Origin of the sequence: Roseivivax lentus, from assembly GCF_900156805.1 — a bacterium.
Lineage (GTDB): Bacteria > Pseudomonadota > Alphaproteobacteria > Rhodobacterales > Rhodobacteraceae > Roseivivax > Roseivivax lentus.
In genome coordinates, this window is the sequence record NZ_FTOQ01000002.1 from 394,251 (window position 1) to 504,134 (window position 109,884).

Annotated in this window: 113 protein-coding genes, 1 tRNA gene and 2 riboswitches (2 of these 116 running past the window's edge); of the genes, 75 read left to right on the forward strand and 39 right to left on the reverse strand. The window is 68.3% G+C overall.

Translation table 11 applies throughout. The annotated features are described in order from the left end of the window. Positions 1-357, forward strand: partial view of an FG-GAP repeat domain-containing protein gene (locus tag BW990_RS05510; RefSeq protein ID WP_076445804.1) — the 3' portion only. Its footprint begins 351 nt before the window's first position; 357 of the gene's 708 nt are visible here — the last part of the coding sequence; its start codon lies beyond the left edge, outside the window; the stop codon is at positions 355-357. A 245-nt stretch (positions 358-602) separates the two neighbouring features. Here the strand turns inward: BW990_RS05510 and BW990_RS05515 are convergent, their stop codons facing one another. Continuing rightward, positions 603-1,265 (reverse strand): ribonuclease T2 family protein, encoded by a 663-nt coding sequence (locus tag BW990_RS05515; protein ID WP_076445806.1) that lies wholly within the window; start codon positions 1,263-1,265, stop codon positions 603-605. A gap of 112 nt (positions 1,266-1,377) precedes the next feature. Between BW990_RS05515 and BW990_RS05520 the strand changes: the two genes are divergently transcribed. Then, positions 1,378-2,136, forward strand: coding sequence for a DUF1013 domain-containing protein (locus tag BW990_RS05520; RefSeq protein WP_076445808.1), 759 nt, complete (start codon positions 1,378-1,380; stop codon positions 2,134-2,136). A 275-nt stretch (positions 2,137-2,411) separates the two neighbouring features. Here the strand turns inward: BW990_RS05520 and recR are convergent, their stop codons facing one another. The 5 genes from recR to BW990_RS05545 all read right to left on the reverse strand — a co-directional run bounded on the left by recR (position 2,412) and on the right by BW990_RS05545 (position 8,836). Further along, a complete protein-coding gene (gene recR, locus BW990_RS05525; protein WP_076445810.1) occupies positions 2,412-3,005 on the reverse strand; it encodes a recombination mediator RecR in 594 nt (197 codons plus the stop codon). A gap of 21 nt (positions 3,006-3,026) precedes the next feature. Further along, entirely contained in the window at positions 3,027-3,371 is a 345-nt protein-coding gene (locus BW990_RS05530; RefSeq protein WP_076445812.1) for a YbaB/EbfC family nucleoid-associated protein, read from the reverse strand. Between the two features lie 80 nt (positions 3,372-3,451). Continuing rightward, the gene (locus BW990_RS05535) at positions 3,452-5,263 is read right to left on the reverse strand and encodes a DNA polymerase III subunit gamma/tau (protein ID WP_268794328.1); all 1,812 of its coding nucleotides are present in this window, start codon (positions 5,261-5,263) and stop codon (positions 3,452-3,454) included. A gap of 81 nt (positions 5,264-5,344) precedes the next feature. After that, positions 5,345-8,323, reverse strand: coding sequence for an isoleucine--tRNA ligase (gene ileS, locus BW990_RS05540; protein ID WP_076445816.1), 2,979 nt, complete (start codon positions 8,321-8,323; stop codon positions 5,345-5,347). A 180-nt stretch (positions 8,324-8,503) separates the two neighbouring features. Next, positions 8,504-8,836 (reverse strand): CBU_0592 family membrane protein, encoded by a 333-nt coding sequence (locus BW990_RS05545; RefSeq protein WP_076445818.1) that lies wholly within the window; start codon positions 8,834-8,836, stop codon positions 8,504-8,506. 539 nt (positions 8,837-9,375) lie between these two features. Between BW990_RS05545 and BW990_RS05550 the strand changes: the two genes are divergently transcribed. Continuing rightward, a complete protein-coding gene (locus BW990_RS05550) occupies positions 9,376-9,561 on the forward strand; it encodes a hypothetical protein (RefSeq protein ID WP_143526085.1) in 186 nt (61 codons plus the stop codon). A 191-nt stretch (positions 9,562-9,752) separates the two neighbouring features. Here BW990_RS05550 and BW990_RS05555 read toward each other — a convergent pair whose 3' ends face one another. Both BW990_RS05555 and BW990_RS05560 read right to left on the reverse strand, forming a co-directional pair. Continuing rightward, positions 9,753-10,826 carry a YcjF family protein gene (locus BW990_RS05555; RefSeq protein WP_076445821.1) on the reverse strand — a complete coding sequence of 358 codons (1,074 nt, stop codon included), beginning with the start codon at positions 10,824-10,826 and terminating at the stop codon, positions 9,753-9,755. Further along, positions 10,823-12,229 (reverse strand): YcjX family GTP-binding protein, encoded by a 1,407-nt coding sequence (locus BW990_RS05560; protein ID WP_076445823.1) that lies wholly within the window; start codon positions 12,227-12,229, stop codon positions 10,823-10,825. The genes BW990_RS05555 and BW990_RS05560 overlap by 4 nt, the downstream gene beginning before the upstream one ends. 161 nt (positions 12,230-12,390) lie before the next feature. Between BW990_RS05560 and truA the strand changes: the two genes are divergently transcribed. From truA to BW990_RS05575, 3 genes are all read left to right on the forward strand, one after another. Beyond that, positions 12,391-13,158, forward strand: coding sequence for a tRNA pseudouridine(38-40) synthase TruA (gene truA / locus BW990_RS05565; protein WP_076445825.1), 768 nt, complete (start codon positions 12,391-12,393; stop codon positions 13,156-13,158). A gap of 241 nt (positions 13,159-13,399) precedes the next feature. After that, on the forward strand, positions 13,400-14,065 hold the full coding sequence (locus BW990_RS05570) for an SDR family NAD(P)-dependent oxidoreductase (RefSeq protein ID WP_076446364.1): 666 nt from the start codon (positions 13,400-13,402) through the stop codon (positions 14,063-14,065). Beyond that, entirely contained in the window at positions 14,062-15,588 is a 1,527-nt protein-coding gene (locus tag BW990_RS05575) for a cryptochrome/photolyase family protein (protein ID WP_200798019.1), read from the forward strand. The genes BW990_RS05570 and BW990_RS05575 overlap by 4 nt, the downstream gene beginning before the upstream one ends. Before the next feature lie 39 nt (positions 15,589-15,627). Here the strand turns inward: BW990_RS05575 and BW990_RS05580 are convergent, their stop codons facing one another. From BW990_RS05580 to BW990_RS05595, 4 genes are all read right to left on the reverse strand, one after another. Further along, positions 15,628-16,041, reverse strand: a complete 414-nt coding sequence (locus tag BW990_RS05580; protein ID WP_076445827.1) for a VOC family protein — start codon at positions 16,039-16,041, stop codon at positions 15,628-15,630. A gap of 12 nt (positions 16,042-16,053) precedes the next feature. Further along, positions 16,054-17,271, reverse strand: coding sequence for a bifunctional alpha/beta hydrolase/OsmC family protein (locus tag BW990_RS05585; protein ID WP_076445829.1), 1,218 nt, complete (start codon positions 17,269-17,271; stop codon positions 16,054-16,056). Positions 17,272-17,355: 84 nt separating this feature from the next. Continuing rightward, the gene (locus BW990_RS05590; RefSeq protein ID WP_200798020.1) at positions 17,356-17,568 is read right to left on the reverse strand and encodes a hypervirulence associated TUDOR domain-containing protein; all 213 of its coding nucleotides are present in this window, start codon (positions 17,566-17,568) and stop codon (positions 17,356-17,358) included. Between the two features lie 56 nt (positions 17,569-17,624). Next, the gene (locus BW990_RS05595) at positions 17,625-19,109 is read right to left on the reverse strand and encodes an MORN repeat-containing protein (protein ID WP_076445833.1); all 1,485 of its coding nucleotides are present in this window, start codon (positions 19,107-19,109) and stop codon (positions 17,625-17,627) included. A 189-nt stretch (positions 19,110-19,298) separates the two neighbouring features. On the opposite strand from BW990_RS05595, the gene BW990_RS05600 reads away from it, so the two are divergent. Together BW990_RS05600 and BW990_RS05605 are read left to right on the forward strand one after the other, a co-directional pair. After that, positions 19,299-20,966 carry an NAD+ synthase gene (locus BW990_RS05600; RefSeq protein ID WP_076445834.1) on the forward strand — a complete coding sequence of 556 codons (1,668 nt, stop codon included), beginning with the start codon at positions 19,299-19,301 and terminating at the stop codon, positions 20,964-20,966. Positions 20,967-21,064: 98 nt separating this feature from the next. Further along, positions 21,065-22,273: a glycosyltransferase family 4 protein gene (locus BW990_RS05605; protein WP_076445836.1), complete on the forward strand. Its 1,209-nt coding sequence runs from the start codon at positions 21,065-21,067 to the stop codon at positions 22,271-22,273. A gap of 339 nt (positions 22,274-22,612) precedes the next feature. Here BW990_RS05605 and BW990_RS05610 read toward each other — a convergent pair whose 3' ends face one another. Then, positions 22,613-22,978 carry a metallopeptidase family protein gene (locus tag BW990_RS05610; protein ID WP_076446367.1) on the reverse strand — a complete coding sequence of 122 codons (366 nt, stop codon included), beginning with the start codon at positions 22,976-22,978 and terminating at the stop codon, positions 22,613-22,615. 26 nt (positions 22,979-23,004) lie between these two features. Then, positions 23,005-23,535, reverse strand: coding sequence for an RNA 2',3'-cyclic phosphodiesterase (gene thpR / locus BW990_RS05615; RefSeq protein ID WP_076445837.1), 531 nt, complete (start codon positions 23,533-23,535; stop codon positions 23,005-23,007). Between the two features lie 141 nt (positions 23,536-23,676). On the opposite strand from thpR, the gene gltX reads away from it, so the two are divergent. Continuing rightward, on the forward strand, positions 23,677-25,005 hold the full coding sequence (gene gltX / locus BW990_RS05620; protein WP_076445839.1) for a glutamate--tRNA ligase: 1,329 nt from the start codon (positions 23,677-23,679) through the stop codon (positions 25,003-25,005). Positions 25,006-25,158: 153 nt separating this feature from the next. Here the strand turns inward: gltX and BW990_RS05625 are convergent, their stop codons facing one another. After that, complete coding sequence (locus BW990_RS05625; protein WP_076445840.1) at positions 25,159-25,725, reverse strand: gamma-glutamylcyclotransferase family protein; 567 nt, start codon at positions 25,723-25,725, stop codon at positions 25,159-25,161. A 99-nt stretch (positions 25,726-25,824) separates the two neighbouring features. Between BW990_RS05625 and BW990_RS05630 the strand changes: the two genes are divergently transcribed. The 4 genes from BW990_RS05630 (at position 25,825) to gcvP (ending at position 31,180) form a co-directional block, all read left to right on the forward strand. Next, complete coding sequence (locus BW990_RS05630; protein ID WP_076445842.1) at positions 25,825-26,295, forward strand: RrF2 family transcriptional regulator; 471 nt, start codon at positions 25,825-25,827, stop codon at positions 26,293-26,295. A gap of 6 nt (positions 26,296-26,301) precedes the next feature. Further along, positions 26,302-26,390: riboswitch (glycine riboswitch) on the forward strand. A 1-nt stretch (position 26,391) separates the two neighbouring features. Further along, positions 26,392-26,470: riboswitch (glycine riboswitch) on the forward strand. Between the two features lie 80 nt (positions 26,471-26,550). Next, on the forward strand, positions 26,551-27,813 hold the full coding sequence (gene gcvT, locus BW990_RS05635; RefSeq protein ID WP_268794325.1) for a glycine cleavage system aminomethyltransferase GcvT: 1,263 nt from the start codon (positions 26,551-26,553) through the stop codon (positions 27,811-27,813). A 26-nt stretch (positions 27,814-27,839) separates the two neighbouring features. After that, positions 27,840-28,202, forward strand: coding sequence for a glycine cleavage system protein GcvH (gcvH, locus tag BW990_RS05640; protein ID WP_076445844.1), 363 nt, complete (start codon positions 27,840-27,842; stop codon positions 28,200-28,202). Positions 28,203-28,330: 128 nt separating this feature from the next. Continuing rightward, the gene (gene gcvP / locus BW990_RS05645; protein ID WP_076445846.1) at positions 28,331-31,180 is read left to right on the forward strand and encodes an aminomethyl-transferring glycine dehydrogenase; all 2,850 of its coding nucleotides are present in this window, start codon (positions 28,331-28,333) and stop codon (positions 31,178-31,180) included. A gap of 129 nt (positions 31,181-31,309) precedes the next feature. Here gcvP and BW990_RS05650 read toward each other — a convergent pair whose 3' ends face one another. The 3 genes from BW990_RS05650 to BW990_RS05660 are packed head-to-tail and all read right to left on the reverse strand — an operon-like array spanning position 31,310 to position 35,388. Beyond that, a complete protein-coding gene (locus tag BW990_RS05650) occupies positions 31,310-32,170 on the reverse strand; it encodes an inositol monophosphatase family protein (RefSeq protein ID WP_076445848.1) in 861 nt (286 codons plus the stop codon). Positions 32,171-32,227: 57 nt separating this feature from the next. Next, positions 32,228-34,744 carry an ABC transporter permease gene (locus tag BW990_RS05655; RefSeq protein WP_076445850.1) on the reverse strand — a complete coding sequence of 839 codons (2,517 nt, stop codon included), beginning with the start codon at positions 34,742-34,744 and terminating at the stop codon, positions 32,228-32,230. Further along, a complete protein-coding gene (locus BW990_RS05660; protein WP_234990167.1) occupies positions 34,741-35,388 on the reverse strand; it encodes an ABC transporter ATP-binding protein in 648 nt (215 codons plus the stop codon). The genes BW990_RS05655 and BW990_RS05660 overlap by 4 nt, the downstream gene beginning before the upstream one ends. A 154-nt stretch (positions 35,389-35,542) precedes the next feature. Between BW990_RS05660 and BW990_RS05665 the strand changes: the two genes are divergently transcribed. Further along, positions 35,543-36,160 carry an arylesterase gene (locus BW990_RS05665; RefSeq protein ID WP_234990168.1) on the forward strand — a complete coding sequence of 206 codons (618 nt, stop codon included), beginning with the start codon at positions 35,543-35,545 and terminating at the stop codon, positions 36,158-36,160. A gap of 126 nt (positions 36,161-36,286) precedes the next feature. Here BW990_RS05665 and BW990_RS05670 read toward each other — a convergent pair whose 3' ends face one another. Further along, entirely contained in the window at positions 36,287-36,493 is a 207-nt protein-coding gene (locus BW990_RS05670) for a cold-shock protein (RefSeq protein ID WP_076445856.1), read from the reverse strand. Positions 36,494-36,772: 279 nt separating this feature from the next. Between BW990_RS05670 and BW990_RS05675 the strand changes: the two genes are divergently transcribed. Further along, positions 36,773-37,000, forward strand: a complete 228-nt coding sequence (locus tag BW990_RS05675) for a hypothetical protein (RefSeq protein ID WP_076445858.1) — start codon at positions 36,773-36,775, stop codon at positions 36,998-37,000. A gap of 197 nt (positions 37,001-37,197) precedes the next feature. Here the strand turns inward: BW990_RS05675 and BW990_RS05680 are convergent, their stop codons facing one another. The 3 genes from BW990_RS05680 to BW990_RS05690 form a co-directional block, all read right to left on the reverse strand. After that, the gene (locus tag BW990_RS05680; protein ID WP_143526086.1) at positions 37,198-37,392 is read right to left on the reverse strand and encodes a hypothetical protein; all 195 of its coding nucleotides are present in this window, start codon (positions 37,390-37,392) and stop codon (positions 37,198-37,200) included. 80 nt (positions 37,393-37,472) lie between these two features. Beyond that, positions 37,473-38,681, reverse strand: a complete 1,209-nt coding sequence (locus BW990_RS05685) for a geranylgeranyl reductase family protein (RefSeq protein ID WP_234990169.1) — start codon at positions 38,679-38,681, stop codon at positions 37,473-37,475. After that, on the reverse strand, positions 38,674-39,234 hold the full coding sequence (locus BW990_RS05690) for a L,D-transpeptidase (protein ID WP_076445861.1): 561 nt from the start codon (positions 39,232-39,234) through the stop codon (positions 38,674-38,676). Before BW990_RS05690 ends, BW990_RS05685 begins: the two co-directional genes overlap by 8 nt. Positions 39,235-39,528: 294 nt before the next feature. Between BW990_RS05690 and BW990_RS05695 the strand changes: the two genes are divergently transcribed. Further along, positions 39,529-39,963, forward strand: a complete 435-nt coding sequence (locus tag BW990_RS05695) for an FKBP-type peptidyl-prolyl cis-trans isomerase (protein WP_076445863.1) — start codon at positions 39,529-39,531, stop codon at positions 39,961-39,963. 148 nt (positions 39,964-40,111) lie between these two features. On the opposite strand, the gene metG is transcribed toward BW990_RS05695, so the two are convergent. Next, entirely contained in the window at positions 40,112-41,824 is a 1,713-nt protein-coding gene (metG, locus tag BW990_RS05700) for a methionine--tRNA ligase (protein ID WP_076445864.1), read from the reverse strand. Between the two features lie 347 nt (positions 41,825-42,171). Then, positions 42,172-42,768, reverse strand: a complete 597-nt coding sequence (locus tag BW990_RS05705) for an ImuA family protein (RefSeq protein WP_076445867.1) — start codon at positions 42,766-42,768, stop codon at positions 42,172-42,174. 147 nt (positions 42,769-42,915) lie between these two features. Here BW990_RS05705 and modA point away from each other — a divergent pair, with 147 nt between their 5' ends. The 17 genes from modA to BW990_RS05790 all read left to right on the forward strand — a co-directional run bounded on the left by modA (position 42,916) and on the right by BW990_RS05790 (position 57,170). Next, complete coding sequence (gene modA / locus BW990_RS05710; protein ID WP_076445869.1) at positions 42,916-43,692, forward strand: molybdate ABC transporter substrate-binding protein; 777 nt, start codon at positions 42,916-42,918, stop codon at positions 43,690-43,692. Positions 43,693-43,706: 14 nt separating this feature from the next. Further along, the gene (gene modB, locus BW990_RS05715; protein ID WP_076445871.1) at positions 43,707-44,414 is read left to right on the forward strand and encodes a molybdate ABC transporter permease subunit; all 708 of its coding nucleotides are present in this window, start codon (positions 43,707-43,709) and stop codon (positions 44,412-44,414) included. After that, positions 44,411-45,505: a molybdenum ABC transporter ATP-binding protein gene (gene modC, locus BW990_RS05720; RefSeq protein ID WP_076445873.1), complete on the forward strand. Its 1,095-nt coding sequence runs from the start codon at positions 44,411-44,413 to the stop codon at positions 45,503-45,505. Before modB ends, modC begins: the two co-directional genes overlap by 4 nt. 46 nt (positions 45,506-45,551) lie before the next feature. Continuing rightward, entirely contained in the window at positions 45,552-46,613 is a 1,062-nt protein-coding gene (locus BW990_RS05725) for an aldo/keto reductase (RefSeq protein ID WP_076446372.1), read from the forward strand. Positions 46,614-46,664: 51 nt separating this feature from the next. After that, positions 46,665-47,564, forward strand: coding sequence for a DMT family transporter (locus BW990_RS05730; protein WP_076445875.1), 900 nt, complete (start codon positions 46,665-46,667; stop codon positions 47,562-47,564). Positions 47,565-47,635: 71 nt separating this feature from the next. Then, complete coding sequence (gene trmB, locus BW990_RS05735; protein ID WP_083950487.1) at positions 47,636-48,346, forward strand: tRNA (guanine(46)-N(7))-methyltransferase TrmB; 711 nt, start codon at positions 47,636-47,638, stop codon at positions 48,344-48,346. Positions 48,347-48,441: 95 nt separating this feature from the next. Then, positions 48,442-49,791 (forward strand): 3-phosphoshikimate 1-carboxyvinyltransferase, encoded by a 1,350-nt coding sequence (gene aroA / locus BW990_RS05740; protein WP_076445877.1) that lies wholly within the window; start codon positions 48,442-48,444, stop codon positions 49,789-49,791. Then, complete coding sequence (locus BW990_RS05745) at positions 49,788-50,270, forward strand: hypothetical protein (RefSeq protein ID WP_076445879.1); 483 nt, start codon at positions 49,788-49,790, stop codon at positions 50,268-50,270. Before aroA ends, BW990_RS05745 begins: the two co-directional genes overlap by 4 nt. Continuing rightward, positions 50,270-50,683 (forward strand): GFA family protein, encoded by a 414-nt coding sequence (locus BW990_RS05750; RefSeq protein WP_076445881.1) that lies wholly within the window; start codon positions 50,270-50,272, stop codon positions 50,681-50,683. The genes BW990_RS05745 and BW990_RS05750 overlap by 1 nt, the downstream gene beginning before the upstream one ends. Before the next feature lie 34 nt (positions 50,684-50,717). After that, positions 50,718-51,338 carry a (d)CMP kinase gene (locus BW990_RS05755; protein ID WP_076445883.1) on the forward strand — a complete coding sequence of 207 codons (621 nt, stop codon included), beginning with the start codon at positions 50,718-50,720 and terminating at the stop codon, positions 51,336-51,338. Continuing rightward, entirely contained in the window at positions 51,335-52,411 is a 1,077-nt protein-coding gene (locus BW990_RS05760; protein ID WP_143526087.1) for a hypothetical protein, read from the forward strand. The genes BW990_RS05755 and BW990_RS05760 overlap by 4 nt, the downstream gene beginning before the upstream one ends. 117 nt (positions 52,412-52,528) lie before the next feature. After that, complete coding sequence (locus BW990_RS05765) at positions 52,529-52,903, forward strand: DUF4168 domain-containing protein (RefSeq protein ID WP_076445886.1); 375 nt, start codon at positions 52,529-52,531, stop codon at positions 52,901-52,903. Positions 52,904-53,077: 174 nt separating this feature from the next. Further along, positions 53,078-53,572: a DUF4168 domain-containing protein gene (locus BW990_RS05770; protein WP_076445887.1), complete on the forward strand. Its 495-nt coding sequence runs from the start codon at positions 53,078-53,080 to the stop codon at positions 53,570-53,572. 280 nt (positions 53,573-53,852) lie between these two features. Next, entirely contained in the window at positions 53,853-55,538 is a 1,686-nt protein-coding gene (gene rpsA, locus BW990_RS05775; protein ID WP_076445889.1) for a 30S ribosomal protein S1, read from the forward strand. A gap of 273 nt (positions 55,539-55,811) precedes the next feature. After that, positions 55,812-56,096, forward strand: a complete 285-nt coding sequence (gene ihfB, locus BW990_RS05780; protein WP_076446376.1) for an integration host factor subunit beta — start codon at positions 55,812-55,814, stop codon at positions 56,094-56,096. Positions 56,097-56,103: 7 nt separating this feature from the next. Further along, entirely contained in the window at positions 56,104-56,454 is a 351-nt protein-coding gene (locus BW990_RS05785) for a lipopolysaccharide assembly protein LapA domain-containing protein (protein WP_076445891.1), read from the forward strand. Positions 56,455-56,507: 53 nt separating this feature from the next. Continuing rightward, a complete protein-coding gene (locus tag BW990_RS05790) occupies positions 56,508-57,170 on the forward strand; it encodes a phosphoribosylanthranilate isomerase (protein WP_076445893.1) in 663 nt (220 codons plus the stop codon). 34 nt (positions 57,171-57,204) lie between these two features. Here the strand turns inward: BW990_RS05790 and arsC are convergent, their stop codons facing one another. Genes arsC through BW990_RS05805 form a run of 3 tightly spaced genes read right to left on the reverse strand, consistent with a single transcriptional unit; the run spans position 57,205 to position 58,930 of the window. Further along, on the reverse strand, positions 57,205-57,543 hold the full coding sequence (gene arsC / locus BW990_RS05795) for an arsenate reductase (glutaredoxin) (RefSeq protein WP_143526108.1): 339 nt from the start codon (positions 57,541-57,543) through the stop codon (positions 57,205-57,207). Beyond that, positions 57,540-58,598 carry a quinone-dependent dihydroorotate dehydrogenase gene (locus BW990_RS05800; protein ID WP_076445897.1) on the reverse strand — a complete coding sequence of 353 codons (1,059 nt, stop codon included), beginning with the start codon at positions 58,596-58,598 and terminating at the stop codon, positions 57,540-57,542. The genes arsC and BW990_RS05800 overlap by 4 nt, the downstream gene beginning before the upstream one ends. Next, positions 58,595-58,930: a DUF952 domain-containing protein gene (locus BW990_RS05805; RefSeq protein WP_076445899.1), complete on the reverse strand. Its 336-nt coding sequence runs from the start codon at positions 58,928-58,930 to the stop codon at positions 58,595-58,597. The genes BW990_RS05800 and BW990_RS05805 overlap by 4 nt, the downstream gene beginning before the upstream one ends. Positions 58,931-59,126: 196 nt before the next feature. Here BW990_RS05805 and BW990_RS05810 point away from each other — a divergent pair, with 196 nt between their 5' ends. The 3 genes from BW990_RS05810 to BW990_RS05820 all read left to right on the forward strand — a co-directional run bounded on the left by BW990_RS05810 (position 59,127) and on the right by BW990_RS05820 (position 63,013). Continuing rightward, the gene (locus BW990_RS05810; RefSeq protein WP_076445901.1) at positions 59,127-60,689 is read left to right on the forward strand and encodes a bifunctional metallophosphatase/5'-nucleotidase; all 1,563 of its coding nucleotides are present in this window, start codon (positions 59,127-59,129) and stop codon (positions 60,687-60,689) included. 441 nt (positions 60,690-61,130) lie between these two features. After that, positions 61,131-62,336 carry a class I SAM-dependent methyltransferase gene (locus tag BW990_RS05815; RefSeq protein WP_076445903.1) on the forward strand — a complete coding sequence of 402 codons (1,206 nt, stop codon included), beginning with the start codon at positions 61,131-61,133 and terminating at the stop codon, positions 62,334-62,336. Further along, the gene (locus BW990_RS05820) at positions 62,336-63,013 is read left to right on the forward strand and encodes an SOS response-associated peptidase (protein ID WP_076445906.1); all 678 of its coding nucleotides are present in this window, start codon (positions 62,336-62,338) and stop codon (positions 63,011-63,013) included. Before BW990_RS05815 ends, BW990_RS05820 begins: the two co-directional genes overlap by 1 nt. A 45-nt stretch (positions 63,014-63,058) precedes the next feature. On the opposite strand, the gene BW990_RS05825 is transcribed toward BW990_RS05820, so the two are convergent. After that, the gene (locus tag BW990_RS05825) at positions 63,059-63,637 is read right to left on the reverse strand and encodes a hypothetical protein (RefSeq protein WP_076445908.1); all 579 of its coding nucleotides are present in this window, start codon (positions 63,635-63,637) and stop codon (positions 63,059-63,061) included. A 321-nt stretch (positions 63,638-63,958) separates the two neighbouring features. Between BW990_RS05825 and BW990_RS05830 the strand changes: the two genes are divergently transcribed. Further along, positions 63,959-64,032: transfer RNA gene (locus BW990_RS05830), tRNA-Gly, on the forward strand. 121 nt (positions 64,033-64,153) lie between these two features. Next, complete coding sequence (locus BW990_RS05835) at positions 64,154-65,953, forward strand: ABC transporter transmembrane domain-containing protein (protein WP_076445910.1); 1,800 nt, start codon at positions 64,154-64,156, stop codon at positions 65,951-65,953. Positions 65,954-66,118: 165 nt separating this feature from the next. Here the strand turns inward: BW990_RS05835 and BW990_RS05840 are convergent, their stop codons facing one another. Next, positions 66,119-66,334 carry a hypothetical protein gene (locus BW990_RS05840; RefSeq protein WP_076445911.1) on the reverse strand — a complete coding sequence of 72 codons (216 nt, stop codon included), beginning with the start codon at positions 66,332-66,334 and terminating at the stop codon, positions 66,119-66,121. Between the two features lie 122 nt (positions 66,335-66,456). Between BW990_RS05840 and BW990_RS05845 the strand changes: the two genes are divergently transcribed. Next, the gene (locus BW990_RS05845) at positions 66,457-66,717 is read left to right on the forward strand and encodes a DUF2312 domain-containing protein (RefSeq protein ID WP_076445913.1); all 261 of its coding nucleotides are present in this window, start codon (positions 66,457-66,459) and stop codon (positions 66,715-66,717) included. A 16-nt stretch (positions 66,718-66,733) separates the two neighbouring features. Here the strand turns inward: BW990_RS05845 and BW990_RS05850 are convergent, their stop codons facing one another. Both BW990_RS05850 and BW990_RS05855 read right to left on the reverse strand, forming a co-directional pair. Beyond that, positions 66,734-67,498: a YkgJ family cysteine cluster protein gene (locus BW990_RS05850; RefSeq protein WP_076445915.1), complete on the reverse strand. Its 765-nt coding sequence runs from the start codon at positions 67,496-67,498 to the stop codon at positions 66,734-66,736. Beyond that, positions 67,495-68,376 carry a hypothetical protein gene (locus BW990_RS05855; protein ID WP_076445916.1) on the reverse strand — a complete coding sequence of 294 codons (882 nt, stop codon included), beginning with the start codon at positions 68,374-68,376 and terminating at the stop codon, positions 67,495-67,497. The genes BW990_RS05850 and BW990_RS05855 overlap by 4 nt, the downstream gene beginning before the upstream one ends. 79 nt (positions 68,377-68,455) lie before the next feature. Here BW990_RS05855 and BW990_RS05860 point away from each other — a divergent pair, with 79 nt between their 5' ends. Beyond that, complete coding sequence (locus BW990_RS05860) at positions 68,456-70,114, forward strand: ABC transporter permease (protein ID WP_076445918.1); 1,659 nt, start codon at positions 68,456-68,458, stop codon at positions 70,112-70,114. 6 nt (positions 70,115-70,120) lie between these two features. Here the strand turns inward: BW990_RS05860 and BW990_RS05865 are convergent, their stop codons facing one another. Next, positions 70,121-70,420, reverse strand: coding sequence for an FtsB family cell division protein (locus BW990_RS05865; RefSeq protein WP_076445920.1), 300 nt, complete (start codon positions 70,418-70,420; stop codon positions 70,121-70,123). 90 nt (positions 70,421-70,510) lie between these two features. Further along, positions 70,511-71,698, reverse strand: coding sequence for a phosphoglycerate kinase (locus tag BW990_RS05870; protein ID WP_076445922.1), 1,188 nt, complete (start codon positions 71,696-71,698; stop codon positions 70,511-70,513). A gap of 131 nt (positions 71,699-71,829) precedes the next feature. On the opposite strand from BW990_RS05870, the gene BW990_RS05875 reads away from it, so the two are divergent. The 3 genes from BW990_RS05875 to BW990_RS05885 all read left to right on the forward strand — a co-directional run bounded on the left by BW990_RS05875 (position 71,830) and on the right by BW990_RS05885 (position 74,011). Then, positions 71,830-72,336, forward strand: a complete 507-nt coding sequence (locus BW990_RS05875) for a peptidylprolyl isomerase (RefSeq protein WP_076445923.1) — start codon at positions 71,830-71,832, stop codon at positions 72,334-72,336. Beyond that, on the forward strand, positions 72,329-72,880 hold the full coding sequence (locus tag BW990_RS05880; RefSeq protein ID WP_076445925.1) for a peptidylprolyl isomerase: 552 nt from the start codon (positions 72,329-72,331) through the stop codon (positions 72,878-72,880). The genes BW990_RS05875 and BW990_RS05880 overlap by 8 nt, the downstream gene beginning before the upstream one ends. A 171-nt stretch (positions 72,881-73,051) precedes the next feature. After that, positions 73,052-74,011: a DUF3179 domain-containing protein gene (locus BW990_RS05885; protein WP_143526090.1), complete on the forward strand. Its 960-nt coding sequence runs from the start codon at positions 73,052-73,054 to the stop codon at positions 74,009-74,011. A 204-nt stretch (positions 74,012-74,215) separates the two neighbouring features. Here the strand turns inward: BW990_RS05885 and tyrS are convergent, their stop codons facing one another. Further along, a complete protein-coding gene (tyrS, locus tag BW990_RS05890; RefSeq protein ID WP_076445929.1) occupies positions 74,216-75,469 on the reverse strand; it encodes a tyrosine--tRNA ligase in 1,254 nt (417 codons plus the stop codon). An 88-nt stretch (positions 75,470-75,557) separates the two neighbouring features. On the opposite strand from tyrS, the gene BW990_RS05895 reads away from it, so the two are divergent. From BW990_RS05895 to BW990_RS05915, 5 genes are all read left to right on the forward strand, one after another. Beyond that, the gene (locus tag BW990_RS05895; protein ID WP_076445931.1) at positions 75,558-76,664 is read left to right on the forward strand and encodes an anhydro-N-acetylmuramic acid kinase; all 1,107 of its coding nucleotides are present in this window, start codon (positions 75,558-75,560) and stop codon (positions 76,662-76,664) included. Between the two features lie 157 nt (positions 76,665-76,821). Further along, on the forward strand, positions 76,822-78,165 hold the full coding sequence (locus tag BW990_RS05900) for an NAD(P)/FAD-dependent oxidoreductase (RefSeq protein WP_076445933.1): 1,344 nt from the start codon (positions 76,822-76,824) through the stop codon (positions 78,163-78,165). A gap of 65 nt (positions 78,166-78,230) precedes the next feature. Beyond that, entirely contained in the window at positions 78,231-79,394 is a 1,164-nt protein-coding gene (locus BW990_RS05905) for a M20 aminoacylase family protein (protein WP_076445935.1), read from the forward strand. A 273-nt stretch (positions 79,395-79,667) separates the two neighbouring features. Beyond that, positions 79,668-80,759 carry a carboxynorspermidine decarboxylase gene (locus BW990_RS05910; RefSeq protein WP_076445937.1) on the forward strand — a complete coding sequence of 364 codons (1,092 nt, stop codon included), beginning with the start codon at positions 79,668-79,670 and terminating at the stop codon, positions 80,757-80,759. 42 nt (positions 80,760-80,801) lie between these two features. Next, on the forward strand, positions 80,802-82,049 hold the full coding sequence (locus BW990_RS05915) for a saccharopine dehydrogenase family protein (protein WP_076445938.1): 1,248 nt from the start codon (positions 80,802-80,804) through the stop codon (positions 82,047-82,049). Between the two features lie 164 nt (positions 82,050-82,213). On the opposite strand, the gene moaA is transcribed toward BW990_RS05915, so the two are convergent. Continuing rightward, positions 82,214-83,221 (reverse strand): GTP 3',8-cyclase MoaA, encoded by a 1,008-nt coding sequence (gene moaA, locus BW990_RS05920; RefSeq protein ID WP_076445940.1) that lies wholly within the window; start codon positions 83,219-83,221, stop codon positions 82,214-82,216. A gap of 164 nt (positions 83,222-83,385) precedes the next feature. Here moaA and BW990_RS21250 point away from each other — a divergent pair, with 164 nt between their 5' ends. Continuing rightward, a complete protein-coding gene (locus BW990_RS21250) occupies positions 83,386-83,913 on the forward strand; it encodes a hypothetical protein (protein WP_076445942.1) in 528 nt (175 codons plus the stop codon). A gap of 18 nt (positions 83,914-83,931) precedes the next feature. On the opposite strand, the gene glmS is transcribed toward BW990_RS21250, so the two are convergent. Both glmS and glmU read right to left on the reverse strand, forming a co-directional pair. Beyond that, a complete protein-coding gene (gene glmS, locus BW990_RS05930; protein ID WP_076445943.1) occupies positions 83,932-85,749 on the reverse strand; it encodes a glutamine--fructose-6-phosphate transaminase (isomerizing) in 1,818 nt (605 codons plus the stop codon). After that, complete coding sequence (glmU, locus tag BW990_RS05935; protein ID WP_076445945.1) at positions 85,749-87,104, reverse strand: bifunctional UDP-N-acetylglucosamine diphosphorylase/glucosamine-1-phosphate N-acetyltransferase GlmU; 1,356 nt, start codon at positions 87,102-87,104, stop codon at positions 85,749-85,751. Before glmU ends, glmS begins: the two co-directional genes overlap by 1 nt. Positions 87,105-87,211: 107 nt before the next feature. Here glmU and BW990_RS05940 point away from each other — a divergent pair, with 107 nt between their 5' ends. Both BW990_RS05940 and BW990_RS05945 read left to right on the forward strand, forming a co-directional pair. Continuing rightward, complete coding sequence (locus BW990_RS05940) at positions 87,212-87,877, forward strand: HAD-IA family hydrolase (RefSeq protein ID WP_076445947.1); 666 nt, start codon at positions 87,212-87,214, stop codon at positions 87,875-87,877. A 31-nt stretch (positions 87,878-87,908) separates the two neighbouring features. Beyond that, on the forward strand, positions 87,909-89,114 hold the full coding sequence (locus tag BW990_RS05945) for a DegT/DnrJ/EryC1/StrS family aminotransferase (protein ID WP_076445949.1): 1,206 nt from the start codon (positions 87,909-87,911) through the stop codon (positions 89,112-89,114). Between the two features lie 118 nt (positions 89,115-89,232). Here the strand turns inward: BW990_RS05945 and BW990_RS05950 are convergent, their stop codons facing one another. After that, complete coding sequence (locus BW990_RS05950; protein WP_076445951.1) at positions 89,233-89,688, reverse strand: CreA family protein; 456 nt, start codon at positions 89,686-89,688, stop codon at positions 89,233-89,235. A 15-nt stretch (positions 89,689-89,703) separates the two neighbouring features. Continuing rightward, positions 89,704-90,174 (reverse strand): pyridoxamine 5'-phosphate oxidase family protein, encoded by a 471-nt coding sequence (locus tag BW990_RS05955; protein WP_076445953.1) that lies wholly within the window; start codon positions 90,172-90,174, stop codon positions 89,704-89,706. A 146-nt stretch (positions 90,175-90,320) separates the two neighbouring features. Between BW990_RS05955 and BW990_RS05960 the strand changes: the two genes are divergently transcribed. From BW990_RS05960 to nuoG, 24 genes are all read left to right on the forward strand, one after another. Next, a complete protein-coding gene (locus BW990_RS05960) occupies positions 90,321-91,484 on the forward strand; it encodes an isovaleryl-CoA dehydrogenase (RefSeq protein ID WP_076445955.1) in 1,164 nt (387 codons plus the stop codon). Then, positions 91,484-91,813: a hypothetical protein gene (locus tag BW990_RS05965; RefSeq protein ID WP_076445957.1), complete on the forward strand. Its 330-nt coding sequence runs from the start codon at positions 91,484-91,486 to the stop codon at positions 91,811-91,813. Before BW990_RS05960 ends, BW990_RS05965 begins: the two co-directional genes overlap by 1 nt. A gap of 241 nt (positions 91,814-92,054) precedes the next feature. Further along, positions 92,055-93,620: an AMP-binding protein gene (locus tag BW990_RS05970; protein WP_076446378.1), complete on the forward strand. Its 1,566-nt coding sequence runs from the start codon at positions 92,055-92,057 to the stop codon at positions 93,618-93,620. Then, complete coding sequence (locus tag BW990_RS05975; RefSeq protein WP_076445959.1) at positions 93,617-95,221, forward strand: carboxyl transferase domain-containing protein; 1,605 nt, start codon at positions 93,617-93,619, stop codon at positions 95,219-95,221. The genes BW990_RS05970 and BW990_RS05975 overlap by 4 nt, the downstream gene beginning before the upstream one ends. A gap of 144 nt (positions 95,222-95,365) precedes the next feature. Further along, positions 95,366-97,315 carry an acetyl/propionyl/methylcrotonyl-CoA carboxylase subunit alpha gene (locus BW990_RS05980; RefSeq protein ID WP_076445961.1) on the forward strand — a complete coding sequence of 650 codons (1,950 nt, stop codon included), beginning with the start codon at positions 95,366-95,368 and terminating at the stop codon, positions 97,313-97,315. Then, positions 97,312-97,974: a glutathione S-transferase family protein gene (locus tag BW990_RS05985; RefSeq protein WP_076445963.1), complete on the forward strand. Its 663-nt coding sequence runs from the start codon at positions 97,312-97,314 to the stop codon at positions 97,972-97,974. Before BW990_RS05980 ends, BW990_RS05985 begins: the two co-directional genes overlap by 4 nt. Next, positions 97,971-98,840, forward strand: a complete 870-nt coding sequence (locus tag BW990_RS05990) for a hydroxymethylglutaryl-CoA lyase (protein WP_076445964.1) — start codon at positions 97,971-97,973, stop codon at positions 98,838-98,840. Before BW990_RS05985 ends, BW990_RS05990 begins: the two co-directional genes overlap by 4 nt. Beyond that, on the forward strand, positions 98,833-99,615 hold the full coding sequence (locus tag BW990_RS05995; RefSeq protein ID WP_076445966.1) for a crotonase/enoyl-CoA hydratase family protein: 783 nt from the start codon (positions 98,833-98,835) through the stop codon (positions 99,613-99,615). Before BW990_RS05990 ends, BW990_RS05995 begins: the two co-directional genes overlap by 8 nt. Positions 99,616-100,204: 589 nt before the next feature. Then, the gene (locus BW990_RS06000) at positions 100,205-100,570 is read left to right on the forward strand and encodes an NADH-quinone oxidoreductase subunit A (RefSeq protein ID WP_076445968.1); all 366 of its coding nucleotides are present in this window, start codon (positions 100,205-100,207) and stop codon (positions 100,568-100,570) included. Beyond that, entirely contained in the window at positions 100,570-101,094 is a 525-nt protein-coding gene (locus BW990_RS06005; RefSeq protein WP_076445969.1) for a NuoB/complex I 20 kDa subunit family protein, read from the forward strand. The genes BW990_RS06000 and BW990_RS06005 overlap by 1 nt, the downstream gene beginning before the upstream one ends. 9 nt (positions 101,095-101,103) lie before the next feature. Beyond that, on the forward strand, positions 101,104-101,724 hold the full coding sequence (locus BW990_RS06010; protein ID WP_076445971.1) for an NADH-quinone oxidoreductase subunit C: 621 nt from the start codon (positions 101,104-101,106) through the stop codon (positions 101,722-101,724). After that, a complete protein-coding gene (locus BW990_RS06015) occupies positions 101,721-101,903 on the forward strand; it encodes a hypothetical protein (RefSeq protein WP_234990170.1) in 183 nt (60 codons plus the stop codon). Before BW990_RS06010 ends, BW990_RS06015 begins: the two co-directional genes overlap by 4 nt. A 5-nt stretch (positions 101,904-101,908) precedes the next feature. Further along, positions 101,909-102,301: a nuclear transport factor 2 family protein gene (locus BW990_RS06020; RefSeq protein ID WP_076445972.1), complete on the forward strand. Its 393-nt coding sequence runs from the start codon at positions 101,909-101,911 to the stop codon at positions 102,299-102,301. A gap of 10 nt (positions 102,302-102,311) precedes the next feature. Beyond that, entirely contained in the window at positions 102,312-103,529 is a 1,218-nt protein-coding gene (locus BW990_RS06025) for an NADH-quinone oxidoreductase subunit D (protein ID WP_076445974.1), read from the forward strand. 52 nt (positions 103,530-103,581) lie between these two features. After that, entirely contained in the window at positions 103,582-103,902 is a 321-nt protein-coding gene (locus BW990_RS06030) for a hypothetical protein (protein ID WP_076445976.1), read from the forward strand. 119 nt (positions 103,903-104,021) lie between these two features. Beyond that, positions 104,022-105,134, forward strand: coding sequence for an NADH-quinone oxidoreductase subunit E (locus BW990_RS06035; RefSeq protein ID WP_076445978.1), 1,113 nt, complete (start codon positions 104,022-104,024; stop codon positions 105,132-105,134). 79 nt (positions 105,135-105,213) lie between these two features. Further along, entirely contained in the window at positions 105,214-106,110 is an 897-nt protein-coding gene (locus tag BW990_RS06040; protein WP_076445995.1) for a hypothetical protein, read from the forward strand. 26 nt (positions 106,111-106,136) lie between these two features. Continuing rightward, positions 106,137-106,352: a DUF5337 domain-containing protein gene (locus BW990_RS06045; RefSeq protein ID WP_076445997.1), complete on the forward strand. Its 216-nt coding sequence runs from the start codon at positions 106,137-106,139 to the stop codon at positions 106,350-106,352. A gap of 3 nt (positions 106,353-106,355) precedes the next feature. Further along, a complete protein-coding gene (nuoF, locus tag BW990_RS06050; RefSeq protein ID WP_076445999.1) occupies positions 106,356-107,645 on the forward strand; it encodes an NADH-quinone oxidoreductase subunit NuoF in 1,290 nt (429 codons plus the stop codon). 39 nt (positions 107,646-107,684) lie between these two features. After that, a complete protein-coding gene (locus tag BW990_RS06055) occupies positions 107,685-108,110 on the forward strand; it encodes an MAPEG family protein (RefSeq protein WP_076446000.1) in 426 nt (141 codons plus the stop codon). A gap of 302 nt (positions 108,111-108,412) precedes the next feature. Then, positions 108,413-108,544 (forward strand): hypothetical protein, encoded by a 132-nt coding sequence (locus BW990_RS22440; protein WP_268794326.1) that lies wholly within the window; start codon positions 108,413-108,415, stop codon positions 108,542-108,544. A gap of 100 nt (positions 108,545-108,644) precedes the next feature. Continuing rightward, complete coding sequence (locus tag BW990_RS06065; protein WP_076446004.1) at positions 108,645-108,977, forward strand: hypothetical protein; 333 nt, start codon at positions 108,645-108,647, stop codon at positions 108,975-108,977. Between the two features lie 159 nt (positions 108,978-109,136). Then, a complete protein-coding gene (locus BW990_RS06070) occupies positions 109,137-109,565 on the forward strand; it encodes a DUF5333 domain-containing protein (RefSeq protein WP_234990171.1) in 429 nt (142 codons plus the stop codon). A gap of 8 nt (positions 109,566-109,573) precedes the next feature. Further along, a protein-coding gene (gene nuoG / locus BW990_RS06075) for an NADH-quinone oxidoreductase subunit NuoG (RefSeq protein ID WP_076446006.1) crosses the window boundary here: on the forward strand, positions 109,574-109,884 show its beginning. It continues 1,714 nt past the right edge of the window; the window shows 311 of its 2,025 coding nt (coding positions 1-311); it begins with the start codon at positions 109,574-109,576; the stop codon falls past the right edge of the window.

Genomic DNA, 109,884 nt, shown 5'->3' on the forward strand with positions numbered 1-109,884 from the left:
ATCGGCCGGACGAATCGCTGGCTGGCACCGGCCGGTGTCGCTGATCTCGACGGGGATGGCCGGATCGAGATTGCCTATGTCGACCGCCCGCATCTCGCCCGAACCCTGCGGCTCTTTCACATCGAGGGCACCGGCCTGACCGAGATCGCCCGCGCCGAGGGCCTCAGCAACCATCGCATCGGCTGGGACTACATTATCGGCGGCGCGGCAACCTGCGCGACGCCCCCGGCCCTCATCCTCGCGCGCGGGAACTTTTCGGACCTTGTCGCGGTCACCTGGAACGGCGCGGAGGTGGCGATCCGAACCTTGGCCCCCTTCTCCCGCGAGGCCGCCGAGGCCGCGCGCCGCTGCGACTGATCGGCCGCACCCGCCGTCCATCCCTTGCCGCGCCCCGCGTCCCGCTACGGCCATCCGCGCCAACCGGTCCCGTTCCGGGCGCCACAACCTTGCGCTTGCCTCTTTCCAAATACCGCCGGGGGTGAATTGGCCGACAGGCCAAGAGGGGGCAGCGCCCCCTCCGCCCGCGCCGCGCGCACCACGCTGGGATCGCTTACGGGTCACCCGAAAAAAGAAACGACCGAGCCGCCGCCAGCGCCGTCCGTTCAGCGCACGGGATCGAGCAGCGCGTCCTCCAGCGTGCAGTCGCGGACCACGTCGCGCCCGCAGGGTACCGGCTCCAGCGCCCTCGACAGGCAGAGCCGCGCCTCCTGGATGCGGCCCGCGCGGCAGGTGATCGTCAGCATGTCCGGCTCAAGACCTGGATTGTCCTTCAAGAAAGCCTCTTCGACCACGGTTGCGGGCAGGGTGACCGGCGCGCTCAGACGGGTGAAGATGTCGGGCAGCACCACCGCCTCGAAGGCGCTCTCGGCGGCCTCGTAATAGGATGCGGCGGAAAGGCCCGAACAGGTCCCGTGCTTTTTCCATTGATGCCAGGCCAGACCCGCCGTGCCCATCACCTCGGCCATACCGGCGGTCATCGAGCGGGGCGGCGGTGCATGGGGGGTGCGGCAATAGGACGGCCAGCCATCCTCGTATTGCGGCCAGAGCCCGTGCAGGATCCAGCCCGCATCGCGCTCCGCGTCGCATTGCGGCGACCGCCGCGCGTCACCCTCGAGCGCGCACCAGGTCGGCGACCAACTCATCGCGAGGACGTAATAGTCGAAATCGCCCGCAATCTCGCCTTCGGCGCGGGCCATGCCCGGTGCCGTCAGCGCCAGCAAGGCGGCCAGCGCGACACCGGTGATTTTCTCTTTCAACTCGTGCATCCCGTGACTATACAGCCTGCAAGTTTCCCGACAATGGCAACTGTCCCGGACCCCCGGGACCCGGCAGGGCGAAGGCCCCGCCCGCCCCGGAAGATATGTGAAGGAGAGTTCTATGGCCAAGCTGCTGCATCCCAAGGCCACCGCGGTCTGGCTGGTGGACAACACCACGCTGACCTTCAAGCAGATCGCGGATTTCACCGATATGCACGAGCTTGAGATTCAGGGCATCGCCGATGGCGACGTGGCCACGGGCGTGAAGGGCTTCGATCCCATCGCCAACAACCAGCTGACCCAGGACGATATCGACCGCGCCGAGGCCGATCCCACGGTGGTGCTGAAGCTCAAGCACAACCCCGCGGCCATCGACGAAGACAAGCGGCGCGGCCCGCGCTACACGCCCCTGTCCAAGCGCCAAGATCGCCCGGCCTCCATCCTGTGGCTGGTGAAGTTCCACCCGGAACTGTCGGACGGGCAGATCTCCAAGCTCGTCGGCACCACCAAGCCCACGATCCAGTCGATCCGCGAGCGGACGCATTGGAACATCTCCAACCTGCAGCCGATCGACCCCGTGGCGCTCGGTCTCTGCCGCCAGTCCGAACTGGACGCGGCGGTCGCCAAGGCCTCGAAGGCCACCGGCAAGGTCATGGATGACGACGAGCGCCGCAAGCTCGTCTCGACCGAGCAGTCGCTCGGCATGACGCCCGAGCCGCGCCTGCCCTCCAGCATGGAAGGGCTCGAGAGCTTCTCGCTCTCCGATCCGCGCGACGAGGACGAAGAGAAGCCCGACAGCGATTACGCCGATGCGGAATCCTTCTTCAACCTGCCCGATGGCGGGAACGATGACGAGGATGACGACGACAAGAAGCGCTGAGCTTTCGACGGGCCGGCTTCCGAAACCCGCGCTCCGGCGCGGGTTTTTTCTTGTCTGGCGCTCAGGACCGGCGCCGCGCATCGACGGGCCGCGATACGGCGATCGAGGCCGCTCGATCTCTCGATGTCAGGAAATGTTTGAAACCGCGCGCCCGGCCGAACCCAAGCGCCGTGCGGGGGACGGTCCGGCGGTGCACGGGTGCTTTCGGCTTTGAAGCCGCGAAGGGCCGCTAATGGGGGCACGTCCAGTGGGCACGCATCCCACTGACCGTCCCGTCACATCCGCTTGCGCGCATTCAGCGCCGCGGTGATCGTGCCGTCGTCGAGATAATCGAGCTCGCCGCCGATCGGCACGCCCTGCGCCAGCGAGGTGATCTCCACGCGGCCCTCGAGCTGGTCGACGATGTAATGCGCCGTGGTCTGTCCGTCGATCGTGGCATTGAGTGCGAGGATCACCTCAGTGATCTCCTCGCCGGCGACGCGGTCGAGAAGCTTCGGGATGCGCAGATCCTCGGGCCCCACCGCATCGAGTGCGGACAGGGTGCCGCCCAGCACGTGATAGCGCCCCTTGAAGACGCCCGAGCGCTCCATCGCCCAGAGGTCGGCCACGTCCTCCACGACGCAAAGCAGCCCCGTCGCGCGCCGGTCGTCGGCGCAGATCGCGCAGATGTCGGAGGTGCCGACATTGCCGCAATTGAGGCATTCCCGCGCCGTGCGCGCCACCTCCGCCATGCTGTCCGCAAGCGGCTGCAGCAGCAGCCCGCGCTTGCGGATGAGATGCAGCACCGCGCGCCGGGCCGAACGCGGCCCGAGACCGGGCAGCTTCGCCATCAGGTCGATCAGCGCGTCGATCTCCGAGCGGTCAGCCATGCAGAAGCGGCGCGAACTGCCTCAGAAAGGCAGGTTCATGTCCTTGGGCAGGCCCATGCTTTCGGCAAGCTTGCCCATCTCTTCCTTGGAGCGTTCCTGCGCCTTCTGCTGCGCGTCCTTGATCGCGGCGAGGATCAGGTCCTCGACCACTTCCTTGTCGTCGCCGTTGAAGATCGACGGGTCGATATCGAGGGTCTTCAGCTCGCCCTTCGCGGTGCAGCTGGCCTTCACGAGCCCCGCGCCCGCTTGGCCCTCGACAACGATGTTGTGCATCTCTTCCTGCAGCTCGGTCATCTTGGTCTGCATTTCCTGGGCGGCCTTCATCATCTTGCCCATGTCGCCGAGCCCGCCTAGTCCTTTGAACATCTCGTCTCTCCTGAATGCCGGTGTTTGCCTTGAGATACGGACGACCGGGCCAGCTCACAAGGCCGGTCGTCTCTTGAAGATCAGTCGTCCTCGAAGGGATCCCATTCGTCCTCGACCTCGGGCAGGGCATCTGCCTGGGCCTCCTGCGCCTCTTCCTCGGGCGTCGTGACCTTGAGGATGCGCGCCTTGGGGAAGGCGTCGAAGACCGCGCGCACCATGTCGTGGCTCGCGGCCTCGTCGCGCAGGGCGCGGGCATCGGCGTCGCGGGTCTCGACGATGGTCGCCGCCTCGCAGCCATTGACCAGCGTCACCGCCCAGCGGTTGCCGGTCCAGCGCGACAGCGACGCGCCGAGCCGCTGGGCCAGATCGGGCGCGGCATCCTCCGTGGGCGTGAACTCGATCCGGCCGGGCTGATAGGCCGCGAGCCTGACGCCGCCCTCCACCTCCACGAGCAGCTTCACGTCGCGATTGGCGCGGATCAGCTCCAGCACATGGGCGAAACTCGGATAGCGCGACAGCGCTTCCTCGGCGGCGATGGCCCGGACCGCGTTGCCTCCATGCGCCGAGGGCCCCGAGGGGCCGCGATGGGTCGGGGTGGGCAGGCCCTGTGCCTGCACGGGCGCGCTGGTGGCAGGCGCGTGGGTCATGCCGCCGCCACCGCCACCACCCGGCGGGGCGGGCGGCGGGCTTTCCGCCTGCAGCTTGCGCACGAGGTCCTCGGGCGAGGGCAGTTCGGCCACATGCGTCAGCCGGATCACCGCCATCTCCGCGGCCATCATCGCGTTGGGCGCGGCAGACACTTCCTCGAGCGCCTTCAGCAGCATCTGCCACATCCGCGTCAGCGGCCGCATCCCGAGCTGTTGCGCCAGCGCCTGCCCGCGGCTGCGCTCCTCGGGCGAGATCGTGGGATCCTCCGCCGCTTCGGGGGTGATCTTCACCACCGAGATCCAATGCGTGACCTCGGCCAGATCGCGCAGGACCGCCATGGGATCGGCGCCGTCGGCATATTGCGCGGAGAGTTCGGTAAGTGCCGCGGCGGCATCGCCCCGCATGATCGTCTCGAAAAGATCGAGCACCCGCGCGCGGTCCGCGAGCCCCAGCATCGCGCGCACCTGATCGGCACTGGTCTCGCCCGCGCCGTGGCTGATCGCCTGATCGAGCAGCGAGGTCGCGTCCCGCGCCGAGCCCTCCGCGGCACGGGTAATGAGCGCCAGCGCGTCGTCGGTGATCTCGGCCCCTTCGCCGGAGGCGATCTTGCGCAGGAGCGCGATCATCACCTCGGGCTCGATCCGCCGCAGGTCGAAGCGCTGGCAGCGCGACAGGACGGTGACCGGCACCTTGCGGATCTCGGTCGTGGCGAAGATGAATTTCACATGCGCCGGCGGTTCCTCAAGCGTCTTCAGAAGCGCGTTGAACGCGCTTGTCGACAGCATGTGAACCTCGTCGATGATGTAGATCTTGTAGCGCGCCGAGGCCGCCCGGTAGTGCACCGAATCGATGATCTCGCGCACATCGCCGACGCCCGTATTCGACGCCGCGTCCATCTCGAGCACGTCGACATGGCGGCCCTCCATGATCGCGACGCAATGCTCGCACTGCCCGCAGGGTTCGGTCGTGGGGCCCCCTTCGCCATCGGGGCCGATGCAGTTCATCCCCTTGGCGATGATCCGCGCCGTGGTGGTTTTTCCGGTCCCGCGGATGCCGGTCATGATGAAGGCCTGCGCGATCCGGTCGGCGGCGAAGGCGTTCTTCAGGGTGCGCACCATGGCGTCCTGACCGACGAGATCGGCGAAGGTTTCGGGCCGGTATTTCCGGGCCAGAACCTGGTAGGCGGGGGCGGTCGGGGAGTCGCTCATGGGTCGATGGTCCTGTCTCCGGGCGCGGAAGTCCAGCCTTCGGATCCCGCGGCCCCAAAATCTTAATTAAGATTTTGGGGCCCCACAAAATTCGTTAATTTTGTGGGGCGCTCTGTGTCAGCCGAGCGCGTCGTTGCACCGCGCGCAGGTGGCGGGGTGGGCATGGCGGCCCACATCCGGCAGGATCTTCCAGCAGCGCTGGCACTTCTCGCCCTCCGCCTTGGCGAAGGTCACCGCGACGCCCGGCACGTCCGGCAGGCGGTAGGCCGCTTCCGGGGCCGAATCGCCGGTGATGGTGATGTCCGAGGTGATGCAGAGATCCTCGAAATGCACCGATCCCAGCGCCGCGCGTGCCTCTGCGCTCTCCACGTGCACGATGGGCGCGGCCTCCAGCGAGGCGCCGATCACCTTGTCGGTGCGCTGCACTTCGAGCGCTGCGGTCACCACGCGCCGCACGCGCCGGATCTCGGCCCATTTCGCCGCCAGCGCGTCGTCGCGCCACGCTTCGGGCGTCTCGGGGATGTCCTGCAGATGCACGGAGCTGTCCGCGCCCGGGAAGCGCTCCAGCCAGACCTCCTCCATGGTGAAGACCAGAACCGGCGCGAGCCAGGTGGTCAGCCGGTGGAACAGGATGTCGAGCACCGTGCGGGCCGCCCGCCGCCGCGCCGTGTCGCCGTCGCAATAAAGCGCGTCCTTGCGCACGTCGAAGTAATAGGCCGAGAGATCCACCGTGGCGAAGTTGAAGAGCGCCTGGAACACGCCCTGGAAGTCGAAGGCCGCGTAGCCCGTGCGCACCCGCTCATCGAGCTCGGCCAGCCGGTGCAGCACCCAGCGTTCGAGCTCGGGCATCTCCTCGGGCGCCACGCGATCCTCGGGCCTCACATGCGCCAGCGCGCCCAGCATGAAGCGCATCGTGTTGCGCAGCCGCCGGTAGCTGTCTGCCGTGCCCTTCAGGATCTCGGGGCCGATGCGCTGATCGGCGGTGTAGTCGGTCTGCGCCACCCAGAGCCGCAGGATATCCGCGCCATATTGCTGCACGATCTTCTCGGGGACGATCGTGTTGCCGAGCGACTTGGACATCTTGTTGCCCTTCTCGTCCAGCGTGAAGCCATGGGTGACCACGTTGCGATAGGGCGCGCGGCCCATCGTGCCGCAGGCCTGCAGGAGCGAGGAGTGGAACCAGCCGCGATGCTGGTCGGTGCCTTCCATGTAGACATCCGCGATCCCGTCTTCGGAGCCGTCGGGCCGGTCCCGCAGCACGAAGGCATGGGTGGAGCCCGAATCGAACCACACGTCGAGGATGTCGAAGACCTGCTCCCATTCGGACGGGTCGTAATCGTTGCCGAGGAAGCGTTCCTTGGCGCGGTCGGCGTACCACGCATCCGCGCCCTCTGCCTCGAAGGCCTCAAGGATGCGGGCATTGACGGCCGGGTCCTTCAGCAGGAAGTCCGGATCGGTCGGCAGCGCGCCCTTCTTGGTGAAACAGGTCAGCGGCACCCCCCAGGCGCGCTGGCGCGAGAGCACCCAGTCGGGCCGCGCCTCCATCATCGAATAGAGCCGGTTGCGCCCGGATTTCGGCGTCCACTTGACCTTGTCGATGGCCGTCAGCGCGCGCTCGCGGATGGTCTTGCCGAGTTCGTCCTGCCCGTCGCCCACGGGCCGGTCGATGGCGGCGAACCATTGCGGCGTGTTGCGGAAGATGATCGGCGCCTTGGAGCGCCAGGAATGCGGATAGGAATGCTTCTGGCGTCCGCGCGCCAGAAGCCCGCCCACCGCGACGAGCTTGTCGATCACCGCCGCGTTCGCCTTGTCTTCCTTGCCCTTTTGATTGAACACGCGCAGGCCCGCGAAGAACGGCACATGCGGCAGGAATTCGGAATCCTCGCCCACGTTATGGGTCATCCGGTCGAGCCAGTTGCGCTTGAGGAAGCACTCGTAATCCTCCGCGCCGTGGCTGGGCGCGGTATGCACGAAGCCCGTGCCCGCATCGTCGGTGACGTGATCGCCGTCGATCATCGGCACGTCGTAATCCCAAAAGCCCTCGGCCCCGTCCGCCCCGCGGAAGGGGTGCGCCAGGTGCAGCGTCGAGAGCTCGTCACCCGAGACCTCGCGGATGCGCTCCCAGCCGCCCTCTTCGAGCCGCGCCTTGGTGAAGACGTCCGCCGCAAGGTTGTCGGCGACGATGTACCGCTCACCCACCGACGCCCAGCATTCCTCGGGCGTGCGGGTCACCTCGTAGAGCCCGTAGGAGATCGCGGGGTTGTAGGCCACGGCCTTGTTCGACGGGATGGTCCAGGGCGTGGTGGTCCAGATCACCACCTTCACGCCGCGCATGCGCTCGGCGATCAGGTCCGAATCCGCGCCGGCGTAATCGTCGTCCTCGCCCGGGGCCATGGTCACATGACCGCCGCGCACGATCTCGAAGGGCACCCAGATCGTGTGGCTCTGGTGCTCGTGATACTCGATCTCGGCCTCGGCCAGCGCGGTCTTTTCCACCGGCGACCACATGACGGGCTTGGAGCCCTGGTAGAGCGTGCCGGTCATCAGGAATTTCTGGAATTCCTCGGCGATCACGCGCTCGGCGTGGAAATCCATCGTCAGGTAGGGCTCGGCCCAGTTGCCGGTGATGCCGAGGCGCTGGAACTCCTCGCGCTGGATGTCGATCCAGCCCTCGGCGAAGCGGCGGCATTCCTGGCGGAAATCGACGATGTCGACCTCGTCCTTGTTCTGGCCCTTGGCGCGATACTGTTCCTCGATCTTCCATTCGATGGGCAGGCCGTGGCAATCCCAGCCGGGGATGTAGCGGGCGTCGCGCCCCATCATCTGATGGCTGCGCACGATCATGTCCTTGATCGTCTTGTTCAGCGCGTGACCGATATGCAGGTGCCCGTTGGCATAGGGCGGGCCGTCATGCAGGGTGAAGGGCTGCCGCCCCTCGGCGCGCTCGCGCAGCCGGTCGTAGATGCCGATCTCGTCCCAGCGGGCCAGCCATTCGGGTTCGCGCTTGGGCAGGCCCGCGCGCATCGGGAAATCGGTCTTCGGAAGGTTCAGCGTGTCTTTGTAGTCAGGCTGCTCGGTCACGGTGTCGGCGCACATCTGTGGCGTCCTCGGAATTCAGGTCTCGGATGGGGTGAGGGGCGGCGCGGCAGGGCAGACGCCTTTGTCCCGGCGAACCGTGTGTTACGGCGCCGGGCATGTAATTCGAATGACGATGGCGGCGTGCTTCATCATGCCCGCCTTATAGGCAGGCCCGCCGCGATGGTCCAGAGCGCGGCGTCACTCCGCGGGATGCACATGCACCCGGTGGACCTGGCCCAGCCGCGCATCCATCCGGCCCCGGACATGACGATGCAGCCGCAGCGAAATCGCGACGATCCCGAGCAGGATCCAGAAACCCTGGATCAGCGCGGCGGCCATGTTGAAATCCTGCGTGAGGCTGAGCATCACCAGCGTCGCCGCAACCGTGTTGATGCAGAAATAAAGCGTGCTCTCGCTGCTCAGGAACCGCAGCGACAGGAGCGTGTAATTGCAGATATAGGTCGCCACCCCGAGGAAGCCTGCGGCGTTGCACGCATCGGCAACGGAATACCCTGTCAATTCGAAAAACATGAAAACGGCCTTTGGTAAATGGCGCCTCGTCAAAGCGCGGGCGTGTCGAAAGCTGTCTTGAAACGTGTCTGGCGGCAAAAAAAATGTGCGCCGCCTGTGAACAGGGTGGCCTCGCGCGCGCCGTCTGTCGAGGCCGGTATTCCTGACCCCGGGTCCGGGAATCGGCCGACCGCCCGCAGGGCCCTGCGACATCCTGGCCTGTGCCCATCGGCAGAAGACGGCGCGGCGGCCCGGGACATCGGCCAGCCTCCGCCGAACGCCGCGGCACGCGATTTGGACCGGCGATTCCCGGCTTGGTCTCGGCGCCTGCACGGGCGGTCCGCGGCCCGTTTCGGGGCGCGCGCGACGCCGTGGATGACGGGGCCCGCGAGAGACGCATTCTGGGATCACTGGCCGGGGCGATCCGGCCTCCGATCCCATCCCCCGACCCAGAGGACACCCACATGGCCTACAGAGACGAAATCGATCACAGCCGTAGCCCCACCCGATCCGGGTCCGCGGGCCGGTCCACGGACACGCTGCATGCCGCCCCCGGGGGCATGCGCGGGATTTGGGGCGGGCTGGCCGCGGTGGTCGGCCTGCTCGTGCTTCTCTTCCTGGCGCTGAGCTTCGTGGGCGGCGGAGAGAGCGCGGGCACCTCCGCACCGGGCGACAGCATGATCGCCCCCGCCGAAGCGCCGCCCGCCGCTTCCGACAGCGCACCCGCCACCGTCCCCGCGGAATAGGCGGTCGCCGGGCCGATCCGCAGCCCGTTCCGAATGGCGCAGCCCGGCCCGACCCGCGTATGAGCAGCGGCGCGGGGGGCATTCTTCCTCTCCGGCAGCGAGGAGGGGGCGGGCCGCCATGGACAATGCGGTATGGACGGTCCCGGGCCTTCCGCGTGGCTCGGGGCCGCTTCCGTCGGCCGGCAAGTCGGTCAGCTCTTGGTCTTGCCGTCGCCCTTGCCGAAGAGATCGGTCAGCGAGGTGGTCACGATCCGCCGCACCGAAGGCCGGCGCGCCGCCGAGAAGGGCAGCGGACGGCAGACCTCCATCGCCGCGACGCCGACCCGCGCGGTCAGCGCGCCGTTCACCAGCCCTTCGCCGAAGCGCCGCGAGAGGCGCGCCAGAAGCCCACCGCCGAGGATCGGCTCCAGCATGTCGTCGCCCACCGCGACCGCGCCCGTGGCCACGAGATGCGAAAACACCGCCCGCGTCAGCCGCCACGAACCCAGCGTGCCGGAGCGGCCGCCATAGATCTCGGCGATGCGGCGGATCATGCGCAGGTTCGACGACAGCGCCGCGGCCACGTCCGCGAAGGCCAGCGGCACCAGCGCCGTGACCGCGGCGACCTGCCGGGCCGCGGCCTGCACCTCCGCCGTGGCGCGCTGATCGAGCGGGCCCAGCACCTCGCGTTCCGCGAGGTGCAGCAGCGCCTCGGCGTCGAAGACATCGCCCTGCCGCTCGGCGAAGCGCTCGCGCCCCCAGCGGGTGTCGTCGCGCCCCTGGTAGAGCGCCGTGAGCCGCGTCGTGACCGCGCGCGCGGCCTCGAGGCCGCCGTCGCTCAGGGCGGAATCCGCCGCGCGCTGCAGCTGGTCGAGGCGCTTCAGTCTTGAAAAGGCGGACAATTCCTTGATGGCGATCAGCAGGGTGACCAGCAGGAACAGCGCGAAGAGGCCCGTGACCAGCCAGCCCAGGATCGGGTTCGCCGCCAGGAGGCCGGTGGCGAAATTCCACGCCGCGATCGAGAGGACCGTGGTCAGGATCATCCCCGCCAGCGCCCAGAACCAGCGCGCGAGCCGCGAAGGCCGCCGCGAGGCCAGGGCCGCCGCATTGGCCATGGCCGCGCCTTGCGGCGGGCCGTCCGCGCCGGGGGCCTGGCCCAGCTCCGGCACCGGGGGGGCGTCCGCGGGACCGGGCGGGGCAACGCCGGTGCCGGTCGGGCTTTGGGCGTCGTCGATTTCGATCAGGACGGGGCGGCGACGGCCGCCCTTGCGGTCGGGATCGTTCATAGCCGGTCTCCGAACAGGAATTCCGCGGCCCGGTCGAGCCGGATATGCGGCGGGCCGTGGCCCGGACGCAGCGAGAGGGGCGCGGGCGCGAAGGACATGATGCCGTAATCCCCGGCGAGCCAGTCGGTCTCCTCGCCCGAGAGCAGCAGGCGCGGATCGTCCGGCAGTTCGCCCGGCCAGAGCGCGGCCTCGCGGCCCGTCTCGAGAAGCCGCCCGCGCACGCAGTCGAGGCGCTGTCCCTTGACCTCGCGGGTCTCCTCGACCGTGGCGCGCAGGCTGGCGATGGCCATGGCGCGGGTCTTGGCGCCGGCGAATTCCGCGCGGTCCGAGGCCTCGCGCGTCATCGCCTGCATCAGCGCGGCGAGCCGGTCGTGCTGGGTGTGGTGCAGATGATCGGCCTTGGTGGCGGCAAAAAGAATGCGTTCGACCCGCTTGCCCATCAGAAGCTGGCTCAGAAAGGCGTTCCGGCCGGGGCGGAAGGCGCTCAGGATATCGGCCATGGTGCGGCGCAGATCGGCCAGCGCCTCGGGCCCGCGATGGATCGCGCCCAGCGCGTCGACCAGCACGACCTGCCGGTCGATCCGGGCGAAATGGTCGCGGAAGAAGGGTTTCACCACGCGGGCCTTGTAGGCCTCGTAGCGGCGCTCGAATTCGCGCCAGAGCGATTTGCGCGGCGCGCCGTCGCGCGGCGGCAGCGGCGCGAAGGTCAGCACCGGAGAGCCGGCGAGATCGCCCGGCAAGAGGAACCGGCCCGGCGTGAGGTCGGAATAACCGGTGTCGCGCGCGGCTTGCAGATAGGCGGTGAAGGACTCGGCCAGGGCGCGGGCGCGGGGCTCCTCCAGCGCTTGCGCACTGTCCTCGCCCGATATCGCCGCGCGGAACGCCGCCGCCTCGTCGCGCCGGTCGAGGCGCGCCAGCGTCTCGGCGGACCATTCGGCGTAGCTCTTGTCGAGAAGTGCGAGATCAAGCAGCCATTCGCCGGGATAATCGACGATGTCGAGATGCACGTTCCGCGGCCCCTGCAGCCCGGCCAGAAGCCCGGTCGGGCGCACCTTCAGCGACAGGCGCAACTCCGAGATCGCGCGGGTGCTTTCGGGCCAGCGCGGGGTCTTCGCGGTCAGCGCGGCGAGATGCGTCTCGTAATCGAAGCGCGGCAGCGTGTCGTCGGGCTGGGGCTGCAGATAGGCCGCGGCGATGCGGCCCTCGGCGGCGGCGCTGAGCTGGCCCATGCGCCCGCGTTCCATCATGTTGGCCACGAGCGAGGTGATGAACACCGTCTTGCCCGACCGCGCAAGGCCGGTGACGCCCAGCCGGATCACCGGCTCGAAGAAGGTCTCGGACAGGGTGTCGCCCACGCTTTCCACGCCGCGCGTGAGCCTGTCTGCAATCTCCGAGATGACCAATGCGCCGCGTCCCCGTGCCTGCCTGTGCCGGCCTGTGCCTGCCTTGCCCCCAAGATAGGCAGTCGTGGCGCGCTCCGCCAGTGGCCGGGCTGGGGGGAGGTGGCGGCCGGGCTGCGGGCGGGGCTTGCCGGGCGCGCGCGCTTTGTCTATCGCCCGGGGCCATGCCGCGATTTGCGTTCAAGGTAGAATATGACGGCGCGCCGTTCTCGGGCTGGCAGCGCCAGAAGGATCAGCCCTCGGTGCAGGGCGCGATCGAGGCCGCGCTTGCGCGGCTCGAACCCGGCCCCCACAGCATCGCCGCGGCCGGGCGCACCGATGCGGGCGTGCATGCGCGCGGGCAGGTGGCGCATGCGGATCTTGCCAAGGATTGGGATCCGTTCCGTCTGCAGGAGGCCCTGAACCACCATCTGAAACCCGCCCCGGTCGCCATCGTCGACGCCGCGCGGGTGGCGGAGGATTGGCATGCGCGCTTCTCGGCGGGCGAGCGGCGCTATCTCTTTCGGGTCCTGAACCGCCGCGCGCGGGCGGTCTTGGAGGCGGGCCATGTCTGGCAGGTGCCCCGGCCACTCGATGTCGAGGCCATGCGCGCGGCGGCCGAGGCGCTGATCGGCAAGCACGATTTCACCACCTTCCGCTCCACCATGTGCCAGGCGCAAAGCCCGGTGAAGACGCTCGACGCGCTGGAGATCGAGGCGGCGGAGACCGAGGCGGGCCGCGAGATCCGCTTCCGCCTGCGGGCGCGGTCCTTCCTGCACAACCAGGTGCGGTCCTTCGTGGGCACGCTTGAGCGGGTCGGCGCGGGCGCCTGGGCGCCCGAGGATGTGGCCCGCGCGTTGGCAGCCCGGGACCGCGCCGCCTGCGGGCCGGTCGCGCCGCCGCAGGGGCTTTATCTGATGGGCGTGGGATACGAGGACGATCCGTTCGCGTGAGGGCGGGCGTCGGGTCGCGTTTTTCCGGAAAGGTGAAGGGGCTTGCGGCAGCTTGCGCACCGGCCTGCGGCGCGGGGCGGCGGGGGCGGGAGCCGAGGGCGGCGAAACGGCGGCGCGCCGAGCGGGGGGCCGCGCCGCGTCGGGTGTGCGCGGCATGGTTGCGACCGCCCGGGCGCGGGTCCGGCAGGCCTGCGGCACCAGCGCGCTTGAAGCGGGGCGCGCGCTGTCTACCTCCATCGCCATGACACATGCATTGATTATCGGCGCGTCGGGCGGCATCGGCTCCGCAGTGGCGCAGGAACTGGAACGGCGCGGCGTATCGGTCACGGGATTGTCGCGCTCCGGTAACGGGCTCGACGTCACCGACGAGGCCTCGGTCGAGGAGCATCTCGGCCGCCTCGAAGGGCCTTATGACCTGATCTTCTGCGCCACCGGCGCGCTCGAGATCGACGGCGCCAGCCCCGAGAAGACCATCCGCGACCTGACGCCCAAGGCCATCGCGGACCAGGTCGCGCTGAACGCCATCGGCCCCGCGATGGTGCTGAAACACGCCATCCGCCTCGTGCCCCGGCGCGAGGCCGCGGTGATGGCGGTGCTGTCGGCGCGGGTGGGCTCGATCGGCGACAATGGCCTTGGCGGGTGGTATTCCTACCGGACCGCCAAGGCGGCGGTGAACCAGCTTGTGCATTCGGCGGCCATCGAGTTCGGACGGACCCACAAGAAACTGTCCTGCGTGGCGCTGCATCCGGGCACGGTCGAGACCGCCTTCACCGCGAAATATGCCGACAACCACCCCACCGTCAGCGCGGCCGAGGCTGCGGGGCGGCTCTGCGATGTCTTCGAGCAACTCACGCCCGCGCATTCGGGGCGGTTTTTCGACTACGCCATGAAGGAGATCCCCTGGTGAGCCGGCTTGTCCTGGTCCTGGGCGATCAGCTTTCCGAGAGCCTCTCGGCGCTGCAGGAGGCCGACAAGTCCAGCGATATCGTGGTCATGGCCGAGGTCGCCGACGAGGCCTCCTACGTGCAGCACCATCCCAAGAAGATCGCGCTCATCTTCGCGGCCATGCGCAAGTTCGCCGCGCGGCTGCGCGAGGATGGCTGGGAGGTGCGCTATACCGCGCTCGACGACAGCGAGAATACCGGCTCCATCCCCGGCGAGCTGATGCGCCGCGCCGACCAGACCGGTGCCAAGGAGGTGCTCGCCACGCAGCCGGGCGAGTTCCGGCTGATCGCGCTTCTGGACGAGAATTCGCTGCCCGTTCGCCAGTTGCGCGACAGCCGCTTCCTGACCGATCTCGACTGGTTCGAGGACTGGGCCGAGGGCCGCAAGTCCCTGCGCATGGAGTATTTCTACCGCGAGATGCGCAAGCAGACCGGGTTCCTGATGGAGGATGGCGAGCCCGCGGGCGGCAAGTGGAATTTCGACCACGACAACCGCAAGCCCGCCCCGGACGAGGTCGATTTCGGCGGCCCGATGGAATTCACGCCCGACGAGACGGTGGAAGAGGTGCTGGAGCTCGTGGAGGCGCGGTTCGGCAATTCCTTCGGCGAGCTGCGCCCCTTCTGGTTCGCCACCGACCAGGGCCAGGCGCGCCGCGCGCTCACCCATTTCGTCAAACATGCCCTGCCGCGCTTCGGCGACTTCCAGGACGCGATGATGGGGCGCGAGAAGTTCCTCTATCACGCGGTGATCTCGGGCTACATGAATATCGGCCTGCTGGACCCGCGCGAGGTCTGCGAAGCGGTCGAGGAGGCGTGGCGCGCGGGCGATGCGCCCATCAACGCCGCCGAGGGCTTCATCCGCCAGGTCATCGGCTGGCGTGAATACATGCGCGCGATCTATTTCCGCGAGGGGCCGGATTACCCCCGGCGCAACGCGCTCAACCACCAGCGCAAGCTGCCGCCGCTCTACTGGGGGGCCGAGACGAAGATGCGCTGCCTCTCGAAGGCCGTGGAGGAAACGCGCGAGGAAGCCTATGCCCACCACATTCAGCGGCTGATGGTGACGGGCAATTTCGCGCTTCTGGCGGGCATCGACCCGGCGGAGGTCGAGGAGTGGTATCTGCGGGTCTATTTCGACGCCTTCGAATGGGTCACGGCACCCAATACGGTGGGCATGAGCCAGTTCGCCGATGGCGGCGTGATCGCGTCGAAGCCTTACGTGTCTTCGGGCAATTACATCGACAAGATGTCGGATTACTGCGGCGATTGCGCCTATTCGGTGAAGAAGAAGACGGGCGAGGGGGCCTGCCCGTTCAACCTTCTCTACTGGCACTTCATGGACCGCCACCGGGAGCGTTTCGCCAAGAACCCGCGCATGGCGCAGATGTACGCGACCTGGGACCGGATGAAGGACGACCGCAAGGAGACGGTGCTGCGCGAGGCGGAGGATTTCCTGGACCGGATGTCGAAAGAAGAGGTGGTCTGAGCGGCAGGGCCGACGCCCGGGTCGATCCTGACGCGCGTTTCAGCCGGGCATGCCTTCTGCGAGGTCCGGATTGTAGGCCACCACCTCGACGGTGTTGCCCTCGGGGTCGCAGGTGAAGATGCCGCGCCAGCCGATCCAGCCGAAGATCTCCTCGCGCCACGCGATCCCGCGCCTGTCGTATTCCGCGCAAAGCGCAGCCTGTTCTTCCACCGGCAGGCTGAGAGCGATGTGGTGCAACGCGCCGCGCGGTATGGCCTCGGGCTCCTCGAAGAGGGCCAGTACGGTCGTGTGTCCGGCGACACCCTCGGCGATGCGGAAGAAGCGGATATGCGGGCTTTCGTTGCCCTCCATGCGGGCAAGGCCCAGAACGCCTTCATAGAACGCGCTCATCGCCTCGATGTCGCGGCAACGGATCGCCACCTCGCCGAGCCCGCGGATGCGAAAACCGCTCATGTCCGCGCCGCCCTAGACAAGCTCCGTCACCACTGCCGAGCTTTGCTCCAGCGTCCGGTGGACCGGGCATTTATCCGCGATCTCCAGAAGCCTGTCGCGCGTCGCCGCATCGAGATCGCCCTCCAGCCGGATGCTGCGGAAGAAGGTGTCGACCTTGCGCGCCGCACCGCCCGCATCGGCATCGGCATCCTCTGCGTGAACCTTGTCGTGATGCACGTCGACCTCCACGTGGCGCAGCGCCAGCCCCTTGCGCCGCGCATACATCCGGATCGTCATCGACGTGCAGGCCCCGAGCGCCGCGCAGAGCAGGTTATAGGGCGTCAGCCCCTGATCCGTGCCGCCGACCGATTTGGGCTCGTCGGCGGTGACGTGGTGCGGCCCCACCTGGATGTCCTGCAGGAACCCGCCGGGATCGCATTCCGAAACCCGGACGATGCCTTCGGGCGCGTTTTCGGGGGGCGGCGGCGGCGCGAGGTCGAGATAGCGCGCGGCCCAGACGGCAATGAGGCCTGCGGCATATTCCGCATCATCGGGCCGGGTGATGAGGTGATCGGCCTCGTCCAGCGTCACGAAGCTCTTGGGGTGTTTGGCGGCCGTGAAGATGGCGGTCGCGTTCTCGATCCCGACCTGCGCGTCGCGCGGCGCGTGCATCACGAGAAGGGCGCGCTTCAGCTGGCCGATGATCGGGGCGAGCTCGGTTGCGGCGACGTCGCGGACGAAGTCGCGCCCGATGCGGAAGGGCCGCCCGCCAAGATCGACCTCCGCCGCGCCCGCTTCCTCGATCCGCTCCAGCGCGTCGGAGAAATTATGCGTCACGTGGCCCGGATCGAAGGGTGCGCCGATGGTGGCGACCGCGCGGGCCGAGGCGATTTCGGGCGCGGCCTTCAGCACCGCGGCCCCGCCCAGCGAATGGCCGATCAGAAGCTGGGGTCCCATGCCGCGCGCCGCCAGAACGCCCGCGGCGGCCACCAGATCGCCGACATTCGAGGTAAACGAGGTGTGTTCGAACTCGCCGCCCGAATGGCCGAGCCCGGTGAAATCGAACCGCAGGACGGCGATGCCTTCGGCGGCAAGCCGCGCCGCGATGCGCCGGGCGGCGGCGATGTCCTTGCCGCAGGTGAAACAATGGGCGAAGAGCGCCGTGGCCAGATGCGGCCCGTCCGGCAGGTCGAGCCTTCCGGCCAATGTGGCGCCCGACGGCCCCTCGAAGGCGATCTTTTCCGTTGGCATCCGGCCCTCCCTAGCGCGCCGATGGGGCGCGCCGGGACTATCTAGGCACGGCAGACGGGGCAGGGGCCACGCATTTCAGCGCGCTCACGCCCTCCTGATCTCGGTGACGGATTTCAGCACCGACGTGCCGTCCTCCTGTTCGATCATGAAGGCGGGCTCGTCGACCGAGGCATTCCGGCTGACTTCGGTGCCCTTGATCGTGCGGGTCACGTCTTGGGTGAAACGCTCCACGATCTCACCCGAGGCGGTGCCGTCGCCCCAATCCCATTCGACGCGGTCTCCGGTCGCATAGCCCATGATCGCTATCCTTTATGTGGCAGGAGAACGCCGCAGCGACGATCGGGGTTCCGCGCTCAGTTCTCGGGCGCGACGGGGGTCTCCGGGGTCTCGGGCGTTTCGGCATCGCCGTCCTCGGGCGTGGCGGTCGCCTCGCCCTCGGCCAGCGCACCGTTGATCCATTCGCCGCGCGCCTGTTCGCCGGTGGCGTAGCGCATGGTGCCGCTGCCCTGCCGCTTGCCGCCGATAAAGGTGCCCTCGTAGACATCGCCATTGGCATAGGTCGCGATGCCGGTGCCCTCGATCTCGCCCGCGACCCACTCGCCCTCATAGGTGAACCCGTCGGGCATTACGATCTTGCCCGTCCCGTGCCGCTGCCCGTCGAGGAACGCCCCGGTATAGACCGTGCCGTCGGGATAGGTCGCGGTGCCCTGGCCCTCGCGTTCGCCCTCGACCCATTCGCCCTCGTAGCGATAGCCGTCGGGATAGGTCATGGTGCCGAGCCCGTGGTTCTTGGCGTTGCGGAACCCGCCTTCATAGACGAGCCCGTTGGCATAGACCGCGCGGCCCTCGCCCTCGATCACGCCGTCGACCCAGTCGCCCGCGTAGGTGGAGCCGTCGGGATAGGTGATCTTGCCCTCGCCATTGGCCAGATCGCCGCGGAACTGGCCTTCATAGACCGACCCGTCGGGATAGGTGACGCGGCCCGCGCCCTCGATTTCGCCCGCGGCCCAGTTGCCGGTATAGACATAGCCGTCCGCGCCGCGGAAGGTGCCCTGGCCCTCGCGCTGATCGGCGACGAAGGCGCCTTCGTAGACATCGCCGTTTGCGTAGGTCACCTTGCCCTGGCCCTCGCGGCGGCCCGCCACCAGCTCGCCCTCGTAGATGTCGCCGTTTGGCTGGGTCAGCTTGCCGACCCCGTCGATCTGGCCGTCATCCCACATGCCCTCGTAGATCAGCCCGTCGGTCATCACGAGCGTGCCTTCGCCGTCCCGCTGCCCGTCCGCGACGCGGCCCTCATAGGTCGAGCCGTCGGGATAGGTGATGGTGCCGCGGCCTTCCTTGGTGCCGTTCACCCAGTCGCCTTCGTAGACATAGCCGCCGGGCGAGGTCATCGTGCCGCGCCCGTGATGCAGCGCGTTGCGGAACGAGCCTTCGTAGCGCACGCCGTTGGCATAGACCGCGATGCCCTGGCCGGTGATCTTGCCGTCCTTCCAGGTGCCCTCGTAGGTGCCGCCATCGGCGAAGACGATGCGGCCCACGCCGTCGGGCTTGCCGGCCTCGAACTCGCCCTCGTAGATCGACCCGTTGGGAAAACGCGCGACGCCCTGGCCGCGAATCTCGCCCTCGACCCATTCGCCGGTATATTCGTAGCCATTGGGCAGGGTGTAGGTCCCGGTGCCGTGCTGCAGCCCGTCCTTGAAGGTGCCCTCGTAGACGCCGCCATCGTCGTATTGCTTCGAGATGACCTCGCCATCCTGCGCCAGTGCGGCCCCCGGAACGCCGAGGCACAGGGCCAGAAGGCCCGCGCGCAGGAAGGTTGTCCGGCTGTTCTGTGTCATTCTGCTCAATCCCGCCCGTTCGGCCGCATCATGCGGGCTGTTGCCCCGAAATTAGTCAACGGGGCCAAGCGATACAATGTCTTTTGGCCGCAAGACGGCCGGCTCGGCATGGATGCGCGCGGGCAGCGGCTTCCCCTCGGGGCCGCATCTGCTATGTGGGCACGAAATGTAGCAAGGGGCTGAGACTTCATGGCGGACCAATTCCGACTGACGCTCGCGCAACTCAATCCGACGGTCGGCGACCTTGCCGGCAACCGGGCGCAGGCGCGTGCGGCCTGGGAGGCGGCCCGCGCGGCCGGCAGCGACCTCGTGGCCTTTCCGGAGATGTTCATCACCGGCTACAACACGCAGGACCTCGTGCGCCGCCCGGCCTTTCACGCCGCCGCGATGGACGAGGTGCACGCGCTGGCCGCGGAATGCGCCGACGGCCCGGCCATCGCCATCGGATCGCCCTGGCTCGAAGGCACGGAGCTGTTCAACGCCTACCTGATCCTTCAGGGCGGCGCGGTGCGCACCTCGGTGCTGAAACACCACCTGCCCAACGACACGGTCTTCGACGAGGTGCGGCTTTACGCCTCGGGGCCTGTCACCGGGCCCTACGCGGTGGGCGCGGCGCGGATCGGCAGCCCGATCTGCGAAGATGCCTGGTACGAGGATGTCGCCGAGACGCTGGAAGAGACGGGCGCTGATTTCCTGCTGGTGCCCAACGGCTCGCCCTACCATCGCGGCAAGTTCGACGTGCGGCTCAACCACATGATCGCCCGCACGGTCGAGACGGGCCTGCCGGTGATCTATCTCAACATGGTGGGCGGCCAGGACGACCAGGTCTTCGACGGCGGCTCCTTCATCGTCAATCCGGGCGGCCGGATGGCCGTGAAGCTGCCGGTCTTCGACGAGGAGATCGCCCATGTGACGCTGACCCGGACGCCCGAGGGCTGGCGCGCCGATCCCGGCACCGTGGCCCGCCATCCCGACGATTGGGAACAGGATTACCGCGCCATGGTCGAGAGCCTGCGCGACTACATGCGCAAGACCGGCTTCAGAAAGGCGCTGCTGGGCCTCTCGGGCGGCATCGATTCGGCCATCGTCGCGGCCATCGCCGCCGATGCGCTGGGCCCCGAGAACGTGCGCTGCGTCATGCTGCCCTCGGAATACACCTCCGAGCATTCGCTCGAGGATGCCAAGGCCGTGGCGAAGGCGCTGGGCTGCCGCTACGATTTCGTGCCGATCACGCCGGGGCGCGATGCGATCACCGAGACGCTGGCGCCCTTGTTCGAGGGCCGGGACGAGGACGTGACCGAAGAGAACATCCAGTCCCGCCTGCGCGGCCTGCTGCTGATGGCGCTGTCCAACAAGTTCGGCGAGATGCTCCTGACCACCGGCAACAAGTCCGAGGTCGCGGTGGGCTACGCCACGATCTACGGCGACATGAACGGCGGCTACAATCCGATCAAGGATCTCTACAAGACCCGCGTCTTCGAGACCTGCCGCTGGCGCAACGCCAATCACCGGCCCTGGATGAAGGGCCCCGAGGGCGAAGTCATCCCCGACCGGATCATCACCAAGCCGCCGTCGGCGGAGCTGCGCGCGGACCAGAAAGACAACGATTCGCTGCCCGATTACCCGGTGCTCGACGGCATCCTCGAGATCCTCGTCGACGACGAGGGCTCGATCGCGGATTGCGTCGCGGCGGGCTATGACCGCGCCGACGCCGTGCGGGTGGAGCACCTGATTTACATCAGCGAATACAAGCGCTTCCAATCCGCGCCCGGCACCCGTCTGACCGAACGCGCCTTCTGGCTCGACCGGCGGTATCCCATCGTGAACCGCTGGCGGGACGGGCGGCGGGACGGCTGAGCGCGCCGCGTGGCGGTTCGGACACGGACGCGCCGCGCATTCGGCGCAGGCCGCGCATCGGCCATGATCTCGGCCCAAAGTCCGGGCAGAGACAGCACATGATCCGACCGCGCGCCCTGGGCTATTTCGTGCCCGCCTTTCCGACCCAGACCCACGCGTTCTTCTGGCGCGAGGTCGCGGCGCTGCGCGCGCAGGGCGTCGAGGTCCGGCTGTTTTCCTCGCGCAGACCCCGGCCCGAAGACTGCCCGCACGCCTTCGGCGACATCGCCCGTGCCGAGACCCGCTACGTCTTCCCGCCGCGCGCAAGCGCCGTCGCGCGCTGGGCGGCGCGGCACCCGGCGGGCATGGTCCGCGCGCTCGGTTATTTGCGCAAGGTGACCGGGGCCGGCGCCAAGGGCCGTGCAAAGGTCGCGGCGCTGCTGCCCTCGGCAGCGGATCTCTGCAGTGCCGCCGAGGCCGCGGGCGTCGATCACATCCACTTCCATTCCTGCGCCGATGCCGCGCATCTGGGCGCGCTGGCCCGGCGGATGGGCGGGCCGTCCTATTCCGTGACCGTGCACGGCAATCTCGACGTCTACGGCACGGATCACGCGGCGAAATTCGCCGATGCGTCCCTCGTCACCACCGTCACGCGGGCCCTGCGCGACGAGGTGCTGGCGGTGGCGCCGGGGCGGGACGTCCCGGTCATCACCATGGGCGTCGATACCGCGCGTTTCGCAGGCGTCCGCCCGACCCGGCCCCAAGGCGCGCCGCTGCGCTTCCTGTCGATCTCGCGGCTCGCCCCGGTCAAGGGGCACGGCTACTTCCTCGAGGCGCTGCGCCGCCTGATCGACGAGGGACAAAACGTCCAATACGTGATCGCCGGATCGGGCGAGGCCGAGCCCGCGATCCGTGCCGAGATCGCGCGGCTGTCGCTGGGCGATCACGTCGAGATGGCGGGCCCGCTGTCGCAGGATGCGGTGCGCGCGGCGCTCGGGCAATCCGACGTTTTCGTGCTGACGAGCTTCGGCCATGGCGAGGCCGCCCCGGTCGCGGTGATGGAGGCGATGGCGGCGGGCCTGCCGGTCATCTGCTCGCGGATCGGCGGCACGGCGGACATGATCGAGGACGGCGTCGACGGACTTCTGGTGCCGCAACAGGATGTGGATGCCATCGCGGACGCGGCGCGCAGGCTTTGCGCGGATGCGGCTCTGCGTGCGCTTATCCGCAAGGCCGCACAGCGTCGTGCGCAAAGCCAGTTCGACACGGCGGCGACGGCGCGCGCATTGTGGGAGGCGATCTCAGCGGCGCGGGCGAACGGAGCCTGAGCCGGTTTCAACCCGGCCCGTGGGTCTGCTGCTAAACAGCAGAGTCCTTCATCGCAAGACGCCCTTCCGCGGTCGCTCCGCCTTATGCATCTGCCCGCGGGACGGCGCAGCACCGCCGGAACCCGGGCGCTGTATCGTCGCGCTGCCGCCACGCAGAAGGACCGTCTTGCTCGCCGTGACGAAGCGCCAGCGCACCGGGGCGGGCAGGCGCAGCAGCGCGGCGGCTGCATGCAGCCTCGATGCCGCGCTCCGGGCGTTCGGAGCCGCGGTCGCTTTGGGAAACGAGACCCGCTGACAGGTGTCGCCGAGCCTCCGCGCAAGGCGCCTCAAACCCGGGCCTCACTCCCACCAGCGGTCGATCACCGCGATATCCTCGTCCGACCAGCCGAAATGATGCGCCAGCTCGTGCACCGTCACATGCGCGACCAGATCGGCGATCTCCACGTCGCCCCGGTCGCGCCATTCCGCGAGGATGGGTCTGCGGAAGAGCCACACCGTGTCGGGCCAGGGCGCGGGATCGGAAAAGCTTTTCTCCGTCATGGGGATGCCGTCATAGAGCCCGGTCAGTTCCAGCGGATCGTCGATGCCCAGATCGCGCAGCATGTCCTCGTCGGGCCACTCCTCGACGCGCAGCACGATGCCCGACGCGCCGGCGGCGAAAGGCGCGGGCAGGGCGGCGATCGTGGCCCGCGCCATCGCCTCCATGTCCGCCAAGGTGATCGCGCGCCCGGTCACGACAGGGCGAACTCCGCCAGCGGCTCGTAGACCGCGCCGTCCCGGGTCAGGATCGACTCGTAAAGCACGACTTCCCGGGCCGGGATGGCGCGGATCGCCATGGTGTTTTCCCGCGCGAGGAACCGGCCGAGCTTGGCCTCGTCCTCCAGCGTCAGCCGCGGCGGAAGCCGCGCGAAGGTCACGTGCGGGCGGAAACGGCGGCGCTCCAGCGTGATCCCCGCGCCCACCAGCCGCGATTTCACCCGCGCCTGCAGATCGGCAAGGGGGGCACCGCCCTGCGCCTCGAGCGCGAGCGCCGTGCCGAAACTCGCGATCCCCGCGAGGTCGAAGGAAAAGGCGGGCGGCGCCAGCGTCTCGAGCGCATCGGCGGCCTCGCGCAGATCGGCCTCGGGCAGGTCGCCGAGGAAGACCAGCGTCAGATGCGCATTCTCGGACGGCACGGCCCGACCGACGTCGAGCCGGTCGCCCATGGCCTCCAGGACCTCGGCATCCGATGGCGGGATGGGCAGGGCGATGAAGGCGCGCATGAAGGCTCCGGCGGGAAGGTCTGCGCGCGCAGGCTCGCCCGTCGCGGGGCCGGGTGCAAGGGGGCGATATGGACAAGTCGGGGCCTTTGTGAAAGACCGCGCGACACCGCCAGATCCACGGCCAGATCGAGGACAGATCCGATGACCATCACCCGCTTCGCCCCGTCGCCCACCGGCCATATCCACGTGGGCAACCTGCGCACCGCGCTGATGAACTGGCTCATCGCGAAGCAGGCAGGCGGCACCTTCATCCTGCGCATCGACGACACCGATCCCGAACGCTCGAAAGAGGAATACGTGGACGGGATCAAGCGCGATCTCGAATGGCTGGGCCTCGGCTGGGACCGGGTCGAACGGCAGTCCGAACGGCTGGACAAGTACCACGAGGCCGCCGACAAGCTGCGCGAGATCGGGCGCTTCTACGAGGCCTTCGAGACGCCGACCGAGCTCGACCTCAAGCGCAAGAAGCAGATGAACATGGGAAAGCCCCCGGTCTATGACCGCGCGGCGCTCAATCTCTCGGACGCCGAGAAGGACAAGCTGCGCGCCGAGCGCGGGCAGGGGCACTGGCGCTTCAAGCTCGACCAGGAGCGGATCGAGTGGGAGGACGGCATCCTCGGGCCCATCTCGATCGACGCGGCCTCGGTGTCGGACCCGGTGCTCATCAAGGCGGACGGGCAGTTCCTCTACACGCTGGCCTCGGTCGTGGATGACGTCGAATTCGGCGTGACCCATGTGGTGCGCGGCTCCGACCACGTCACCAATACCGCCACACAGATCCAGATCATGGCGGCGCTTGGCGCGGGCCACCCGGTCTTCGCGCATCACTCGCTGCTGACCGGGCCGCAGGGCGAAAGCCTGTCGAAGCGGCTGGGTACGCTGGCGCTCAAGGACCTGCGCGAGGCGGGGATCGAACCCGAGGCCCTGCTGTCGCTGATGGCGCGGCTCGGCTCCTCTCAGCCGGTGGAATTGCGCCTGACGCTCGACGAGATCGCCGAGGGGTTCGCGCTGTCGCAGTTCGGCTCCGCGCCGACGAAATTCGACGTGAACGACCTCTATCCCCTGACCGCGCGCAAGCTGCACGGCCTGCCCTACGAGGCCATGGCCGACGACATCCGGGCCCTGGGCGTGCCCGACGACAAGGCGCCGCTCTTCTGGCAGGTGGCGCGCGACAACATCACCACGCGGCACGACCTCAAGGGCTGGTGGGAGCTGTTTTCCAAGGGCGGCGATCCGAAGATCGAGCCCGAGGATGCGGAATTCGTGGCCGAGGCGATGTCGCTGCTGCCCGACCCGCCCTACGACGCCGAGACCTGGGCCACCTGGACCCAGGCGGTCAAGGAAAAGACCGGGCGCAAGGGCAAGGGGCTGTTCATGCCGCTCCGCCGCGCGGTCACGGGCATGGATCGCGGGCCCGAAATGGCCGACGTGATGCCGCTGATGCAGGTGGTGCGCGCGAAATCCATGTGAGGGCGGGGAGGCGCGGCCGAGTGGCCGTGGACCCGGCCTGAGCCAGGCACCAGCCCCCGGGTCACACCCGGGGATGGCCGCGCTCACACATCGCGCGGCATCGGCCCGGGCCCATGATCCGCGGCAATGCGGCAAGCGCCGCCCGACCCGGCCTCAGTCCCGCCCGACCTTCAGACCGCGGCCCTTTAGCTCCGCATCGATCCACGCCAGTTCGTCGCCCGACAGCGTCTGCGCCCGCGGATAGCGGGGCGAAGCGCGGTCGTCGAGGATGGGCGCGTCCCAATTCTCGGTCGTCTCGAAAAAGCGCAGCGCGCCGGCCTCGCCGAACGTGTCCAGATATCCCTGAAGCACCACGTCGAGATAGCTCAGCAGGATGGGCTTGTCGGGCCGGGGCAGGGCGCGCCGGGTCTCGGGCACCGAATAGATCGCGATGGAATGCAGCGCATCGACCGGGTGGGCGATTTCCGTCGTCGCCTCGATCCGGTCATACTCCGCCTCGCGCGCATCGAGCGCCGCCCAGTCATGTCCGGGCACCGCCGCGATCAGCCCGTCGATCTCGGCGCCCGGGGCGCGCACGGCGGTCAGGACCGCCAGCGGATGCGCCTCCACCGCGACCCAGGCACGATGCCAACCCCGCGCCGTCGCGAGGTGCGCGGGGCGGTTTCCATGGGTCCGCTGGTTCACGAGCGACCCGTAGCCAAAGAAAAAAGGTGTGGTCATTTGGACCTATTTGCGGGCATGGTGACAAAAATCAATAACCTGTCGCCCCTCAACAGGCAGGTGTGCAAGACCAATAGGCGTCGTTCGGGAGGCGGACCGATGCGCGTAACCAAGCGTACAAACATCGCGACACGAGTCTTGATGTATTGCGCGGTGCACTCGTCGCACCTCGTGACCAAGGCCCAGATCGCAAGGGCGTGCAATTCGTCCGAACACCATCTGGGACAGATCGTCAACCAGCTGGCGCAGCTGGGCTATCTGGAAACCCGGCGCGGACGGCATGGCGGGCTGAAGCTCGCGCGGACGCCCGACAAGATCCCCCTCGGGCCGCTCTTTCGCGCCTTCGAGGCGAAAGCGCCGCTCGCGGAATGCTTCGTGGCGGAGACCAATACCTGTCCGCTCGTCGATGCCTGCCGGCTGCGCAATGCGCTGACGAACGCCGCCGAGGCGTTCTATGCCGCCCTCGACGAGGTCACTCTCGACGATCTGGTGCTCGATAATGCGCCGTTGTCGAAGGTCTTCGGTCTCGACACGCCGGCACCGCTTGCACGGCCTGCAGCGCTTGAGTAAACCGAACGCGCAGCGATGGGAGAACCGGCGGAATCGCCGGTGCCGAAGGAGCAACCGCCCCGGAAACTCTCAGGCCTCAGGACCGTCGCGGCCAGACACTCTGGAGAGTGGCGGCAAGGCATGAGCCGAACCCGCCCGCCGAAGGGATAACGATCTCAGGCACCGGGACAGAGGGGGCGTTCCTGGCGGGCAGCATGTCCGCCGCTGATGGCGGTCGGGGCCAGCGCCCCGCGCCGCGTGCAACGGAGGGACGCCGTGCCAGAGCGCGACGCAAGCGATTACGATGAGTGGCAGCGCCAGGAATGCGGCTGCGGCATGGCCCACGGCCCGGATGGCGGGCATGCGCCGGGCTGCTCGGGCGCCGATGCGGTCGCGGCGGATACTGTCCCGCGCACCGAAGAGGGGCATCTGAAGACCCCGCTTTACGACCTGCATCTCGAACTCGGCGCGAAGATGGTCGAATTCGCGGGCTACGCCATGCCGGTGCAATACCCCCTCGGCGTGATGAAGGAGCATCTGCATACCCGCAATGAGGCCGGTCTTTTCGACGTGAGCCATATGGGCCAGGTGATCCTGTTGTCCCGCAAGAAGGACGCGGCCCGGGCGCTCGAGGCGCTGGTGCCGCAGGATGTGGCGGACCTGCCCGAGGGGCGGCAGCGCTACGGCTTTTTCACCAACGAGGCGGGCGGGATCGAGGACGACCTGATGATCGCCAACAAGGGCGATCATCTGTTCCTCGTGGTCAACGCCGCCTGCAAGGAGGCCGATGTCGCGCGGCTGCGCGCGGGGCTGGAGCCGGGCGTCGTGGTCAAGCACATCACCGGGCGGGCGCTGCTGGCGCTGCAGGGCCCCGCCGCCGAGACGGTGCTGGCGGACCTTGCGCCCGAGGTCGCCGAGATGCGCTTCATGGATGTGCGCGACGTGGTTGTGGACGGGGTGGAGATCTGGGTCTCCCGCTCGGGCTATACCGGCGAGGACGGGTACGAGATCTCGCTGCCCGCCGAGGCCGCGGACGCCTTCGCGCGCCGCCTTCTGGCGCATGACGCCGTTCAGCCGATCGGCCTTGGCGCGCGCGATTCGCTCAGGCTCGAGGCCGGGCTCTGCCTTTACGGTCACGACCTCGATGCCGGCACCTCGCCGGTCGAGGGGGCGCTCAGTTGGGCGATCCAGAAGGTGCGCCGCGCGGGCGGCGCGCGGGCGGGCGGCTTTCCCGGTGCCGAGCGCATCCTGCGCGAACTGGCCGAGGCCGCGCCGCGCATGCGCGTCGGCCTCACGCCCGAGGGCCGCGCCCCGATGCGCGAAGGGGTCGAGCTTTACGCCGCCGAGGACGGTGCGGCGCCGGTCGGACGCATCACCTCGGGCGGCTTCGGTCCCTCGGTCGACGGACCGGTGGCGATGGGCTACGTGCCCGCCGCGATGACCGCGCCCGGCACGGTGCTTTACGGGGACTTGCGCGGAAAGCGCCGCCCGGTCACCGTGACCGCGCTGCCCTTCGTGGCCGCGAATTTCAAACGATAGACGTCTCAGCGAAACGGAACCCCCCGATGAAATACACCGAAGAACATGAATGGCTCGACATCGACGACGAGGGCGTCGTCACCGTGGGCATCACCGCGCATGCGGCCGAGCAACTGGGCGACGTGGTCTTCGTCGAACTGCCCGATGTGCCCAAGACCGTGTCCAAGGACGACGAGGTCGTGGTGATCGAATCCGTCAAGGCGGCCTCCGACATCCTCGCCCCCATCGACGGCGAGATCATCGAGGTGAACGAGGCGCTTTCGGACGAGCCCGCCAAGGTCAACGACGACCCCGAGGGCGATGCCTGGTTCTTCCGCATGACGATCGAGGATCCCTCCGCGCTGGACGATTTCATGGATGAGGCGGCGTACAAGAAATTCATCGCCTGACGCGCCGCGACCCCGGCACCTGGCTGCCGGTGACCTGCGGCGGACAGGCGTATTTGGAAAGAGGCAAGAGCAGGGCTGTGGCGCGTCCCTCCGGCGCGCCGCGCATGCCCTTCTGGAAAGGAATGGACATGGCGTTCACCCCCACCGACTACGACCCTTATGATTTCGCCAACCGCCGCCATATCGGCCCCTCGCCCGCCGAGATGGCCGAGATGTGCGCGGCGCTGCAGGTCACCGATCTCGATGCGCTGATCGCCGAGACCGTGCCCGAGGCGATCCGCCAGGAGACGCCGCTCGATTTCGGCGCGCCGCTCTCCGAGCGCCAGCTGCTCTTCGAGATGCGCCAGATCGCCAAGAAGAACCAGGTCCTGACGACGATGATCGGGCAGGGCTATCACGGCACCGTCACGCCGCCCGCGATCCAGCGCAACATCCTCGAGAATCCGGCCTGGTACACCGCCTACACGCCTTACCAGCCCGAGATTTCGCAGGGCCGGCTCGAGGCGCTCTTGAACTACCAGACCATGGTGTCGGATCTGACCGGCCTCGAGATCGCCAACGCCTCGCTTCTGGACGAGGCCACCGCCTGCGCCGAGGCCATGACCATGGCGATGCGGGTGGCGAAGTCGAAGGCGCGCGCCTTCTTCGTCGACGAGAACTGCCACCCCCAGAACATCGCCGTGATGAAGACCCGGGCGGAGCCCCTGGGCATCGAGGTGATCGTCGGCGCACCCGAGAGCCTCGATCCGGAGGCGGTCTTCGGCGCGATCTTCCAGTATCCCGGCACCTATGGCGACTTGCAGGACTTCTCGCAGCCCATTGCCGCGCTGCATGCGGCGGGTGCGCTCGGGATTGTGTCGGCCGACCCGATGGCTTTGTGTCTTCTGAAAGAGCCGGGTGCCATGGGCGCGGATATCGCCGTCGGTTCGACCCAGCGCTTCGGCGTGCCCATGGGCTATGGCGGCCCGCACGCGGCCTATATCGCCACGAAGGACGACTACAAGCGCGCGCTGCCCGGCCGGCTCGTCGGCGTCTCGGTCGATGCCCATGGCAACCGCGCCTATCGCCTCGCGCTGCAGACCCGCGAGCAGCATATCCGCCGCGAGAAGGCAACCTCGAACGTCTGCACCGCGCAGGCGCTTCTGGCGGTGATGGCCGGTTTCTACGCGGTCTTTCATGGCCCCGAGGGCCTGAAGGCCATCGCGCAGCGCATCCACCTCAAGGCCGCGACCCTGGCCGAGGGGCTGCGCGAGGCGGGCTTCAAGGTGCTGACCGAGGAGTTCTTCGACACGGTCACGGTCGATGTGGGCCTCTTCCAGCGCGGGATCCTGTCGGCGGCGGTCAAGGAGGGCGTGAACCTGCGGCCCGTCGGCAAGACCCGCGTGGGCATCACCCTCGACGAGACGACGCGCCCGGAGAAGATCGAATCGGTCTGGCGCGCCTTCGGCATCGACCGCGGCTATGCCGAGACGGAAGCATACCGGCTGCCCGAGGCGCTTTTGCGCCAAAGCGCCTATCTGCAGCACGACGTCTTCCACATGAACCGCGCCGAGACCGAGATGATGCGCTACATGCGCCGTCTCGCGGACCGGGACCTCGCGCTCGACCGGGCGATGATCCCACTCGGCTCCTGCACGATGAAGCTCAATTCCGCGGCCGAGATGATGCCGGTCTCCTGGCCCGAGTTTTCCATGCTGCACCCCTATTGCCCGAAGGATCAGGCGGCGGGCTACACCCAGCTCATCACCGATCTGAACGCCAAGCTCTGCGAGATCACCGGCTATGACGCGATCTCGATGCAGCCCAATTCGGGCGCGCAGGGCGAATATGCGGGGCTTCTGACCATTGCCGCCTGGCACAAGGCGCAAGGGCAGGGGCATCGCAATGTCTGCCTCATCCCGGTCAATGCCCATGGCACCAACCCCGCCTCGGCGCAGATGGTGGGCTGGAAGGTCGTGTCGGTGAAATGCGACGAGAAGGGCTCCATCGATCTGGAGGATTTCCGCGCCAAGGCCGAGAAGCATTCCGCCGATCTCGCGGGCACCATGATCACCTATCCCTCGACCCACGGTGTCTTCGAGACCGAGGTGAAGGAGGTCTGCGCGATCACCCATGAACATGGCGGGCAGGTTTATATCGACGGGGCCAATATGAACGCCATGGTGGGTCTCTCGAAGCCCGGCGATCTGGGCGGTGATGTGAGCCATCTCAACCTGCACAAGACCTTCTGCATTCCCCATGGCGGCGGCGGGCCGGGCATGGGCCCCATTGGCGTGAAGGCGCATCTTGCCCCCTATCTGCCGGGCGATCCGGTCAAGGGCGGCGACGGGCCGGGGCCGGTTTCGGCGGCCCCGTTCGGGTCGCCCTCGCTGCTGCCTATCTCTTGGGCCTATATCAAGATGACCGGCGGTGCGGGGCTCACGCAGGCGACGAAAGTGGCGATCCTGAACGCCAATTACATCGCCAAGCGGCTCGTAGGGGCGTTCGACGTGCTCTATCGCGGCCATGCGGGCCGGGTCGCGCATGAATGCATCATCGACGTGCGGCCGTTCCAGAAATCGGCCGGCATCACCGTGGACGACATCGCCAAGCGGCTCATCGATTGCGGCTTCCACGCGCCGACCATGTCCTGGCCGGTGGCGGGCACGCTGATGGTGGAGCCCACCGAGAGCGAGACCAAGGCCGAGCTCGACCGCTTCTGCGACGCGATGCTGGCCATCCGCGAGGAGATCCGCGCCATCGAGGAGGGCCGGATGGATGCGGAGAACAACCCGCTGAAGCACGCGCCGCACACGATGGAGGACCTCGTGCGCGACTGGGACCGTCCCTATGCGCGCGAGCAGGGCTGCTTCCCGCCGGGCGCGTTCCGGGTGGACAAGTACTGGCCGCCGGTCAACCGCGTGGACAACGTCTACGGCGACCGGCACCTCGTCTGCACCTGCCCGCCGATGGAGGATTACGCCGAAGCGGCGGAATAGGCGCCGCGCAATCCGGCGCGGATTGCGGCCCGGTTTCCGAACGCGGAAACCGGGTGGCGCGGAGCGGAGCGCGCGCGCGGATTTCGCGTCGAAATCCGCTCCGAAATCCTTGCAGGATTTCGCCCCGGCTCAGTCGAGAAGGAAGGACCACAGATCGCGCAGCGCCATCCAGGTCTTCTGGTTGGACGCGGCAAGCAGGTAGCCCTCGCGCTGGCCTGCCCGGTATTCCGAGCCGTCGAGCATCGCCACATGCCCGCCCGCCCGCGCGGCGATCAGCGCCGCGGCGGTGTGATCCCAGGGCGTGAGCTTCGAGGCCAGCACGAAATCGACGCCGCCCTGCGCGAAGACGCGGTATTCGTGGCAGGCGCAGCGCAGGTTCAGCGCGCGCCGGAGCTTCGGGAAAGTCGCGGCCATGGCGTCCTGCTTGTCCTCGGGCAGAAGCTTCAGCCCGACGAAACCCGTCAGCTCCTCGATCGCGCCGCCCTCGGACACGCGGACGGGGCGGGGGGCGCGGCGACCCTTTACGAATTCGGCCGCGCCGTCGGCATCGGCCCAGATGCAATCGTCCATGACCGGGTCGTAATGCAGCCCGAAGACCGGCACGCCGTAACGCGCCACGGCGACGATCACGCCGAAGGTGGCGATGCCGTTGGCGTAGTTCCAGGTGCCGTCCACCGGATCGACGGTGAAGGCCAGTTCCGCGTCGGCCAGCCCGTGCTCGAGCTTGGGATGATCCGAGGCGGCCTCTTCCCCCACGATGAGCGCAAAGGGAAACATCTGCTGCAGCCCGCGCGTGATCATCGCCTCGGCGTCGCGGTCGGCCTCGGTCACGAGGTCCTGCGGCCCGGTCTTGGTGGCAATGTCGCCCGGGGCGAGGTCGCGGAAGCGCGGCAGGATCTCGGCCTTTGCGGCGCGGCGGACGAGGTTCAGCACCTGGCGCTTCTGCGCGCGGGTGAGGGTGGTGACGGTCATGGGCAGCGTGTCGGCCATCGGTCTCTCCCTTCTGGTCTCAGACAGGGCCTACGCCATGGCGCGGGCCCTGCCAAGTCACTCCCGGGCGCGCAGCACCTGCGCCGGACGCGCGGCGAGCGGCCGCCAGGCGAAGAAGAGCCCGGCCAGAAGCGTGGCCACGAGCCCGCCGAAGACGATGCCCAGGGCCGAGGGCCAGACCACCGCATAGGAGGTCTCCATCAGGAAGCGCGAGACCGCCCAGCCGCCGAGGATCCCCGCGACGATGGCGACGATGCCCGCACCGGCGCCCAGAAGCGCCGAGCGCAGGGCGAAGCTCGACAGGATGCGCCCACGCGTGGCGCCCAGGGTCTTCAGCACGGCCGCCTCGTAGGTGCGCGACTGCTCGCCCGCCGCCGCCGCGCCGATCAGCACCAGAAAGCCCGTGACCAGCGTCGCCGCGGCGCCCCAGCGCACGGCCTCGGCCACGCCGTCGAGCAGCTCCGACACCCGGTCGATGGCGTCGCGCACGCCGATGGCGGTCACGTTGGGCAGCGCCTCGGCCACTTCCCGCAACACGCGGCCCTCGTTCGCGGCGTCCGAATAGACGGTCGAGATGAAGGTATGCGGCGCGCCTTCCACCGAGGCCGGGTTCATCGTCATTACGAAGCCGATCCCGGCGGTGGAGAAATCCACCACCCGGAACGACGTGATCTCCGCGGTGATGTCGCGGCCGAGGATGTTCACCGTGATCTCGTCGCCGAGCGACAGGCCCAGTTCCAGGGCCTCTTCCTCGGCGAAGCTGATCTGCGCGGGGCCGGTGTAATCCTCGGGCCACCATTCGCCGGCCACGATGCTGGTGCGGCTGTCGGGCTGGGCGGCATAGGTGATACCCCGGTCGCCCCGGATCACCCAGTGATCGCCGGCCACTTCGGTCGCGGGCTGGCCGTTGATCTCCGAGATGACGCCGCGCAGCATCGGCGCGCTGTCGACCCGGGTTACGGAGGGGTCGTTCTCGACGATGTCGAGGAAGGTCTCCATCTGGTCCTTCTGGATGTCGACGAAGAAATAGGAGGGCGCGACCTCGGGCAGGTCGCGGTCGATGGCGGCGCGCAGATTGCCGTCGATCTGGCCGATGGCGGCCAGCACCGCAAGGCCGAGGCCCAGCGACAGCACCACCGACGACGCCTCCTCGCGCGGCCCGCTGATGGAGCCGAGCGCCCAGCGCAGCGCCGGGCGTCCCCGCGCGGGCCGGGTCGCGGATTTCGCGGCGAGCCGGATCAGGAACGCCGCCCCCACGAGGATGATGAGCGAGCCGAGGATGCCGCCCGCGGTCCAGAGCGTCAGCTGCGCATCGCCCGAAAAGGTCATCGCCACCGCCACGAGGATCAGCAGAAGCGCCGCCGTCGCCGTCAGGTAGCGGCCCGCGGGCAGGGCGCGCGCGCTGTCCAGCGCGTCGCGGAAGAGCGTCGCGGCGCGCACCTCCTCGGTGCGGGCGAGCGGCCAGAGCGTGAAGAGAAGCGCGGTCAGAACACCGTAGATCGCCGCCTCGATCAGCGGGGCGGGATGCAGCATGAAGAGCGTCGGCACCGGCAGCGCGTCCGAGATGAGCGGCGCGAACAGCATCGGCACGCCCGCGCCCAGCACGAGGCCGATGGCGATGCCCAGCAGCGCCAGAACGCCCACCTGGATGAAATAGGTCAGAAAGATCGTCTGCCGTGTGGCCCCGAGCGTGCGCAGCGTCGCAATGACGGAGGTCTTGCGCGAGAGATACGCCCGCACCGCCGCCGAGACGCCGATGCCGCCCACCGCGAGCCCCGACAGGCCGACGAGCACCAGGAAGCCGCCCAGACGGTCGACGAAGCGCGCGGTGCCGGGCGCGCCGTTGCGCGCATCGCGCCAGCGGATGCCCGCGTCGCGGTAGCGGTCCTCGGCCTCGCGCTTCACCGCGTCGAGGTTGGTCTCCTCGGGCAAGAGCATGCGGTACTCGGTCTCGAACAGGGTGCCCGGCTCCAGAAGTCCCGCACCGTCGAGCGCTTCGGTGCGCACCATGGTGCGCGGGCCCAGGTCGAAACCGCCGCCCGCATCGTCGGGCTCCGTCTCGATGATCGCCGACAGGGTGAAGGTCTTGGTGCCCAGCTTAAACGTGTCGCCGGGCGCGATGCCCAGCCGGTCGGCGAGGATCGGCGCCATCACCGCGCCATCGCCGGCCAGCGCGTCGGACAGCGGCATCGCGGGCGCCAGCACCATCTCGCCCAGAAGCGGATAGGCGTCGTCCACGGCCTTGATCTGCGTCAGCCCGCGCTCCGAGGTCTCGCCTTCGCCGACCACCGCCATGGAGCGGAAATCGACCACTTCCGATACCGCGGTCGACACGCTTTCGAGCCAGGCGCGTTCTTCTTCGGTGGCGTAGCGATAAGTGAATTGCGCCTCCGCATCGCCGCCCAGAAGCACCGCGCCCTGATCCTCGAGCCCGGCCTGGATCGCCGAGCGGACCGAGCCCACACCGGCAATGGCCGCGACGCCGAGCGCGAGGCAGGCCAGAAGGATGCGGAAGCCCTTGAGGCCGCCGCGCAGTTCGCGCCGGGCGAAGATCGCCGCCGTTTTCAGGCTCATTCCGCGGCCTCGGTCATGGCGCTGCGCTTGGCATCGGTCTTCACGCGGCCATCGGTCAGGGTGACCACCCGGTCGCAGCGATCGGCCAGCGCGGGCGCATGGGTGACCAGCACCAGCGTCGCGCCATGGCGGTCGCGCAGACCGAAGAGCATGTCCATGATCGCCTCGCCGTTGACCCCGTCGAGATTGCCCGTGGGCTCGTCGGCCAGCAGGATCTCGGGCCGGGGCGCGGCGGCGCGGGCCAGCGCCACGCGCTGCTGCTCGCCGCCCGACATCTGCGCGGGGTAGTGATCGGCGCGATGCCCGATGCCGATGGCGTCGAGTTCCGCGCGGGCCTTGTCGAAGGCGTCCCGGTCGCCGGCCAGCTCCAGCGGCGTCGCCACGTTCTCGAGCGCGGTCATCGTGGGGATCAGGTGGAAGGACTGGAACACGACGCCCATGTGGTTGCGCCGGAACTTCGCAAGCTGGTCCTCGTCCATCGCGGTCAGATCCTGACCCAGCGCCTGCACGGAGCCGCTGGTCGCGCGTTCGAGCCCGCCCACGATCATCAGCAGCGACGACTTCCCCGAGCCCGAGGGCCCGACCAGGCCCAGCGTCTCGCCCTTGCGAACGTCGACGGAGATGCCATGTAGGATCTCGACCATCCCGGCATTGCCGCTAAGGCTGAGGGTGACATCTTTGAGAGAAAGCACTGCTTCCGAAGGATTGACCATGTCGCGTAAATTCCGCTGTTCCGAAATGTTTGGATCGTTCACATATGGGGCGCGCCGGGCCCCGATCAACGCATGTGCGGCACTCATGCTGCTGTGCGGCGCCGCACAGGCCGAGACGCTGGAACTGGTGGCGCTGGGCGACTCGCTGACGCAGGGCTACGGGCTGCCGCAGGGCGAGGGCTTCGTGCCGACCTTGCAGGGCTGGCTCGACGATCAGGGCCGCGACGTGCAGGTGGTCAATGCCGGCGTTTCGGGCGACACGACCGCGGGCGGGCTCTCCCGCGTCGAATGGTCACTGTCGGACGAAACCGATGCGATGATCGTGGCGCTTGGCGGCAACGACCTGCTGCGCGGCATTTCGCCCGAGACCGCGCGGGCCAATCTCGACGGTATCCTCGACGTGGCCGAAGACCGCGGCCTGCCGGTCCTTCTCGTGGGGATGATCGCGCCGTCGAATTACGGGCCGGATTACAAGGCGGCCTTCGACGCGCTTTACGTCGAATTGTCGGAGAAATACGGCACGTTGTTCTATCCGGAGTTTTTCGCCGGGCTGCGTGACGCCGAGGGCGACACGCCCAGCGACATGGCCCGCTTCATGCAGCCCGACGGCATCCATCCCAGCGCCGATGGGGTCGAACGGATCGTGCAGGATATGGGCCCGTCCGTAGCCGAGCTGCTGGACCGGGCCGCCCGCGACGAGTGAGGCTGCCAGACCCGGCCTTGCGGCAGCAGATGCCGCACGGAAATCAGGCGCCCGTTGACCGGACGCCCTGCCATTGTCTGCGTTGGATGCGGGGCGCGCGGGCCCTGCGCTCAGGTCAGGTCCGGATCAGGCCAACTCAAGGTCCACCGCTGATTCGCGGCCGTCACGGCCGGTCTGCAGCTCGAACTTGACCTTCTGGTTGTCGGCGAGGCCGGTCAGGCCCGACCGTTCTACCGCCGAGATATGGACGAAAATGTCCTTCCCGCCGTTATCGGGTGCAATGAACCCGTAGCCTTTCGTGGTGTTGAACCATTTGACGGTGCCGGTGGCCATAGTCTCTCTCTCTTCACTCTGGGGCTGCCCGCAGGATTGCGGCAGATCGGCATGGTCGTTGACATCGTTTGACTGTGCCTTGGTCGAAGGAGCAGGCCTGATATCGTAACGTAGCGTTAAGATGCTGAACGATTCTGGGGGATCTGCGCAAGAAAAATTCTCATGACGCCGGCGCCATTTCGACAGGGGCGCATCGCGCGAAAATGTCTCTTGTCTTGCCGGGCGCGCGGGCCATGTCACGGCTGCGGAACAACCGAGACACGGACAGGAGCAGAGACAATGACGCGATCCGAGATGCTTGAGCGCTACGAGGCGAGCAAGGCCCAACTCGAGCGGAGTAAGCAGATCGAGGCCGGTCAGGCATCGGCGCTGACCTATGCGGCATTCGCCACCAAGACCGCCTTCGACGAGAACACGCTGTTTCAGAAGGCGGCGCATGCGGCCAAGTTGTTCAACATCGCGGCAATCGGGATCGTCCCGATCCTGCTGATCTTCTACCTCAGCTGATTTCCGCCGATGGCGGACAAGACAGGAACCCCGGCCGTCCGATTGGTGCCCGGGGTCTTTCTTGCGGGATTGCGGGTGCGGGGATGTTGCGGGCGCACGTTGTCATGCGACAGGCGCGTGTGCCGGCCGTTTGAGCTGCATATTTTCAGGTGAAGTGCGCAGAATCTAATTTGGATTTTGCGAAAATCCGCCTGCGCTCAGCTGGCGCGGGTCGGCTCAAGCGCCGGCTCGGGGCTGCGCCCCATCTGCGCGATCAGCGCCAGTGCCATGCCGCCGAACGCGATGCCGAGATAGAGCGCGAGGGCCGCGCCGATGCCCATCTCGAGGCCGAAAAACCCGAACAGGGCGGCAATGCCGCCGAAAAAGCTGCTGCCGATCAGTGCCAGGATCATCATCTGAATCGCCCTTTCCGGTGTCTCGTGCTGCAGGCTCGCGCCTTGCCCGGCCAGTAATGGTACGAAATCGGGCCAAATCAGGGCAGGCGTGGGGCGATCTCTTGCCCTGCGCTGCGTGACACCGTGATCGCACGCCATAGGTGACGCGGCAAGCGGGCAATCAACTTACGGGAGATATCGGCATATTCTGTCTCACCGGCCAGCATCCGCAGGTAATCGTGCTTCAGCGTCTCGGACCGCCGGAAGCTCGCGATGAAGCCGTCGCGCAGGCGCGGCTGGAACAGCAGCGGGCGGATCATCCGCGCATGGCGCATTGCGCGATAGGTGGGGCGCAGCGCGGTCCGGTAATGCCCGAGCGCGCGGTCCGGCGCGCCCTCCGCAAGGGCCGCCATCGTGGCCTCCGCCGCGAGCCGACCTGAGATCAGCGCATAGGCAAGGCCCTCGCCGGTGATCGGATCGACCAGCCCGGCAGCATCGCCCGCAAGCAGGACGCAATCCTGCCCGGGCACGGCGCGCGGCGCGCCGAAGGGCAGGTATTGCCCCCTGATGCGGGGCGCCTCGCCACACCCCAGCCCCGCGAGATAGGCCGCCATCTTCGCCTTCATGTCGGGATTGCGCGCATGCACGCCGCCGACGCCGATTGTGGTGCCGCAGGTCTTGGGAAAGACCCAGCCATAGCCCCAATCGGCGGCGCCGAAATCGATCCGCACGACCGGGTCCGCCTCCTCTTCCGTGCCGGGCGGGAATTCCGCCTCCAGCGCGAAGCCGATCTTGCCGGGATCGAAGGGCCGCCCGTAAAGGGCGCGCGCCACCGCGCTCGAGACGCCGTCCGCGCCGATCATCACCGCCGCCGACAACCGCGTGCCGCCGACGCTGACCGCAGGCGCGGCCACGTCGATATCCCGCGGAAGGGTGCCGGTGAAGGGCACGGCGCCCGCGCCGACCGCGGCCTCGAACAGCGCCGCGTCGAGCGTTTCGCGCATGGTCATGTAAAGCGGCGGCACGCCGTCATAGCGCCCGATTTCGCGCCCGAACGCCCCGAAGGAGACGGAGGTCGCGGTCAGATAGGGGGCGGCGGGCGCGTCCTGCCCGAAAGCGGCGCGGAAGGCCGACATGGCCCGCCCGGTGAAGCCGCCACCGCAGAGCTTGGGACGCGGGAAGTCCGCCTTGTCCACCAGCGCCACCGACAGACCCGCACGCGCGGCGCGGGCCGCGGCGGCGCTGCCCGCCGGGCCCGCGCCCAGGACGATCAGGTCGAAGCGCCGTGCGGCGCCCGGATCAGGCAACGGTGACCTTGGTTCCCGTCGGCACGCGGTTGTAGAGATCGATGACATGATCGTTGATCATCCGGATGCAGCCATTGGACACCGACCGCCCGATGGAGGATGGCTGCGTCGTGCCGTGGATACGGTAGAACGTGTCGCGCCCGTTCTGGAAAAGGTAAAGCGCGCGCGCTCCCAACGGGTTCCCCGGCCCGCCGGGCTGGACGTATTCGTTGTCCTTGAACTTGGCATAGGTGTCGGGTTCGCGTTCGATCATCTCGTTGGTCGGGCGCCAGGTGGGCCATTCCTTCTTCACCTGGATCACGGCCTCGCCGGAGAATTCGAGCCCGGCCTTGCCGACGCCCACCCCGTAGCGGCGCGCCTGGCCCGGGGCCTCGACGAAATAGAGGAAATGCGCGCGCGGCAGCACGATGATCTGTTGCGGCGCGAGCGTGTCTTTCACCCGCACCGTTTGCGGCGTGTAGATCGGGTCGAGGCGGAACCCCTGTGCCCGGGCAATGGCGGGCGTGGCGAGCGTCGCCGCGGAGGCGGCGAGAAATGTACGACGAGAAAACATGGCAGACCTTTCGAAACGAGCAGAATCGCAATTGTTCGGGCGCACGCGAGTCGCGCAAGCGCTGACGGACCCGTGAGCGCGCTGTGATGACCGGCGGGACACAGTGCCGTTGCGCCGGGTTTGGCCTCAAATGATGGCAAACGGGCGATTTTTGAAGAGGTTTCGCGCAAATTTACGCAAAAAGGCCCATCCCTTTGCAATTTCACCCCGGAATGCGTACATAGCGGCAGAGCAACGAGCACCCGCGCGCGACGCGGCCTCGCATCAACCCATCCCAGACAGATTGGATATTTCATGACCGAGGTGAAAACCGGCGACACAGTGGCGATTCATTATACCGGCACGCTGAACGATGGCTCGACCTTCGATTCGAGCGACGGGCGCGATCCGCTCGAATTCACGGTCGGCTCCGGCCAGATCATTCCCGGCCTCGACAAGGCGCTGCCGGGCATGAGCGTCGGCGACAAGAAAACCGTCGAGATCCCCGCGGACGAGGCCTACGGCCAGCGTCAGGACGAAGCCATGCAGACCGTCCCGCGCGAGCAAATCCCGGCGGATATCCCGCTCGAGGTCGGCACGCAGCTGCAGGTGCAGACCCCGACGGGCCAGGTGATGCCGGTCATGGTCGCCGAGGTGACCGAGGCCGAAGTGACGCTCGACGCCAACCATCCGCTCGCGGGCAAGGACCTGAACTTTGCCATCGAACTCGTGGACATCAAGGCGGCGTAAGCGACGCCTGACCGACGCGAAGAGGCCGGGCCAGGTGCCCGGCCTTTTTCGTTTCGGGATGGGGAATAGTGGGTTTTCACCCACCCTACAGGCCCGCGCGACACAGTAGGCGGGGTGAAAACCCACCCCGCGGTGGCCCCGGGGCGCGTTACGCCCGCTTGCCCGAGAACCGCGCCTGCCATTCCTCGCGCTCGGCATCGGTGATCTTGCGGAAGGTCACGTCGGGAACGGTGAAGGCATGACCCGCGGGCAGGGCCTGAAGCGCCGCATCCACATCGTCGGGCCAGGCCGCGTCGGCATCGCCCATCGCTTCCAGCAACTGCGCCGCCGCGTCGGGGATGAAGGGGGCCGACAGTACGGCGTAGAAGCGGATCAGGTTCAGCCCCAGCCGGATCTGCATTGCCGCGGTCTCGGGGTCCTCCTTGAAGGTCGACCACGGCGCCGCGTCCTGCAGGTATTCGTTGCCGAGCACCCAGATCGCCCGCAGCGTGGCGGCGGATTTGCGGACCTCCATCGCCTCCATCTGGCGCGTGTAGTCGCCGAGCTTGTCCTGCAGCGCCGCCACGAGCGCGGTCTCGCGCTCGCCCCAGGCACCGCCTTCGGGCACCGTCTCGCCGAACTTCGAGCGGCAGAACTTGGTGACGCGGCTGGCGAAATTGCCCAGCACGTCCGCGAGATCCTTGTTCACCGAGGACTGGAAATTTTCCCAAGTGAATTCCGCATCCGACGACTCGGGGGCATGGCTCAGGAGCCACCAGCGCCAGTAATCCGCGGGCAGGATCTCGAGCGCCTGGTCCATAAAGACGCCGCGACCGCGCGAGGTGGAGAACTGGCCGCCCTCGTAATTGAGGTAGTTGAAGCTCTTGATGTAATCGACGAGCTTCCACGGCTCCTCGCTGCCGAGGATCGTGGCGGGGAAGGAGAGCGTGTGAAAGGGCACGTTGTCCTTGCCCATGAACTGGGTGTAGCGCACGTCGTCCGCACCCTTGTCGGTGCGCCACCAGCGTTCCCAATCCCGGCCCTTGCCCGCATCGACCCATTCCTGCGCCGAGGCGATGTATTCGATGGGCGCGTCGAACCAGACATAGAAGACCTTGCCCTCCATGCCGGGCCAGTCCTGATCGCCGCGCTTCACCGGGATGCCCCAGTCGAGATCGCGGGTGATGCCCCGATCCTGCAGCCCGTCGCCGTCATTGAGCCATTTCTTGGCGATGGAGGTGGTCAGCACCGGCCAGTCGGTCTTGCTGTCGATCCAGGCCTCGAGCTCGTCCTTCATGGTCGATTGGCGCAGGTAGAGATGCTTGGTCTCGCGCATTTCGAGATCGGTCGCCCCCGAGATCACCGAGCGGGGATCGATCAGATCGACCGGATCGAGCTGCTTGGTGCAATTGTCGCATTGATCGCCGCGCGCATCCTCGAAGCCGCAATTGGGGCAGGTGCCCTCGATATAGCGGTCGGGCAGGTAGCGCCCGTCGGTGGTCGAATACATCTGCGTCTCGGAGACCTCGCGGATCAGGCCCCGATCCGCGAGCACGCCCGCGAAATGCTGCGTCAGCGCGTGGTTCTGCGGCGAGGAGGAGCGGCCGAAATGGTCGAAGGAGAGGCGGAAGCCCTCGGCGATGCGGGCCTGGGTCTCGTGCATCTCGGCGCAATATTCCGCGACCGGCTGGCCGGCCTTCTTCGCGGCAAGCTCGGCGGGGGTGCCGTGCTCGTCGGTGGCGCAGAGAAACAGCACCTCGTGGCCGCGCGCGCGCTGGTAACGGGCGAAGAGATCGGCGGGCAGCTGGCTGCCCACGAGATTGCCGAGATGCTTGATCCCGTTGATATACGGGATCGCGGAGGTGATGAGATGTCGGGCCATGGCGGATGCCTCGGGTCTGGGATGCGGGGCGTTTCGGGCCGTTTAGACCATCGCCTGCCCGGGGGCCAGTGGCCGCATCGGATCCGGTCGGGCGGGCGTGCCGCCCGCGCAGGTCTGGCGCGCTGATCGTGCCGATCATCGCGCGGGTCAGGGGCGCTGCCCCTCTTGGCCGCGCGGGGCGCGGCCAATTCACCCCGGGCGACATGCCGGAAAGGTGAAGGGGTGGGGCAGCGCATGCGTCCCCGTGGGCGCGCGGGGTGGCCGGCTGCGGGGTCCGGCGCGGCAAACAAGGCGCGCCGCCCGGGCCAGGCGCGGCGGGCGGCCGGTCGGGCGGGGTCGGGGCGCGGTCAGGCGGGCGCCGGATCGCTGCGGTACTGCCCGTCCGTTCGCGTCAGCGTCCAGGCGGCGGGCGGCGCCATGCGGGCGCGGGGGCGGGCCACCTGCCAGCGCTGACGGCCCGGGCCGTGGTCCGGCATGCTGTGCCAGCGGCTTTCGATCCCCGCGGCGCCGCCCGCGCCCGGGGTCAGGATGAGCCCCGTGGGCCGGGCCTCGCGCGTGCTGCCCGCCTCCGCGGCCAGTTGCAGCCGCCGGACCGGGGTCAGGCCCGGCGCCTCGGTCAGATCGGCCACGGCCAGCGCCACCGCGCCCGCGCGCAGCGTCTCCTCCAGCGCCCAGAGGCGGTCGATCTCGCGCGGGGCGGCGACGAACAAAAGCCGCGCGGGATCGCAGAGCCCGTGCAGGCCGCAGGGATTGAGCCCCGATCCGCCGGGCGGACCGATCCAGAGCACCGGGCCGTCCGTCCGCCCCGCAAGCGCCAGCGCGAAATGCACCCGCGACCCGCCGCAGATCTCGTGCACGCGGCCTTCGCGCAGGGCGATATCGGGGGTCAGCGCGATGGCGGGGGGCACCTTGGCGGGCGCGCGTCTGAGCAGCGTGTCGGTCATGCGCCAAATATAGAATGTTCGCGTTATGTCCTCAAGCCTGTGACGATGCGGTCCGGGCGCGCGGGACCGGCGCGCTGCGACCAAAGCGGGCTTGTGGGACGGGCGGCGCCGTGCCACCTCTGAGGCCCGAAAGGACCCCGACGCCCCATGCGCCTGATCGTGATCGTTTTTCTGCTCTCTCTCGCCGGGCTTTCGGGCACCGCGCGATCCGCATGCGCCGCCGAGATCACGGTCTTTGCCGCGGCCTCCACGCGGGGAGCATTGGAAGAGGCGGCGGCGGCGTTCGAAGCGGCGCAGGGCCACGCGCTGCGCATCGCGCCCGCGGGCTCGTCGCTGCTGGCCCGGCAGATCGACCGCGGCGCGCCGGCGGATCTGTTCCTGTCGGCCAATCCCGACTGGATGGACTGGCTCGCGGCGCGCGGCCATGTGCGCACGGAGACCCGCGTGACGCTTCTGGGCAACCGGCTGGTGCTGATCGCGCCCCGGCAGGCCGGGGCCGCATCGGTCACGCTGAAGGCGGATGCGCTTCTCGAGGCGCTCGGACCCGAGGGCCGGATCGCGATGGCGCTGAGCGATGCGGTGCCCGCGGGGCTTTATACCCGCGCCGCCTTCGAGACGCTGGGACTCTGGGAGGCGCTGGCCCCCCGCCGGGTCGAGGCGGACAATGTGCGCGCGGCACTTGCGCTGGTGGCGCTGGGCGAGGCGCCGCTGGGCGTCGTCTATGCCAGCGACGCCGCCGCAGAGCCGCGGGTGCGGGTCGTGGCGGAGATCCCCGACACAGCCCATCCGCCGATCCGATACCCCGCGGCGATCCTGCGCGACGCGCCCGCGCCCGAGGCCGCCGCCGCCTTCCTCGACTGGCTGCAGGGCCCCGAGGCGCGGGCGATCTTCGACGCGCATGGCTTTGCGGCGCCGCAGGGGTGAGGTAGTCCGGGGATATGGAAACGCTCGCTCAGACGCTGGGGCCCGAGGCGTGGCAGGCGGTGCGCCTGTCGCTGAAGGTGGCGTTCTGGGCGACGCTCGCGGCGCTGCCCTTCGGGGTGGCGGTGGCCTACCTGCTGGCGCGGGTGCGGTTTCCGGGGCGCGGTCTTCTGAACGGGCTCGTGCATCTGCCGCTGATCCTGCCGCCGGTGGTCACCGGTTACCTGCTGCTGCTGGGCTTCGGACGACAAGGGCCGCTGGGGTCGGCGCTCTACGAGCTTTTCGGGATCACGCTGGCCTTTCGCTGGACCGGGGCGGCGCTGGCGGCGGCGATCATGGCCTTTCCGCTTCTGGTGCGCGCGATCCGGCTGGCGCTGGAGGCGGTCGATCCGGGGCTCGAGGCCGCCGCGGCGACGCTCGGCGCGTCCAGCCTGCGGGTCTTTCTGACCGTCACGCTGCCGCTCATCCTGCCCGGGGTGATCGCGGGGGCGGTCCTGTCCTTCGCCAAGGCGATGGGTGAGTTCGGCGCGACGATCACCTTCGTGGCCAACATTCCCGGCGAGACCCAGACGCTGCCCTCGGCCATCTATGCCTTCCTGCAGGTGCCGGGAGGCGAGGATGCCGCGATGACGCTGGTGCTGATCTCCATCGCCATCGCAATGGGCGCGCTGGCCTTGTCCGAGGTGCTGGCGCGGCGCGCGGCGCGGCGGGTGGCGGGGCGATGACGCTCTCGGTGGCGATCCGCAAGCGGCTGGGGGATTTCGCCCTCGACATGGGCTTCGAGGCGCCGGGCGGCGTCACGGTGCTGTTCGGGCGGTCGGGGTCGGGCAAGACGTCGGTCGTCAATGCGGTGGCCGGGCTGATGCGGCCCGATGCGGGGCGGATCGCGCTGGACGGCGAGGTCCTCTTCGACGGTGCGGCGGGCCGGTCGGTGCCGGTGCATCGCCGGCGGCTCGGCTACGTCTTCCAGGACAGCCGTCTCTTTCCGCATCTCGATATCCGCCAGAACCTGCTTTACGGGCGGCGCGCGCGCGGGCTCGCCGGCCCGGGCGAGATGGACCGGATCGTGGCGCTTCTGGGGCTCGAGGGGCTGCTCGGACGGCGGCCCGGCGCGCTGTCGGGCGGCGAGGCGCAGCGCGTCGCGATCGGACGCGCGCTGCTGTCCGAGCCCCGCATGCTGCTGATGGACGAGCCGCTGGCCTCCCTCGACGCCCCCCGCAAGGCCGAGATCCTGCCCTATCTCGAAAAGCTGCGCGCCGGGACCGGCCTGCCCATCCTCTATGTCAGCCACAACCTGTCGGAGGTGGCGCGGCTGGCCACCCATCTCGTTGTGCTCGACCGGGGCCGCGTGATGAAGGCGGGGCCCGCCGAGGCGCTTCTTTCCGATCCCGACCTCGTGCCGGTGATGGGCCTGCGCGAGGCCGGCGCGGTGCTGCCCGCGCGGGTCGCGGGGCATGGCGCGGACGGGCTGACGGAGCTTGCGGTCTCGGGCGGGACGCTCTGGCTGCCGCGGATCGCCGCCGAGCCCGGCACGCGGCTCAGGGTGCGCATCCTCGCGCAGGACGTGATGATCGCGACCGAACGGCCCACGCAGATCTCGGCGCTGAACATCCTGCCCGCGACGGTCACCGCGCTGCGTCCGGGCGAGGGGCCAGGGATGATCGCGCAGCTGAGCATCGGGCAGGATACGATACTCGCCCGCGTCACCCGGCGCAGCGCCGACCGGCTGGGTCTCATCGAGGGGCGCGCCTGTTTCGCGGTGATGAAATCGGTGGCGGTGGCGCCCGCCGATGTCGGTCAGGGCTTGCGGGTCTGACCCGAGGCTTTAGGAAGGCGCGAAACGAAGGAGCCTTCCCATGTCCTTGACGAAGAACCCCCTCGGCCGGTCTGGCCTCGAAGTCACCGAATTCTGCCTCGGCACCATGACCTTCGGCAACCAGACCGACGAGAAAACCGCACACGCGCAGATCGAGCATGCCGCGGCGGCGGGGATCAATTTCATGGATGCCGCCGAGATGTATCCGGTGAACCCCGTGCGCGCCGAGACGGTGGGCCGCACCGAGGAGATCCTCGGCAACTGGTTCGCGAAATCCGGCAAGCGGCACGAATGGATCCTCGCGACCAAGGTGTCGGGCGCGGGCCTCGAGGCGGTGCGGGACGGCGCGCCGATCAGTCCCGCCACGATGACCGAGGCTCTGGAGGCCTCGCTGCGCCGCCTGCAGACCGACGTGATCGACCTTTATCAGCTGCACTGGCCCAATCGCGGCTCCTACGCGTTTCGCCAGCAATGGGGCTTTGCGCCCGAGACGCAGGACACCGCCGAGACCCGCCAGCACATGGCCGATTGCCTGGGCTGGGCCGCGCGCGAGGTCGACCGCGGCACCATCCGCGCCATGGGCCTGTCGAACGAAAGCGCCTGGGGCACGATGGCCTGGAACCGCCTCGCCGAGGCCGAGGGCCTGCCGCGCATGGAGAGCGTGCAGAACGAGTATTCGCTGATGTACCGCATGGCCGATACCGATCTGGCCGAGGTGCTGCTGCACGAGGAGGTGGGCTTTCTGCCCTATTCGCCGCTGGCCGCAGGCCTTCTGTCGGGCAAGTACCAGGACGGTTCTGTGCCCGAGGGCAGCCGAATGGCGGTCGACATCGCCTTCGGCGGCGATGGCGGGCTGGGCGGACGCAAGACCGACCGGGCCTTCGTGGCGGCGGCGGCCTATCTGCAGGTGGCGCGCGATTTCGGCCATGACCCGGCGCAGATGGCCTTCGCCTGGTCCGCGCGGCGGCCTTTCGTCACCTCGTCGATCTTCGGGGCGACGACGCTGGCGCAGCTCGATCACGCGCTGGACGCCATCGACGTGACGCTGTCCGAGGAATGCCTCGCCGCACTCGACGCCGTGCACAGGGCGCATCCCTTCCCGTTCTGACGGGGTCTCTCTCATCCGCCCGGACCGGGCGTCTTCGAGGCGGTTGCGGCGATGGAGCCCTGGATCCTCTTCACCCTTCTGGCCGCCGCCTTCCAGACGGTGCGCTTCATGCTGCAGAAGGTGATGAGCCTCGGCGGCCTGAGCGCGACCGCCTCGAGCTTTGCCCGGTTCGCCTATGCGATGCCGTTTGCCTGGGCGGCGGCGACACTCTGGGCGGGAGTGGCGGGCCTGCCCGCCGGGCTCGACCCGGTCTTCTGGCTTTACGCCCCGCTCGGTGCGCTGGCGCAGATCCTCGCCACGATCTGCGTCGTCGCCATGTTCGCCCATCGCAGCTTCGCTGTGGGCATCACCCTGAAGAAGACCGAGGTGCTGCAGACCGCGCTGGTGGGCTGGCTGATCCTCGGCGAGACGGTCAGCGCGGCGGGCCTCGGCGCGATGGTCATCGGGCTGATCGGCGTGCTGCTTCTGTCAGACACGCCCGGCCTTGCGGGGCGCTGGTGGCAGCGGATCGGGCTTCGGGTGGCGCTTCTGGGCCTCGCCTCGGGGTTGTTCTTCGGGCTCTCGGGCGTGGGCTATCGCGGGGCGGCGCTGGCGGTGGGCGCCGAGGATCCGGTCAGCCGGGCGATCTTCGCGCTGGCGCCGGTCACGCTGATGCAGACGCTTGCGCTGGGCCTCTGGCTGCGCGTCCGAGCGCCGGGCACGCTGACGGCGGTGGCGCGCTGGTGGCCCAAGGGCATCTGGCTCGGGCTGACCTCCGTCGGCGGCTCTTTCGGGTGGTTCGCGGCCTTCTCGCTGCAGAACGCGGCCTATGTCTTCGCCGTGGGGCAGGTGGAGCTCATCTTCTCGCTCGCCGTCTCGGTGCTCGTGTTCCGCGAACGCGCCACACTGCGGGAGCTTGCGGGCATCGCCGTGCTCTGCGCCTCGATCCTCGCGCTGGTCCTGGCGATCTGAGCCGGCAGCCTTCGCGCTCCCGGCCATCCGGGCGTTGCAGGCCCCCGCGCGCTTCGCTATCTGCCGCGGCCATGAGCGAACGACATCCCTCCGGCGCCCCCTGGCGCAATTTTTACGGCCGCTTCAAGGGCAAGGGCCTGCGCAAGTCGCAGGAGGCCTATCTCGACGAGGATCTGGCCGCCTACAGCCCCGGAAAGGTGGGCTGGGACGTGAACCCCGACCGCGCAGCCCTCGATCTCGAGGCGCTTTTCGGCGGCAAGCCCGTCTGGCTGGAAGTGGGCTTCGGCGGCGGCGAGCACCTCGTGCATCAGGCGCTGGGCAACCCTGAGGTCGGGCTTATCGGCTGCGAGCCCTATATCAACGGTGTCGCCATGCTGCTCGGCAAGCTGCGCGAGAACCCCGCGCAGAACGTCCGCATCCATCCCGGCGATGCGCGCGACCTCTTCGACGTGCTGCCCGCGAACAGCCTGTCGAAGGCGTTCCTGCTCTATCCCGATCCCTGGCCGAAAAAGCGCCACCACCGCCGCCGCTTCGTGACACCCGAGCATCTGGACCCGCTGGCCCGTGCGCTGAATCCGGGCGCGGAGTTCCGGGTCGCCACCGACATCCCCGACTATGTGCGCCAGACGCTGATCGAGGTGCCCCGCGCGGGGTTCGACTGGCTGGCCGACGGACCCCGCGACTGGCGCGAACCTTGGGCCAACTGGACCCGGACGCGCTACGAGGAAAAGGCCCTGCGAGAAGGCCGCACGCCGCATTACCTGACCTTCCGCAAGCGCTGAACGCGCCCGCGCCGGCCGCTTTTCGGCGCATGGCCGATGGACGCAGGGCGGCCCGCTTGCTAAAGCGCCGTGCAACCCGTCACGAAGGAGCGACCATGTCCGCCCACGGCCCCGCCATCCCGATGATCGCCCGGAAATCCGGGCCCCTCAATGGCACGGCGGAGGTGCCCGGCGACAAGTCGATCTCGCACCGCGCGCTGATCCTCGGCGCGCTGTCGGTGGGCGAGACGCGGGTGACCGGCCTGCTGGAGGGGCAAGACGTTCTGGACACCGGCCGCGCGATGCGCGCCTTCGGGGCCGAGGTCTTCCGCGACGGCGCGACCTGGGTCGTGCACGGCGTCGGCGTCGGCGGCTTCATGGAGCCCGACCAGGTCATCGATTGCGGCAATTCCGGCACCGGCGTGCGGCTCATCATGGGGGCGATGGCGACCTCGCCCATCGCGGCGACCTTCACCGGCGATGCCAGCCTCAATTCGCGGCCCATGGCGCGGGTCACCGACCCGCTGGCGCTTTTCGGGGCGCAGGCGATGGGCCGCACCGGCGGGCGGCTGCCGATGACCATCCGCGGCGCGGAGCGCCCGCTGCCGGTGCGCTACGAGACGCCCGTTCCTTCCGCGCAGGTCAAGTCCGCGGTGCTGCTGGCGGGGCTGAACGCGCCGGGCGAGACGGTCGTCCTCGAGGCCGAGGCGACGCGCGATCATTCCGAGCGGATGCTCGTGGGCTTCGGCGCCGAGGTCGATGTGGAGGACACGCCGCAGGGCCGCCTCATCACCCTGCAGGGCCGGCCCGAGCTGCACCCGCAGACCATCGCCGTGCCGCGCGACCCGTCCTCGGCGGCCTTTCCGGTCTGCGCCGCGATCATCACCGAAGGCTCCGACGTGCTGGTGCCCAATATCGGCCTCAATCCGACCCGCGCGGGCCTCTTCACCACGCTGCGCGAGATGGGCGCCGACCTGACCTACGAGAACGAACGCGAGGAGGGCGGCGAGCCCGTGGCCGATCTGCGCGCGCGCTTTTCGCCCGACCTCAAGGGCATCGAGGTGCCCGCCGAGCGCGCCGCTTCGATGATCGACGAATATCCCGTCCTCTCCGCCGTCGCGGCCTATGCCGAGGGCGCGACCTACATGCCCGGCGTGAAGGAGCTGCGGGTGAAGGAAAGCGACCGCATCGACGCCATGGCCGAGGGCCTGCGCGCTAACGGCATCGAGGTCGATGAGGGCGAGGATTGGTGGCGCGTCCATGGCCGCGGCTTCGGCGATGTCACCGGCGGCGCGACCGTGGCCTCGCGGCTGGATCACCGCATCGCGATGTCTTTCCTTGTCTTCGGCATGGCCGCCGAAAAGGGCTGTCGCGTCGACGATGGCGGGCCGATCGCCACCTCCTTCCCGATCTTCGAGCCGTTGATGACGGCCCTCGGCGCCACCGTCGAACGCGAGGCCACATGACGACGCAAACACGGATCGGTGCGGCGGCCGTTCTGGTCTTCGTGCTCATGGTGGTGCTGAACAACGCCTTCGTCGCCCCGGCGGTGACCGGAGGCTTCCTGCCGCAATCGGCGCTCATGGGCTACCCGCCCGAGCAGCTGGCGCGGTTCGTGGACGAGATCGGCGGCCTGGGCTGGATCGGCGGGGCCTACCGCGCCGAGCTTGTGGTGATCGACCCGATCTTCATCGGGCTCTTCGCGCTCTGGGTGTCGTTGGCGCTGCGCGCGGCGCCGAAGGCCGCGCTGGCGCTGGCGCTGGTCTATACATGCGTGGACCTGACCGAGAACGGCCTCTTGCTCTGGGCGCTGTCCGGCGGCGACCCGGCGGCGGCGGCGACGCTTCTGCTGCCGGTGACACGGGTCAAGCTCGGCCTTGCCGCGCTCCTGTTTCTTGCCGGCCGCGCCGCGACGCGCCGCCGGATGGCCGAGGCCGGACGCTGATGGCGCCGCCAACGGCCACCGGAAGCTGCCTCTGCGGCGCGATCCGCTACACCGTGCGCGGCCCCCTCCGCCCGGTGATCGGCTGTCATTGCCGGATGTGCCGCAAGACCTCGGGCCATCACGTCGCGGCGACCTCCGCCGATCCCGCCCGCGTGACGATCACGGGCGCGCCGCGCTGGTATCGCTCCTCCGAGGCGGCGGAGCGCGGCTTCTGCCGGGATTGCGGCTCCAACCTGTTCTGGCGCCGGGCCGGACACCTGTCGATCTTCGCGGGCACGCTCGATACCCATCCGGACGACCTTGCGCTTGCAGGCCACATCTTCTGCGCCGAGAAAGGGCGGTACTACGCGATCGCCGACGGCACCCGCCAGGCGCCCGGCGACGACCCGGACCTCGCGCTGGCCCCCCGGTAGCGTCCGGAACAGCCCCGCACGGAAGGAGAAAGACATGGCCTTCACCATCGCCATCGACGGCCCCGCCGCCTCTGGCAAGGGCACGATCAGCCGCGAAGTGGCGCGCGTCTTCGGCTGCGCACATCTCGATACCGGGCTGCTCTATCGCGCGGTTGGGCGGCGAATGCTGGACGGGGAGCCCCCGATCGAGGCCGCCCGCGCGCTCTGCGCTGCCGATCTCGAGGTCGAGGGCCTGCGCACGCCCGGCGTGGGCGACGCGGCCTCCAAGGTCGCGGTGATCCCCGAAGTGCGCGCGGCTCTTGTCGATTTTCAGCGCGCCTTCGCGCGGCGCGACGGCGGGGCGGTGCTGGACGGGCGGGATATCGGCACGGTGATCTGCCCCGAGGCCGAGGCGAAGCTCTTCGTCATCGCCTCGCCCGAAGTGCGTGCCCGGCGGCGCTACGACGAATACGTCACCGCCGGAGAGAGCGTCGATTTCGACCGGGTGCTGGAGGACGTGCGCGCCCGCGACGAGCGCGACATGGGCCGTGCCGACGCGCCGCTCCGGCCCGCCGAGGACGCGGTGCAGATCGACACCACCACGCTCAGCATCGACGAGGCCGTGGCCACGGCCATCGCCGCGATCGAGGCGCGGGGCGGGGTGCGGGCCTCGTGATGGAATTCGCGCGGCTGGCCTTTCCGCCCCATCTGCGCCGCAGCTCGATCCTGAAGGCCAGGCACCGTCCGGAGGGATATGACGACGCCTTCGACGCCGACACCTTCTGGTACGATGCGATCTGGGCACGGGGCCGGGTGCATCTGGTCTGCCCGCCCTTCAACAACCTCAAACCCGCGGTGCTGGGCGCGCGGTACCGCCTCGACGGCGCACCCGCGCGCCTCCTGCGCCACCGCGCCTACAAGCGTCACGCGGTGCTGGAGCTCGACGCGCGCGCGAGGCCCGCGCGGATCGACGTGACCATCGGCGACTGGACCGGCGACAGCGCGGTGCACGCGGCGGGCCTGCCCGGCATCGACGGCGCGCGGGTGCATTTCTACATCAACAAGGACAACGACCTGCGCTGGATGGCCGACCACGCGCGCTTCACGAGCGCCCGCCACGGGCTCGATGCGGTCGTGGTGATCGACAACGGCTCCACCCGCTACGCGCCCGCCGAGATCGCCGCGACGCTGGAAGGGCAGGGCGTCCGCGCGCTGGTCTTCGAGGCACCCTACCGCTACGGGCCCATCGGCCTGCCGCCCTTCCGCCGGACCGAGAAATACCTGCAGACGGCGCTTTTCAACGCGCTCAGGCTGCGCGGGCTCGACCGGGCGGGCGCGGTTCTGAACTGCGATCTCGACGAGCTGGTGCTGGGCCCGCAGAGCGTCTTCGAGGCGACCCGCGCGGCACGGCTGAAATTCCTGCAGATCCGCGGCCAGTGGATGACGCCCCCGCCGGGCAAGGCGCCGCCCTTCACCCATGCCGATCACGTCTTTCACCACGATCCGCCGAAACCCTGCCCGACCAAGTGGTGCCTCGATCCCTCGGGGCCACTGGGGCGGTTCAGCTGGGATATCCACGGTTTCGAACGGCTGGGCGTGCTGCACAATTTTCCCGCCCGCGGCTTCCGCTTCCTGCATTGCCGGGGCGTGTCGACCGCCTGGAAGGGGCAGGGCCGCCTGAAAGTGCCCGAAAAGACGCGGCACGACCCCGAGGCTGCCGCCGTTCTGGGCGATGTCTTCGGGGCCTGAGCGAAGAGCCGCCGCAGCCCTTTACCCGTCGCCGCGTCTTTGTCACCCTTCGGGCAAGGGTGCCCGTCCGGACCGCCGGGCGCCCGGAAACCGGGAACCGGGAAAGGGAGAGACAGTATGCGATCCACACCCTTCATCGCCGCCTGCGCACTCGCGGCCACCATGTCCGCCGCCACGGCGCAGGATATCCAACCTGAACAGGCGGCTTTCCGCACGGGCTTCAGCGCCTCCAAGATCGAGACCTTTGCGCAAGTGGCGCAGCGCGTGGCCGCGATGCGGAAGGAGACGATGACCCGCTATTTCGAGGTCGAGGACGACGCGGCCCGCCGCGCCCTGATCCGGCAGGCCAACGCTGAGCTGCGCGCCATCGTCATCGAGGCCGAGGGGCTGACCCTCGACGAGTTCGAGCGGATCAATGCCGCCGCGCGCACCGACCGCGCGCTCAACCGACATATCGCGCGGTCGCTCAAGGCGCTCGACGCGGACGGGTAAGAGGCGCCGGCTGCGTGACACGCCTGCCTTACGCTGAGGAAACGCAAGAATTCGCCGACGGGTTTTGACCTCGGCGGCCATGGTCCCCACGTCTTCACAAACGCCGCGGCACGATGAGCGTGCGGCGGTCGTTATGCCCGGATACGGGCGTGGAAGACCATGAAAGGACCGACTATGTTCGCGACCCGCAAGATCACCGCCACCGCACTCGCCGCCCTGATCGCCGCCCTGCCTGCGGGCCATCTGGCCGCGCAATCGAGTGCCGTCGACGCGCTGCCCGACAGCGCCGTGGCCGGCGAAGAGACCGAGCAGGCGCAAGGTGGCGCCGAGACCGGAGCCGACATCGAGGCCGAGACCGAGACGGCCGAGGGCGCGGTCGAGGGCTCGGGCTTCGAGATCGCCACGATCGAGGCCTTCGCCGCCGCCGTGCTCGACGTCACCGAGATCCGCGACGAGTATGCCGGCCAGCTCGAAGGCGTCAGCGACGAAGCGGAGCAGCGCACGCTCATAGAGGCGGCCAATGCCGAGATGCGGACCGCCATCGAAGAGCGCGAGGACCTGACGGTCGAGGAATACATGGCCATCAGCCGCGCCGCCGCAGAGGATGAGGGGCTGAATGCCGTGATCGCCCAGCTCCTGCAGCAGATGCAGCTCGATAACGCGGGCTGATCCGCGGGGGTCTTGCACCTCAGGAAAGACGCCCGGGACCCGCCGCAGACACGCGGCGGGTCCTGCGCGTTCGGGGCCCTGCGGTCGCCCGAGGCTTGCCATGGCGCCGATATGGCGCTAAAGCGCGCGTGTCGAGACGGCACCAATGCCGCGAAACATGAAGGCGAGCAGGGTCGGACCCGTCCGGCCCCTTTTGTTTTGCGAGCCCTGACCAAACCCAAAGACCGGCGGAGACAACCGCGCGGCCGGAATAAAGCGACGTAAAGGAACAACACGCCACATGGCTCAGAACGCTACTATGGAGGAATTCGAGGCCCTTCTGAATGAAAGCCTCGAAATGGACACGCCCGATGAGGGCTCTGTCGTCAAAGGCAAGGTGATCGCTGTCGAAGCGGGCCAGGCCATCATCGATGTCGGCTACAAGATGGAAGGCCGCGTCGATCTCAAGGAATTCGCGAATCCCGGCGAGCCTGCGGACATTTCCGTCGGCGACGAGGTCGAGGTCTATCTGCGCTCGGCCGAGAACGCCCGCGGCGAAGCGGTCATCTCCCGCGAGATGGCGCGCCGTGAAGAGGCATGGGATCGCCTCGAGAAGGCCTATGCCGACGATGCCCGCGTCGAAGGCGCGATCTTCGGCCGCGTCAAAGGCGGCTTCACCGTCGATCTCGGCGGTGCCGTGGCCTTCCTGCCCGGCTCCCAGGTCGATGTGCGCCCGGTGCGCGATGCAGGCCCGCTCATGGGTCTCAAGCAGCCGTTCCAGATCCTCAAGATGGACCGCCGCCGCGGCAACATCGTGGTGTCGCGCCGCGCGATCCTCGAGGAAAGCCGGGCCGAGCAGCGCGCCGAGGTCATCGCCAACCTCGAAGAGGGCCAGGCAGTCGACGGCGTGGTCAAGAACATCACCGAATACGGGGCCTTCGTGGACCTCGGCGGTGTGGACGGCCTGCTGCACGTCACCGACATGGCATGGCGCCGGGTGAACCACCCGTCCGAGATCCTCGCCATCGGCGAGACCGTGAAGGTGCAGGTCATCAAGATCAACCGCGAGACGCACCGCATCTCCCTCGGCATGAAGCAGCTGCAGGAAGATCCGTGGGATCTGGTGGGCGCGAAGTACCCGCTGGGCTCCGTGCATCAGGGCCGCGTGACGAACATCACCGATTACGGTGCCTTCGTCGAGCTGGAGCCGGGTGTCGAGGGCCTCGTGCACGTCTCCGAGATGTCCTGGACCAAGAAGAACGTCCACCCTGGCAAGATCGTGTCGACCTCCCAGGAGGTGGAAGTCATGGTCCTCGAGATCGACGCCGCCAAGCGTCGCGTGTCGCTGGGTCTCAAGCAGACCATGCGCAACCCCTGGGAAGTCTTCGCGGAGACGCATCCCGCGGGCACCGAGGTCGAGGGCGAGGTCAAGAACATCACCGAATTCGGTCTGTTCATCGGTCTCGACGGCGACATCGACGGCATGGTCCACCTGTCGGACCTGAGCTGGGACGAGCGCGGCGAAGACGCCATCCAGAACTACCGCAAGGGCGACATGGTCCAGGCGGTCGTGCAGGAAACCGACGTCGAGAAGGAGCGCATCTCGCTCTCCATCAAGGCGCTGGGAGGTGACAAGTTCGCCGAGGCCGTCGGCGGCACCAAGCGCGGTTCGATCATCACGGTGGCCGTCACGGCGATCGAGGACGGTGGCATCGAGGTCGAGTATGAGGGCATGAAGTCCTTCATCCGTCGCTCGGACCTGTCGCGGGATCGTGCCGAGCAGCGCCCCGAGCGCTTCTCGGTCGGCGACAAGGTCGATGTGCGCGTGACCAACGTGGACAGCAAGACCCGCCGCCTCGGCCTGTCGATCAAGGCGCGCGAGATCGCCGAGGAAAAGGAAGCGGTCGAGCAGTATGGCTCGTCGGCCTCCGGCGCCTCGCTGGGCGACATCCTCGGCGCGGCTCTCGGCAGCAACAAGGACGACTGATCGGCCCCGCCGATCACCGAACCGACGAAAGAGACCCCGGCGCAGGCCTGCGCCGGGGTCTTTTCTTTGGCGAATCGCATCGCTCCTCCGGCCCTTGCGGGCCGTCCTCGCCGGTGCAATCGGCCCGAAAGGGCGCGGCAATGGGCAAAAGCCCCTGTCTAAACCCGTGATTTCCCTGCCCAAAGCCCATGGAAACAGTTTCGATCCCATCGCGCAGGGCCTATAGTGACTGCTAGCAAACGCGCTTCAAGACGCCTTCAGGGAGAGATGTGGATGATCCGGTCCGAACTGATCCAGAAAATCGCGGATGACAATCCGCACCTCTATCAGCGCGACGTGGAGCGCATCGTGAACACCATCTTCGACGAGATCACCGGCGCCATGGCCAAGGGCGACCGCGTCGAGTTGCGCGGGTTCGGCGCCTTCTCGGTCAAGAAGCGCGATGCGCGCATCGGGCGGAACCCGCGCACCGGCGAAGCCGTTGAGGTCGAGGAGAAGCACGTCCCCTTCTTCAAGACCGGCAAGTTGCTGCGCGACCGTCTGAACGGAAAGGCCTGACACCGACATGAGATACATCCGCTACGCTTTCCTCGCCGCTGTCGCGATCGTCCTGATCGCCGTGGCGCTCGCCAATCGCGGCATGGTCACGCTGCAGCTTCTGCCCACCGATCTCTCCGAATTGCTCGGCCTGCAGCGCACGCTGTCGCTGCCGCTGTTCCTGGTGATCTTCGGCGGCATCGTCGTGGGCCTGGTGCTGGGCTTCGTCTGGGAATGGCTGCGCGAGCACAAGCACCGCGCCGAGGCCGCCCAGAAGGACCGCGAGGTCAAGCGGCTGGAGCGCGAGCTGAAGCGCACCCAGAGCGAGCGCGACAAGGACAAGGACGAAGTGCTGGCAATTCTCGACCAAGCAAGCTGACCGTCCGGCCCCGCCGGGCGGGGTCCGTTTCACATCATGAAGGTGAACGCGACATGGCCGATGTGCGCGTGAAAATCTGCGGGTTGACCCGCGCCGAGGACGTGGCCGCCGCCGCTGCGGCGGGCGCGGCCTATCTCGGCTTCGTCTTTTTCCCGAAATCCCCGCGCAACGTCTCGGTGGCCGAGGCCCGCGCGCTCGCGGTCGAGGCGCCCTTCGGCGTGGCCAAGGTCGGCCTGCTCGTTGATCCCGACGACGCGCTGCTGGACGCGATCGCGGCGGAGGTCCCGCTCGACATGATCCAGCTTCATGGCCGCGAAAGCCCCGACCGGGTCGCGGAGGTGCGCGCGCGGATGGGCCTGCCGGTGATGAAGGCCCTCGGTGTCGCGAGCGAAGCAGATCTTGAGAAGGTCGCGGCCTATGGCCGGGTGGCCGACCAGCTTCTGATCGACGCCAAGGCGCCCGAGGGCGCGGCATTGCCCGGCGGCAACGGGCTGGCCTTCGACTGGACGCTGGTGCAGGGTAAACGCTGGCCGGTGCCGTGGATGCTCGCGGGCGGGCTCACGCCGGAGACCGCGGGACGGGCCGTCACCATGACGGGCGCACAGCAGCTCGATGTTTCCTCGGGGGTGGAAAGCGCGCCGGGCGTGAAGGATGCCGCCAAGATGCGCGCCTTCATCGCGGCCACCCAAAGCGCCGGAGAGGTGCCGCGGCTCTAGCCGCCGCGCGTCGGCCCGGTCGCCTCGGCAGGGGTCAGAGCAGTTCGAGAATCCGCTCCGGCGGCCTTCCGATCACGGCGCGATCCCCGGCGATCAGCACCGGCCGTTCGATCAGTTTCGGCGTCTCGGCCATCGCGGCCAGAAGGCGCTGCGCGTCGCTGTCCCGGCTCAGGCCCGCCGCCTTGAATTCGGGCTCCTTGACCCTCACCATCTCGATCGCCGGGACGCCCAGCTTGGCGTGCAAATCGGCCAGCTCCGCGGCATCCTGGGCCTCCTCGAGATAGCGCCGGACGGTGACCGGCACGCCGCGCGCCTCAAGGAGCTGCAGCGCCTGCCGCGATTTGGAGCAGCGCGGATTGTGCCAGAGAATCAGAGCCATGCGTCCCTCCCGGTGCCGACCGCCTCGGCCACGGAGGCGAACCCCTCCTCGCCAAGCCGTGCGTCGAGCCCTTCGAGGATCTCGCGCACGAGGCCCAGCCCGCCATAGACGAGCGCGGTGTAAAGTTGCAGCGCCGAGGCGCCTGCGCGGATCTTCTGCCAGGCGGTCTCGGCATCCTCGACGCCGCCGACGCCGATGAGCGGGATATCCCCGCCCGTGAGCTGCGACAGCCGGGCCAGCACGCGGGTCGCGCGGTCGAAGACCGGGCGTCCCGAAAGGCCGCCGGCCTCTCCCGCATGGGCCGAGCGCAAACCGTCCCGCGCCAGCGTCGTATTGGTCGCGATGATCCCATCGATCCCGGTCGCGCGGGCCACATCGGCCACGTCCACGAGCCCCTGATCGTCGAGATCGGGCGCGATCTTCAGAAAGATCGGGATCCCGCGATCGAGCCCGTCGCGGGTCGCCATCACCCCGGCCAGAAGCGCCGCGAGCGCATCCTTGCCCTGCAGGTCGCGCAGCTTCTCGGTATTGGGCGAGGAGACGTTGACCGTGGCGAAATCCACATGCGGACCGCAATGGGCGAGCACGGTGGCGAAATCCCCGGCGCGGTCCTCGCTGTCCTTGTTGGCCCCCAGATTGAGGCCGGTCACCATGCCCCGGGGACGCTGTGCGAGCCGCGCCGCGATGGCCTCCATGCCCTCGTTGTTGAAGCCGAAGCGGTTGATCGCCGCGCGGTCCTCGGTCAGGCGGAAAAGGCGCGGACGCGGGTTGCCGGGCTGGGGCCGGGGCGTCGCCGCGCCCACCTCGACAAAGCCGAAACCGGCCCGGGCAAGCCCCGACAGCGCCTCGGCATTCTTGTCGAACCCCGCCGCCAGTCCCAGCGGGTTGGGCAGGTCGAGCCCGGCCAGCCGGCAGGCCAGCCGATCCGAGGTGATCGGTCCTGGCGCGGGGGCGAGTCCCGCCTGCAGCGCCCGGATGGCGAGCCCGTGGGCGCGCTCGGGGTCGACCCCGCGCAGAAGGGCGAGGCCCACCCGCTCCAGCACGCTCACACCATGCCCTCGGGAAAGACGTGGCGGCCCTCTTCGAAGGGCAGATCGGCGACCCAGAGCGCCTGGTCGCGGCGCAGGGGGGCGTAGAGATGCGGGAAGAGCTGCCCGCCGCGGGAGGGCTCCCATTCCAGCGGCGACAGATCGTCGGCATCGTAGGCCAGAAGCTTGAGCCTGGTCTCGCCAGCGAAATGCCGGGCGGCGGTCTCGGCGGCCTGGTCGGCGGTGGAGAAATGGATGTAGCCGTCGGCCACGTCGATCGGGGCCCCCGCGCTTTCGCCCGCGCGTTCCAGCTCGGCCCATTCCCCGGCCCTGAGGATCTTGTAAATCAGCATGGGCCTTGCTCTGCCCGCCCGCGGCGCGCCGGTCAAGGGGCCCGCGCGCCGCCCTTTTCACCAAAACGCGGCGCGCCCGGGATGCCGCGCCCGAAACATGCCCCCGGGCCCTCGCGTCAGCTTTGACTATGACATGCGTCCGTTGCACGATCCGCCTACAGAAAAAAACGACCCCATCCGACAGAGAGGATTTCACATGTCGCTTCGTCTGCTTTCCAGCGCAGCCGTCCTGGCCATGGTCGCGGGCACCGCCCAGGCCGAGTTCACGCTGCACATCCTGCACACCAATGACATTCACAGCCGGATCGAGCCGATCAGCAAATTCGATTCGACCTGCAGCGCCGAGGATGACGCGGCGGGCGAATGCTTCGGCGGCATGGCCCGCCTCGCGACCGCCATCGACATGAAGCGCGAGGCGCTCGCGGATGAAAACGTGGTGCTGCTGGATGCGGGCGATCCGTTCCAGGGCTCGCTCTTCTACACCACCTACAAGGGCGCGGCCGAGGCCGAGTTCATGGAGAAGATCGGCTATGACGTGATGGCGGTCGGCAACCACGAGTTCGACGACGGGCCGCCGAAGCTCGCGGAATTCGTCGACGCGGTCAGCTTCCCGGTGATTTCCGGCAATCTCGACCTGTCGGCCTCGGACCTGCTGAAGGACCGGGTCCGGGATCACGTCGTGCTCGAAGTGGGCGGCCAGCGCATCGGCATCATCTCGGCGCTCGCGACCGATACGGTGGAAACCTCGAGCCCGGGTCCGAACGTCACGTTCCAGGACGAGATCGACAGCCTTGCGGCGGATGCCCAGGCGCTGACCGAGGACGGCGTCGACATCATCATCGCGCTCACCCATGTGGGCCTGCCGCGCGACCGCCAGATCGCCGAGGCGGTGGACGCCATCGACGTGGTGATCGGCGGGCACAGCCACACGCTGATGCTGAACAACGACGCGGACACGCCCTCCTATCCCGAAATGGTCGGCGACACGCCGGTGGCGCAGGCCTATGCCTACACCAAGTACCTCGGTCACCTGACTGTCACCTTCGACGATGACGGCAATGTGGTCTCGGCGGGTGGCGACCCGATGCTGCTCGATGCGTCGGTCACGCCCGATGAGGAGATCGCCGCGCGGATCGCCGAGATGGGCGCACCGATCGAGGAGATGAAGACCCGCGTCGTCGCCGAGACCACCGATGCCATCGAGGGCGCGCGCGAGGTCTGCCGGGCGGCTGAATGCCCGATGGGCAATCTCGTGGCGGATGCCATGCTCGACCGCGTCGCCGACCAGGGCATCCAGATCGCGATCCAGAACGGCGGTGGCCTGCGCGCCTCGATCGATGCGGGTGAGGTCACCATGGGCGAGGTGCTGTCGGTGCTGCCGTTCCAGAACACGCTGTCGACCTTCCGCGTCTCGGGCGCGACGGTCATCGCGGCGCTGGAAAACGGCGTGAGCGAGATCGAGGAAGGCGGGGGCCGCTTCCCGCAGGTCGCGGGCATGTCCTTCACCGTGGACCCGAGCGCCGAGCCGGGGGCGCGAATCTCTGACGTGATGGTGGGCGGCGAACCGATCGACCCCGAGGCCATGTACGGGCTCGTGTCGAACAATTTCGTGCGCAAGGGCGGCGATGGCTACCGGATGTTCGTCGATGCCGAGGATGCCTATGATTTCGGCCCCGACCTGGCGGATGTGACTGCGGAATACATGGCCGCGCAGGGCGGCTACACGCCCTATACCGATGGCCGCATCACCATGAAGTAAAAGCGGTTTCGGCCCGGGCTGCGCCCGGGCCGACCGGCGCGCGCGAGGCTGACGCCTCGCGCGCGTTCGCGTTTGGCGGGGTGTGTCATGCGTGTCGGGCGGTGGGCCCGGTGGCAGGCGGAGCGGCGCGTTTTCTTGGAAAGGTGAAGGGCAAGAGAGGCTGCGCGGCGCCCCGGGGGGCGGCGCCCGGGGCCACTTGCGGGGTCCGCCATGGGGCAAAGGACGCCGTGCCGGGTCGGGCCGCGCTGGGGAAGGCGAGGGGGGCCTCCATGGTGCAAAGGACGTCGCGCCGGGTCAGGCCACGCTGGGGAAGGCGAGGGGAGGCGACGGTGCGTCCTCGAGCGGAGCCCCGGGTGGCGGAGCTGGCGCGGCTGGCGGGCGGGCCGCTTTTCATCGCCCCGGCGCCGTGGCACCTTGCCCGCGGCAGGACAGGAGCGCGCCTTGGTCAGCGTCAGCGAACAATACGAGGTCTATCCCTATCCCGAGCGGGACCCGGCGGACGAGGCCAAGCGGCTCGTCACCGGATCGCCCTCGCATCCGCTGGAGATGGATCATTTCCTCTGGGGCGGCGCGCGCGACTGGTCGCTTCCCTTGCGCATCCTGGTCGCCGGCGGCGGCACCGGGGACGGCACCATCCAGATGGCGCAGATCCTGACCGATGCGGGCGCGCCCTACGAGATCACCTATCTCGATCTTTCGGCGAAGGCGCGCGGCATCGCCGAGGCGCGGGCGGCGGCGCGGGGACTCGAAGGCATCGCCTTTCACACCGGATCGCTGCTCGATGCGCCGGATTTCGGCGCTTTCGACTATATAGACAGCTGCGGCGTGCTGCACCACCTGCCCGAGCCCGAGGCGGGGTTCCGCGCCCTGCGGGCCGCGCTCGCCCCGGGCGGGGCGGCGGGGATCATGGTCTACGCGCCCCATGGCCGGTCGGGCGTCTATCCGCTGCAATCGGCCTTCGGCACGCTCTTCGAGGGCCTGCCGCCAGAGGCGCGGCTCGCCCGGGCGCGGGCGCTGATGGACAGGCTGCCCGAGGGCCATCCGTTCCGCGTCAATCCCAACCTCGGCGATCACCGCCAGAGCGATGCGGGGTTCTACGACCTGCTGCTGCATTCGCAGGACCGGGCCTACGACGTGACCGAGCTTGCGGACACGCTGGCCGCGACCGGCTGGCAGCTTGCCTCCTTCGCGACGCCCGCGCTGTACGACCTCGCGCGGCTGGTGCCCGATGCGCCCGACCTGGACCCGGTGGCGGCGATGGCTGTGGCCGAGCAGTTGCGCGGCACGATCAAGGTGCACAACGCCTATCTCGTGGCCGGGGACGCGCCGCGGCCGGCGCCGGCGAGCGGGCGCAACCGGGCGCTGCGCCCGCATCTGCGCGGCGTCGACCCGCGCGCGCTGGCCCGCGCCATCGCCGGGGGCAAGACGCCGAGATTGCGCGCCGCCGGGGAAAGCGTGCCCTTGCGCCTGCCGCGGGAGGCCGCGCCGCTGATCGCCGCCATCGACGGGCGTCGCGCGCTGTCGCGCATCGCCGCGCAGGGCGGGCTCGACCCGCTGGCCTTCTGGCAGATCTGGAGCCGGGTGGAGGCGGCGCTCAGCCCCTGGGGCATCCTGCTGTATTCCGACCTTCATGCGGGGCGGGGCTGATGTGCGGGCGCTTCGCGATCACCCTGCCGCCCGACGCCATGGCGCAGCTCTTCGCGGCGCAGCCCGCCAACGATCTGCCGGACGTGCCCAATTACAATATCTGCCCGACGAATCGCATCCACGTCATCCGCGCGGGCGACACCGAGGCCGAGACCCGTCATCTCGAGGGGATGCGCTGGGGCTTCCTGCCGCATTGGTACAAGACGCCCAATGACGGCCCGCTCCTGATCAATGCGCGCGCCGAGACGGTCGCGGAAAAGCCCGCCTTCCGGTCGGCGGCGCGCAGCCGGCGCTGCCTCGTCCCGGCCACGGGGTTTTACGAATGGACCAAGGATGCGGAGGACAACCGCCTGCCCTGGTATGTCCACCGCCGCGACGGGGCGCCCATGGTCTTCGCGGGCCTCTGGCAGGATTGGGGGGCGGAGGCCGAAGACGGCCCGCTGCGCAGCGTGGCCATCGTGACCTGCCGGGCGGGCGGCGATCTTTCGGCGATCCATCACCGCATGCCGGTGGTGCTGGACCCGGCGGACTGGCCGCGCTGGCTGGGCGAGACCGGCGACAAGGCCGCGCCGCTGATGGCGCCCGCGCCGGACGGGACGCTCGATGCCTATCGCGTGGACCCCAAGGTCAATTCCAATCGTGCGAAGGGGCCCGATCTGATCGAGCCCCTCGCGTAGCGTGTGTAGCGTGTGCAGGTGCGCGCGGTCTCCGCGCGCGGCCGGTCAGTTGGACGCGGTGGAAACCTCTGTCCCGTCGTCGTCTCCGTCGGTGGCCGCCCAGGGGCGATCCTCGGGGTCGGTCAGCATCTCGCTCCAGTCGTAGCCGTCGAGATCGCCGTCGCCATCGGTGTCGTGGGTGGGGGCGCCGTAAAGCGCAAAAAGCGTGTCTTCGTCGAGCGGGCTGCCGTCCGCCGCCACCAGATCGTCCGCGTCGCCCACGACGATCATGCCCTCGTGATGGCCCTCGGGCAATTCGTAAAACAGCGGGTCCAGAGCCGAGAGAACGTTGAGGCGGCTGTTATACACCAGCGCGCCTTCGGGCGGCAGAACGACGGTCACGCGCTGGCCGGGGAAGACCCAGCCCGTGCCCCAGCTCTCGTCGATTGCGGTCGCGGCCATCGGTCTGAAACCGGCATTGTGGAAGACGACCGTGCCTTCCGCGCCGACGTGAAGCTTGTTCGGGAAATAGCCCCGGCCCAGCATCGTGACCTCGGGTGCAGTTGCAGCGGTCTGCGCAATGGCGGCGACGGGCAGGGTAAAGGCTGCCGAAAGGGCAGCGGCGACAAGCGTTGCGCGAAGCATTGGGCGCTCCTTGTTTGTTTGCACACGGCCCCCACCGGTTGCATTAACCTTTGGATAGACGGCGATTCTGGCGAAACTTTGACAGACGGCGTCGTTTTTTCGCGCAGGGTCGGTCGATGCGCCGGGGCCGGGCATGGCCTAGCGCGCCGCCGCGGCGGCATTGCGGCCGAAGCGCGGCGCTTGCGGGGCGCGGCGGGCCGTGAGACCGGCAGATCGCGGCCTCGGCGTCCGTTCGGCAGGGCAGGGTGCGGCGGGCCGGGTGCCGCGTCCAGAAACGATCTTGACCTGCGCGGGGGCCTCACATACCTCAGGAGGCATCGGGCGGGTATGGTGTAATGGTAGCGCCCTAGCCTTCCAAGCTAGTCGTGCGGGTTCGATTCCCGCTACCCGCTCCAGCCCTTTTTCCCGCGCCGATCCCCCGCTTTGCGACCTTTGCCGCACGCTTTGCCGCCACGCGAGGCTTGAGGCCCCGCGACCAACCTGCGAAAACCCCCCCGAGACGAGACGGGGGAAGGTATGGCGCGCGGATTGGCGGCAGGTCAGCAAATGGAAGAGCGGGAAGCCTCCAAACGAATCGGTGCGCTCGCGCGGCTCTGGCCGTTCCTCGCACCCTACAGGGTCCTGCTGATGGCCGCGGCGGTGGCGCTGACGGCGACGGCGGCGATCTCTCTCGTCCTGCCGCTCGCGGTGCGCCGGGTGGTGGACAATTTCGAGGGCGGCGATTCCGCGATCCTCGATCTCTATTTCGGCGCGGCCCTCGGGATCGCCGCGCTTCTGGCGATGGGCACGGCGCTGCGCTACGCGCTGGTCACCCGGCTCGGCGAACGGGTGGTGGCCGATATCCGCAAGGCGGTCTTCGACAAGGTCATCACGCTGTCGCCCGCCTTCTACGAGAAGATCATGACCGGCGAGGTATTGAGCCGGATCACCACCGACACCACGCTGATCCTGTCGGTGGTGGGCTCGTCCATCTCCATCGCGCTGCGCAACGTGCTGATCTTCGTGGGCGGGCTGGTGCTGATGCTGTTCACCTCGTGGAAGCTGACGCTGATGGTGCTGCTGATCGTGCCCGCGGTGATCGTGCCGATCCTCGTGCTCGGGCGGCGCCTGCGCAAGCTGAGCCGCGAGAACCAGGACTGGATCGCGGCCTCCTCGGGCAATGCCTCAGAGGCGCTCTTGTCGGTGCAGGCGGTGCAGGCCTTCACCCACGAGGCGATCTCGCAGGGCACCTTCGCGCGGGTGACCGAGCAGAGTTTCGATGCCGCGAGACGGCGCATCTGGACCCGGGCCGCGATGACCGCGATCGTCATCTTCCTGGTGTTCTCGGGCATCGTCGGCGTGTTGTGGGCCGGGGCCTGGGACGTGCGCGCGGGCGAGATGAGCGTCGGCGCACTGGTGCAGTTCGTGATCTACTCGGTCATGGTCGCAGGCTCCGTCGCGGCGCTGTCGGAGGTGATCGGCGAGGTGCAGCGCGCCGCGGGCGCCACCGAGCGGCTGGTGGAACTGCTGGACAGCGAGGACGCGGTGCGCGATCCCGCCGATCCCGTGGCCCCGGCCACGCCCGCGCGGGGCGCCATCGGCTTCGAGGACGTGTCCTTCTCCTACCCGTCGCGGCCCGACATCTCGGCGCTGGATCACGTCACGCTCGACGTGGCCCCGGGCGAGACGATCGCGCTGGTCGGCCCTTCAGGGGCGGGCAAGACGACGATCATCCAGCTGCTTCTGCGTTTCTACGACCCGGCCTCGGGGCGCATCACGCTCGATGGCGTGCCGCTCGATGCGATGACGCGCGCGGCCTTCCGCCAGCATATCGCGCTGGTGCCGCAGGACCCGGTGATCTTCGCGGCCTCGGCGCGCGACAACATCCGCTTCGGCCGCCCCGACGCGACCGATGCCGAGATCGAGGAGGCCGCCCGCGCCGCCGCCGCGCATGACTTCATCGCGGCCCTGCCCGAGGGCTATGACAGCTGGCTCGGCGAGCGCGGCGTGATGCTGTCGGGCGGGCAGAAGCAGCGCATCGCCATCGCCCGCGCGATCCTGCGCGACGCCGCCGTGCTGCTGCTCGACGAGGCGACCTCGGCGCTGGATGCCGAAAGCGAGCGGGCGGTGCAGAATGCGGTCGACCGGCTTTCCGAGGGACGCACCACGATCATCGTCGCGCACCGGCTGGCCACGGTGAAGAAGGCCGACCGGATCGTGGTGATGGAGGGCGGCCGCGTCATCGCCACCGGGCGGCACGACGCGCTGGTGGCGGAGGGCGGGCTTTACGCGCGGCTCGCGCGGCTGCAATTCACCGACGGGATCGCCGCGGAATAGACCGGCGGGCAGGACGGGGCGGCACCGGGCGTTGCGGGCCATCTAGGCCCGCCCCGCCCGGACGAGAGGCGCTGCCTCTCGCGCTCTCCGGAGGTATTTCCGGTCCGATCGTGACAGGGCGGCGCGTCCGGGCCGCAGGTGGGACGCGGGGATGTCGGCGGCGCCTCAGCTCAGGAAGATGCCGATCACCACCATCATCAGGCCGATCACCGACAGGAAGAGCGCGCCGAGATTGAGCGGCACGACCTTCTGCAATTCCGCGCGCAGCTCCGCGTCGGGCAGGGATTTCCGGCGTGCGCGCGAGACCCGGAGGATGCAGAGGACGAGGCCCGCGAGGCCCGCCAGCGACACCGCCGCGCCGATCCAGATCAAGGTCTCCATGGCGCCTCTCCTTCGTGCAGCCGCATGCGCCAGGGCGCTAAAGGATCGCCTCGCTGCGCGCAACCCCTTGCCGCCCGTCCGGGGCCGCGCTACCCGGCATGTCTTGTCGACAGGAGGCATTCATGGACGATTCACAGGCATCGAACGATTACGGCGTCGCGGCGGGCGAGCTGCGCCAGTTCATCGAGCGGATGGAGCGGCTCGAGGAGGAGAAGAAGGACATCGCCGAGCAGCAGAAAGAGGTGATGGCCGAGGCCAAGGCGCGCGGCTACGACACCAAGGTGATGCGCAAGGTGATCGCGCTGCGCAAGCGCGACGCCGACGACATCGCCGAGGAGGAAGCCATCCTCGAGATGTACAAGGCCGCCCTGGGCATGGCCTGAGACGCGTCTTTCGCGATCAGAGCGCGCCGCCGAGGCGGGCGCGCTCGTCCTCGAGCACCCGGGGCGCCTGCCGGGACGCGGTCAGCGCCTCGGTCTCGGACCGTCCGTCGAGGGCGGCGGCGGCGACCTTCGCGAGGCTGTAGGTCGGCACCTGCGTCACACCCTTGAGCGCGGCCCGCGCGAGGGCCTGCACGGCCAGATACAGCCCCTGCGCCCCCAGCACGCCCGGACCCGCCGCGGGAACGCCCTCGGCGATGCGCGCGCAGGCCTCCGCATCGGTCGAGAGATAGGTGCGGCAGATCATCGGCCTTGCCGCGTAGATGCGGCAGAGGCGCGTCGCGGGATCGAGCGCGGGGCAGGCGCGGGGATGCCAGTCCCGGCCATCCGGCGCGCCGGCGAGCGGCAATAGGGCGCGGTGCACGCCCCGCGCCTCGGCCTCCAGGATGACGCCGCCATCCTCCCCGTTCAGGATGCAGCAGAAGGCGCAGCCCGCGGCGCAGGCCGCGCTGTCCACCGGCGAGCCGGGCCGCGTCGCCTGCGCCTCGAGGTCGGCGCCGCCGATCCTGAGCGCGGGCACGCCCGCCCGCAGCGCCTTCGCGGTCGCCTCGAAGCTCTGGCCATGGGCCTCGGCGGTCGCGAGGTAGATGTCGAGCAGCTTCCGCGCCCGCTCCAGCACCAAGCCCGATGCTGCACCCGCCTTGCCGGGCAGGCTCAGCCGCGCGACGGTTTTGCGCAGCGCGGCGAGGTCGCGCGGTGCACGGCGGCCGGGCGCGCGGCTCATGGCGCGATGAAGCTCACGCCGGGGATGCGCTCGATCTGCCAGGCGTCTTCCTCGTAGGCGGCGCTCATGGCGGCGACGCGGGCCTCGTCGAGGCCGGGCAGGTCCAGCTCCTCCTCGATCTCCTCGTCGAGCGCGTATTTGTCGAGAAAGGCCACCATGACACGGCGCTTCTGGCGTTCGTTGATCGTGGGATGCTGGTGCAGGTAGGCGCGGAACCGCTTCATGCCCTCGGGGTCCATGATCTCGTGCAGCAGATCGAAGGCGCCCTTGATCTTGCGGTTGGGATCGAGGCCCGCCACTTCGCGCAGGATCTGCCCCCAGATGATCGGCGTGTCCTCGTTGCACCAGCAGGTGACGGCCACGTCGGGATGCGCGGCGCGCAGCCGTTCGATCAAATGCGACCAGCGGAAATCCTCGGGCGTGGCGCCGTCGAGAAAGGCGTCGAAACCGGGATAATCGCCTTCGCGGAAGGCCGCCTGCAGGAAGGCCGCGGGATCGCGCAGCCCGAGAAACACCTCGAGTCGGTCGCCCGCGAAAAGCGTCTTCAGGATGCCGATGCGTTCCTCGGCCTTGCGGTAGGGCAGGCCGCCCTGCATCGCCAGACGCGGCACGGAGAAGAAGTTCGGATGGCTGAGCACGATGCGCGACACGCCGCCCTCGTCCTCGTCGAGAAGCCCGTCGAGCAACACCTCGCGCGCCTCGGGCGCCGCCGTGCCGCCCGCCAGCTGGTGCGCGGCCTCGGACAGAAGCTGCCGGTAGCGGCTGGGCCCGGGCACCACCGTGCCTGCCGCGCGCAGCAGATCGGCGTTGCGCTGCAATCCCTTGAGGAGACGGCCCTCATCGGTGAAATGCACGCCAGCGTGAAGAATTACCTGCATGTCTGGGTCTTTTTGTTGCCCGGCGGGGCGACTATAAGCGCTTCGGCGAGCAGTTAAACCGCAAAAGCCCGAGGGCCCCATGAGCGCGAGCGACACCTCCCCGACCAGCCGCGCCCGCCGCCGCAGCGGGATCGACCCGTGGTCCGCGGGCGCGCTTCTGATCGCGGCGCTCGTTCTCGCCCCGATCGTCGCGGTGATCGGCATCGCCGCCTTCCCGCGCGAGAACATCTGGCCGCATCTCGTTTCGACCACGCTGCCGCGATACCTCACCACCACCGGCATCCTGATGCTGTGCACCGGCGCGCTGACGGGGATCGTGGGCACCGGCACCGCCTGGATGGTCACGCGCTACGAGTTTCCGGGGCGGCGCTGGCTCGAATGGCTGCTGCTTCTGCCGCTGGCGATCCCGGCCTATGTGGGCGCCTATGCGCTGGTGGATTTCCTCGAATATGCCGGGCCGGTGCAGACCGGGCTGCGCGCGCTTTTCGGCTGGCAGGATGCGCGCGCCTACTGGTTCCCCGAGATCCGCTCCCTTGGCGCGGCGATCATCGTTCTCTCGGCGGCGCTTTACCCCTATGTCTACCTGCTGACCCGCGCGGCCTTCCGCGAGCAATCGGGCAGCGCCGAGGAGGTCGCGCAATCGCTGGGGGCCGGGGCCTTCGCGCGATTCTGGCGCGTGGGCCTGCCGCTGGCGCGCCCGGCCATCGCGGCGGGCTGCGCGATCGTGATGATGGAGGCCGTGAACGATTTCGGCACGGTCGATTACTTCGCGGTCCAGACGCTGACCACCGGCATCTTCTCGGTCTGGCTGCAGGGCGGCAATGCGGGCGGCGCCGCGCAGATCGCCTGCGTCGTTCTGGTTCTCGTGGTCATGCTGGTGATGCTGGAGCGCTCGTCGCGGCGGCGAATGCGCTTTTTCAACCTGTCCTCGCGCCATCGCCCGGCGGAGCGGCGCCCGCTCACGGGCCGCGCGGGCTGGGTCGCGATGGCGATCTGCGCGTTTCCCTTCGCGTTGGGCTTCGTGCTGCCGGTCGCGGTGATCCTCGATCACGCGCTGAGCAATGCCGATGAATGGGTCGATCCCGCGCTCGTGCGCGCCATGCTGCACACGGTAACGGTGGGCGGGATCGCGGCGCTTGTGACCGTCGCGGGCGGGGTCTTCATGGTCTACGGCGTGCGGCTTTCGGGCCGCAAGCTGCCGCGGCTCCTGATGCCCGTCACCTCGATCGGCTACGCGGCGCCGGGGGCGGTTCTGGGCGTGGGCATCCTCATCCCGCTCGCCTTTGTCGACAACAGCGTGGCGGATTTCATCCTCGGCGTGACCGGTGTCGATATCGGGCTCGTGATGACCGGCTCGGCCTTCGCGCTGGTCCTGGCCTATTCGGTGCGGTTCTTCGCCATCGCGCAGGGCGCGGCGGATGCGGCGATGGGGCGGGTCTCGCCCAATCTCGCGCTGGCGGCGCGGTCGCTCGGGCGGGATCGCGGGCAGACGCTGCGTTCGGTCTATTTCCCGCTGATGCGCGGCTCCATCGCCTCGGCGCTGCTTCTGGTCTTCGTCGATTGCGTGAAGGAATTACCCGCGACGCTGCTGCTGCGGCCCTTCAACTACGAGACGCTGGCGACGCGGGTGCACCAGCAGGCGAGCCTCGAGAATCTCGGCGGTGCGGCGCCCGCGGCGCTTCTCGTGATCCTCGTGGGGCTTCTGGCCGTGGGGCTTCTGGCGCGCGCCAACCGCTAGGCCGGGTCAGCGCACCACCACCTCGTCGGGACGCAAGAGGCCCAGCACGTCGCGCGCCCGCTCGTCCAGAAGATCGAGGTCGAGGTAATCGTCCGAGAGCCGCAGGGTGAGGTTTTCCATCCGCGCCACCTCCGCCTCGAGCTTCGCAAGCTCGGCGCGCAGCGCCTCGGCTTCGACTTTGATCTCGGCGCGGCGGAACAGGCCGTAATCGCCCTGCACGGCGGCAAAGGTGAAATAGGCGCCCACCGACAGGAGAAGCGCGAAGAACAGGAGCCCGCCAAGGGCCGGACGCGTGCGATGGGTCATCGATCTGCCTCGGATGGCGCCTCTTCGGGGCGCGTTGGGCGAACTATGCCACGCGGCGCAGCGCGGGGGAATCCCCCGCGTGCCGGGGTGTTACCCCAATGCCGCAACCCCGGGCAGGGTCTTGCCCTCCATCCATTCGAGGAACGCGCCACCCGCCGTGGAAATGTAGCTGAACCGCTCCGCCGCGCCGGTCTTGTTGAGCGCCGCGACCGTGTCGCCGCCGCCCGCCACCGAGACGAGCTTGCCCTGCTCGGTCAGCGCCGCGGCATGTTCGGCAGCCGCATTCGTGGCGGCGTCGAACGGGGCGATCTCGAAAGCGCCGAGCGGGCCGTTCCAGATCAGCGTCTCGGCGCGGTCGAAGACCGACTTGATATGCGCGACGCTGTCGGGCCCCGCATCAAGGATCATCGCGTCTTGCGGGCATTCCTCGGCCTTGACGGTCTCGCTTGGCGCACCGGCCTTGAATTCGCGCGCCACGACCACGTCGCGCGGCAGCAGGATCTCGCAGCCGCCGGCCGCGGCCTTCTCGGCGATCTCGCGGGCGGTCCCGGCCATGTCGTGCTCGCAGAGCGAGGCGCCGACGCCGACGCCCTGCGCCGCGAGGAAGGTGTTGGCCATGCCGCCGCCGATGATCAGGATGTCGACCTTCTCGGTCAGGTTCGACAGAAGGTCGAGCTTGGTGGAGACCTTCGCCCCGCCCACGACCGCCGCCACGGGCCGCTTGGGATCGCCAAGGGCCGCCTCGAGCGCGGAAAGCTCCGCCGCCATCAGCCGCCCGGCGCAGGAGGGCAGGTGATGGGCGATGCCCTCGGTCGAGGCATGGGCGCGATGCGCCGCCGAAAAGGCATCGTTGACATAGACATCGCCGAGCGCGGCCATCTCGGCGGCCAGTTCGGGATCGTTCTTCTCCTCGCCCGGATGGAAACGGGTGTTCTCCAGAAGCACCACCTGGCCCGGCTGACGGGCGGCGATGGCGGCCTCTGCCGCGGGGCCGCGGCAATCGGCGGCGAAGATCACCTCGGCGCCGAAATGCGCCTCGAGCGTCGGCACCAGCGGCTGCAGGCTCAGATCGTCCACCCGCTGTCCCTTGGGCCGTCCGAAATGGGCCAGCAGAACCGGCGTGCCGCCGGCATCCAGGATGTCGCGCACGGTCGGCACGATACGCGCGATCCGGGTGGCGTCGGTCACCGCGCCGTCTTCCACCGGCACGTTGATGTCGACGCGGGTCAGAACGCGCTTGCCGTCGAGTTCCATGTCGTCGAGCGATTTCCAGGCCATCGTCCTCGTCCTTTCTGGCGGGTGTCGCCGCACATCTCGCAAGCCCGTGCGCCCGCGTCAACGGCCCGGCTTGCGGCGCCCGGGGCGGGAAGCTACCTAGGGGACGGCAAGAGAACACAGGGAGACGGCGCATGGCCGAGATCAAAGACCCCGAAAACACCATCCTGGTCGAGCTGAAAGGCGGCACGGTCACCATCGAGCTGATGCCCGACATCGCCCCCCAGCATGCCGAGCGGATGAAGGAACTGGCCCGGTCGGGCGCCTATGACAACGTCGTCTTTCATCGCGTGATCGATGGCTTCATGGCGCAGACGGGCGATGTCGCCAACGGCAATGCCGAGAAGGATTTCAACCTGCGGATGGCCGGCACCGGCGGCTCGGACCTGCCGAACCTGCCTGCCGAGTTCAGCCGCATTCCCCATGACCGAGGGACCATCGGCGCGGCGCGCAGCCAGAACCCCAATTCGGCGAATTCGCAATTCTTCATCAATTTCAAGGACAACCACTTCCTGAATGGGCAATATACCGTCTATGGGCGGGTCACGTCCGGGATGGAGCACGTGGATGCCATCACCCGCGGCGAACCGCCTGCGGAGCCGGACCGGATGATCTCGGTCAAGGTGGCCGCGGATGCGTAAGCTCGTCCTTGCCACGGCGATCCTCGCCGGTGGCCCCGCTTTCGCCACCGGGCTCGAAATCGACATCGCGGGCGAGGGGGCCAATGGCACCATCACCGTGGATCTCTTCGAGGATGTCGCCCCGCTCCACGTGGAGCGGATCACCACCCTGGCGTCCAGCGGCGCTTATGACGACGTGGTGTTTCACCGCGTGATCGACGGCTTCATGGCCCAGACGGGGGACGTGGAATTCGGCGGCATGGGCGGCGACATGCGCATGGCGGGCCGCGGCGGATCCGATCTGCCCGACCTGCCGGCGGAGTTTTCCGACCTCGCATTCGAGCGGGGCGTGATCGGCATGGCGCGGGCGCAATCGCCCGACAGCGCGAATTCGCAGTTCTTCATCATGTTCGAACCGGGCCCGTTCCTGAACGGGCAATACACGGTGGTCGGCGAAGTGACCGACGGCATGGACGTGGTCGATGCCATCAAGCGCGGTGAGGGACAGAACGGCGCCGTCATCGGGCAGCCCGACCGCATGAGCGGCGTGCGCGTCACGGAATAACGACAGCCCTCCGCGCGCGGGCACTCCTTCGAGACGCTGTCGCGCGCCAACCGGGTCCGGCGTGTGGCCCGATCCTGTCGACAGGCGAAAGGCATCACGGCAATGTGGTGCCTTTTGTTTTGACGGACGCCGCCTTCCCCGTGCCTCATGCGCAAGACGGGAGGTTCGACCATGTGGAAACTGATCCTGGCATTCCTTTGCACCGCCACCCTCGCAGCGGCGGATCCGGCCTTCTGGAAACACGAATGGCCGCAGACGGATTTCGGCAAGCGCGCCATCGATGGCTGGGCGGAGATCGTGTCGGGCGGACCGGGAAAGGACGGGATCCTGGCCCTGTCCGACCCGGAATTCGTGCCCGCGTCGCGCAAGCGCGGGCTCGAGGATAAGGAGCCCGTGATCACGGTCCAACAGGGCTCCGGACCGGCGCGTGCCTATCCGTTGCGGTACCTGATGTGGCACGAGATCGCCAATGATCGCGTGGGCGGTATCCCGGTCGCGGTGACCTATTGCCCGCTGTGCAATTCGGCCATCGTCTTCGACCGGCGCGTCGCCGGGGACGTCCTGAGCTTCGGTGTCACCGGCAAGCTTCGGAAGTCGGACATGGTCATGTACGACCATCAGACGCAAAGCTGGTGGCAACAGGCGGAAGGGCGCGCGATCGTCGGGAGGATGACCGGAACGCGGCTTGAGGTGCTGCCGTCCTGGATGGAGAGTTGGGCGCGCTTTCGGGCCGATAATCCCGACGGCATGGTGATGGCCGAACCGCCCTTTAACCGGCAATACGGCACAAATCCCTATCGCCGTTACGACAGCGCGGCGCGTCCGTTCCTGTATTCCGGCGATCCACCGCCGCACGGCATTCCACCGCTCGCGCGGGTGGTCCGGGTCGGCACGCGGGCCTGGCCGCTGACACGTCTTGCGGAAGCCGGACGGCTGCAGGAGGCCGGGCTGACCTTCACGTGGGAAGCGGGGCTGGCCTCCGCGCTCGACACGGCGCGAATCGGCGCGGGGCGGGATATCGGACAGATTCGCGTCACCGATGCGCGCGGTCGAGACGTGGCGCATGACCTGCTTTTTGCGTTTGCTTTCCATGCCTTCTGGCCGGACGGCACATGGATGCTGGGCCGATAGCCAGCCGCAAAGCAGGTCAAGGAAATGGGCAATCCATTTGTTCATCCTTTGTTCCTTACGGATTATCAATAAACGGCCCGTTAATGTCGGCCCATGAAATCTTTGGACCTGGCCACACAAAGACATCCGAAATGCCGCCCGCGGCGGTGGCGCCGCGAAAACGGTGCCGACCCGCCCTGACGCGGCGACCCTGCAGATGCGCCTTTAGCCCGTTAGTTTGACCAGCGCGTGCCGCTTCTTGCCTGCCGACAGTTTGATCGGAGAGGCCAAGGCGCCGCTATCGATCATCAAGCCCGTATCCGTGACCGGAGCATCGTCCATGCGCGCACCATTGTCCGAGATCAGACGCTTGGCCTCCTTGCCGGATTTCGCAAGGCCGGAGCGCACGATCAGCTGGATGATCGAGATACCCTCGCCGATCTCCTGCGGGGTCAGCTCCAGCGTCGGCAGATCGTCGCCCGCGCCGCCTTTCTCGAACACTTCCAGTGCCGTGGCCTTCGCCGCCGCGGCCGCATCTGCGCCGTGGCACAGCGTCGTCACCGCATCCGCCAGGACGATCTTGGCCGCGTTGATCTCTGCGCCGCCCAGCGCGCCGAGACGCGCGCATTCATCCACCGGCAGCTCCGTGTAGAGCTTCAGAAACCGCCCGACATCGGCATCCATGGTGTTCCGCCAGAACTGCCAGAAATCGTAAGGAGACCGCATGTTCCCGTTCAGCCAGACCGCCCCGTCCGCGGACTTGCCCATCTTCTTGCCGTCCGCCGTGGTCAGAAGAGGGGTGGTCATGCCGTAAATCTCGTGGTCGAGCACCCGCCGGGTGAGATCGATGCCGTTGACGATGTTGCCCCATTGATCCGAGCCGCCGAACTGCACGATGCAGCCGTAACGGCGATTGAGCTCGAGGAAATCGTAGGCCTGCAGGATCATGTAGTTGAATTCGAGGAAGGACAGCGATTGCTCCCGGTCGAGGCGCGATTTCACGCTTTCGAAGGAGAGCATCCGGTTGACCGAGAAATGCCGCCCGATATCGCGGAGAAACTCGAGGTAGTTCAGCCCGTCGAGCCATTCGGCATTGTTCAGCATCAGTGCGTCGGTCGGGCCTTCGCCATAGGCGAGGTATTTCTCGAAGACCTGCTTGATCCCGGCGATGTTCTCGTCGATCTGCGCGGGCGTCAGAAGCGGACGCTCCTCGGCGCGGAAGGACGGGTCGCCGACCTTTGTGGTGCCGCCGCCCATCAGCGTGATCGGCTTGCCGCCGGTCTTCTGCAGCCAGCGCAGCGTCATGATCTGGATCAGCGAGCCCACATGCAGCGACTGCGCGGTCGCATCGAATCCGATATATCCGCGCACCACGCCCTTGCTCAGCGCCGCATCGAGGCCCTGGTAATCGGTGCAATCGGCGAGAAAGCCGCGCTCCATCATGACATGCATGAAGTCCGATTTGGGGTGGTAGGTCATGGTCTTTCCTTCCGCATTCCGCCGCAGCGATATACTGCTTGCAACGAAGGTTTGAAAACCGGTTTTCGCAAGCGGCGACGGGGCAGGAATGAAAACGAAGACGGAGGCGCCGATCTGGGCCTTGGGGACGATGTCTGGGACCTCGCTCGACGGGGTCGACGCGGCGATGATCCGCACCGATGGGCGCTGGATCGAGGCTTTCGGCGAGACCGGGTACCGGCCCTACAGCGCCGAGGAAGCGGCGATCCTGCGCGCGGCGCTCGGCGCCTGGCCGGGCGAGGACCGGGTCACCGCCGCAAAGGAAGTGGTCGAGCGCGTGCATCTGGAGCTGGTCAGCGGCATCGCGGGGGCCGAGATCGTCGGCTTTCACGGCCAGACGCTGGCGCATGATCCCAAGGGCCGCGGCACGCACCAGGCAGGCGACGGTGCGGCGCTTGCCGACAGGCTCGGATTGCCGGTGGTCTGGGATTTCCGCAGCGCCGATGTGCGGCTGGGCGGCGAGGGCGCGCCGCTCGCGCCGTTCTTCCATTTCGCCTGCGCCAGGTGGATCGGGGCCGAACGGCCGCTGGCATTTCTCAATCTCGGCGGGGTCGGCAACCTGACCTGGGTCGACCCCGCGCAACCGGCGCCCGAGGCGCCCGGCGCCTGCCTCGCCTTCGATACCGGCCCGGCCAACGCGCCGATCAACGACCTGATGCAGGAGCGCCGCGGCGAGGCCTATGACCGGGACGGCGCGCTGGCGGCGCAGGGGCAGGTGGTCGACGGCGCGCTGGAGCTCTTCCTCGAGGAGGGATACTTTCGGAAGATGCCGCCCAAGTCTTTGGACCGAAACGACTTTTCGCTTATGCTCGATCTCGTGCGGGAGCTGGACGATGCCGATGCCGCCGCGACAATGACGGCGATGGCCGCGGCCGCCGTCATGCAGGGGATCGAGCATTGCCCGGTGCCGCCCGAACGTCTGCTCGTCACCGGCGGCGGCCGCAAGAACCCGGTGATGATGCGGATGCTCGCGGCCGGGCTCGACTGCGAGGTGGCGCCGGTGGAGGCGGTCGGCCTCGACGGCGACATGCTCGAGGCGCAGGCCTTCGGGTTCCTCGCCGTGCGGGTCCTGCGCGGCCTGCCCACATCGGGGCCGTCGACGACCGGGGTGCGGGCGCTCGTGGGCGGGGGTGAGGTGTCGCGGCCACAGGGCTGAACCGCGATGGGGTCACAACCATCGCGCGATATCGAAGCGCGCGCCGGAATGCGCTAGGCCTCGGGCCAGAGGAGCTGCCCGCCATGCCGACACAGAGCGAGACCTGCTTCGCAGCATCGCGACGGCCTGTCCGTCCCGCGCGCGGGATCGCAGGCGCGTGAGCTTCCCGTTCACCCTGCAGAACCCGGTCGAACATGGCGGCGCGCCGCCCGCGCGCACCGGCATCGTCGTCATCGGCGGTGGCGTGATCGGCGTCTCCACCGCGCTTTACCTTGCGCGCGCGGGCCACGCCGTGGCGCTTCTGGAAAAGGGCCGCATCGCGGCGGAGCAATCCTCGCGCAACTGGGGCTGGATCCGCGTGCAGGGCCGCGACATGGCCGAGATCCCCGTGGCGCAGGAGGCCCAGCGCCTCTGGCAGGAGCTCGAGCGCGATTGCAAGGGCCGGCTCGGCCTGCGCGAGATGGGCGTGCACTACCTCACCCACAGCGAAAAGAGCCTGGCCAATTACGCAAGCTGGCTGGACGCGGCGCGCGCCCACGGGGTCACCTCGCGGCTCCTGTCGCGGCAGCAGATCGCGGAGACGCTGCCCGGCGCGCGGTCGGACTGGATCGGCGGGCTCTACACCCCCACCGACATGAAGGCGGAGCCCTGGGTGGCGGTGCCCGAACTGGCCCGGCTCGCCGCGCAGGAGGGTGCGCGCATCGTCGAGCGTTGCGCCACCCGCGCGCTCGATATCGAGGCAGGCCGAGTCGTCGGCGTCGTCACCGAACGCGGTCGGGTCAAGGCCGATGCGGTGGTGCTGGCGGGCGGGGCCTGGTCGGCGCTCTTCCTGCGGCGGCACGGCATCGCGCTCCCGCAGCTTTCCGTGCGATCGACCGCCTGCGAGACCGGGCCCGTGCCGCAGGTCACCGGCAGCGCCGGCGTGGACGACCGCATGGCGTTCCGCCCGCGCGACGATGGCGGCTACACGCTCGCGCCTTCGACCCTGTCGGAGCTTTATGTCGGCCCCGATGCCCTGCGCGCGGTGACGAAATACCTGCCGGTCCTGCGCCAGGGCGGCTTCGAGGTGAAGCTGCGCGCCCGCGCACCCGAGGGCTACCCCGATGCCTGGTCGACCCCGCGTCACTGGTCCGAGGATGCGGCCTCGCCCTTCGAGGCCATGCGCATCCTGAGCCCCGAGCCCAATCGCGAGAAGGCCGAGGCCGCCGCGCGCGCCTTCGCCGAAAGCTTCCCCGAGGCGGGCGCGGTTTCCGTCCGCACCGCCTGGGCGGGCATGATCGACGTGTTGCCCGACGTGGTGCCGGTGGTCGATCGCGTGACGCCGTTGCCGGGTCTCGTCCTGGCCACGGGCATGTGCGGGCACGGCTTCGGCGCGGGCCCGGCCTTCGGGCGCATCGCCGCCGCACTGGCCACGGACACCGAGCCCGATCACGCCATCGACCGCTTCCGCTTCGCCCGATTCTCGGACGGCAGCCGCATAGTGCCCGGCCCGAACCTCTGATCCGGCTTGCGGGAACCGGCCCGCTGAGGCACGGTTTCGCGCATCACCGAGACAGGGAGCGCCTTATGCCGGTCAAGAACCGAATCGCCGAGATGCATGACGAGATCACCGCCTGGCGGCGCGATCTGCACCAGCATCCCGAGATCCTTTTCGAGACGCATCGCACATCGGCCTTCGTGGCCGAGAAATTGCGCGCCTTCGGCTGCGACGAGGTCGTCGAGGGCATCGGGCGCACCGGCGTCGTGGGCGTGATCCGCGGCAAGTCCAACGCCTCGGGCCGGACCGTGGGGCTGCGCGCCGATATGGACGCGCTGCCGATCCACGAGGCGACCGGGGTCGACTATGCCTCGAAGACCCCGGGCGCGATGCATGCCTGCGGCCATGACGGGCACACCGCGATGCTGCTGGGCGCGGCGAAGTATCTCGCGGAGACGCGGAATTTCGACGGCACCTGCGTGGTGATCTTCCAGCCCGCCGAGGAGGGCGGCGGCGGCGGCCGCGAGATGTGCGCCGACGGGCTGATGGCGCGCTGGGGGATCGAGGAGGTCTACGGCATGCACAATTGGCCGGGCATCCCCCTCGGGCAGTTCGCGATCCGGCCGGGGCCGTTCTTCGCCGCGACCGATCTCTTCGAGATCGTGATCGAGGGGCAGGGCGGGCATGCGGCGAAGCCGCACCTCACCATCGACCCGGTGGTGGCGGCGGCGCAGGTGGTGACCGCCGCGCAGTCGATCGCCTCGCGCAATGCCGACCCGGTCGCGCAGCTGGTGGTGTCGGTCACCTCCTTCGAGACCTCGTCCACGGCCTTCAACGTGATCCCGCAGCGGGTCATGCTGAAAGGCACCGTGCGCACCCTGAGCGATGCCATGCGCGATCTGGCCGAGACGCGCCTGACCGGCATCGCGGAGCATATCGCCCAGGCGATGGGCTGCCGCGCCGAGATTTCCTATCAGCGCAATTACCCGGTCATGGTGAACACCGACCGCGAGACGGAATTTGCCGCCGAGGCGGGCCGCGCCGTGTCGGGCCAGTGCGACGACGCGCCGCTGATCATGGGGGGCGAGGATTTCGCCTTCATGCTCGAGGAACGGCCCGGCGCCTATATCCTCGTGGGCAACGGCGACAGCGCCGACGTACATCACCCGGAATACAATTTCGACGACGGCGCGATCCCGGCGGGCTGTTCCTTCTGGGCCGAGATCGTCGAGCGGCGCCTGCCCGCCGCCTAAGGCCCGTCCGGCCGAGCGGTCTGCCCGCGCAGGGCGCGTGCAGGCATGTCTGGCGGTCTGATCGTGCCGATCATCCCGCAGGCCGGGGCGCTGCCCCGGACCCCGGCGGTTTTCCGGAAAGGTGAAGCGGCAGGGGGCGCGCGCAGGCGGGCCGGCGTGCGGGGACGGTGGCTTCGGGACCCGCCCGGGGCCGGAACGACGGTGCCTTGCCCCCCGGCCATCGCCGCCTTATGTGTGGGCGACACTTGGACCGCGTCAGGGAGCCCGCGCCACATGCAGACCCCCTATTATCTCATCGACAAGTCCCGTCTTCTGCCCAACATGGAAAAGACCGCCTGGCTGCGCGAGGCCTCGGGGGCCAAGTCGCTCCTGGCGCTGAAATGCTTCGCGACCTGGGGCGTGTTCGACTTCATGTCGCAATACATGGACGGCTCGACCTCGTCCTCGCTCTTCGAGGTGAAGCTCGGGGCGGAGAAATTCGGCGGCGAGACCCATGCCTATTCGGTGGCCTGGGCCGATCACGAGATCGACGAGGTGATGCAGGTCTCCGACAAGGTGATCTTCAACACCGCGGCACAGCTGAGGCGCTTCGAGACGCAATCGGCGGGCCACAAGCGGGGCCTGCGCGTCAATCCCGGCATCTCGACCTCGGAGTTCGATCTGGCCGATCCCGCGCGGCCCTTCTCGCGGCTGGGCGAACATGACCCCAAGGATATCGAACCGGTGGCCGACATGGTCTCGGGCTTCATGTTCCACAACAATTGCGAGAACGCCGATTTCGAGCGTTTCGACGCGATGCTGGGCCAGATCGAGGCGCGTTTTGGGCATCTCATCCGCCGCATGGACTGGATCAGCCTCGGCGGCGGCATCCATTTCACCGGCGAAGGCTATCCGCTGGAGCGGTTCGCCGAGCGGCTCAAGCGCTTTGCCGGCGAGAACGACGTGCAGGTCTATCTCGAGCCCGGGGAGGCCGCGATCACCGGCTCGACCACACTCGAGGTGACGGTGCTCGACACGCTTTATAACGGCAAGAACCTCGCCATCGTCGACAGTTCGGTCGAGGCGCATATGCTCGATCTGCTGATCTACCGCGAAAGCGGGAAGATGCGGGAGGCCGGGGATCAGCTTTGGCAGATCTGCGGCAAATCCTGCCTTGCCGGCGACATCTTCGGCGAATTCCGCTTCGACCGCACCCTCCAGCCGGGCGACCGGCTGTCGATCGAGGATGCGGGCGGCTATACCATGGTCAAGAAGAACTGGTTCAACGGCGTGCAGATGCCCGCCATCGCCATCCGCGAACTCGACGGGACGGAGCGCCTCGTGCGCGGTTTCGGCTACGAGGATTTCCGCGCCGCGCTGTCCTGAGCCGGCAAAACCCACCCGACGACAGACAAGGGGGTTTCCATCATGACCCAATCGACACTCATCATCGGCGCGGGCGGCGTCGCGCAGGTCGTGGCGCATAAATGCGCGCAGAACAACGACATATTGGGCGCTCTTCACATCGCCTCGCGGACGAAATCGAAATGCGACGCGATCATTGCAAGCGTGCACGAGAAGGGCGCGATGAAGGTCGAGGGTTCCTTCGAGGCCCATGAGGTCGATGCGCGCGACACCGCCGCCGTGGCCGATCTGATCCGGAAAACGAAAGCGGAAATCGTCATCAACGTGGGCTCGGCCTTCGTGAACATGTACGTGCTCGATGCCTGCATCGAGACCGGGGCCGCCTATATCGACACGGCGATCCACGAAGAGCCTGACAAGATCTGCGAAACCCCGCCCTGGTACGCCAATTACGAATGGAAAAAGCGCGATCTCTGCGCCGAGAAGGGCGTGACCGCGATCCTCGGCGCGGGCTTCGATCCGGGCGTCGTGAACGCCTTCGCGCGCTTCGCCATCGACGAATACATGGACGAGGTGACGTCGATCGACATCGTCGACATCAACGCAGGCTCCCACGGCAAGTATTTCGCGACGAATTTCGACCCCGAGATCAATTTCCGCGAATTCACCGGCGTCGTCTATTACTGGGAAGACGGCCAGTGGAAAGAGACTGAGATGTTCGCCTCGGGCCACGATTGGGACCTGCCCGTCGTGGGCACCCAGCGCGCCTACCAGTCGGGCCATGACGAGGTGCATTCGCTGGCCGCGAACTACCCCGAGGCCGATGTGCGCTTCTGGATGGGCTTCGGCGATCACTACATCAACGTCTTCACCGTGCTGAAGAATATCGGCCTTCTGTCCGAGCATCCGGTGACGACCGCCGAAGGGCTGGAAGTGGTGCCCTTGAAGGTCGTGAAGGCCTGCCTGCCCGACCCGTCGAGCCTTGCGCCCAATTACACCGGCAAGACCTGCATCGGCGATCTGGTGAAGGGCACGAAAAACGGCCAGCCCGCAGAGGTCTTCGTCTACAACGTGGCCGATCACAAGGAGGCCTACGAAGAGGTGGGCTCCCAGGGCATTTCCTACACCGCGGGCGTGCCGCCCGTGGCCGCCGCCATCCTGATCGCCAAAGGGGATTGGGACGCCAAGACCATGAAGAACGTCGAGGAAATGGACCCCAAGCCGTTCTTCACCGAGCTTGACCGGATGGGCCTGCCGACGCGGCTTCTGGAAGGGGGGCTGGGCGGCACCGACAAGGCCTGGAACGACTGAACGAACAGAGGGGGCATCCCCGGGCACCTCATGCCGCTGGCGCAAGGCTCCGATCAGGCTGACCGAAAGGTCCCCGGGTCAGGCCCGCGGATGACGTGTCGCAGATCGAAGTGCGGGACAGGTTCGGCCGCGTAGGGCGGGTGAAAACCTACCACGCCGGCACCCTATCCGCCCGTATGGCTCATGTGGCGCGAGACGCGGCCATCCACGCTCTGACGGGAATAGTCGAAATCGTGGCCCTTGGGCTTCAGCGCGATCGCCGCGCGGATCGCCTCTTCGAGCGGCGCATCGCTCGACGGATGGTTGCGCAAGGCAGAGCGCAGATCCGCGTTGTCCTCCTGGCCCAGGCACATGAACAGCTCTCCCGTGCAGGTCAGGCGCACGCGGTTGCAGCTTTCGCAGAAATTATGCGTGAGCGGCGTGATGAAGCCGATCTTCTGGCCCGTCTCCTCGAGGCGCACGTAGCGCGCAGGCCCGCCCGTGCGTTCCGGCAGGTCGGTCAGCGTGTAGTGCTGCCCCAGCCGTGCACGCAGGTCGTCGAGCTTCCAGTATTGGCCGAGCCGGTCCTCGTTGCCGATATCGCCCATGGGCATGACCTCGATCCAGGTCAGGTCCATGTCGCGTTCCGCGCACCATTCGGTCATGGTGAACAGCTCGTCCTCGTTGAAGCCCTTCAGCGCCACGGCGTTGATCTTCACCCGCAGCCCCGCCGCCTGCGCCGCGTCGATGCCGCGCAGCACCTGGGGCAGGCGGCCCCAGCGGGTGATGTCGGCGAATTTCTTCTCGTCGAGCGTGTCCATGGAGATGTTCACGCGCCGCACGCCCGCCGCGTAGAGGTCCTTCGAGAACCGTTCCAGCTGCGAGCCATTGGTCGTCAGCGTCAGTTCCTTGAGGTCGCCCGCCTCGAGATGCCGGGTCATGGCGTTGAAGAACGACATGATGTTGCGCCGTACGAGCGGCTCTCCGCCGGTGATGCGCAGCTTCTCGACACCCAGCCGGATGAAGGTCGAACACATCCGGTCCAGTTCCTCCAGCGTCAGAAGTTCCTTCTTGGGCAGGAACTGCATGTTCTCGGACATGCAATAGACACAGCGAAAATCGCAGCGGTCGGTCACCGACACGCGCAGATAGCTGATGGGGCGCTGAAACGGATCGATCAGGGGCGTATGCATGCGCAAACCTTAAGGATTGTGCGACGGCGGGGCAAGATCCCGCGCAGGCACGAATCCGGCACCAAGGTCTCAGAGCGGGAGGCGCGTGACGCCGCTGTTTCATCGCGAAGACGGGACCGGTAGGGTGAGCGGGCCGACTCGCACAACCACGAAAGAGCCCCGCCATGGCATTGATATCGCGAACCTATCCGCTGCTCCTCATCGGCGCGGCCCTGTCGCTGGGAGGCTGCGCGCAGGTCTCGGGTCTGTTCGGCGGCCAATCCGCCCCGGCGGTGGAGCCCGCGCCTGCCGCCGCGTCCGCCGCGGCGCCCGATGCGACCCAGCCGCCCGAGACGCGGCGCCCGCCACAAACCGCGGTCACGGCCGAGGATTTCGACACCACCACCGAGGCGGAACGCCAGGCCGCCGCGGCCCCGCCCTCCGCGGCCGATGCCGATGTGCTTGTAGGCACCGCGACCGTCTCGCTCGGATCGCCCACCGAGCCGGGCTTCTGGCTCGAAACGCCGCTGGTCGACGCGGTCACGCCGGGCCGGGTCCAACTTTCCGGCGGCGGCGCATCGGCGCAGGTCGAGTTGCGCCCTGCCGCCCCGGGCACCGGCAGCCGGCTGTCGCTGGCGGCGATGCGCCTTCTGGGCGTGGCGGTCACGGACCTGCCGCAGGTGGATATCTTCCGGGTCAGCGGCGGCGCCTGACGCACCGCCGCCCGCGCGTCATTCGACGGTGACAGACTTCGCGAGGTTGCGCGGCTGGTCCACATCCGTGCCCTTCGCGATGGCGGTGTGATAGGCCAGAAGCTGCGCCGGCAGCGCGTAGAGGATCGGCGCCAGCACTTCCGAGACCTCGGGCAGGATGATCGTCTTCCAGACATCGTGCCCGGCCCGCGCGGCGCCCGCCGCATCGGTGATCAGCACCACCCGGCCGCCCCGCGCCATGACCTCCTGCATGTTGGAGACGGTCTTGTCGAAAAGGCTGTCGCTCGGCGCCATCACGATCACCGGAACCGTGTTGTCGATCAGCGCGATCGGGCCGTGCTTCAGTTCACCCGATGCATAAGCTTCAGCATGTATATAGCTGATTTCCTTCAGCTTCAGCGCGCCCTCCAAGGCCAGCGGATACATCAGCCCGCGGCCGAGGAAGAGGATGTCGCGCGCCTCCGAGATCGCCACGGCGACCGTCCGCACGATCTCGTTGCGGTCGAGCGCGATGTTGAAGATGCCGGGCAGCCCGCGCAGATCGTCCAGCATCCGAGCCTTGTCCGCGTCGCTCAACCGTCCGCGCTGATGCGCGGCCTCGATCGCCAGCAGCAGCAGGACGTTGAGCTGGCAGGTGAAGGCCTTGGTGGAGGCGACGCCGATCTCGGCGCCCGCATGGATCGGCAGCGCCACGTCGCTTTCCCGCGCGATGGAGCTTTCGGCGACGTTCACCACCGACAGGATGCGGTCGGCGCGATCCTTGCAGAAGCGCAGGGCGGCGAGCGTGTCGGCGGTCTCGCCCGACTGGCTGACGAAGAGCGCCGTGGTGCCCGGCATGATCGGCGGTTCGCGATAGCGGAATTCCGAGGCGATATCGACCTCGACCGGCAGGCCCGCGATCCGTTCGAACCAGTATTTCGCGGTGAGGCACGCGTAGAAGGCCGTGCCGCAGGCCACCATAACCAGCCGCTCGGTCTTGGTGAAATCCAGCCCCTCATCGGTGAAGTGAATGCCGCCATCGGTCAGGTAGGCCGAAAGCGCATTGGCCAGAACCGTCGGCTGCTCCGCGATTTCCTTGGCCATGAAGTGCTTGTGCCCGGCCTTGTCGACCCGCGCGGCGTCGATCTGCACGGTCTTGACCGGGCGGTTCACGAGTGCGCCGCGCTCGTCGCGGATCTCGATCGTCTGGCGGGTGAGGACCGCGGAATCGCCCTCTTCGAGATAGGTGATCCGGTCGGTGAAGGGCGCCAGCGCGATGGCGTCGGAGCCCACATAGACCTCGTCGTCGCCATGCCCGACGGCCAGCGGACTGCCCTTGCGCGCGGCGACCATCAGGTCGTCCTCGCCGTCGAACAGGAAGACCAGCGCGAAGGCGCCCTCGAGCCGCGACAGCGTCTTCTTCGCCGCCTCCACGTGGTTCAGACCCTGCGCGATATAGTCCTGGCAGAGCCACGCGATGACCTCGGTATCGGTCTCCGAGGCGAAGCTGTGCCCAGCCTCGACGAGTTCCGCGCGCAGCTCGCGGAAATTCTCGATGATGCCGTTATGCACGACGGCGACGGGGCCGGCCTTGTGCGGATGGGCGTTGATCTCGGTCGGTGCGCCATGGGTCGCCCAGCGGGTATGGCCGATCCCCGACTTGCCGGGCAGGGGATCGTGCACCAGCAGATCGGACAGGTTGACCAGCTTGCCCACCGCGCGGCGCCGGTCGAGATGCCCGGCATTGACCGTGGCGATCCCGGCGCTGTCATAACCGCGATATTCGAGCCGCCGCAGCGCTTCGACGAGCGATGGGGCGACTTCATGCTTTCCGAGGATACCAACAATTCCACACATTATTTCTTGGCCTCCATCAACTTTTTCTTTTTCAACTTCAACAAATCGAACAATTTGCGCGCATGGCCCGGTTTCGTCTCCTGCCGGGCGCGGGCCAGGGCCAGCGCGCCGTCGGGCACGTCCTTGGTGATCACCGATCCCGACGCGGTCAGCGTCTCGTCGCCCAGCGTCACCGGCGCCACCAGCATCGTGTTCGACCCGATGAAGGCCCGCGCGCCGATCGTGGTGCGGTGCTTGAACACGCCGTCGTAATTGCAGGTGATCGTGCCCGCGCCGATATTGGTCGCGGCGCCGATATCGGCATCGCCGAGATAGGTCAGGTGGTTGGCCTTGGCGCCTTCGGCCAGGTAGCTGTTCTTCACCTCGACGAAATTGCCCACATGCACGTCCTCGGCCAGCTCCGCGCCCGGGCGCAGCCGGGCATAGGGGCCGACCACCGCCCCGCGGGAGACATGCGCGCCCTCGAGATGCGAGAAGGCGCGGATCCGCGCGCCCGATTCGACCGTCACGCCGGGGCCGAAGACCACGTTGGGCTCGATCTCGGTGTCGCGTCCGATGGCGGTGTCGAGGCTCAGGAACACCGTCTCGGGCGCCTGCATGGTCACGCCGTCCTCGATGAGCGTCGCGCGGGCGCGCGCCTGGAAGGCGGCTTCGGCGGCGGCCAGCTCGGCGCGGGAATTGACGCCCAGCGTCTCGGCCTCGTCGCAGGCGACCGCGGTCGCCTTGAGCCCGTCCGCCCGGGCCAGCGCCACCACGTCCGGCAGGTAGTATTCGCCCGCGGCATTGTCGTTTCCGACCCGCGCGATCAGGCCGAACAGCGTCGCGCGATCCGCGATGAGAACGCCGGAATTGCAGAGGGTTATGGCGCGTTCCTTATCGGTCGCATCCTTGAACTCGACGATCCGGTCGAGCGTGTCGCCCTGCATCACGAGGCGCCCGTAGCGCCCCGGATCGGCGGCCTCGAAGCCCAGCACCACGATGTCGTGATCCTTCCGGGCGACCGCCATGGCCTCCAGCGTGTCGCGCGAGATGAAGGGCGTGTCGCCGTAAAGGACAAGTACGTCGCCGTCGAAATCGGCCAGCGCGCCCTCGGCCTGCGCGACCGCATGGGCCGTGCCCTTCTGCTCGGTCTGGAGCGCGATGGCGCAATCCGCATCGAAGTCCTGCGCGGCGGCGCACACCGCGTCCGCGCCATGCCCCGCGACCACGACGATGCGCTCCGGCTCGAGGCCGATACCCGCCTGCATCGCGTGGTGCAGCATCGGCGCGCCGCCGATCTTGTGCAGCACCTTGGGCAGGTCGGACTGCATGCGGGTGCCTTTCCCGGCGGCCAGAATGACAAGCGCGATGCTCATGACGAAATCTCTTTTCTAATCGTTGCGCCCGTTTTAACCGGACGACACTCAGCAACAAGCGGTTCGCGTTCACGCCATGTGACGGGCTGTGTCAACGAGGAATAGAGATGCGCACGGTGATTTTCGACCTCGACGGCACGCTTGCCGATACCAGCGGCGACCTGATCGCGGCGGCCAATACCTGCTTCGAGGCGATGGGCCATGGCGCGCTCTTGGAACGGGGCGCTGACGACGCGGTGGCCTTCCGCGGCGCGCGCGCGATGCTGCGGCGCGGGCTCGACCGGGTGGGCGGCGCCGACGACGACATGGTCGAGACCTGGTATCCACGCCTGCTCGAGGCCTATGGCGCGGCCATCTCCGAGCATTCCGCGTTGTATCCCGGCGCCATGAACGCGGTGGAGGCGCTGAAATCGCAGGGCATCCGGGTGGGCATCTGCACCAACAAGCCCAGCGGCCTGGCCGAGACGCTGCTTCGGGACCTGGGCATTCGCGATGCCTTCGGCTCGATGATCGGGGCCGACACGCTGCCGGTGCGCAAACCCGATCCCGCGCCGTTCTTCGCCGCGGTCGACGGCGCGGGCGGCGCGCGGGATCGCGCCTGCCTCGTGGGCGACACCGAGACCGACCGCGAGACCGCGCGCGCCGCGGGCGTGCCCTCGATCCTCGTGGGTTTCGGCCCCGAGGGGCCGGGCATCGCGCGGCTCGATCCGGAGGCGATGATCGGCCATTACGACGAATTGCCCGGCGTGGTGGCGCGGCTTCTCGGCCATTGACGCGCAACGGGGCCTCGCGTCCAATGGCGCCATGACAGAGGTCTTCACCGGTTCCTTCACCCAGCAGGAGGCGATTCCCGAAGAGGGGATCGAGGCCGCGCTCGCGGTCCTGCGCCACGGGCGGCTGCACCGCTACAACCTCGCCGAGGGCGAGTTTGGCGAGACCGCGCTGCTGGAGCAGGATTTCGCCGCGCTGACCGGCGCGCGGTACTGCCTTGCCGTGGCCTCGGGCGGATATGCGCTGGGGGCGGCGCTGCGCGCGGTGGGGGTGGGCCCGGGCGATCCGGTCCTCACCAACGCCTTCACGCTCGCCCCGGTGCCGGGCGCCATCGCAGCACTCGGCGCGCAACCCGTCCTCGTGGAGACGACCGAGGCGCTGACCATCGACCTCGACGATCTGGCGGCGCGGGCGGCGGCGCGCCCGGAGGCGCGGGTGCTGATGCTGTCGCATATGCGCGGACATATCGCCGATATGGACCGGCTCTCGGCGCTCTGCCGCGAGGCCGGGCTGACGCTGATCGAGGATTGCGCCCATACGATGGGCGCGCATTGGCGCGGCACGCCCTCGGGGCGGCACGGCGCGATCGGCTGTTATTCCACGCAGACCTACAAACACGCCAATTCGGGCGAGGGCGGGCTTCTGGTCACCGACGATACGGAGCTTGCCGCGCGGATGATCCTGCTGTCGGGATCGTACATGCTTTACGAGCGTCACCTCGCTGCGCCGCCGCCCGAGGCCTTCGCGAGCCTCAGGCGCGACATGCCCAACATTTCGGGCCGGATGGACAACCTGCGGGCGGCGATCCTGCGCCCGCAGCTGTCCCGACTGGCCGACCGCAAGGCGGCCTGGGCAGAACGGTACCGCGCCCTCGAGGCCGGGCTCTGGGGCGCGCCGGGGATCACCCTGCCGCTGCGTCCCGAGGCCGAGGATTTCGTGGGCTCGTCCTTCCAGTTCCTCGCCCTCGACTGGCCGCCTGCGCGGATCCAGGCGCTGGTGGCGCGCGCCAAGACGCGGGGGGTGGAGTTGAAATGGTTCGGCGCGCCGGAGCCCCTGGCTTTCACCTCGCGCTACGACCATTGGGCCTTCGCGCCGAGCGCCCCCTTGCCGCGCACCGACCGGGTGCTGGCGGGCTTGCTCGACATGCGGCTGCCCCTGACCTTCTCGGTCGACGATTGCGCCCTCATCGCGCGCATTCTTTGTGAGGAGATCGCCAGCTTGCACGCGGCGGCGGCCTGATCCGGCGGAGTGCGGGGTCTTGCGCCCCCGCACGCTGGTTTTTCGGGATATCGGCACCGTGAGCCCCGAGGCCCGGCGGCGCATGGGCGGTGTGGGGGAAGGGCGTCCGGCGCTGCTGCTATTCGGGAACGTAAAGCGGCACCGTGGAGATCGCGACCTTCGCGGAGCCGTCGGTCAGCTCGGCGGCATGGGCCACGTAGATCAGCGTGCGGTTCTTTTCGTCATAGATGCGTTTGACGCGCAGGGATTTGAGGATGATCGACCGCGAGGTGCGGAACACGTCCTCGCCATCCATGTCGCGGTCGATATCGCCAATCTCGATCGGGCCGGTCTGGCGGCAGGCGATGGAGGCGTTCGAGGGATCCTCGAACCAGTTGCCCTTGGACAGCCGGTCGATCAGCCCGCGCTCGAAATAGGCGATGTGGCAGGTCACGCCCGCCACATCGGGATCGCGGATCGCCTCGACGACGATGTCGTTGCCGACCCAGTCGACGCCGATCTCGCCCACCTGTTCGGCGGGCGCGGCGATCGGCGCGAGGGCAAGGGCGAGGGGGACGGCAAGGCGACGGATCATAGGGTTTCTCCTGGGTCAGAAGGCGATGCGGCCATGCTCGCCGGCATCGGGGGTGTCGTCGCCCAGATTGGCCTTTGCGATCTCGTAAAGAAAGCCCGCGGTTTTCGCGGTGGCCCAGATCTCGCCCTCCTTGGGGGTGAATTTCACCAGCCGCACGGAATCGTCGTCGCGTCCGTCCTCGAACCAGGCGGCGGTGACCGCGCTCCAGCATTCGTCGAGCTTGGCGGGGTCGTTCACTTCCGTCAGCGTGCCGTCGAGCGTGGCGTAGAGATTGGCCTTGGGATCGGCCACCCAGAACGACGCGGTGTCGCCGCCCTTGGCCGCGCGATCGGCCGCCGAGCCGCTGGCGGTGATGAACCAGATCGCGCCTTCCGCCCGGTCGGCATGGGGCGCCATGGGGATCGGGCGTTCGCCGGCAGCGGCCAGAAGGCCCGCCTGTACGTCGTCCATCCGGGTCCAGAACGTGTCTTTCAATGCGGTGCTCATAAGGTGCCTTTCCGTTTCAGCTTTCCAGTGTAACCCTTGGGCGGCGGTGCGGGTTCCTCGGCCCTGTCGAAAGCATTGACGCAGGGCCGCCCGCGCCGGTATAAATATGAACGAATGTTCAATAACGGTTTGGGAGGGCCGGGGCGATGTTCAATGCCGTGATGAATTTCGACCTGGGCGAGGATGTCGCCGCGCTGCGCGAGACCGTGCATGCCTGGGCGCAGGACCGCGTCCGCCCGATGGCCGCCGATATCGACCGAAAGAACGACTTTCCCTCCGAGCTCTGGCGGGAAATGGGCGATCTCGGGCTTCTGGGCGTCACCGTCGAGGAGGAATATGGCGGCGCGGGGATGGGATACCTCGCCCATACCGTCGCGATCGAGGAGGTCGCGCGGGCCTCGGCCTCGGTCTCGCTGTCCTACGGCGCCCATTCGAATCTCTGCGTGAACCAGATCCGTCTGAACGGCACGCCCGAGCAGCGCGCGCAATACCTGCCGAAGCTCGTCTCGGGCGAACATGTGGGCGCGCTGGCGATGTCCGAGGCGGGCGCGGGATCCGACGTCGTGTCGATGAGCCTGCGCGCCGAGAAGCGCAACGATCATTACCGCCTGAATGGCAACAAGTACTGGATCACCAATGGCCCGGACGCGCAGACGCTCGTGGTCTACGCCAAGTCCGATCCCGAGGCCGGATCGAAGGGCATCACCGCCTTCCTGATCGACAAGGACATGAAGGGGTTCTCGACCTCGGCGCATTTCGACAAGCTCGGGATGCGGGGCTCGAACACCGCCGAGCTCGTGTTCGAGGACGTGGAAGTGCCCTTCGAGAACGTGCTGGGCGAGGAGGGCGGCGGCGTCCGGGTCCTGATGTCCGGGCTCGATTACGAACGCGTCGTGCTGGCGGGGATCGGGCTGGGCATCATGGCGGCCTGTCTCGACGAGATCATGCCGTATCTCGCCGAGCGCAAGCAGTTCGGCAAACCGATCGGATCGTTCCAGCTGATGCAGGGCAAGATCGCCGACATGTATACGGCGATGAATTCGGCGCGCGCCTATGTCTACGAGGTCGCCAAGGCCTGCGACCGGGGCGAGGTGACGCGGCAAGATGCGGCGGCTTGCTGTCTGTATGCCTCCGAGCAGGCGATGGTGCAGGCGCACCAGGCGGTGCAGGCGATGGGCGGGGCGGGCTTCATGAACGAAACGCCCGTGAGCCGCCTCTTCCGCGACGCCAAGCTGATGGAGATCGGCGCGGGCACGTCCGAGATCCGGCGCATGCTCGTGGGCCGCGAGCTCATGGCAGCGATGGGCTGATGCCGCGATGGGCATTGTTCCTGCCCTTCGCGCTGATGGTTGCGCTGACGGCCCTGATCGGCTGGCGGCAGGGTTGGCTCGTGGCCAATGTGACCGAGACCGAGGTGATCGAGGCCACGGCGGCGACCTATGTGCAGATGCGCCGCGAGGCGGGCACCGACGCGGATGCCCAATGGTCCGACTGCCGCGCGCGGCCCGATCCGACGGGCACGTCCTGGCTGGTGGTGGTCTGCGGGCCGGAGCCCTACGATCCGGCGCGGCATTATACGTTCTACGTCAGCCGCTTCGGCGGGATCGAGCGGGTGGTCGGGCCAGAGGCCCGCGAATGAACTGGGCCAGAGGCCCGCGAATGAACTGGGCCGGAGGCCCGCGAAGGACTGGGGCCGGAGCCCCGCGCATGAACTGGGCCGGAGGTCCGAGAAGGACCATTGCCGGAGGCCCGCGCAGGACCACGACCCTAGGCGTGCGCATGACCGATCCCGAAGGCGCGCCGATGACACGGGCCAACAACTTGCGTATCGAGGGACACGGCGCTGCCGCCGCGACCCGACCCGGAGGCCTGATCCGATGATGCTGCGCCGCCGCCCCTATGACGACCTCTATGCCCGCTTCCACTGGGACCTGCCGGACGAGTTGAACCTCGCGCACCAGGTCTGCGACGGCTGGGCCGCGACCGAACCGGACCGGATCGCGCTCATCGACCTGCGCGGCCCGCAGCGGCGCGACGTGACCTATGGCCAGCTTTGGGACTTGTCCCGCCGGGTCGAGGCCGCGCTCATCGAGAAGGGCGTGATGCGCGGCGACCGGGTGGGGGTGCTTCTGTCGCAATCGCCGCTCTGTGCCGCGGCGCATGTCGCGGCCTGGCGGCTCGGGGCGATCTCGGTGCCGCTTTTCACGCTGTTCAAGCGCGAGGCGCTGGAGACCCGGATCGACGATTCGGGCCTCGGCGTCGTGGTCACCGATGCCGAGGGCTGCGAGACGCTGCGCGGCTTCGGGCTGGGGCTGATCACCCGCGACCGGCTGCCGCCCGCCTCGCTCGGCAGTCATGCTGGCGTGGTCACCGGGCCCGACGATGCCGCCGTGCTGATCTATACCTCGGGCACGACCGGAACGCCCAAGGGCGCGCTGCACGGCCACCGCATCCTGACCGGCCACCTGCCGGGCGTGGAGATGAGCCACGATTTCCTGGGCGAGCGCGGCGACGTGCTCTGGACGCCTGCGGATTGGGCCTGGATCGGCGGGCTTTTCGACGTGCTGATGCCGGGGCTCGCGCTGGGTGTGCCGGTGGTGGCGGCGCGAGCGGACAAGTTCACCCCCGAGGAATGCGGGCGCATCTGCCGCGAGGGCCATGTGCGCAACGTCTTCTTCCCGCCCACCGTCCTGCGCATGCTGAAGGCGTCGGAGACCCGGATCGCGGGTCTGCGCAGCGTGGCCTCGGGCGGCGAGCCGCTGGGGGCGGAGATGCTGGCCTGGGGCCGGGAGGCGCTGGGCGTGACGATCAACGAGTTCTACGGCCAGACCGAGTGCAACATGACCGTCTCGTCGGCGGGCAGCCTCTTTGCCCCTCGGCCGGGGCGCATCGGCCGCCCGGTGCCCGGCCACCGGCTGGCGGTGCTCGATGCGAACGGGGAGCCGACCGACGGCGAGGGCGATATCGCGGTCAAGCGCGGCTCGGCGTCGATGATGCTGGAATATTGGCGCAATCCGCGCGCCACGGCGGCCAAGTTCAAGGGCCGCTGGATGCTGACCGGCGATCGCGGCCAATGGGAGGACGGCTTCCTGCGCTTTCTGGGCCGCGAGGATGACGTGATCAATTCCGCGGGCTACCGGATCGGCCCGTCCGAGATCGAGGATTGCCTGATGGCGCATGACGCGGTGGCCAATGTCGGTGTCGTGGGCAAGCCCGACCCGGTGCGGGGCGAGATCGTGAAGGCCTACGTGGTGGCCAAGCCGGGCGCCGATCCGTCGGCACTGGGCCCCGAATTGCAGGATTGGGTGAAGGCGCGGCTCTCGGCGCATCTCTACCCGCGCGAGATCGCCTTTCTCGACGCCCTGCCGATGACGGTCACCGGCAAGGTGGTCCGGCGCGAATTGAAGGCCCGCGCGCAGGGTGAAGCGGAAGGAAACAACCCATGAAACTCGTATCCCAGGTCTTGACCGGATCGGAGGAGTTCCGCGCCAACCGCGCCGCCCATCTGGAGGCGCTGGCCGAGATCGAGGCCGCCGCGGCCCTCGCTGCCGCGGGGGGCGGGGAGCGTGCCCGCAAGCGCCATCTCGACCGCGGCAAGATGCTGCCGCGCGACCGGGTGGCGGGGCTGCTCGACCCGGGCTCGCCGTTCCTCGAGGTGGGGGCGACGGCGGCGCACGGGCTCTATGACGGGGCCGCCCCCGCCGCGGGGGCCATTGCCGGGATCGGGCGCGTGGCCGGGCAGGAATGCATGGTGCTTGCCAATGACGCCACGGTGAAGGGCGGCACCTATTACCCGATGACCGTCAAGAAACACCTCCGCGCGCAGGAAATCGCCGAGGAAAACCACCTGCCCTGCATCTACCTCGTCGATAGCGGCGGCGCGAACCTGCCCAACCAGGACGAGGTCTTTCCCGACCGCGACCATTTCGGGCGGATCTTTTACAACCAGGCCCGGATGAGCGCGAAGAACATCCCGCAAGTGGCTGTCGTCATGGGATCTTGTACTGCGGGCGGGGCTTACGTTCCGGCCATGTCGGACGTCACGATCATCGTGAAGGACCAGGGCACGATCTTCCTCGCCGGGCCGCCCCTGGTGAAGGCCGCGACCGGCGAGGTGGTGACGGCGGAGGATCTGGGCGGCGGCGATGTGCATACGCGCCTCTCGGGCGTCGCCGATTACCTCGCGGAGGACGACCATCACGCGCTGGCGCTCGCCCGCCGCGCGGTGGAAAGCTTCAACCGCGCCAAACCCGCGACGGTCCAGTGGCAGACACCGGAAGAGCCCGCCTACGATCCCGGGGAGATCCTCGGCGTGGTCCCGGCGGACCTGCGCACGCCCTATGACATCCGCGAGGTGATCGCGCGGCTCGTGGACGGCTCGCGCTTCGACGAGTTCAAGCCGCGCTTCGGCGACACGCTGGTGACGGGCTTTGCCCATGTGAAGGGCTGCCCGGTGGGCCTCGTCGCCAATAACGGCGTGCTCTTTTCGGAAGCGGCGCAGAAGGGCGCGCATTTCGTCGAGCTCTGCTCGCAGCGGCGTATCCCCCTGGTTTTCCTGCAGAACATCACCGGTTTCATGGTCGGCCGCAGATACGAGAACGAAGGCATCGCGCGGCACGGGGCCAAGATGGTGACGGCGGTGGCCACGACCTCGGTGCCAAAGATCACAATGCTGGTGGGCGGCTCCTTCGGGGCGGGTAATTACGGCATGGCGGGGCGGGCCTACGGGCCGCGCTTCCTCTGGACCTGGCCCAATTCGCGCATCTCGGTGATGGGCGGCGCGCAGGCGGCGGGGGTTCTGGCCACCGTGAAGCGGGCGGCGATGGAGAAGGCGGGCGAGAACTGGTCCGACGCGGACGAGGCCGCCTTCAAGCGCCCCACCGTGGAGATGTTCGAGCGCCAGAGCCATCCGCTTTATGCCTCGGCGCGGCTTTGGGACGACGGGGTGATCGACCCGCGCAAATCGCGCGATGTGCTGGCCCTGTCGCTTTCCGCGGCGCTCTGCGCGCCCATCGAGGAGACACGTTTCGGCGTGTTCCGCATGTGAGGCGCGTGGCTTGGCCCGTCTTCGGCTGCGGACGCAGCGCCCGTGGCCGGGGCGGGAGCGAGGGGCCAGCCCCTCGCGCTCCCCGGAGGTATTTCCGGTCCGGTCGTGACATGGGCGGTGCGCGCCGCCCCGAGGAGGGACGCGATGTTTGAGAGGATCCTGATCGCCAATCGCGGCGAGATCGCCTGCCGGGTGATCGACACCGCCCGCGCCATGGGGGTGGACACGGTCGCGGTCTATTCGGAGGCCGACCGGGGTGCGCGGCATGTGGCGATGGCCGACCGGGCGGTGCATATCGGCGGGGCGGCCCCGTCCGAGAGCTATCTGCGCGGTGATGCGATCGTCGCGGCGGCGCTCGAGACCGGCGCGCAGGCGATCCATCCGGGCTACGGGTTTCTGTCCGAGAACCCCGATTTCGTCGAGGCGGTGGAGGCGGCGGGGCTCGTCTTCATCGGGCCGTCGGCGGCGGCGATCCGCAAGATGGGGCTGAAGGATGCCGCCAAGGCGCTGATGGAGGAGGCCGGCGTGCCGGTCGTGCCGGGATATCACGGCGCCGACCAGGATCCCGGTCTTCTGCAGGTCGAGGCGGCGAAGATCGGCTACCCGGTCCTGATCAAGGCCGTGGCGGGCGGCGGCGGCAAGGGCATGCGGGTGGTCGAGGTCGAGGCGGATTTCGCCGAGGCGCTGGCCTCCGCGCGGGCCGAGGCGCGGGGCGCTTTCGGCAACGACGCCGTGCTGATCGAGAAATTCGTGACCCGGCCGCGCCATATCGAGGTGCAGGTTTTCGGCGACGGGACCTCGGCGGTTCACCTTTTCGAAAGGGATTGTTCGCTACAACGCCGCCACCAGAAGGTCATCGAGGAGGCCCCCGCCCCCGGCATGACGCCCGAGATGCGCGCCGCCATGGGCGAGGCGGCCGTGCGCGCGGCGGAGGCCATCGGCTACAAGGGCGCGGGCACGGTGGAATTCATCGTCGACGGCTCGGGCGGGCTGTCGCCGGACGGGTTCTTCTTCATGGAGATGAACACCCGGCTGCAGGTCGAGCATCCGGTGACCGAGGCCGTGACCGGCATCGATCTGGTCGCATGGCAGCTGCGCGTCGCGGCGGGCGAGGGGCTGCCGCTGGCGCAGGACGCCATCCCGCTCGAGGGCCATGCCTTCGAGGCGCGGCTTTACGCCGAGGACGTGCCGAAGGGCTTTCTGCCCGCGACCGGGCGGCTCGATCACCTGGTCTTCGGGGCGGGGGCGCGGGCGGATACGGGTGTGCGCGCGGGCGACGCGATCAGCCCGCATTACGACCCGATGATCGCCAAGCTGGTGACCCACGGGCCGACCCGCGACATCGCCCTTGCGCGGCTGGCGCAGGCGCTGGACGAGACGCAGGTGGCGGGCACGGTCACGAACCTCGCCTTCCTGGGCGCTCTGGCCCGGCATGGGGACTTCGCCGCGGGCAAGGTCGATACCGGGCTCATCGGGCGCGACCTCGCGGCGCTGGTCGCCGCACCGGCGCCCGGTCCCGCGATCTGGGCCGAGGCCGCGCTGTGTGCGGCAGGGCTCGACGGGCCGGCGGCGGCGCATCAGGGCTTCACGCTCTGGCAGCCGCTGAGCCAGCGGGTCGTGCTGATGCGCGACGGGTCCGATCCGGTGGTCGTTTCGCTGTCGCCCGAGGGCCCGGACCAGGTAGGCGTCACGACGCCCGAGGGCGACATCCGGGCCGAGCGGCGCGCCGGACGCTGGCATTTCGGCGAGACGCCCGCCGCGGGCGCCGTGCGCCATGGCGACCGGGTCACCGTCTTCGCGGGGTTCGGGCAAAGCTTCGCCATCGTCGATCCGCTCGCGCGCGCCGCATCGGCCCATTCCGCCGACGTGATCGACGCGCCGATGCCGGGCCGGGTGGCGCGGGTCCTCGTGGGCCCCGGCGACAGCGTCGCGGCGGGCGACCGGCTGGCGGTGCTCGAGGCGATGAAGATGGAGCATGCGCTGAAGGCCGGGCGCGACGGCGTCGTCGCCGAGGTGCTGGTCGCCGAGGGCGATCAGGTCGAGGCGGGCGCGGCGCTTCTCCGGCTCGCCCCCGACGAGGAGGCGGCGGCATGATCCGGCTGCATCATGTCCCGCTTGGCCGCTCCTTCCGGGTGATGTGGCTGCTGGAGGAGCTGGGCCTCGATTACGAGGTCGCCTATTACTCGATCCGCGACGGCTCCCTGCGCAGCCCCGATTTCCTCGCGCTGTCGCCCGCGGGCCGGGTGCCCGCGCTCGAGATCGGTGGCGAGGTGCTGTTCGAAAGCGGCGCGATCCTGCAGGTCCTGTGCGAACGCCATCCCGAGGCGGGTCTCGCCCCGGAGCCGGGCGCGCCGGATCGTGGCATGTACCTGGAAATGATGCATTATTCGGAAACCGTCGGATCGCTGGTCGAGAACCTCAACCTCAACCGCGTCTTCCTGCGCGACCCCGCCGATGCCTCGCCCGTGGTGATCAAGCTGCTGACCGCGCGGCTCCGCGCCGCCCTCGGCGCGATCGATGCGCGGATGGCGCACGCGCATCTCCTGCCCTCGGGCTTTTCCGCCGCCGACATCATGTTCGCCTACGGGTTCGAACTGGCGCGCTACTACGTCCAGATGGCGCAGTTTCCCGCCCTCATGGCCTATTGGGACCGCCTGCGCGCGCGGCCCGGATACATCGCCGCCAAGGCCCGCGACGGCGTGCAGGACCTCTATGACCGGGACTTCTACCCGCTGCCCGAGGCCGCCACATGACCGGGCGGGTGGAGATCTTCGAGGTCGGACCGCGCGACGGGCTGCAGAACGAAACCGCCGAGATCTCCGTCGCGGGCAAGGTCCGCCTCATAGACTGCCTGAGCGGCGCGGGCTTCCGCCGGATCGAGGTGGCCTCTTTCGTCAGCCCGAAATGGGTGCCGCAGATGGCCTCCTCGGGCGCGGTGCTGGCGGCGATCACCCGCGCGCCGGGCGTCTCCTATGCCGCGCTCACGCCCAACATGAAGGGGCTCGAGGCCGCCATCGCCGCGCGCGCCGACGAGGTGGCGATCTTCGGCTCGGCCTCCGAGGGCTTCTCGAAGGCCAATATCAACGCGACCATCGCCGAAAGCCTCGAACGCTTCGCGCCGGTGGCCGAGGCGGCGCGCGCCGCGAACCTGCCGGTGCGCGGCTATGTCTCCTGCGTGGTCGAATGCCCCTATGATGGCCCCGTCGCGCCCGAGGCGGTGGCGCGGGTCGTGGCCGCGCTGCGCGACATGGGTGTCTACGAGGTCAGCCTCGGCGATACGATCGGGCGGGGCAGGCCGGAGGCGGTCGACGCCATGCTCGGCGCCGTGCGGAACGAGATGCCCGCCGACGCCCTCGCGGGCCATTTCCACGACACGGCGGGCCGCGCGCTCGACAATATCGAGGTGGCGCTGGGCCATGGATTGCGGGTCTTCGACGCCGCCGTGGGGGGGCTGGGCGGCTGCCCCTACGCGCCCGGGGCCGCGGGCAACGTGGCGACCGAGGCGGTGCATGACTGGCTCATCGCGCTGGGCTTCGAGACCGGGCTCGACCGCGCGGTCCTGGACGCCGCGGCAAGGATCGCGCGGGACCTGCGCGCGGGAAAGGACGCAGATGGCTGATTTCATCCGGACAAGCCGGGACGAGCGCGGGGTGGTCACGCTGCGGCTCGCGCGGCCCGACAAGCACAACGCGCTTTCGTCGCAGATGATGACCGAGCTCGAGGCCGAGGCGCAGACGCTGGCCGCCGATGCGACCTGCCGCGTGGTGATCCTCGCCGCCGAGGGGCCGACCTTCTGCGCGGGTGGCGATCTGGCCTGGATGCGCGACCAGCGCGGAATGGATGCCGCGACCCGCAAGCGCGAAAGCCGCCGCATCGCCACCGCGCTCGGCGCGCTGGCCGAGTTGCCGCAGCCGCTGATCGGGCGCATCCACGGCAATGCCTTCGGTGGCGGCGTGGGGCTCGCGGCGGTCTGCGACGTGGCCATTGGCGTCTCGGGTGCCAAGATGGGGCTGACCGAGACGCGACTCGGGCTTCTGCCGGCCAATATCGGCCCCTACGTGATCGCGCGGATGGGGGCGGCGCGGGCGCGCGAGGTGTTCATGAATGCCCGCATCTTCGAGGCCGAGGAGGCGGTGCGCCTCAACCTTCTGACCCGTGTCGTGCCGCCCGACGCACTCGATGCCGCCGTGGAGGCCGAGGTCGCGCCCTATCTGGAATGTGCGCCCGGGGCGGTCGCGGCGGCCAAGGCGCTTCTGGGCGATCTCGCGGGCCGCGTCGGGGCGGCGGAGGTCGACATGGCCATCGACGCGCTCGCCGCCCGGTGGGAGACCGAGGAAGCCGCGGAAGGCCTCGATGCGTTCTTCGAGAAGCGTCCGCCGCGCTGGCGCGGCTGAGGCGTCGCGCAGGCCTGCGCCATCCCGCCCGTGACCTATCCGAACGGATAGGTGATCCGATCCCTTCGCGCCGCCCACTTTGCATAAAAGTCGGGCTATGGTGCCCGAGTCCCGAGCGACGGATGGATGCGCAATGACCGTCCGTTGCCGCGATACCGGGAAGGATGGGGATCGACTCCGGGATCGTAGCGACCAGCCCGCGCAAGACGGGAGCTAAAAGACGCACGGCCCTGCCGGGTGCTGGCCATAAAAGGGGTCTGCGGTGTGCAAATGGCGTCTGCTTCGGCAGGCGCCTTTTTTTCGCGGCGCGCATCGAAGCCCCGACGGCAAGGGCCCCGCCCGCAGGCGGAGGTGCGTCCCGCCCCGGTGCCCGGCAGACAGGCCGCGCGTTCCAGCCTGCGGCCTACTTTCGCAGATCCCCTGAAACCGGGCTCCGGACACCTCCAAAGCGGGCTGCGCCCGTTGACCCCCGGCATGTGCGGGGATAGATGAATTCTAACGCTGCATGCAGATGCGTGCCGCACAGCCACGGCCTGCTGCCGCGCGGCGGGCACGAAATGTGCGAGACTAAGGGAAAGGACCGATCCCCGTGGATGACTTGCTGAGGGAATATCTTCCGATCCTCGTGTTCCTGGCCATCGCCATCGGCCTCGGGCTCGTGCTGATCCTCGCCGCGGTGGTGATCGCGGTGCGCAATCCCGACCCCGAGAAGGTGTCGGCCTATGAATGCGGCTTCAACGCCTTCGACGATGCGCGGATGAAGTTCGACGTGCGGTTCTACCTCGTGTCGATCCTGTTTATCATCTTCGACCTTGAGATCGCCTTCCTGTTCCCGTGGGCGGTGGCCTTCTCCGAGATCTCGATGCCCGCCTTCTGGTCGATGATGGTGTTCCTCGGCGTGCTGACGATCGGCTTTGCCTACGAATGGAAGAAAGGGGCCCTCGAATGGGAGTGATGACAGGCGCGAACACGGCGGGCGCGGACCGCGAAGTCGCCGTTCAGAATCTCAACCGGGAGCTGACCGACAAGGGCTTCCTGCTGACCTCCACGGAGGACATCATCAACTGGGCGCGCACCGGCAGCTTGCACTGGATGACCTTCGGTCTGGCCTGCTGCGCGGTCGAGATGATGCAGACCTCGATGCCGCGCTATGACGCCGAGCGCTTCGGCGTGGCGCCGCGCGCCTCCCCGCGTCAGTCCGACCTGATGATCGTCGCGGGCACGCTCACCAACAAGATGGCGCCGGCGCTGCGCAAGGTCTACGACCAGATGCCCGAGCCGCGCTATGTCATTTCCATGGGCTCCTGCGCCAATGGCGGCGGCTATTACCATTACAGCTACAGCGTCGTGCGCGGCTGCGACCGGATCGTGCCCGTCGATGTCTACGTGCCGGGCTGCCCGCCCACGGCCGAGGCGCTGCTTTACGGCATCCTCGCGCTGCAGCGGAAGATCCGCCGCACCGGCACGCTGACCCGTTAAGGAGGCGCCATGAGCACCGCAATGCAAGAACTCGGCGGCTATATCGAGGCCAAGCGCCCCGATTGCGTCGTCTCCTGGGAGGTCACCCGCGGCGAGTTGTGCGTCAACGTGGCGCCCGCGAACATCCGTGGCCTCGTCGAGTGGCTGAAGGCCGAGCCGACCTGCCGTTTCACCACGATGATCGACATCACGGCGGTGGATTACCCCGAACGCGCCAAGCGCTTCGACGTGGTCTACCACTTCCTGTCGATGCATCAGAACCACCGCATCCGCCTGAAGGTCGCGGTGCGCGAAGAGGACATCGTGCAGTCGATCACCTCGGTGCATCCCTCCGCCGATTGGTTCGAGCGCGAGATTTTCGACATGTTCGGCATCCTCTTCTCGGGCCACCCGGACCTGCGCCGGATCCTCACCGATTACGGCTTCCGCGGGCATCCCCTGCGCAAGGATTTCCCGACCACGGGTTATGTCGAGGTGCGCTATGACGAGGTGCAGAAACGCGTGGTCTACGAACCCGTGAGCCTCGTGCAGGAATACCGCCAGTTTGACTTCATATCCCCGTGGGAAGGCGCCGAATACGTGCTGCCGGGCGACGAGAAATCCGACGTGCCCGCAGGGGACAAGGCATGATGGGAGGCGGCGGCATCCTTTGGCTTCTGATCGTGGGCGCGCTGGTCGTGATCCCGTTCTGGAAGCTGTTGCCGCGCTTCGGCATCCCGAACTGGGTGGCCATATTCGCGATTTTTCCCGTCGTGGCGCTGATCCTCCTGTGGGTGATGGCGTTCAAAGACGACGGTCTGAGAGGGTAGGGCGGATGGACGGCGTCACCGGCAACGACCACGAAGCCATTCGTTCTCTGGCGCAGGCGTATTGCGAGGCGATCCACCATTCGACCCCGGAGGTGTTCGTCGAGATGTGCCACGACAACTTCCTGATGACCGCCGCGGACGGCTCGGGCGGGGCGCAGTTCTGGGACAAGATCGCGTATCTTGCGCGCGTCGGCGGGCGCGATCCGTTCCCCGGCGCGCCGTCATACGAGATCCTCGACCTGGACGTGGCCGGCGGCGAGATCGCCCGCGCGCATCTCTGGGTGGACGTGCCGCCCCGGCGGTTCGAGGATCATCTGGGTTTCATCCGCGTGGACGGCGCGTGGAAACTGATCACTAAAGTGTTCCGGACCATGGACGGTCCGGCTCTGGAAGGTTGAGGAGAACGTGATGGACGGCTCCAAATTCGACGATGTGCAGACGCAGGAACAGCGGATCCGCAACTTCAACATCAATTTCGGCCCCCAGCACCCGGCGGCCCATGGTGTGTTGCGGCTGGTGCTGGAGCTCGATGGCGAGATCGTGGAGCGCTGCGACCCGCATATCGGGCTTCTGCACCGCGGCACCGAGAAGCTGATGGAAAGCCGCACCTACCTGCAAAACCTGCCCTATTTCGACCGGCTCGATTATGTCGGCACGATGAACCAGGAACATGGCTGGTGCCTTGCCATCGAGAAGCTGACCGGTGTCGAGGTGCCGCGCCGCGCGCAGCTCATCCGGGTCCTGTTCTGCGAAGTGGGCCGCATCCTGAACCACCTTCTCAACGTGACCACGCAGGCCATGGATGTGGGCGCGCTGACGCCGCCGCTCTGGGGCTTCGAGGAGCGCGAGAAGCTGATGCAGTTCTACGAGCGCGCCTCGGGCGCGCGCCTGCACGCGGCCTATTTCCGCCCCGGCGGCGTGCATCAGGATCTGCCGCCCGAGCTTCTGGACGACATGGAAGCTTGGTGCGATCCGTTCCTCGCGGTGCTCGGCGATATCGACGGGCTGCTGACCGAGAACCGCATCTTCAAGCAGCGCAACGTCGATATCGGCGTCATCACCGAGGAAGACGCCCAGGATTGGGCCTTCTCGGGCGTGATGGTGCGCGGCTCCGGCATGGCCTGGGACCTGCGCCGCGCGCAGCCCTATGAATGCTACGACGAGTTCGAGTTCCAGATCCCCGTCGGCAAGAACGGCGATTGCTACGACCGCTACCTCGTCCGCATGGAAGAGATGCGCCAGTCGATCCACATCATGCGCCAGGCCATCGAAAAGCTGCGCCTGCCCGAGAATCAGGGCGACATCCAGGCGCGCGGCAAGATCACCCCGCCGAAGCGGAGCGAGATGAAGACCTCGATGGAGGCGCTCATCCACCACTTCAAGCTTTATACCGAGGGCTTCCACGTCCCCGAGGGCGAGGTCTATGCCTGCGTCGAGGCGCCCAAGGGCGAGTTCGGCGTCTATCTCGTGGCGGACGGCTCCAACAAACCCTACCGCGCCAAGATCCGCGCGCCGGGCTACGCGCATCTGCAGGCGATGGATTTCATGGCCAAGGGGCACCAGCTCGCGGATGTGGCGGCGATCCTCGGCTCGATGGATATCGTCTTCGGCGAGGTGGACCGCTAGGGCCCCAGAGGGTACGACACGCGGATTACGAAAAAAACGAGGGACCCGCGCAATGAACCTGACCCGCTGGACGCTTCTGGCTGCCGTGACGGCGCTCGCCGCCTGCGAAATGCCCCCCGAGGGCACCAATGAGCAGGATGTCGCGAATTTCGACACCGCCGTAGCGTCGATCGGCTGCAACCTCGTCGACGAGGGCGATTACCAGGCGCTGGAAATTCAGACCGGACTCAACCGGCTGCAATTGCAGGAAATGGCCGCCTTCCGGGTCGAGACCGGCGCTGCGGCGCGGCTGACCAATGGCGGCATGCGGCTGGTCACGGGGTCCTGTGCCCCGGTCGAGACGGCCGAGGCGCCCGCGGAGGATGCGGGCTGATATTCAGGGGCCGGGTCCGCGCCGCGCCGGCGGCGGACCGGTCCGAACCGATGATGAGGGGGCAGGGCGCGCCACCGCGCCCCCGTCCCGAAACGCGCAGCGACGCGATAGGATGAACGATGCTGAGACGACTGCACCCCGACCAACCGGACAGCTTCGCCTTCACGCCTGAGAACCAGGCCTGGGCCGAGACGCAGATCACCAAGTTTCCCAAGGGCCGCCAGGCCTCCGCGATCATCCCGCTTCTGTGGCGGGCGCAGGAACAGGAAGGCTGGCTGACCCGTCCCGCGATCGAGCATGTCGCGGCGATGCTCGACATGGCCTATATGCGGGCGATGGAGGTCGCGACCTTCTACTTCATGTTCCAGCTGCAGCCAGTGGGCTCGGTCGCGCATATCCAGGTCTGCGGCACCACGTCCTGCATGATCTGCGGCGCCGAGGACCTGATCGCGGTGTGCCGCGACAAGATCGCCAAAAAGCCGTTCCAGCCCGGCGCCGACGGCAAGCTCAGCTGGGAAGAGGTCGAGTGCCTCGGCGCCTGCGCCAACGCGCCGATGGCCCAGATCGGCAAGGATTACTACGAGGACCTGACCGCCGAACGCTTCGCCGAGATCCTCGACGAACTGGCCGCGGGCAAGGTTCCGACGCCCGGCCCGCAGCAGGGCCGCTTCGCCTCCGAGCCTGCCATGGGCTTGACATCCCTCAAGGATCTCGAGGGCGGCAACGCGCATAACGCCTCCGTCGATCTGGCGGTGACCATCGGCGACACGGTCAAGCGGATCGACGGCACCGAGGTGACGCTCGAGGCGCCCTGGCACGATTTCAGCCAGGAAAAGGGCGATGCTAAGCCCGGCCACGGCACCGTCAAGGCGCCCGAACGCCCCGTCGACGAGACCGGCATCGACAAGCGGCAGGCGCCCGCGCAGGGCAAGGCGCATCCCGAGACCTTCGCGCCTGCCGAAGCAGCCGAGGCCGCCGAGGAAGATATGGGCGAGAAGCCCGCGACGCTCGACGCCCCGCGCGGCGATGCGCCGGACGACCTCAAGCGGATCAAGGGCGTCGGTCCGAAACTGGAGAAGCTGCTGCACGAGCTGGGCTTTTTCCACTTCGACCAGATCGCGTCCTGGACCGAGGCGGAGGTGACCTGGGTCGACCACCATCTCGAGGGCTTCAAGGGCCGTGTCAGTCGTGACGCATGGGTCGCTCAGGCCAAAGAGCTTGCCGCGTCCTGAAGTGAGAGTTTGCTTCCCGTGAAAAATTGGGCATCGTGTCTCCTAACTATGCACAAAAACACGGACAGGGAGTGAAAACATGAGTGCATCGAAGGGTGGAATGAGCTGCCAGACGGGTTGCTGGGCGCTCGCTGCAGGCGTTGGCCTGATTGTATTCGTGCTTTTGCTCGTGATGGGTGAAAGCGGCTGGATCGCCTCGATCTTCCTGGGCGGCGTGGCTTTCGTGGTGCTGGGCTTCGTCTTCAGCTGGATCTTCTGCAAGCCGCTGACCAAACCCGCCGAGGCCGCGATGGCGCTGAAGACACCCGGCTCCGCCGGGGTCAAGCCGGGATCGGCCGGGGTGAAACCGGGCAGCGCGGGCGCCGATGCGGCAGTTCCCTCTGCCCCCGCCTCCTCTTCGGGGGGCTCTGCCTCCACCTCGGGATCGCCCGCGACGACCGGCGCCTCGCTGCCCGGCTCGACGCCGGTGGCCGCCGATGCCGAAGCCGGCGCCAAGGTGAAGCCCACGACCCAGCTCAAGGGTCAGGAGGAACTGGCGTCCAAGAAGGGCGAATGGAAATACGACGGCGGCAAAGGCGGCGCGGCCAAGCCCGAAGCCGACGCGCCGGAGCCGGTGATGGCCGCGGGCGCCTCCACGGGCGCGGACAAGGATGCCGCGACCGCGGCGAGCCTCGATCCCGACGCGCCGCAGGACAAGCCCGCGACGCTGGACGGTCCGCGCGATGGCAGCGCCGACAACCTCAAGGAAATCAAGGGTGTGGGTCCCAAGCTCGAGATCATGCTGAACGAGATGGGCTTTTACCATTTCGACCAGATCGCGAACTGGTCGGCGTCCGAGGTGAACTGGGTCAACCAGAATCTCACGGGCTTCAAGGGCCGCGTGACCCGTGACGACTGGGTCGCGCAGGCTAAGATCCTCGCGGAGGGTGGCGACACCGAATTCTCCAAGCGCGTCGACAAGGGCGACGTGTACTGATCCGCTAAGGAGGCGGTCTGCAAGCGATGAACAGCGACGATCTGGCACGGCGGGGGCGTCGAATTGCCCTCATCATCGCCGGGACCGGCGTGTTATGGATCGCGTCGACCGCAATCGGGGTGTCACAGGGCTGGACGGCCCGCACCCAGGCCCTGTTCGACCTGGCGGCGCTCGCCGGGTTCGGATGGGCTTTATGGATGATTTATGGGCTCTGGCGGGACCGCCAGAAGGACAAGGACTGAACGATGCTGCAAGATCAGGACCGGATCTTCACCAATATCTACGGGATGGGGGACCGCACGCTCCAGGGCGCGCAGGCGCGCGGCCACTGGGACGGCACGGCCGATCTGATCAAGAAGGGCCGCGACTGGATCATCGACGAGATGAAGAAATCGGGTCTGCGCGGCCGTGGTGGCGCGGGCTTCCCGACGGGGCTCAAATGGTCCTTCATGCCCAAGGAATCGGACGGGCGTCCGGCCTATCTCGTGGTCAATGCCGACGAGTCGGAGCCGGGCACCTGCAAGGACCGCGAGATCATGCGCCACGACCCGCACACGCTGGTCGAGGGCTGCCTGATCGCGTCCTTCGCGATGCAGGCCCATGCCTGCTATATCTACATCCGCGGCGAATATATCCGCGAGAAAGAGGCGCTGCAGCGCGCCATCAACGAGGCCTATGATGCGGGTCTCGTGGGCAAGAACGCCGCCGGATCGGGCTGGGATTTCGACATCTACCTCACCCACGGCGCCGGCGCCTATATCTGCGGCGAGGAAACCGCGCTCATCGAAAGCCTCGAAGGCAAGAAGGGCATGCCGCGCATGAAGCCGCCCTTCCCGGCGGGCGCGGGCCTGTATGGCTGCCCGACCACCGTGAACAACGTCGAAAGCATCGCCGTCGTGCCGACCATCCTGCGCCGCGGCGCGGATTGGTTCGCGGGCTTCGGACGCCCGAACAACGCAGGCACGAAGCTTTTCGCGGTCTCGGGCCACGTCAACAACCCCTGCGTCGTCGAAGAGGCGATGAGCATCTCCTTCGAGGAGTTGATCGAGAAGCATTGCGGCGGCATCCGCGGCGGCTGGGACAACCTCAAGGCGGTGATCCCCGGCGGCTCCTCGGTGCCCTGCGTGCGCGGCGAGAAGATGCGCGACGCGATCATGGATTTCGACTACCTGCGCTCGGATCTGCAATCGGGCCTCGGCACCGCCGCCGTCATCGTGATGGACAAGGACACCGACATCATCAAGGCGATCTGGCGGCTGTCGAAGTTCTACAAGCACGAAAGCTGCGGCCAGTGCACGCCCTGCCGCGAGGGCACGGGCTGGATGATGCGCGTGATGGACCGGCTGGTGCGCGGCGACGCGGAGGTCGAGGAGATCGACATGCTGCTCGACGTGACCAAGCAGGTCGAGGGCCACACGATCTGCGCGCTGGGCGACGCCGCGGCCTGGCCGATCCAGGGCCTGATCCGCAACTTCCGCGACGAGATCGAGGACCGCATCAAGCACAAGCGCACGTCGCCCATCGCCGCCGAATGACGATGGCTGTCCGGGCCGCTGCGTCGAAAGGGACATGACATGGACACCTTGGTGCAATACGGCCACGCGGTTGTGGCACTTGCGGCGACGACGTTCTTCGGACTGCTGGTCGGCCCGCTGACCGCAGTGGCGAAGATGACCGGCGGCCTGCAGGCGGGATCGACGCCCGAACAGGATTACGGCAACCGCCTCTATCGCTTCAACCGCGCCTATCTGAACCTCGTCGAGACGATGGGCTTCTTCGTGGCCTCGGTTGCCGCCGCGATCCTCGCGGGGGCCTCGCCCTACTGGGTCAACCTGCTGGCCTCGGTGTTCTTCGTCAGCCGCCTCGTGCTCTTCGCGGTGCATGCGGCGGGGATCGGGCCGATGAATTTCGGGCCCCGCACCTTCATCTACGTGGTGGGCTGGCTGTGCTGCCTCGTGATGTCGGTCATGGCGATTCTCGCGATCCTTAGCGCGGCCTGAGCCGGGGCACGTCGCCCGCACGGCCGCGACGCGTCGCGGCTTTCCAGGTAATGCCGAATGATAAACTATGCTTTTCACTGGGCCGCCGACCTCGCGCGTTCACCCTTGGAAAGGTAGAAATGCCGAAAAGCCGTATCCCGTCCGTCCCGCGCAAGTCTCGGAAAGCCTCCTCCGTGGCGCTTGCCACGCGATACCTGTTCTTGTGGAACGCAAAGAGCATTTACTACTGCCGGAATTGCAGGAAAATGCGGTCTTTCTATTGGCAGTACTGCCTGCATTGCGAATGGGAGAATCCCGTTCTGATGCGGCAACCCGCGTGGTGGGCCGGGTGGGGCAAGGCGGTGCTCGGCGGCCTTGCGCTGACGCTCGGAATTGTCGTGATCGCATATGGCTACCATTGGCTGTGGGGCACGGGGTTTCCGGGACTGCAATGAGCGCGCCCCGCGCCGATCGCTGACGCGGCGTGGCGCCACCTGCTTGAAAAAGTGGGCAAACAAGGCGACAAGGTCACAAGCGACCGATCGGAGTATCACCATGCGATCCATTATTGTGCTGAGCGCAGCCATGCTGAGCCTCGCGGCCTGCGGCATCGGCGCCGAGCGGATCGCCTTCGAGGGCAATTATTACCGCGCCAGCGCCAGCGCACCGGCCAAGGATCGCGCGAACTTCACCGCCGTGGCGGGCCCGGCGAGCCAGGGTGCCGAAGGGGCCGCCGCCGCGGCCCGGCACGAGGCGGTCCGCCATTGCGTGCGCTACCTCGGCACGTCCGTCATTGACTACGCGGTGCCGGCGGGCACGCCCGCCGGGGCGCTGCCCCGCGACGGCGACCGCGTCGTGCTGCGGGGCACCTGCATCGAAAAGGGCTGACTTCTGCTCCGACCCGCTGCCCGACGCGCTGCGACCCCGCGAAGTGTTGAAACCGGGCGGCTTTTCGCTTGTGATATTGGATAGCGCGCCCTTCAGGCCCCATCTGGAGCGGAGAGAGGTCGGTCCCCGACCGGCACCGCAATCAGCAAGGAGACGCCCATGTCCCGCAAGATCGCCCCGATGATCCCCCGTGTCGCGCTGGCCCTGATGCTCGGCCTCGGCGCCCAGACCGCCTCCGCGCAGGCCAAGCCGCCGCTGTCGCAGGTGGCCGAGATCGACGACGCGCTGCTGATGATCGCCATCGCCGACGAGGTCCGCAACAAGTGTGACACCATCGAGGCGCGCATGTTCAAGGCCTGGAGCACGATCAACGCGCTCGAATCCCGGGCCAAGCGAATGGGGTATAGCGACGAGGAGATCGAGGATTACGTGACCTCGAAAGCCGAGAAAAAGCGCATGCGCAAGCGCGGCGAGGCCATTCTGAAGGCGCGCGGTGTCGCATTGGATAACGACGCCGACTATTGCACCTTTGGACGTGAGGAAATAGCCAAGGGCAGCCAGATTGGCGTCCTTCTGAAGGAAAGGTGAGACACGACATGTCAGACCTCCGCAAGGTGAACATCGACGGACAAGAGATCGAGGTGGACGGCGCGATGACGCTGCTCCAGGCCTGCGAGGAAGCGGGCCGGGAGATTCCGCGCTTCTGCTACCACGAGCGGCTGTCGATTGCCGGCAATTGCCGGATGTGTCTGGTCGAAGTCGTGGGTGGGCCGCCGAAGCCCGCCGCGTCCTGTGCGATGCAAGTCCGCGATCTGCGTCCCGGCCCCGAAGGCCAGCCGCCGCAGGTCAAGACCAACTCGCCCATGGTCAAGAAGGCCCGCGAAGGGGTTATGGAGTTCCTGCTCAT

What these genes read in the sequence shown, in the direction of transcription:
- BW990_RS05515 (WP_076445806.1), bottom strand. Translation starts at nt 1,265, where the DNA reads ATGCACGAGTTGAAAGAGAAAATCACCGGTGTCGCGCTGGCCGCCTTG.
- BW990_RS05520 (WP_076445808.1), top strand. Translation starts at nt 1,378, where the DNA reads ATGGCCAAGCTGCTGCATCCCAAGGCCACCGCGGTCTGGCTGGTGGAC.
- recR (WP_076445810.1), bottom strand. Translation starts at nt 3,005, where the DNA reads ATGGCTGACCGCTCGGAGATCGACGCGCTGATCGACCTGATGGCGAAG.
- BW990_RS05530 (WP_076445812.1), bottom strand. Translation starts at nt 3,371, where the DNA reads ATGTTCAAAGGACTAGGCGGGCTCGGCGACATGGGCAAGATGATGAAG.
- ileS (WP_076445816.1), bottom strand. Translation starts at nt 8,323, where the DNA reads ATGTGCGCCGACACCGTGACCGAGCAGCCTGACTACAAAGACACGCTG.
- BW990_RS05545 (WP_076445818.1), bottom strand. Translation starts at nt 8,836, where the DNA reads ATGTTTTTCGAATTGACAGGGTATTCCGTTGCCGATGCGTGCAACGCC.
- BW990_RS05550 (WP_143526085.1), top strand. Translation starts at nt 9,376, where the DNA reads ATGCGCGGGATTTGGGGCGGGCTGGCCGCGGTGGTCGGCCTGCTCGTG.
- BW990_RS05555 (WP_076445821.1), bottom strand. Translation starts at nt 10,826, where the DNA reads ATGAACGATCCCGACCGCAAGGGCGGCCGTCGCCGCCCCGTCCTGATC.
- truA (WP_076445825.1), top strand. Translation starts at nt 12,391, where the DNA reads ATGCCGCGATTTGCGTTCAAGGTAGAATATGACGGCGCGCCGTTCTCG.
- BW990_RS05570 (WP_076446364.1), top strand. Translation starts at nt 13,400, where the DNA reads ATGACACATGCATTGATTATCGGCGCGTCGGGCGGCATCGGCTCCGCA.
- BW990_RS05580 (WP_076445827.1), bottom strand. Translation starts at nt 16,041, where the DNA reads ATGAGCGGTTTTCGCATCCGCGGGCTCGGCGAGGTGGCGATCCGTTGC.
- BW990_RS05585 (WP_076445829.1), bottom strand. Translation starts at nt 17,271, where the DNA reads ATGCCAACGGAAAAGATCGCCTTCGAGGGGCCGTCGGGCGCCACATTG.
- BW990_RS05590 (WP_200798020.1), bottom strand. Translation starts at nt 17,568, where the DNA reads ATGGGCTATGCGACCGGAGACCGCGTCGAATGGGATTGGGGCGACGGC.
- BW990_RS05595 (WP_076445833.1), bottom strand. Translation starts at nt 19,109, where the DNA reads ATGACACAGAACAGCCGGACAACCTTCCTGCGCGCGGGCCTTCTGGCC.
- BW990_RS05600 (WP_076445834.1), top strand. Translation starts at nt 19,299, where the DNA reads ATGGCGGACCAATTCCGACTGACGCTCGCGCAACTCAATCCGACGGTC.
- BW990_RS05605 (WP_076445836.1), top strand. Translation starts at nt 21,065, where the DNA reads ATGATCCGACCGCGCGCCCTGGGCTATTTCGTGCCCGCCTTTCCGACC.
- BW990_RS05610 (WP_076446367.1), bottom strand. Translation starts at nt 22,978, where the DNA reads ATGGAGGCGATGGCGCGGGCCACGATCGCCGCCCTGCCCGCGCCTTTC.
- thpR (WP_076445837.1), bottom strand. Translation starts at nt 23,535, where the DNA reads ATGCGCGCCTTCATCGCCCTGCCCATCCCGCCATCGGATGCCGAGGTC.
- gltX (WP_076445839.1), top strand. Translation starts at nt 23,677, where the DNA reads ATGACCATCACCCGCTTCGCCCCGTCGCCCACCGGCCATATCCACGTG.
- BW990_RS05625 (WP_076445840.1), bottom strand. Translation starts at nt 25,725, where the DNA reads ATGACCACACCTTTTTTCTTTGGCTACGGGTCGCTCGTGAACCAGCGG.
- BW990_RS05630 (WP_076445842.1), top strand. Translation starts at nt 25,825, where the DNA reads ATGCGCGTAACCAAGCGTACAAACATCGCGACACGAGTCTTGATGTAT.
- gcvH (WP_076445844.1), top strand. Translation starts at nt 27,840, where the DNA reads ATGAAATACACCGAAGAACATGAATGGCTCGACATCGACGACGAGGGC.
- gcvP (WP_076445846.1), top strand. Translation starts at nt 28,331, where the DNA reads ATGGCGTTCACCCCCACCGACTACGACCCTTATGATTTCGCCAACCGC.
- BW990_RS05650 (WP_076445848.1), bottom strand. Translation starts at nt 32,170, where the DNA reads ATGGCCGACACGCTGCCCATGACCGTCACCACCCTCACCCGCGCGCAG.
- BW990_RS05655 (WP_076445850.1), bottom strand. Translation starts at nt 34,744, where the DNA reads ATGAGCCTGAAAACGGCGGCGATCTTCGCCCGGCGCGAACTGCGCGGC.
- BW990_RS05660 (WP_234990167.1), bottom strand. Translation starts at nt 35,388, where the DNA reads ATGGTCGAGATCCTACATGGCATCTCCGTCGACGTTCGCAAGGGCGAG.
- BW990_RS05665 (WP_234990168.1), top strand. Translation starts at nt 35,543, where the DNA reads ATGCTGCTGTGCGGCGCCGCACAGGCCGAGACGCTGGAACTGGTGGCG.
- BW990_RS05670 (WP_076445856.1), bottom strand. Translation starts at nt 36,493, where the DNA reads ATGGCCACCGGCACCGTCAAATGGTTCAACACCACGAAAGGCTACGGG.
- BW990_RS05675 (WP_076445858.1), top strand. Translation starts at nt 36,773, where the DNA reads ATGACGCGATCCGAGATGCTTGAGCGCTACGAGGCGAGCAAGGCCCAA.
- BW990_RS05680 (WP_143526086.1), bottom strand. Translation starts at nt 37,392, where the DNA reads ATGATCCTGGCACTGATCGGCAGCAGCTTTTTCGGCGGCATTGCCGCC.
- BW990_RS05690 (WP_076445861.1), bottom strand. Translation starts at nt 39,234, where the DNA reads ATGTTTTCTCGTCGTACATTTCTCGCCGCCTCCGCGGCGACGCTCGCC.
- BW990_RS05695 (WP_076445863.1), top strand. Translation starts at nt 39,529, where the DNA reads ATGACCGAGGTGAAAACCGGCGACACAGTGGCGATTCATTATACCGGC.
- metG (WP_076445864.1), bottom strand. Translation starts at nt 41,824, where the DNA reads ATGGCCCGACATCTCATCACCTCCGCGATCCCGTATATCAACGGGATC.
- BW990_RS05705 (WP_076445867.1), bottom strand. Translation starts at nt 42,768, where the DNA reads ATGACCGACACGCTGCTCAGACGCGCGCCCGCCAAGGTGCCCCCCGCC.
- modA (WP_076445869.1), top strand. Translation starts at nt 42,916, where the DNA reads ATGCGCCTGATCGTGATCGTTTTTCTGCTCTCTCTCGCCGGGCTTTCG.
- modB (WP_076445871.1), top strand. Translation starts at nt 43,707, where the DNA reads ATGGAAACGCTCGCTCAGACGCTGGGGCCCGAGGCGTGGCAGGCGGTG.
- modC (WP_076445873.1), top strand. Translation starts at nt 44,411, where the DNA reads ATGACGCTCTCGGTGGCGATCCGCAAGCGGCTGGGGGATTTCGCCCTC.
- BW990_RS05730 (WP_076445875.1), top strand. Translation starts at nt 46,665, where the DNA reads ATGGAGCCCTGGATCCTCTTCACCCTTCTGGCCGCCGCCTTCCAGACG.
- trmB (WP_083950487.1), top strand. Translation starts at nt 47,636, where the DNA reads ATGAGCGAACGACATCCCTCCGGCGCCCCCTGGCGCAATTTTTACGGC.
- aroA (WP_076445877.1), top strand. Translation starts at nt 48,442, where the DNA reads ATGTCCGCCCACGGCCCCGCCATCCCGATGATCGCCCGGAAATCCGGG.
- BW990_RS05745 (WP_076445879.1), top strand. Translation starts at nt 49,788, where the DNA reads ATGACGACGCAAACACGGATCGGTGCGGCGGCCGTTCTGGTCTTCGTG.
- BW990_RS05750 (WP_076445881.1), top strand. Translation starts at nt 50,270, where the DNA reads ATGGCGCCGCCAACGGCCACCGGAAGCTGCCTCTGCGGCGCGATCCGC.
- BW990_RS05755 (WP_076445883.1), top strand. Translation starts at nt 50,718, where the DNA reads ATGGCCTTCACCATCGCCATCGACGGCCCCGCCGCCTCTGGCAAGGGC.
- BW990_RS05765 (WP_076445886.1), top strand. Translation starts at nt 52,529, where the DNA reads ATGCGATCCACACCCTTCATCGCCGCCTGCGCACTCGCGGCCACCATG.
- BW990_RS05770 (WP_076445887.1), top strand. Translation starts at nt 53,078, where the DNA reads ATGTTCGCGACCCGCAAGATCACCGCCACCGCACTCGCCGCCCTGATC.
- rpsA (WP_076445889.1), top strand. Translation starts at nt 53,853, where the DNA reads ATGGCTCAGAACGCTACTATGGAGGAATTCGAGGCCCTTCTGAATGAA.
- ihfB (WP_076446376.1), top strand. Translation starts at nt 55,812, where the DNA reads ATGATCCGGTCCGAACTGATCCAGAAAATCGCGGATGACAATCCGCAC.
- BW990_RS05785 (WP_076445891.1), top strand. Translation starts at nt 56,104, where the DNA reads ATGAGATACATCCGCTACGCTTTCCTCGCCGCTGTCGCGATCGTCCTG.
- BW990_RS05790 (WP_076445893.1), top strand. Translation starts at nt 56,508, where the DNA reads ATGGCCGATGTGCGCGTGAAAATCTGCGGGTTGACCCGCGCCGAGGAC.
- BW990_RS05805 (WP_076445899.1), bottom strand. Translation starts at nt 58,930, where the DNA reads ATGCTGATTTACAAGATCCTCAGGGCCGGGGAATGGGCCGAGCTGGAA.
- BW990_RS05810 (WP_076445901.1), top strand. Translation starts at nt 59,127, where the DNA reads ATGTCGCTTCGTCTGCTTTCCAGCGCAGCCGTCCTGGCCATGGTCGCG.
- BW990_RS05820 (WP_076445906.1), top strand. Translation starts at nt 62,336, where the DNA reads ATGTGCGGGCGCTTCGCGATCACCCTGCCGCCCGACGCCATGGCGCAG.
- BW990_RS05825 (WP_076445908.1), bottom strand. Translation starts at nt 63,637, where the DNA reads ATGCTTCGCGCAACGCTTGTCGCCGCTGCCCTTTCGGCAGCCTTTACC.
- BW990_RS05835 (WP_076445910.1), top strand. Translation starts at nt 64,154, where the DNA reads ATGGCGCGCGGATTGGCGGCAGGTCAGCAAATGGAAGAGCGGGAAGCC.
- BW990_RS05840 (WP_076445911.1), bottom strand. Translation starts at nt 66,334, where the DNA reads ATGGAGACCTTGATCTGGATCGGCGCGGCGGTGTCGCTGGCGGGCCTC.
- BW990_RS05845 (WP_076445913.1), top strand. Translation starts at nt 66,457, where the DNA reads ATGGACGATTCACAGGCATCGAACGATTACGGCGTCGCGGCGGGCGAG.
- BW990_RS05850 (WP_076445915.1), bottom strand. Translation starts at nt 67,498, where the DNA reads ATGAGCCGCGCGCCCGGCCGCCGTGCACCGCGCGACCTCGCCGCGCTG.
- BW990_RS05855 (WP_076445916.1), bottom strand. Translation starts at nt 68,376, where the DNA reads ATGCAGGTAATTCTTCACGCTGGCGTGCATTTCACCGATGAGGGCCGT.
- BW990_RS05860 (WP_076445918.1), top strand. Translation starts at nt 68,456, where the DNA reads ATGAGCGCGAGCGACACCTCCCCGACCAGCCGCGCCCGCCGCCGCAGC.
- BW990_RS05865 (WP_076445920.1), bottom strand. Translation starts at nt 70,420, where the DNA reads ATGACCCATCGCACGCGTCCGGCCCTTGGCGGGCTCCTGTTCTTCGCG.
- BW990_RS05870 (WP_076445922.1), bottom strand. Translation starts at nt 71,698, where the DNA reads ATGGCCTGGAAATCGCTCGACGACATGGAACTCGACGGCAAGCGCGTT.
- BW990_RS05875 (WP_076445923.1), top strand. Translation starts at nt 71,830, where the DNA reads ATGGCCGAGATCAAAGACCCCGAAAACACCATCCTGGTCGAGCTGAAA.
- BW990_RS05880 (WP_076445925.1), top strand. Translation starts at nt 72,329, where the DNA reads ATGCGTAAGCTCGTCCTTGCCACGGCGATCCTCGCCGGTGGCCCCGCT.
- BW990_RS05885 (WP_143526090.1), top strand. Translation starts at nt 73,052, where the DNA reads ATGTGGAAACTGATCCTGGCATTCCTTTGCACCGCCACCCTCGCAGCG.
- tyrS (WP_076445929.1), bottom strand. Translation starts at nt 75,469, where the DNA reads ATGACCTACCACCCCAAATCGGACTTCATGCATGTCATGATGGAGCGC.
- BW990_RS05895 (WP_076445931.1), top strand. Translation starts at nt 75,558, where the DNA reads ATGAAAACGAAGACGGAGGCGCCGATCTGGGCCTTGGGGACGATGTCT.
- BW990_RS05905 (WP_076445935.1), top strand. Translation starts at nt 78,231, where the DNA reads ATGCCGGTCAAGAACCGAATCGCCGAGATGCATGACGAGATCACCGCC.
- BW990_RS05910 (WP_076445937.1), top strand. Translation starts at nt 79,668, where the DNA reads ATGCAGACCCCCTATTATCTCATCGACAAGTCCCGTCTTCTGCCCAAC.
- BW990_RS05915 (WP_076445938.1), top strand. Translation starts at nt 80,802, where the DNA reads ATGACCCAATCGACACTCATCATCGGCGCGGGCGGCGTCGCGCAGGTC.
- moaA (WP_076445940.1), bottom strand. Translation starts at nt 83,221, where the DNA reads ATGCATACGCCCCTGATCGATCCGTTTCAGCGCCCCATCAGCTATCTG.
- BW990_RS21250 (WP_076445942.1), top strand. Translation starts at nt 83,386, where the DNA reads ATGGCATTGATATCGCGAACCTATCCGCTGCTCCTCATCGGCGCGGCC.
- glmS (WP_076445943.1), bottom strand. Translation starts at nt 85,749, where the DNA reads ATGTGTGGAATTGTTGGTATCCTCGGAAAGCATGAAGTCGCCCCATCG.
- glmU (WP_076445945.1), bottom strand. Translation starts at nt 87,104, where the DNA reads ATGAGCATCGCGCTTGTCATTCTGGCCGCCGGGAAAGGCACCCGCATG.
- BW990_RS05940 (WP_076445947.1), top strand. Translation starts at nt 87,212, where the DNA reads ATGCGCACGGTGATTTTCGACCTCGACGGCACGCTTGCCGATACCAGC.
- BW990_RS05945 (WP_076445949.1), top strand. Translation starts at nt 87,909, where the DNA reads ATGACAGAGGTCTTCACCGGTTCCTTCACCCAGCAGGAGGCGATTCCC.
- BW990_RS05950 (WP_076445951.1), bottom strand. Translation starts at nt 89,688, where the DNA reads ATGATCCGTCGCCTTGCCGTCCCCCTCGCCCTTGCCCTCGCGCCGATC.
- BW990_RS05955 (WP_076445953.1), bottom strand. Translation starts at nt 90,174, where the DNA reads ATGAGCACCGCATTGAAAGACACGTTCTGGACCCGGATGGACGACGTA.
- BW990_RS05960 (WP_076445955.1), top strand. Translation starts at nt 90,321, where the DNA reads ATGTTCAATGCCGTGATGAATTTCGACCTGGGCGAGGATGTCGCCGCG.
- BW990_RS05965 (WP_076445957.1), top strand. Translation starts at nt 91,484, where the DNA reads ATGCCGCGATGGGCATTGTTCCTGCCCTTCGCGCTGATGGTTGCGCTG.
- BW990_RS05970 (WP_076446378.1), top strand. Translation starts at nt 92,055, where the DNA reads ATGCTGCGCCGCCGCCCCTATGACGACCTCTATGCCCGCTTCCACTGG.
- BW990_RS05975 (WP_076445959.1), top strand. Translation starts at nt 93,617, where the DNA reads ATGAAACTCGTATCCCAGGTCTTGACCGGATCGGAGGAGTTCCGCGCC.
- BW990_RS05980 (WP_076445961.1), top strand. Translation starts at nt 95,366, where the DNA reads ATGTTTGAGAGGATCCTGATCGCCAATCGCGGCGAGATCGCCTGCCGG.
- BW990_RS05985 (WP_076445963.1), top strand. Translation starts at nt 97,312, where the DNA reads ATGATCCGGCTGCATCATGTCCCGCTTGGCCGCTCCTTCCGGGTGATG.
- BW990_RS05990 (WP_076445964.1), top strand. Translation starts at nt 97,971, where the DNA reads ATGACCGGGCGGGTGGAGATCTTCGAGGTCGGACCGCGCGACGGGCTG.
- BW990_RS05995 (WP_076445966.1), top strand. Translation starts at nt 98,833, where the DNA reads ATGGCTGATTTCATCCGGACAAGCCGGGACGAGCGCGGGGTGGTCACG.
- BW990_RS06005 (WP_076445969.1), top strand. Translation starts at nt 100,570, where the DNA reads ATGACAGGCGCGAACACGGCGGGCGCGGACCGCGAAGTCGCCGTTCAG.
- BW990_RS06010 (WP_076445971.1), top strand. Translation starts at nt 101,104, where the DNA reads ATGAGCACCGCAATGCAAGAACTCGGCGGCTATATCGAGGCCAAGCGC.
- BW990_RS06015 (WP_234990170.1), top strand. Translation starts at nt 101,721, where the DNA reads ATGATGGGAGGCGGCGGCATCCTTTGGCTTCTGATCGTGGGCGCGCTG.
- BW990_RS06020 (WP_076445972.1), top strand. Translation starts at nt 101,909, where the DNA reads ATGGACGGCGTCACCGGCAACGACCACGAAGCCATTCGTTCTCTGGCG.
- BW990_RS06025 (WP_076445974.1), top strand. Translation starts at nt 102,312, where the DNA reads ATGGACGGCTCCAAATTCGACGATGTGCAGACGCAGGAACAGCGGATC.
- BW990_RS06030 (WP_076445976.1), top strand. Translation starts at nt 103,582, where the DNA reads ATGAACCTGACCCGCTGGACGCTTCTGGCTGCCGTGACGGCGCTCGCC.
- BW990_RS06035 (WP_076445978.1), top strand. Translation starts at nt 104,022, where the DNA reads ATGCTGAGACGACTGCACCCCGACCAACCGGACAGCTTCGCCTTCACG.
- BW990_RS06040 (WP_076445995.1), top strand. Translation starts at nt 105,214, where the DNA reads ATGAGTGCATCGAAGGGTGGAATGAGCTGCCAGACGGGTTGCTGGGCG.
- BW990_RS06045 (WP_076445997.1), top strand. Translation starts at nt 106,137, where the DNA reads ATGAACAGCGACGATCTGGCACGGCGGGGGCGTCGAATTGCCCTCATC.
- nuoF (WP_076445999.1), top strand. Translation starts at nt 106,356, where the DNA reads ATGCTGCAAGATCAGGACCGGATCTTCACCAATATCTACGGGATGGGG.
- BW990_RS06055 (WP_076446000.1), top strand. Translation starts at nt 107,685, where the DNA reads ATGGACACCTTGGTGCAATACGGCCACGCGGTTGTGGCACTTGCGGCG.
- BW990_RS22440 (WP_268794326.1), top strand. Translation starts at nt 108,413, where the DNA reads ATGCGGCAACCCGCGTGGTGGGCCGGGTGGGGCAAGGCGGTGCTCGGC.
- BW990_RS06065 (WP_076446004.1), top strand. Translation starts at nt 108,645, where the DNA reads ATGCGATCCATTATTGTGCTGAGCGCAGCCATGCTGAGCCTCGCGGCC.
- BW990_RS06070 (WP_234990171.1), top strand. Translation starts at nt 109,137, where the DNA reads ATGTCCCGCAAGATCGCCCCGATGATCCCCCGTGTCGCGCTGGCCCTG.